This window comes from Rubrobacter sp. M3-4, assembly GCF_059772285.1.
Genome location: NZ_JCBAJP010000012.1, coordinates 1 through 101,458 on the forward strand (window position 1 = coordinate 1; position 101,458 = coordinate 101,458).

Sequence of the window (101,458 nt, forward strand, 5' to 3'; positions counted from 1 at the left end):
CCCGGGGCTCGTGCCGTACCTCTTCGCCGCCATGACGGCCGGCGGTTCGCTGCGGGCGGTACCCCTGCTCATCGAATCCGGCGAGAAGGACCTCCGGCAGAAGATGCTCCTGGAGGGCAAGAACAGTCGGGCGGTGCCGCTGTGCGTGGGGCTCAGCATCGCCGCCTTCCCGGCCGCGATGCTCTTGAGGGGATACCCGAAGAGCAGGGTCGCGGCCGCCTCGGCGAACGCGCTGATCCTCTTCTCGAGACGGGTGACGGCCGGCGGGATCCCAAAAGGACCCGGGAAGGCGAGGAAGCTCCTGAACCGCCTGCTCTACGACCGGTCCGAGGTCTGAAAAAGTGCGTTTCGCGGTGAGCCAGTTCACCACGATGCCGTGGAGCTTCGAGGAAGACCTGGACCGCTACGCCGCGCTCGGGGTCGAGGAGCTCGAGCTGTGCGAAGAGAAACTGGAGAGGGGCAGGGAGATCGAGCAGCTCGGCCTGTTGGAGGTGTATGGCATGAGACCGAGCTCGGTCCAGCCCGCCGTCCGCACGCTCTTTCCGAGCCGCATGCAGCCTGAGCCGCGGGAGATCGGAGAGCGCATCGAGAGGTTCAAGAGCACCGTAGAGCTCGTAGCCCCCTTCGCCCCCGGAGCCGCCTTCGTCTGCAACACCGGCCCCGCGCCGGGAGGCAACGTCGAGGCGGTGATCGAGACGACCATCCGGGAGTACCGGGCGCTGGCGGAGTTCGCCGCCGGGTACGGGGTCCGCGTCGCTCTCGAGCCCCTCAGCCCCCTCCTGATGAACGTCGAGAGCGCCATCTGGACGGTAGGGCAGGCGATGCGGGTGATCGAAGGGGTGGGGCGGCGGGAGAACTTCGGGTTGTGCCTTGACCTCTGGAACGTCTGGCAGGGTGCGGCGGTCGAGGATGAGATCTTTCGCGCCGGGGAGCGCATCTTCTGCGTGCACGTCAGCGACTGGAGGACGCCGCGCTCCTTCGAGGACCGCGAGGTGATAGGACGCGGCGAGATACCTTTTCCCCCGCTGCTCCAGGCGATACACCGTTCCGGCTTCGACGGTCCGTACACGCTCGAGATCTTCTCCCGCAACGTGCCCGGGGCGCTGTGGGAGGGGGATCTGGAAAAAGTGGTGATCGAGAGCAGGAAAGCCCTCGAAAAGATCTGGCGTGAGTCCGTCGTCGGACGGAGCTGAGCCGCCGCCCTCCTCTCTCATCCCCCCTTCGTCGTCCCGAACTCGTAGCGGTTGCGAAGCGCTATCTGAGAGAGTTCGGTCGCGGCGATGACGAACACGAGCACCCCGATGACGACCGGGGCCGGTCCGTGGACGGCGGCGATGGCGCCGCTGAGAATCACGCGCTCGATGACCATCGCCTTGTGCGCCGCGAGCGCCTGGGGACGCGTGAGGCGGTGGCGGTTGAGCAGGAGCAGGACGAAGACGGCGCAGGCGATGCAGAACGAGACGGCGAAGAGCCCCAGGGCCACGCTGCTGTGGTGGTAGTAGGAGAAGAGCAGGAGGGCGATCACCAGCCACACCAGCGCGAGCGCCGCGGAGATCCAGACGGAGCCCGCGACGCCGTAGACGACCGGCACCGTCCGGTATCCGGCCCGCCTGTCACCCTCGAGGTCCCTTATCGCGCCGACGAGGTTGGAGGAGGAGTCGTGAAAGAAGAAGAGCCCGAGGAGGGCCGCCACACCCCAGCCAGTCCCTGAGAGAGCCCCGACCGCCGCCCCGGAGAACAGCACGGTGAGCGCGGCGAGGAGCCCCCGGTCGAAGTTGCCCAGGATGGCCATCTTCTTGAAGGTCTTGGAATAGGCTATCCCGGAGACGGTGGTGACGACGGCTATGGCGAAGGAGACGGGGCTCAACACCAGCGCGAGGGCGTAGCCGAGCAGGATGTAGAAGACCATGAACGAGAACGCCTCGCGCGGCGAGACCCGGCCGGAAGGAACGGGCCGGTGGGGCTTGGCGATGGCGTCGAGGTCGCGGTCGTAGTAGTCGCCGGCGTACAGCCCGGCGATCCAGCCGAGGGTGGGCACGATGAAGCAGAGGGCGACGCGCCACCAGGAGGCCTCTCCACCGGAGAGGAAGAGCGCCGAGGCGAAACCGAGCATGCCGGCGTGGAACATCGTGTAGGGACGCATCATCTCCAGATGCGCCAGCAGCTTGGTGCGGAGGTTCATCCCTCGAGCACCCTCCTGCGGTAGCGGGAGAGCGCGATCAGGGGGTAGGTGAGCGCGTAGAAGGAGTTGGAGTAGGAGAGCGAGGCGTAGTAGAGCCCGATCACGGCCGGGTCCCATCCGCCGTCGGGACGCTGGCGGTCGATCAGCCACCTCACCCCGCGCTCTATCTCGCGCCGGTGGCGCGCCGGATCGTAGCGGAGCAGAGCACCCACCGCCCACGAGGTCTCCTCCGCCGTGGAGGGAGCCTCACCATGACCGTCGGACCAGCCACCGTCGTCGTTCTGGTGCGTCGCGAGCCAGCGCGCGGCCTTCTGCGCCATCTCGTCTTGGGCGAGCCCCAGGTCCACCAGTGCCTCCAGGACGTTCGCCGTGCCGCGGGTGTAGGCCCTGAACCACAGCGAATCGAAGCTCCCGTCCTCGTGCTGTTTCTCCCTCAGGTAGCGGAGCGCCCGCCTGGCGCTCCGGCCCTCCCTGACCTCTTTTTCCATCATCGAGAAGGCCGAGAGGATCTGGGAGGTTATGTATGGGTCGTCGTGGTCGAAGGGCATCCTGGAGTTGCGCACGAACGTGGGCCACGAGCCGTCTCTGTTCTGCATGGCGTAGCACCAGCTCAGCCCGAGCCTGATCGCCTCGTGGTCCGGAGGCACGCCCAGGAGCCTCAGAGCCTTCAGCGCGTAGGCGGTGTCGTCGGAATCCGGCCACCCCGCAGGGAGCGCCCAGGCCCATCCGCCGGGCGGCGAAGAGGTCGCGAAGAAAGGTTTTCTGAACTGGCCCGCGAGAAACCACCGCCTGAGCTCACCCGCGCGCGGGACCGGGCGCCCGGCCGCGTGGTAGGCGAAGACGGCCTGGGCCGAGTCGAAGTTCTCGAGGTCCCGGTCTATCGGCCAGGAGCCGTCCTCCCTCTGGCTCTCGCGGATGAAGGGCAGCGCCCGGCCCACGATGTCCGTCGCCCCCACCTCGGCCTGGGTGAGCGCGACCACGATGAGCGAGGTCAGGAAGGCCGACTCCTCGTAGGAACCGTTGGGTCCCTGCGCCTTCCTCAACCAGCCCAGGGCCTCCTTCGTCGCCCTGCGCTTCACCGGCTGCCAGAACCCGGGAGACGGCACGAACCGCTCGTGCATCATCGAGAGGCTCAGGAAGGCGGGGAAGGTGGTGGAGACCGTGCGCCGGATGCGGCGGGGCAGCAGGATCATCTCCGTCGGGAGCTTCCTTATCTCCTCCCAGCGGACGAACCCGCAGAGCGCCCAGAGCGAGCGGCAGGGACCGCTCAGGGTGACCCTGGACGGGTCGTTTATGGCCTCGAATCCCCCGTGCCGGTCCACCCACTCGCGCGCCGCGCGTATCTCCTCCTCGTACTCCCGCGGAGCACACATGGAGAGCACGGCGGCCGTGAGGCTGGTCGCGTTCATGTTGGAGGGGTCCACGACGCCATCCCCCCAACCCCCGTCCGGGTTCTGGTCGGCGGCGAGCCACCCGAGCCCACGCTCGACGGCCCCCTCCGGGGCTGCGTCCGGATGCAGGCTCAGGGCGAGGCAGGAGATGGCGGTGGCGAGGGCCGAGGAGGACATCTCGCCCACCCACGACCCGTCCGACCGACGGTGCGACTCGAGGAAATCGAAGGCTCTGTGCTGAGCGTCGACGAGCTCGTGGGGGAAGACCTTCTCCTCCATCAGCGCCCCTCCTTTCTCTCCGCCCGGCCGGTCTTCGACACGTACTCCAGGAGCTCCCGCATGCCACGGGCCTCCAACCCCGCTTCATCGAGCCTCCCGAGGGCGGCCCGACGAGCCTCCCTGGCGCGGGATTCGGCGGCCTCCTTCCCCAGGGTCCTGGTGAACACCCTGTCCCCATCCGGCACGCTGCCGTCGAGCTCCAGGGAGATCCTGTGGCAGATCCCCACGTTCCAGGCGTATCCGGAGACGGCATCGAGCTCCATCTGCGAGCCACCCGCGAGCGACGCCCCCATCTTCGCGGCGGCCGCGAAGAGCGTCCCCCACTTCAGATCGTAGACGGCCTCGGGGCTCTCCCCGTCCCGCTCACCTCCCAGGCCGATCGAGTGCCCGCCGATCATGCCCTCCGCGCCGGTCGAACGCGCCAGCTCCCGCACCGCCCCGAGAACCCTCTCCGGGGATCCGCTCTGGGCCCTGGTGAGCAACCCGAGGGCCTCCCCCCAGAACCCGTCCCCCGCGAGGATGGCGGTTGCCTGATCCACCGCCTCCAGGTAGGGCTCGAGCTCCGGCCGGAGCCGGCCGATCGCCGGGAGGGCATCGTGCACCATCGAGATGGTGTGCACGAATTCGACCGCGCCCGCCGCGGGCAGCGCCTCCTTCGCGTCCAGCCCGAGGTCCGAGGCGGCCTCGATGCAGACCAGCCCGTAGGTCCTCCCCTCGCCCCCGGCGAGCAGCGGCCAGCGCATCGCCTTCACCAGCCCGGAGAGCCTCCGCTCGCGCGAGAACTCGACCTTTTCGAGATATCCCTCCAGCATCGCCTCGTGCAAAAGGACTTCGCCGGAGCCCCCGTTCTCCTGGTAGACCCCGGCTCCTCCCGCTTCGTAAAACCGCTCCGCAGAAGACGCCAACAAACCCCCCTCTGCCGTCAGGGTGTATCAGGTTGAAAATGCTCTCACATCTTTAGCATAACCCGATTTTTTAAACATACCGTGAGTCCTCTGTAAAGTGTCGGTAAAGTCACCCTTCAAGCCGCACACCGCGGGATGTATAATTCCCGCAGTCGTTTTACCCGGCCTTCTCGCGAGGGGGACACACGGATGCTCAACTCGGGTCTCTTGACGAAGATCGCGGCCGCAGCCCTCATCGTGGCGTGTGCGTTCACGGCCAGGGTTGCCCTCGCGTATTTCGAGGGGGGCTCGCAGCCGCTCGGGATCCTGCAGGCGGCGATAGCGCAGACGATCTCCACCAGCTCCACCAGCTCCCCGGCAGGCACGACTTCGGGCGGGAACACCTTCTCCCCCGACACGAGGAGCCACTCCTCCTACGCCTCTCCTTCCCCCGTCACACGGGGCGGCACTTCTTCGAGCCCGGCGAGCGGCAGCGCGGCCTCCTCGCAGTACTCCACCCCGGCGACGAGCCAGTACGGGACGACGGGGACCAGGATCAGCTCCGGCGGCCCCCGTCTCGGTCCGGTACCGTTGATGTCCGACGGCAGGTGCCCGGTGGAATACCCCCTGCACAGGGGTGACGGCTGCTACAGGAGGTAGCCCCTACAGCGGCGGGAGGGTGTTGTACCTGTACGCCCTCGCGGTGAGCTCCTCGGCCCGCCTTATGTAACGCAGGGTCGTCTTCGGATCCGAGTGCCCGAGGAACTGCTGTATGACGAGCAGCGGGGCCTCGTTCATCGCCATGTTCGTCCCCACGGTGTGGCGGATCGAATGCGGGGAGATGGCCTTCGTGATCCCGGCCTCCCTCGCGTACTTCTTCACGATGTAGCGTACCGAGCGGGTCGTGAGCGGTTTGTCTTTGCCCTCCCTCGAAGGGAAGAGCGGCTTTCTTGCATCCGCCTGCGACACGAAGCTTCTCCCGCTCGAGAGCACGTAGCGCTGCACCAACGTCCAGAGCTCGGGAGAGACCGGGACGTTCCTGACCTTCCCCCCCTTGCCCTCCACGCGCACGAAGACCTGACCGTCGACCACCTCCCGGAAGTCCCCTATCTTCAGCCCTACGACCTCCGCCTCCCTGAGCCCGCAGGAGGCCAACACCGCGAGCATCACGTAGTCCCGCGGGTTGCGCCTCCGGGCCGCCTCGAACATCCGGGAGAGCTCGCTCTCGGTGAGCACGTTGTACGACGGGTCGTATACCACCCTCGGGCTCTTGGCGAAGAACTTGACGGCCTCCGGATTCACCCTCGTCACACCCGCCATGTACGCGAACGTCAGGAACCTGCGCACCACCGTGAGCTTCTTCGCCGCCGTCGCCGCAGGATACCGATCGAGCAACCGCTCCCTGTAGAGCGAGATGTCCTCCGCGCTCAGCTCCTCGATGGATCCCCGCCCGAGCTCCCCCTCGACGAAGCCCAGGAACAGCCTCACTTCTGTATTATAGGTCTTTTTGGTCTGGGGGCTGGAGAGGGTACGCAGGAAGAGGTCGACGAGGCGGCGGTGCTCGGGGTGGGTGTACGCACGTGGGGCGGGGAGGTTCTTCTCAGGGTTCATCGTAGGAGATGAGGGAGACCACGGGGTAAGGAGAGAGGCGGCTGCGGCCGTCGAGGAAGCGCAGCTCGATGAGGAAGGCGCAGGCGGCGACGACGCCACCGGCGTTCTCGACCAGCTCGCACATGGCGCGGGCGGTACCGCCGGTGGCGAGGAGGTCGTCGGTGACGAGGACGCGGGTCCCCGGGGGGATGGAGTCCGCGTGGGTCTCGAGCGCGTCGGTACCGTACTCCAGTTCGTATGAGGCCGAGATGGTCCGGCGGGGGAGCTTGTTCGGCTTGCGGGCGAGGATGAGACCCTTCCTGGCGCGGTAGGAGAGGGCGGTACCGAAGACGAACCCCCGGGCTTCGGCGGAGAGGATCCTGTCGTACTCGTAAGGTTCCGTGGCCTCGGCGAGCGCGTCCACGGCGGCGTGCAGGGCTTCGCCATCCTCGATTATCGGGGTGATGTCCTTGAAGGAGATGCCGGGGCGCGGGAAGTCCGGGACCGTCCGGATCCTGCGCTCCAGCTCCTCTATGGAGAGCCGGTTCAAGGCGCGAACGATTCTATGATGCTCGCCATCATGAGCTCCTTCAGGCGCGAGTCCATCCCCGCCAGGTGCCGTGCCTTGTGCATCGCCTCGGCGATACGGGCCTCGTCGCCGCTGCGCAGGTCCGGGTTGAGTATCTGCTTGAACATCGCGGCCTCCCGCTCGACGGCGGCCATGATCCCGCGCAGGTGGCGGGGTTGAATCCCGTACTTCGCCATCTCACGCGCCATGCGCACGATCTCCACGTCGCGCTGCCTGAGGTCGCCGTTCCTTCCGATGACGCCGAGGTTGATCAGCTCGTCCACGAAAGACGGCTCCACCTCGACGGCCTCGGCCAGCTCCTCCCGGGTGTAGGTACGGTCTTCGGAGACCCGGGGCAGTCCGTCCGGGGAGTCCTGGGAGGAGTAGAAGGGCTCCCCCCTGTCTATGCGTTCCTTGATGACCTTGAGCGGCAGGTACTCCTCGTCCTGCAGCTTCAGGATGTAGCGCAAAAGCTCGACGTCCCGCGGCGAGAAGAGCCTGTAACCACCACGGGTGCGCGAGAGCGAGAGCAGCCGCCGGCGTTCCAGGTAGCGTATCTTGCTCACCGAGAGCGTCGGAAACTCCGGCCGGAGCTTCTCGACCACTTCCCCGATGGTGTACCTGTCCCTGGTGGTCCCACCCTCCGATGTCATCTCTCCCCCATCGGACTAGGACGAGACGAACTTGAAGCGGTACTTGCCCACCTGTATCTCATCCCCGTTGCGCAGATCCACCTCATCGACCCTCACCCGGTTGACGTAAGTCCCGTTGAGCGACCCGACGTCCTTGATCGAGAAACCGTGATCGTTGCGCCTTATCTCGGCGTGCCGCCGGGAGACCGTGACGTCGTCGAGGAAGATGTCGCTGTTCGGGCTGCGCCCGACCGTCACCCGGTCTCCCCGGATGTCGTGCATCCGGCGCCCGGCGGTGCCCTCCACCTGGTCGAGCTCTATCAGCAGGGCCTCGCCGCGGCCCTCCGGCACCGGCTGAGAGAGCTCCTCCTCGTAGTCGGAGAAGCTCGGGGAATAGGAGACCGTCGCGTAACCCTCGGTCAGCGGTACGCCACATTCCCCACAGAACTTCATCTGCGGCAGAACCTCCGCGCCACAGTTGGGGCACCTGCTCAAAAAGCGTCTTCCTCCCGAAATCCCCTCTCCCTGAGCATCACCTCGGCCAGCTCCTCCGGCGTGAGCGCGGCCGCACCCCTGCGGACCAGCTCCGCCCGGATCGCGTCTATCCTGCCCTGGATGATCCGGCGCCGGTAGCTGATCCTCCGCTCCTCCTCGACCAGATCCCCGAGCAGCTCCTTGAGCTCGTCCGAGGGAGCCGAGGTCAGGTCAGGGAGCTGTTCGTCGAACTCTTCTTCCAACGGACCCCTTCTCGCGACGCCGGCCTCCTCGCACGAGGTGCAGTATAGCCTGAGATGAACCTGAAGTACAGTCTTAGGCGAACGTCACTCGTTGCGAATGAGATCCCGCACGAGCTCGACGTACTCCTGCATCAGCCGCTGGGGCCGGCCGCCGTCCTCTGCCTCCGCGTAGACGTAGAAGAGCGGGTTGTCCGGATCGGGGAGCATGAGCACCCACCCGCCGTCGAGGCTCAGCCTCACCCCGTCGGTGAGGATGGCGTCCGGGTCACCCCCGAAGCGTTCGGCGAGGCCCCGCATCACCCGGCCCTTGGCGGACCAGGGGCACTCCAGCCGCTCGCGCACCACCCCCCCGAAGCTCTCCCCGAACCTCCGGCGCACCGAGGAGAGCGGCTTCTCCCGGAAAGCCTCGAGCGCCCGGGCGAGCGTCATGAAGCAGTCGGAGGCCGGCAGGAACGAGGGGAAGATGTAGTGTCCATCGTCCGTGCCGGCGAGGTCGGCGTGATGCTCGGCCGCGGTGAGCGCGACGTTGCCGAGCCCCGTGCGGCTGAGAACGACCCTGCCGCCGGACTCCTCGACCAGGCGGGTGTACTCGCTGCTCAGGTTCACCGGCAGCACGACTAGGTTCGGCTCCAGAGCCACGATGAGGCAGGCGAGCATCACGTCGGGGGGTACGGGCTCCCCCTGATCGTCGACGAACCAGACGGCCTCTCCGGAGGGCTCGACGACGCATCCGAAGGCCGCCCCGACCGTGGGGACCATGTTACCGACCCGCTCGAGGCTCTCCTCGAGGTTCGGCCGGGGCACGCTCCCCACGACGTTCGCGTTGACGAACCCGGAGATCACGACGGCGTTCACGCCCAGCCGGGAGAAGACCCGGTTGGAGACGAGCCCGGCGACCCCGCCGGAGAAATCCACGACCATCGCGGATCCCGCGGTCTTGCCGCGGTCGGTGGCCCGCTCCAGGCGCTCGACGTACTGCTCGACGGCGCGGCCGGGGTAGATCAGCTCCCCTATATCCCCGTCGAAGGCCCGGCGGTACTCCTCGCGCACGAAGACCTTCTCGATGCCGCGCTGCTCGGACTCGCCCATCGGGGTCCCGTCCGAGGAGAAGAACAGGATCTCCACGTCGTCCGGATCCTCCCCCGAGCGTACGTGTGCCCCCGCGGAGGACTTGCCCGCCAGGACGTCGTGGCGCACCACCCCCGCATGCGCCGCCCGCAGGTCGCGCACGTTGACCCCCGTGGCGAGCAGCGCCGCCGTCATCGCCCGCTTGCAGGCCTGGGCGGCGAGTGAGGCGTCCCGCCCCAGGGTCACCACGGCCCCCGGGTCGAGGGTCGTCCCGAACGAGGAGGCGAGCCTGACGACGAACTCGGGGGTGAGGTCCACGTTGAACTTGCCCGAGACGATCCCGCCCTTGAAGATCGTGCGCAACCCCATCGTCTCGTAGATGAGGCTGTGGGTGACGTTCGCCCCGCTCTCGACGGTCTTGTGCGGGTAGATCTTGACCTCCGGGGCGATGGTCGCCCCCTCGCCGACGATGACGTCGTCCCCGAGCGCGCTGCGCTCCAGGATGCGCGCCCGGGCCTGGATGTACGAGGAGCGCCCGACCAGCGTGTCCTTCAGCTCGGCCCCCTCGCCGATGTAGGTCCCTTCGGCGATGATCGAACGCTCTATCGTCGCACCGGAGGAGATGACGACGTTGTCCCCGATCACCGAGTAGGGGCTGATCCTGGCACCCTCGTCGACGCGGGCGTTCTCGCCGATGACGACCGGGCCTTCGAGCTGCTCCTCGTCGACCTGCGCCCTTCTGCCGATGTACACGTTGCCCTTGAGCCTCGTGCCCGGCGGCCTGACGCCCTTCACCTTCCCGTCGAGGACGTCGCGCTGGGCGGAGGCGTACTGCTCGAGGGTGCCGATGTCCTCCCAGTAGTCGTCGGTGACGTAGCCGTAGAGCTTCCTTCCCTCCTCGAGCATCTTCGGGAAGAGCTCCTTGGAGAAGTCGTACTCCCCCTCCTTCTCCGGGTCCGGGATCTCGTCCATCACCGAGGCCTCGAGCAGGTAGATGCCGGTGTTGACCGTATCCGAGAAGACCTGCCCCCAGGCCGGCTTCTCCAGAAAGCGCGAGATGCGCCCGTCCTCCTCGGTTATCACGATCCCGAAGTCGAGCGGGTTCTCGACGCTCTTGAGGACCATCGTCGCCTCCGAACCCTTCTCTTCGTGGAAGGAGACGAGCGCGCTGAGGTCGGCGTCGGTGAGGGCGTCCCCGCTTATGACCAGGAAACGCTCCCCCCTGAGGTCGAGCTTGCGCTCGGCCATCTTCACCGAACCGGCCGTCCCGGCCGGCACGTCCTCGACCGAGTAGGAGATGTCGACCCCCCACCGCGATCCGTCGCCGAAGTAGTCCCTTATCTCGTCCGGCATGAACTGCAGCGTGACCACGATGTCCGTGAAGCCGTGCCGCTTGAGCAGGTTGACGATGTGCTCCATGCACGGCACGTTGGCTATCGGGATCATGGGTTTGGGCTGGTTGCTCGTCAGCGGCCGCAGACGGGTTCCCTGCCCGCCGGCCATTATCACGGCCTTCACCTTCTGCTCAACACCCCCTTGTAAGCCTCCCCGGCGCTGCCCTTCCGGGTCTTTTCGGAGACTCCTTCATCTTAACTTTAACCTCACCCGGCCCGTGGGGCCACCTTAAAACTCATCTGCTCGAGCGCAGCCTGATCCTGAAGCTCACCCCCCAGAGCCCGTAGCTCTCCCTGAAGGCGTTCTCGAGATAGCGGACGTAGCTGTCGGGAATGTCCTTCGGCCTGGTGGCGAAAAGGGTGAACTCCGGCGGCCGCTCACCGGTCTGCAGGGCGAAGCGCACCTTCACCCTCCGCGGCGGCGGGTTCTTCGCGGTGAGCTCCCGGACGAACTCCGCGACCTCGTGGGTCGGCACCCTCAGACCGTAGGCCCGGTGCAACCCGAGGGCGAGCTCGTACACCCCCTCGAGCCCGCTGCCTTCGAGCGCGGAGAGCGCCCTCACCGGCGGCTTGAGGTCGGTCATGCGTACCTCGAGCGTTCGTTCGATCTCTTTTATCCTCTCCTGCGAGACGAGGTCCCGCTTGTTGACCAGCACGCCGAAGGCCCTGCCGGCCTCCTGTACCTGGCGTGCGATCTGCAGGTCACCGGCGACGAGCCCCTCGACCGCATCCACGAGCAGGAGCGAGACCTCCGATCTGCGGATCGCCTCGGCGCTGCGCAGCGCGGAGTAGTACGGCACGCCTCGTGCCCTGCGCACGTTCCGGGTCACCCCCGCGGTGTCCAGCACCGAGAAGGTCTGCCCGTCGACCTCCAGCGTCCCCGCCACGACGTCGGTCGTCGTACCGGGCACCTCGGAGACGACGGCCCGCTCGGAGCCGAGCAGGCTGTTCAGCAGCGTACTCTTCCCGACGTTGGGACGGCCCACGATCGCGAGCTGCGGATGCTCGGGTTCTTCCGCGTCCGGGAGCTCCGGGAGCATCCCGACCACGACGTCGAGCAGGTCCCCCACCCCTATGCCGTGCAGCGCGGAGATCGGATGCGGCTCCCCCTCCCCCAGAGAGTAGAACCCGTAGCGATCGGCGTCGTTCTGCGGGTCGTCGAGCTTGTTCACGGCGAGCACGACCGTAGATCCCATCCGGCGCAGCTCCCTCGCGATCACCGCATCGGCCTCCGTCACCCCGGTGCGCGAGTCGGTCAGGTGTATGACCACATCGGCCTCTTCGGCCGCGATCCTGCTCTGCAACGTCACGAGCGCCTGCAGACCATCCGCCCCGTAGGGCTCCATGCCGCCGGTGTCGACGAGCACGAACTCCCTGCCGGCCCATTCGGCCTTCGTGTAGGTGCGGTCGCGTGTGGTGCCGGGCTCTTCTGCGACCACGGCCTGCCTGCGCCCGAGGACGCGGTTCACCAGCGTGCTCTTGCCCACGTTGGGGGCCCCGACGACCGCCACCACGGGAAGGCGACCGCTCAACGCCGCCTCCCCTCCGCCTCCCGCGGGAGCCGGTATATCTCGCGCAACAACTCATCCGCGGCCTTCTGGTACGCCTCGCGCCCCTTGAGATCCCGCGGTACGCTGATCGGCTCTCCGACGTAGGTGCGAAACCTCGCGCCCCGCAGCCGCGCGATCGGGCCGGGCACCGGCCCCAGATACACCGGCAGGATCTTCGCCCCGCCGCGCGCCGCGAGCATGATGGCTCCGCTCTTGGCTTCGCGCGAGACGCCCTTGGTGCGGTGGGTGCCCTCGGGGAAGATGCCGAGCGCCCACCCCTCTCCGAGCAGCCTGAGACCGGCCCGCAGCGCGCTGTGCCCCCCGGCCTGCCGGTCCACGGGGAACGCCCCGACGAACCGGAAGAACCCCCGGAAAGGGAAGACGAAGATTTCCTTCTTGGCCATCCACTGGATGCGCCGGGGGACCGCCATGCAGACGAAGAGGGGATCGAGATACCTGGTGTGGTTCGCCGCGACGATGAGCGGCCCGCTCCCCGGCGTCCGCTCCTCCCCCTCACACTCGAACCCCACGGCGATCCGGGCGGCCGTGACGACCATCCTCCTGAGCAGGCGGTACCTGCCCGACATCTCGACCCGCGGCATCCCCTCACCCCCCGGAAGGACCGCAGAGCCGACGGGCGAGGCCCATCACCTTCTCCACGACCTCCTCGAAACCCATGCCCGTCGTGTCCACTATCACCGCATCCGGCGCGGGCCTGAGCGGGGCGCTCTCCCGCTCGGTGTCCTGACGGTCGCGCAGCATGATCGCCTCACGGACCTCGTCCAGATCCGCCTCCCTGCCGCTCTGCAGAGCCCTGCGCCGGGCACGCTCCTCCGGAGAGGCGGAGAGGAAGATCTTCAGGTCGGCCTCGGGAAGGACCACCGTGCCTATGTCCCTCCCCTCGACCACGGCCCCACCCGCCCGCCGGGCCTCCTCCGCCGCCCGCCGCTGCACGGGCAGGAGCACCTCCCTGACACGGGGATGCGCCGAGACCTTCGAGGCGACGCCGGAGACCTCCGGGGCGTGCAGCTCTTCCCCGGAGATCCACCTCCCGTCGTACCTCACCCCCCCCGGCCCCAGCTCGAGCCTCCGGGCTATCCGGACCAGCCCCTCCTCGTCGGCGGGGTCCACCCCATCCTCGATCGCGACCAGCGCCACCGCCCGGTAGACCGCGCCGGTGCTGATGTCCGTCACACCGAGCCTGCGCGCCACCTCCCGCGCCACGGAGCTCTTGCCGCTCCCCGCCGGTCCGTCTATGGCAACCAGAAATCCACCCATATACGAACCGCAAGTATAACGGATGCCCCCGCCCCTAATCGCGCAGACCCTCCAGCAGCTCGAAATAACCGGGGAGCGTCTTCGCGACGCACGCAGGATCCTCTATGCGGATGCCCCCCGCCACGAGCCCCACAACCGCAAACGACATCGCCATCCTGTGGTCGTCGTAGGTGCGCACCAGAGCCCCACGTACCCCTCCCTTTGGTATTATGCGTAAACAATCTTCGCCTTCTTCGACCGGGACGCCGAGGCGGGAGAGTTCGCGGGCGACGGCGAAGACGCGGTCGGTCTCCTGGTGGCGGGTATGTCCGACGTTGGTGATGGTGGTGGGGCCGTCGGCGAAGGGTGCGATGGCGGCGAGGGTCATCATGGTATCGGAGATGTCCCCCATGTCGGCGTCGACCCCGCGCAGACGTTCTGGGCCCCGGACTTCGACCGCGCCGGCGTCGAAGGCGACCTGGCATCCCATACGCTCGAGGACGCGCACGAACCCGAGGTCGCCCTGCATGGCGTCGGGGGAGAGGCCGGGGACTCGGACGCGGCCCCCGGTCACCGCGGCGGCGGCGAAGAAGTAGGAGGCGGCCGAGGCGTCGGGCTCGACGGCGTAGTGGCGCGCCCGGTAGGTGCCGGGGGGGACGCGATATACCCCTCCCTCGCGCTCGACCATGGCGCCGAAGGAGCGCATCATGCGCGCCGTGATCTCGACGTAGGGCCTCGAGACCAGCCGACCGGACACCTCCAGCCGAAGGCCATCTCCGGCATAGGGAGCGGCGAGGAGCAGGCCGCTCAGGAACTGGCTGCTCTTCTCACCGGAGACGGTGGCCACGCTCCCGGGTATGCCACCGCCGCGGACGATCAGGGGGAAGCGGCCCTCGCGGTCCTCGTAGTCGACACGGACCCCGAGGGCGCGCAGGGAATCCACGAGGTCGGCAACGGGGCGCTCGCGCATCCTCGCCGTCCCGTCCACCCGGTAGGTGCCCCGGCCCAGAGCGAGGAAGGGAGGCAGGAACCGGGCGGCGGTCCCGGCATTGCCCACGAAGACGTCGGCCTCTTCGGCCGGGATCTCCCCGCCCAGCCCGACCACCTCGATTCTCCTCCCCGGCGCATCGGCGAAGACCTCGAACCCGAGATCCACGAGCGCCCGCATCAGCCAGAATGTATCGTCGGAGAAGAGCGGGTTGGAGATCACGGAACGCCCGGCGGCCAGCGCGGCCAGGATGAGCGCCCGGTTGGTTATGGATTTGGAGCCGGGCACCCGGACCTCTGCATCGGGGGGCTCCTTCAAGGGCATGATCTCCAGCTCCTGCGGAAACTCTCCGCGCACGTCCTCGACGCCGAAGTCCCGTCCGGGGACACCCCTCACCTCCCGCGCCACAGCCTCTTCACCTCCTCGTCGGTCAGCCTGCGGTATTCCCCCGGGGCCAGTTCCCCGAGCCGCACCGGCCCCACCCTCACACGCTCCAGGTGGACGAGGCGAAGCCCCACGGCCTCGCAGGCTCTGCGTATTATGCGTTTACGGCCTTCATGGATGGTGAGGTGGAGGACGGTGCGGCGCCGCCCACGCCGCAGACGGGAGACCTCCGGAGGAACCATCGGTCCGTCCTCGAGCTCGGGTCCCGAGGCGAGCGCGCGCAGGGCCTCTTCGTCGACCGGGTTCTGAAGGACGAGGCGGTACTCCTTCTCGATCTCGTAGGAGGGGTGCGCTATGCGGTGAGCGAGCCTTCCGTCGTTGGTCATGATGATCAGGCCGGTCGTATCCGCGTCGAGCCGGCCCACGGGGACGAGACCGGGAATGGAGGGGACGAGCTCCGCGACCGTCGGCCTGCCCCGCTCGTCGGAGAGGGTGGTGATGTAACCCGCCGGTTTGTTGAGCGCCAGGTAGGTCCTGGTCTCCGGCAGGCGGACGGGTCTCCCGTCGAGAGAGACGGCGTCTCCTTCGGAGACCTTCGTCCCCAGCCCGGCCACGCGCCCGTTGACCCTGACGCGGCCCGAGACGATGAGCGCCTCGGCCTTACGCCGGGAGGGGGCGGCGCCGCTGCGGGCCAGGTAAGCCTGCAGGCGCATCAGGGCTCCTTCGAGGCGTGATCCTTCAGGCGCTCGCGCACCCGGGCGAGCTCCTCCTCGCTCACCAGCTCCTCCAGCGGGGGAAAATCCTCCCGGCTCCCGGCTGAGGCCGCGATGAGGAAATCCTCGGTCACGTCCAGCAGCGCCGGTGCGCCCGGGCTCTCCTCGTCGGCGCCCACCTCCGCGAGGAGGTTGCGTTCGATCAGGTTGCGTACCACCGCGTCGGAGTTCACCCCCCGCACGGCGGAGATGGCGCCGCGCGTCATCGGCCCCAGGTAGAGCACGCAGGAGAGCACCTCGTAGGCGGCGCCGGAGAGCGGTGTGGGACGGGCCTCGCCGCGGAAACGTTCGATCGCCTCCGCGCACCGGGGGTTCGTCGCGAGCTGCCACCCCCCGGCCACACGCCGCAGGACCACCCCGGAGCTTCGGGCGTCGTACTTGTCGAGGAGGCGGGAGAGCGCCCGTTCCAGCCCGTCCCGGTCGAGCCCCGCCGACGAGAGGAGCACCTCTTCCTCCACCGGCCTCTCGCTCACCAGGAGTATGGCCTCGACCAGCGCCTCCGGTCCGGCTCCGTCCATCACGCCGGCATCACCCTCAGCTCCCCGAACGGCTCCTCCTGCAACAGACGCACCTCGCCCTCGGAGGCGAGCGAGACGGCCGCCGCGAACGTCAGCGCCCGGCCGACCCGGTCCATGCCGCGCACGAGCTCCTCGTAGGAGAGCGGCCGTCCACCACTCCCGGCGATGGCGCCCCGGATCACGGCGGCGAGCTCCTCCAGGCTGAGCGTTATCCGGTCGATGTGCGCCAGCGAAGGCTCCTCCAGCCTCGAGAACATGCGCCTCGTGGCCATCTCGAGCCTCCTGCGATCGACCCTCAGACGCCCCTTTCGTGGCTCGAGCGCATGCCCCGATGGATGATACCCCGCACCCTCTTCGAAGCGCCCTCTGAGATACTCCGCCCCCCTCCTGACCTTGAGGTAGAGGGAGAGCCGATCTGCGAGATCCTCCGCGGAGACCTCACCCTCCGTTCCGTCCGCCGGCTCCTCCATCGCCGGGAAGAGCGAGCGGCTCTTGAGCAGCACGAGCGCGGTGGCCGAACCGGCGAAGTCGGTGTCTCGCTCGAGGGTGTCCGCACCCACCTCATCCCTATCCCTAAGGTACAGGTCGACGAGCTCGTGCAGCGGCACCTCGAAGACCTCTAGTTCATGCCGGAGGATCAGCGCCAGGAGCCACTCGTAAGGTCCGGAGTAGACCTCTATCTCGACGCTGAAGTCCGAGAGCGGCCGGGAACGGATCATCTCACCTCCCGGTGAAGGGGCAAGACGGAGGAGATCGAGTGGTAATCCATACCGCAGGTTCTGGCCAGCGAACGGCTGACCACGCTCCCCTCGGCGAGCACCACCCCGGCCCTGAGGCCGGGGTCGGCGTTGAGCGCGTCGGTGAGGCCGAGCCCGGCGATGCTGCGTACGTAGGGGAGAAGGGCGTTGGAGAGGGCGTGGGTGGCGGTCACGGGGACGGTCGCGGGAACGTTCTTGACGCAGTAGTGGATCACGCCCTCCTCGACGAAGGTGGGGCTTTCGAGGGTGGTGGGGCGGGAGGTCTCCACGCATCCCCCGTAGTCGACGTCCACGTCGACTATGACGCTGCCGTCGTGCATGGCCGCCACCGTCCTGCGTCCGACCAGGTGCGGGGTTCTCGTTCCTGAGACGAAGACGGCCCCGATGAGCAGATCGGCGCGCGTGACGGCCTCTTCTATGTTCATGGCGTTCGCCGCGAGCGTCGTCACCCCGCCGAGGCCCGACTTCTCCATGCGCCGCAGGCGTTCGAGGTCCCGGTCCACGACGGTCACCTGCGCACCGAGACCGCTCGCGACCCTGGCGGCCACGGAGCCGACGATCCCGCAGCCCAGGACGACGACCCGCCCCGGCCGGACACCGGTCGCACCACCGAGCAGGATCCCGCGCCCCCCTTCGTTCTTCTGCAGGTAGCGCGCTCCGATCTGGGGCACGAGACGCCCGGCGATCTCGCTCATCGGCGTGAGCACCGGCAGACGCCCGCGGCGGTCGCGGATGCTCTCGAGGGCGATGGCGATGCAGCGCGAGCGGAGCAGGGCCTGCATCAGATCCGGGTTGACCGGGAGGGAGAGGAAGGCCAGCAGGATGAGATCCCTCCTCAGGTAGGAATACTCCTCGGGTGGCGGCCCCGAGACCCGGGCGATGAGCTCCGCTCCCTCGTAGACCGGAGCGGCCTCCTTCAGGATCCGGGCGCCGGCCTCCCGGTAGCGGGCATCCGGGATGCCCGCGCCCTCACCGGCCCCGCGTTCGACCAGCACGAGGTGCCCCACCCGGGTCAGCTCGTAGACGGCGTGCGGATCGAGCGCCACCCGCGTCTCGCCGGGAGCCCTCTCTCGCAAGATCCCGATCCTCAAAACCAGCCGTCCTCCCCGCTCTCGATGGAGAGCCTACCCCATCCGGAAGGGTCGGTCCATACCCCGACGACCTCCCAGCCGTCCCGCAGCAACGCCGGACGCAACTCGTCCAGCAGCGCGCCGACCCCCAGGCAGAGGTCGGGTCCGGCGCCCACGGGCACGAGCGAAGCGGCCTCCCGCGGGAGCAGACCGTGCCTGCTCAGCGATCGGGACAGCGCCCGGCGGCGGTCCGGGCTGAACACCCTCGCACCCGCGATGCGCTCCACCCCGAGCTCGAGCACCGCACCGGTGAGAGCGGCCAGGGAGTTCACCGCACGCAGCGTCCGGTCGAGCGATCGCGCGAGCTCGCGCCGGTAGAAAGAGCGCACCTCGCACGCCACACGGCCCGCCGTATCTGAGGTCATCCCGTACACCGCGTGGAAGCTGCCGCGGATCGGTGCGGGATCGAGGGCGGAAGCCAGGGCCGCGACCCCCTCACGCGGCGCCTCCTCCCAGCTCAGAGCGGCCCGCAGCAGGAAGGCCCCGGGAGTGCGGCTCACCACGGTGCCCGGCGGTTCCTCCGGCAGCAGGAGCACCCTCCCCTTCAGCGTCCGCCGCCCTCCCCGCTCCTGGCCACCTCCGGCGAGAGATCGCGCAGCTGGCCACAGGCCCTGACGAACCCCAGAAACAGCGGGTGCGGGCGCAGCGGCCGGCTCTTGAACTCCGGGTGGAACTGGCTCCCGATGAAGAAGGGGTGGTCGGGGATCTCGGCCAGTTCGACCAGACGCCCGTCCGGGGAGAGGCCGGAGAAGACCATCCCCGCCTCCTCCAGCGTCTCCCGGTAGGCGTTGTTCACCTCGTAGCGGTGGCGGTGGCGCTCCCCGATCGTGCCGCTCCCGTAGAGGGACTCGGCGAGCGTACCGGGGACTATCCGGCAGGGGTAGTGGCCGAGGCGCATCGTACCCCCCTTGTCGACGCCGACCTGATCGGCCATGATGTCTATGACCGGGTGCGGCGTGTCCTCGTCGAACTCCGTCGAATCTGCCCCTTTGAGCCCGGCCACGTTGCGGGCGAACTCGATGACCGCGACCTGCATCCCCAGACACAGCCCGAGGAAGGGTTTGCCGCTCTCGCGGGCGTAACGGACGGCCTCGATCTTGCCCTCCACCCCACGGCTGCCGAAGCCGGGAACGACGAGCACGCCGTCGGCATCCCCGAGCAGGTCTTCCGCCGCCCGCTGGTCCGTAATCTCCTCCGCGTCGATCCAGGCCAGATCGGGCTTGAGCCCGCAGGCCGCGCCCGCGTGCCCGAGCGCCTCGACGATGGAGATGTAGGCGTCCTGCAGCCGGGTGTACTTGCCGACTATCGCTATCTTCACGCTCTCTTCGAGGGAGGTCATCCGCTCCACCAGATCGCGCCAGCGGGCCAGGTTGGCGCGCGGGGCGGGCAGGCCGAGCTTCTCCAGGACCAGCTCGTCGAGACCCTCGTCGTGCAGGTCGAGCGGGATCGCGTAGAGCGAGGGGGCGTTGAGCGCCGGGATCACCGACTCGAAGTCCGCATCGCCGAAGAGCGCGATCTTGCGCCTTATCTCCTCGCTTATCGGGCGGTCGGCGCGGCAGATGATGATGTCCGGGGAGATGCCTATCTCGCGCAGCCGCTGAACGGAGTGCTGGGTCGGCTTGGTCTTCAGCTCCCCGGCGGCCTCGATGTAGGGGACGTAGGAGACGTGCACGTAGAGGACGTTCTTCCGGCCCACGTCGTTGCGGAACTGCCTTATCGCCTCCAGGAACGGCAGGCTCTCGATGTCCCCCACCGTGCCGCCGATCTCGGTGATGACGATGTCCTTGTCCTCGCCGAGGCGTCCGATCCTGCTCTTTATCTCGTTGGTTATGTGCGGGATCACCTGCACGGTCGCCCCCAGGTAGTCGCCCCGCCGCTCGCGCTGGATGACCTCCCAGTAGACGCTGCCGGTGGTGACGTTGGAGAGCCGGCCCAGGTTCTCGTCCAGAAACCGCTCGTAGTGGCCCAGGTCGAGGTCGGTCTCGGCCCCGTCCTCGGTGACGAAGACCTCCCCGTGCTGGTAGGGGTTCATCGTGCCCGGGTCGACGTTTATGTAGGGATCGAACTTCTGCAACGCCACCCTGTAGCCCCGGCTCTTGAGTAGCATCCCCAGGGAGGCGGCGCTCGTCCCCTTGCCTATGGAGGAGACCACCCCGCCGGTCACGAAGATGTACCTGGTATCGAAATCCGCCATCATCACCTCACAGCAGCAGTTTTCAACCGGCTTCCACGGCCGCCGGAGACCGGCCTCGCCCGCTTACAGAGAGAACAAGGACCACCACCCCACGGTGGACGCGAGATGGCCGCAGCAGAAGGGCCGTAGAGATCGCCGCCTTCGCATCGCCGTTCATGATAAGCCCCGTGGAGAAAAAATCAAAGTTCTAGCCGTCACGCCCGCCCGGGGCTGGATGAGCTAAAGTCTGAAGGCCGATGATGGTCTCGTGGCCAGAAAGCGGGGTTGCTGGATGAAAGAGGGGGAATTCCCCGTCGTCTTCGACGGTCACAACGACGTTCTGGAGCGGCTCGACGACCCGGCCGGCTTCTTCGAGCGCCGGGAAGAGGGACACCTGGACCTGCCGAGGGCGCGGGAGAGCGGCTTCGGGGGCGGGATGTTCGCGGTGTGGGTCCCGCCGCCGGAAGGGAAGGCTGCGCACGAGACGCTCGATCCTTCCTACGCGCTGCGGTACTCTCTCTCGGCCGCGGCCACACTGTTCAGGATCGAGGAGCTCTCCGAGGGGCAGGTCAGGATCGTCCGCAGCGCCGGAGAGACACGAAGCTGCATAAACGAGGGCATCCTCGCCGCCGTGCTCCACATGGAGGGGGCCGACGCCATAGACACGGACCTCGACGCGCTCCACGTGCTCCACCGCGCCGGGCTGCGCTCGCTTGGGATAGTCTGGAGCCGCCCCAACGCCTTCGCCGAGGGGGTGCGCGTGCGGTTCGGGAGCACGCCGGACACCGGGGCGGGCCTCACCGAGGCCGGGCGGCGCCTGGTCCGCGCCTGCAACGAGCTCGGCATCGTGATCGACGTCTCGCACCTGAACGAGCGCGGGTTCTGGGACGTGGCCGAACTGAGCGAGGCGCCGCTCGTCGCGACCCATTCCAACGCCCACGCCATCTGCCCCTCCCCGCGCAACCTCACCGACGCGCAGCTCGAGGCCATAGCCGCCTCGGACGGGATGGTCGGTCTGAACTTCGGGGTCCACTTCCTGCGCGAGGACGGCTCCGAGGATACCGATACCCCCATCGAGGTCATGGTCCGGCACATCGACCACCTGGTGGAGCACCTCGGCATGGAGAGGGTCGGCTTCGGCTCGGACTTCGACGGGATCCGCATCCCCGACGCCATCGGTGACGTGAGGGGCCTGCCCCGCCTCATGCAGGCGCTCCGGGAGCACGGCTACGGCGAGGAAGACCTCAAGAAGATCGCGCACGAGAACTGGCTGCGCGTCCTGCGCAAGACGTGGGGCCGCTGAGAGACCCTACTCCTCCTCGAGGAGCCGCGCGGCGTGGGCGAGGGAGGCGCCGTCGACCCTCCCGGAGAGCATCCGGGCGATCTCCCGCCTTCGCTCCTCCCCCTCGACCCGCACCGCCCGCGTGACCGTCCTCCCGTCCAGCTCCCCCTTGGAGACCACCACGTGGGATCCCGCCACCGAGGCTATCTGCGGCAGGTGCGTGATCGTGAGCACCTGGCAGCGCCGCCCGAGCTCCTCGAGCCTGCGGCCCACCGCGGTCGCCGTCTCGCCTCCGATCCCGGCGTCCACCTCGTCGAAGACGTAGCTCAGAGCGGGATCCTCCCGGCGCTGGGCGAGGCGGATGGCGAGCATGATCCTGGAGAGCTCGCCGCCGGAGGCGTAGCGCCTCACCGCGAGCTCCGGCTCCCCGGGGTTCGGCTGGACGACGAACTCCACCCGCTCCCGGCCCGAAGGACCGGCCTCCGCGGGCTCGAGCACCGCCCGGAAGACGCTCTGCCCCAGGTTCAGCCCCTCGAGGTTCTCCTGCACCCTCTGCGAGAGGGTTCGGGCGGCCTCCCTCCTGCCCTCCGAGAGCCTCCCCGCGAGCTCATCGAGCCGGGCCGCCCCCTCCTCTATCTCCCGCTCGAGGCCGGCCGTCTCGGCCTCGAAGTTCTCGAGCCTCGAGAGACGCTCCCTGGCCTCTTCGAGGTAACCCGGGACGTCCTCCCCGTACTTCCGCTCCAGCGAGCGCAGCTCCTCGAGGCGCGCCTCCACCTCCTCCAGCCTCGCCGGGTCGGCCTCCAGGTCGTTCGCGTAGGACCTCAGCTCGTAGAGCACGTCGTCCAGCTCCGCCGAGAGCCCGGAGAGCCTCCCGGCCAGCCCCGAGAGTTCCTCGTCGTGCCGGGAGGCCGACTCCAGCTCGCGGGCGGCCGAGGCCAGGGCCTCGCTCGCCCCTCCCTCCTCCGAAGAGAGCGCCGCGGCCGCCGCCGAGACGGAGCCCGCGAGCTCGGCCACGTTGCGCAGCCGGCGCTGCTCACGCCTGAGCTCCTCCACCTCCCGCGCGTTGTAGCCCGATTCTTCGATCTCCGAGATCTGGTAGCGCAGGAAGTCCAGCTCCCTCAGGCGCGCCTCCTCGGACCCTTTGAGATCTTCGAGCTGGCGGCGCTTTCTCTCCACCTCGGTCCAGAGCGCCGCGTGCTCCTCCCTCGCCCGGCGCGTCCCTTCGTCCAGGAAGTCGTCGAGGATCGCGAGCTGCTCCGAGGGATCGGAGAGCCTCGCCTGCTCCCGCTGGCCGTGGTAGGAGACCAGCCGTCCGCCCAGCGCGGCCAGCACCCGCACCGGTACCGAGACCCCGCACACGTAGCAGCGGGATCGCCCGTCCGGCGTGATCGTCCGCCGCAGCACGATCCCGTCCTCCGGCTCGATCTCCTCCGCCAGATCCCCGAGCGTCTCCCGGAGGATCCCCTCCGCCAGATCCCCGGGAAGCCCGAATTCCCCCTCGATCGTGGCCCTCTGCGCCCCGGCGCGCACCGTCTCGGCCCGGGCCCGTGCGCCGAGAAGCAGCTGCAGCGCCGTCGCCAGGAGCGTCTTCCCGGTGCCCGTCTCCCCCGTGATCACGTTCAGCCCGGGCTCGAACTCCAGGCTCACCCTCTCTATCAGGGCGACGTTCTCTACGGAGAGCCGCGAAAGCACTACAAGAAGGTCCTCCTCACCGCCCGCCACCACGTCCACCCGCCGGTGCGGGCTATCCTGACGCTCTCCTTCGAGAGCCGCACCCTCACGCTCTCCCCCGGCGAGATCTCGCGCGGCTCGGCCCCGTCGAGCGAGAGCAGGGCCTTCCGTTCGACCAGCCTGAGCTCGACGGTCTGCTTCTCGCCCAGGACCAGCGGCCGGCTCACCAGCGCGTGCGGGGCTATCGGGACCAGCACGTAACACTGGGCGTCGTTCGAGACGATCGGCCCCCCCGCCGAGAGCGCGTACGCCGTGGACCCGAGCGGGGTGGCCGCGATGAACCCGTCGCAGCGGAAGGCGAAGAGCTCCTCCCCCCCCACCGAGACGTCGACCGAGATGATCTGGTGCGTCCTCTGCTTGACGAGCACGGCGTCGTTGGCGGCGAGGCTCGTCGCCGCCTCCTCCCCGACCCGCACCTCGAGCATCCGGTAGTCCTGGATGTGCAGCCCGCCTCCCGTGGCCTGCTCGACGCCGGATTCGATCTCCTCGGGGAGCATCCCGCTCATGAAACCCACCTTGCCCAGGTTCACCCCGAGCAGCACCCTCCCCGGGAAGATCCGCGAGGCCCTGAGCATGGTCCCGTCCCCCCCGAGGACGAAGACGAGGTCGGGGTCGGCGTCCACCGGATACCCGGGTCCCCCGTCCGCCTCGACGACCTTCTCGATCTCGACCTTCTCCTTCTCCAGGGCGGCCACCAGCCGCTCGAAGTAGCCGCCGCTGACCTCCGGGTTGCGCACGATCCCGACCCTTCTCACCTCATTCACCGGCGACCACCTCCCGGATGCGCCCTTCTCCCAGCGCGCTCCCCGCCCCCCTCACGAGGTGCATCGGGTACTCGCCGTTGCCGGCGCGTCTCCCGGCGACCGGCGCCCGCATCAGATCCCGCGCCCCGAACCCCAAAGACCCCATCGCCTCCGCCACCCCAAGCACGGCCCGCAGGCGGACTTCGGGGTCCCTCACGAGCCCCCCGCGCCCGACCCCCTCCGGACCGGCCTCGAACTGAGGCTTGACCAGGACGACGGCCTCCTCGATCAAGGGCGTGCTCGAGAGGAGCCCGGCGAGCGCCACCTCGAGCGGGATGAAAGAGAGGTCCGCAACGAGAAGCCGTGGAGGGAAGGGGAGATCCCCGCCGGAGAGGTGGCGCACGTTCGTCCCCTCCATGTAGAAGACCCTCCCGTCCCGCGCGAGCGAAGGGTGCAGCTGCCCGTGTCCGACGTCCACCGCGATCACCCGCCGGGCCCCCCGCCGCAGCAGGACCTCCGTGAAACCACCCCGCGAGCACCCGGCGTCCAGGCAATCCAGCCCCTCGACGGTGAGGCCGAACCGCTCGAGCGCCGCCTCGAGCTTCGCCGCCGCGCGCGAGACGTAGCGGCCGGCGCCCTCCTCGACGGAGATCTCCTCGTCCTCGCGCACCCGCCGGCCGGGCTTCCCGAGCACCTCTCCACGCACCCGGACGGCCCCCGAGAGCACCATCTCCCGCGCCCGGCTCCCGCCCGGGGCGAGCCCGCGCTCGACCAGCAGGCGGTCGAGGCGCACCATCCTCACCCTCGCATCACCTCTCGGCTCAACTCTCCCGGTGTCGGACGAACATCGCCATCTCCCGCAGCCCGGAGACGTCCCCACCGATCCGGCCGAGCGCCGCGAGCGCTCGCTCGGTGGCGGCATCCGCCTCCCGCCGCGCCCCCTCCACGCCGAAGACGCTCACGAACGTCGCCTTACCCCGCTCGGCGTCGCTGCCGGCGCTCTTGCCGAGCTTCTCGGCGGTCGAGGTGGCGTTGAGCACGTCGTCGACGATCTGGAAGCAGAGCCCGAGCTCGAGCGCGTACTCCGAGATCGCGGCCTGCTCCTCCGCAGAGGCGCCGGCGAGGATCGCCCCGATGCGCGCCGAGGATTTGATCAGGGCGCCGGTCTTGTAGCGGTGGATCATGTAGAGCGTCTCGGTGTCGACCTCGGATCCGACCCCGGTGAAGTTTATGTCCAGAACCTGCCCGCCGACCATCCCCTCGACACCGGTCGAGGCGGCGAGCTCGCGCACCACCTCCAGCACCTGCTCCGGGGTGCCTTTCTGGTGGACCGTGATCAGGGTGAGCGCCTCGCCGAAGAAGGCGTCCCCGGCGAGGATCGCCATCGCCTCGCCGTACTTCCTGTGCACCGTCGGGCGCCCGCGCCGGAAGTCGTCGTCGTCCATCGCCGGCAGGTCGTCGTGGATCAGCGAGTAGGTGTGGATGAGCTCTATCGCGGCCGCAGACGGCAGCACCAGCTCCGGGTCGGCCCCGAAGACCCACGCCGACTCCATGCAGAGCGTGGGACGTACGCGCTTGCCGCCGGAGAGCATCGCGTAGCGCATCGCCTCGACCAGCGGACCGAGCGCCGGGTTCTGCGAGAAGCGCAGCCCGTGCAGGTACTCCTCGAACCTCTCGCGGTGGCTCTCCCACCGCAGCATGCTATCCATGCTCGACCAGCCTTCCGGCCCCCCGCAGGACCCCCCCGACGAAGGCCGGCGCCTCCTCTCCGGAGAACCCCTTGGCCAGCTCCTTCGCCTCCGCGACCGCGACCTCGAAGGGGACGTCCTCGACGTGGAGTATCTCGTAGAGCGAGAGGCGCAGTATCGTGCGGTCCACGGCGTTCATCCTCCAGACCGGCCATCCTTCCGAGGCGGCCTCGAGCCTCTCGTCGAGCAGCGCCCGCCTCTCGTCCACCCCGTGGATGAGACGGCGGGCGTAGGGGTCGAGCTCTCCCTTGAACAGGGTCCAGCGGGCCATGAGCTTCTCGACGGGCTCGCCGGTCACGTCGCTCTGGTAGAGCACCATGAATGCCTGCTTGCGTGCCCTCCTGCGGCTCATACCCGGGTCAGATACTCTCTGGTGCGGGTGTCGACCCTCACCCGGTCACCCTCGCTGATGAAGAGCGGGACCTGCACGACGAGCCCGGTCTCCAGCGTCGCCGGCTTGCTCCCGCCCGTGGCCGTGTCCCCCTTGACGCCGGGGTCGGTCTGAGTGACCTCCAGGTCGACGTGGGCCGGGGGCTGCACGCTCACGACCTCCCCGTCGGCGTAGAGCACGCTCACCGTGCCGTTGGGCACGATGTAGTTGACCGCGTCCCCGACGACATCCAGCGGGATCGCGACCTGCTCGAAGGTCTCGAGGTCCATGAAGTAGAAGAGGTCCCCGTCCCGGTAGAGGTACTGCATCTCCTTGGACTCGGTCCTTATGTCCTCGACCTTCTCCCCGGCCCGGAAGGTCTTCTCTATGACCGCCCCGGTGTCCATGTTGCGCAGGCGCGTCCTGACGAAGGCCCCCCCCTTGCCGGGCTTCACGTGCTGGAAGTAGAGGATCGTGAACCTCTTGCCGTCCACCTTTATCGCCGATCCGTTCTTGAACTGGTTCGTGGATATCATACGCAGATCACCTCGCACGCATCTTCAGCCACACATAGAGAGACAGATACCTCCCAGGCTCGCCGCCCCGTCCGGGCAAGGGGATATTATCGCACACTTCGTGCCCGCGTCTCCGGAGAATCTTCAGGCGACGACCCTCTCCACGGCCCGCCCGGCCTCCTCCTCTCCGACCTCCACCCCCCACACGGGCTCACCGACGTCCCGCAGGAGGACGAAGCGATGAACGTCTTCGCGCGTGCGCTTCTTGTCCCGGCGCATCGCGAGCAGAACGTCCCGCACCCGCACCCCCGGAGCCCGCGAGGGAAGCCCGGCGAGCCCGACGAGCTCCCGATGCAACCCGAGCAGGTCCCGACCGAACCTCTCGCGCGAGAGGTCGGCCTCGGCGAGCATCCCGACGGCGACGGCCTCCCCGTGCCTGATCTCGTACCCGCAGGCGGCCTCGATGCCGTGTCCTATCGTGTGCCCGTAGTTGAGGATGGCGCGCCGGCCGCGCTCGCGCTCGTCGGAGGCGACCACCGAGGCCTTGAACCGCACCGAACGGGCGACGAGCGTGCGCACGGCCGCCATGTCCCCGCCGCGGGCCGCCCCGACGAGCGCGAGATCCTCGAAGAACCCGCCCCCGCACAAAAGCCCCATCTTCACCACCTCGGCGAGCCCGCACGAGACCTCGCGCTCCGGCAGCGTCCGGAGCCAGGCGAGGTCCGCCACGACCGCCCGGGGACGGACGAAGGCCCCGAGCAGGTTCTTCCCCTCGGGGAGGTCGATCCCGGTCTTGCCCCCGACGGCGCTGTCCACCATCGCGAGAAGCGAGGTCGGCAGCATCACGAGCCCCACCCCCCGCATGTAGGTGGCGGCGAGGAAGCCCCCGAGATCCCCCACGACCCCTCCGCCGAGCGCGAAGAGCGTCCCGTCGCGGGTCAGGCCGTCGCGCGCGAGCGCGGCCGCCGCCCGCCCGTAGGTCTCGAGGCTCTTGGAGCGCTCCCCGGGAGGCACTTCGACCACCGAGACCACCCGCCAGCCTCCACGCTCGAGAGCACGGACGACCGCCCCGGCATGGTGCACCCCGACCTCCGAGTCCGTGAGCAGGGCGCACGGACCGCTCTCCATCGCCCCTTCGAGCGCCCCGGCGAGGTCGATCCCCTCCCCGAGCACCACCGGGTACGGGGCATCCCCCCCGACCTCTATCCTTTCATCCACCGGAGGACCTCCTCGGCCACCTCCTCGGGCGTCCTGCCGTCGACCAGGACCCTGAGGCCGCAGGACTCCGCGTACAGCGCCTCACGCTCGGCGTAGCGCCGCTCGAACTCCTCCCTGGAGGTGCCCCGCAGCGGCCGGGAGTCGCCCCGCGTCCTGGCGTAGAGTACGCCGAGATCCTCCTCCAGGAAGACCGTGGACACCGCGGAGAGGAGCCTGCGGTTCTCCTCCCTCAGCACCACCCCTCCCCCACAGGCCACGACCCGCTCCTCCGTACGCAGCGCCCACGCGAGCCCCCTGCTCTCGAGGTCCCTGAAGTACCCCTCGCCCGACTCCCGGAAGATCTGGGGGATCGGACGCTTCTCGCGCACCGCGAGCTCGGTGTCGAGGTCCACGAACTCCCAGCCGAGCCGGCGGGCGAGGATGCGGCCCACCGTGCTCTTGCCGCTCCCCATATACCCGATTATCGCCAGCGGGCCCTTCAAGCTCACCCCGCGCCGAACCCGCCGCGCAGGCGGTCCATGTACGCCTCGTAGGAGGCCCGGATGTCGGTGAGGTTGTCCCGGCCGAACTTCTCCAGGAAGGCCTCCGCGAGCACCACCGCGACCATCGCCTCCCCGATCACCGCCGCCGCCGGTACCGCGCAGGAGTCCGCCCTCTCCTTGAACGCGCGCGCCTCCTCACCGCTCGAGACGTCGACCGTCCTCAGCGCCCGGGCTATCGTCGAGATGGGCTTCATCGCCGCCGAGACGACGACGGGCTCGCCGTTGGTCATCCCGCCCTCGAGCCCTCCGAGCCGGTTGGTCGCCCTCACCGGCAACCCCTCGCACGGCAGGATCTCGTCCTGCACCTCGCTCGAGCGGTGCCGGGCGAGGCCGAAGCCCATCCCGATCTCGACGCCCTTTATCGCGTTTATGGACATGACCGCGTGCGCCAGCCGGGCGTCGAGCTTGTCCCGCCAGTCCACGTAGGACCCGAGCCCCGGCGGACACCCCTCGGCGACGACGACGAACTCCCCGCCCAACGCGTCGCGCGCCCGGCGCGCCGCGTCTATCTCGGCCTTCATCTTCTCCGTGACCTCGGGGTCGGGGCAGCGGACCTCGGACGAGTCGGCCTTGTCGGCCTCCAGCGCGGCGCGCTCCCTCTCCATCGACGCCCCGCCGATGCGGTAGACGGCGCTGGAGATGCTCACCCCGAACTCGGCGAGCAGCCTCCTCGCCACCGCCCCGGCGGCCACCCGCGCGACCGTCTCCCGGGCGCTCGAGCGCTCGAGGACGTTGCGCAGATCACCCGTGGCGTACTTCTGCATCCCGGCGAGGTCGGCGTGTCCGGGACGCGGCAAGGTGATGGGCTTCGGCGGATCCTCCACGGGCGCGGGGTTCATCCTCTGCTCCCAGTTGGCGTAGTCGCGGTTGCGTACGAGCATCGCGACCGGGGAGCCCAGAGTGTACCCGTGGCGGACCCCGCCGAGAAACTCCACCTCGTCCTTCTCTATCTTCTGACGCCCGCCGCGCCCGTAGCCGCGCTGGCGGCGCGCAAGATCCCGGTTGACGTCCTCGGCCAGGAGCCTGAGCCCGGCGGGCACGCCGTGCACTATCGTGACCTCCGCCGGGCCGTGGGACTCTCCCGCCGTAGAAAAACCGAACCTCATATTCGTCTCTTCACGCCTCTCTATCTCTCTCGGGGTAATGGAAGGTTCCCGCCGCTATTGAAGAGAGCCCCCCCGCTCGCGGGGCTCGAGGCCGCCGCGGGTCCCGGAGCCGGGTGTCGCGCCGGCCGGGAGGACGACGGCGGCGGCGAAGAAGACGGGCTGTGCCCGGTGCCGCCGCCGGGACGCGACGGCTTCGAAGGCCTGGACCCGGAGGCCTGAGACGAGGACGGGCGCCGCCCACCCCCGCCGCTGGACGGGGAGGTGCTCTTCCCGTGGGCGCCGGCCCGCGCCACGAGCTCCCGGAAAGGGTCCTTCGGGGGACCGTAGGCGGCGAAAGACTCGGCGGGAGAGGCCGGGGAAGAGCTCCCCGCGACGCTTCCGCCGTTGCGCACGTCGGCGGCGCGGTGGAAGGCGGATGCCCCACCGTCGTACGACCTCCCCGCGAAGACCCACAGGAAGAAGAGCACGATGAGGGAAGCCCCGATCACGCCCGCGACCCATCTCGTGGAGATCCGGGACAAAGCCTCCCCCTCATCCACCGCCGGTCGTCCCTCCGGCGGGGGTCGGAGAAGGTGCCGGGGCAGCGCTTCCCGTCTGACCGACGGAGGGTTGTACGTAGATCTCGGCTTCTATCTGGACCTGCAGCGTCCCTCCTTTAGCCCCCGTCGTGCCGCCGGCCCGCTGGTAGGTCACCTGGGCGACCGTGACCAGACGCGCCAGGTTCAGCAGGCGGGTGTAGAAGTCCTGCATCTGATCGTAGGAACCCTCGAAGGACATTGTAATCGGTATGCGGGAGAAGTCTCCACCCCCGACCGGCGGCTCGGGTGAGCCGGGTTTGATCGAAAGCTGGGTGACGCCGGAGGCCCGGGAGATCTCCTGCAGCTGTACGAGCAGGGTCGGGATCTGGGGGCTGTTCGGCAGGCGCTTGTCGAGCTGCAGAAGCTGGCGCTGTATCCTCGGGGCGTCCCTCTTTACCCCTTCGAGGTGCGCCACGCTCCGCTCGAGCCGGGCGAGCTCCGTCTGCTTGACGTCGTGCTCCTGCTGCAGCCGGGCGTAGCGGCTGCGCGCCGGCCCCAGCAAAAGCACGTAGTAGGCCGCGACCAAAAGGACGACGGCCGCGACGGCGCCGATCAGTATGTTGCGGTCGCGGGGGTTCAAGGTCCACCGTTCCGCACCCGGGGACGCCGGGAGCCCGAAGCCCCCTCGAGCGGGAGGCGTTTCCCCTCCTGACCGGCCCTGACCACCAGCTGAGACGTGACGTCGAAGTTTATGACCGGCCGCACGTAGGTACTGCGGTCGAGCGTCGCCGAGTTGAGGCGCGTATCCCTGAGATACGGCAGGCTGTCCAGCTGCACCATGAAAGCCGCCACGTTGGTGTAGCTGTCGAGGGCCACCCCCGTGAAGGAGACCTCGCCGGGCGGGGTGAGCTCCTGCCCCGGGGAGGCGTTGACGTTGACCGGCGGCGCCTTCGCGCTCAGGCCGTTCAGCGCCGTGGTATCCGGTATCACGTAGGAGAGCGCCCGGAAGAAGGCATCCCACGCGAAGCGCGAGCGGTATATCCCGTCGGCGATGGTCTCCTTCTGGTGCAGCCGCGCCTCCAGCCCCCGGTAGGGCGCGAGCTCGGCGAGCCGGGCGCGCTGGGCCGAGATCTGGCGGTCGAGGTGCGCGATCTGGCCCTCCTCCGCGTTGATCCTCACCAGGTAGAGGACGTAGACACCGACCATCAAAACCAGAAGGGTGGCGCCGGAGATGAGCAGCAGCTGCATCACGTTCCTCTCCCTGAGCGACAGCCCGGCCCTACGCCGCTCCTCCTCCGGGAGGAGGTTGACACGGCGCATCCTACTCCTCGAGGGCCAGCCCGGCGGCGACCGCCAGAACCGGCTCCATCACCTCGAGCTGCCCGTCCGGGACGTTCGACTCGTTGGCCGCGAACCTCTCGAGCGGCCGTCCCAGACGGGAAGAGATGCCGAGCACCTCCCCCATGTACTCCGCGAGGCCGGGAACCACGGCCCCCTCCCCGGAGACGAACATCCCGGAGATCTCGCGAGACCCGGGCTGCGAGTAGTAATACTCGATCGAGCGCTGCACCTCCCCGGCCAACCTCCCCACAACGCCTTCGAGAGCACGCCTGATATCGTACAGAAGGGCGCGCCCGGCTTCATCCTGCTCCCCCTCCGGTTCCTCCACCGGCTCGAACCCCAGCCGGATGCCGGGGTTCATGAGCTGCTCCTCGGCCTCGTCCTCGGGGATGGAGGCGAGCCGGGAGATCTCCTGCGCGAAGTCCTGTGAGCCTAGCGGCACGAGACCCGCCAGGACGGGCCCGTCCTCCTCGCAGACGGCGACGCAGCTCATCTCCGTGCCGACGTCCACGAGCAGGGCGGCGCCCTCCTGCAGCGCCGCGTCCCTCGGGAGCGTGGTGCGCGAGAGGGCCAGCGGCTTGAAGTCCACCCCCACGGGCCTGAGGCCCGCCACCCGCACGGCCGAGGCGTAGCGGCTTATCATCTCCCGCCGGGCGGCGACGAGCAGCACCCGGTCGGAGTCCGGGTCGGCCGGGTCCGCTCCGAGCACCACGTGGTCGAGCACGGCTTCCTCGAGCGGCATCGGCACGTGCTCCGCTGCCTCGAAGGAGATGGCGCTCCTGAGATCAGAGGGCTGCATGCGAGGGAAGGAGAGCACCCTGACGACCATCTCCTGGTTGGCGACCCCCAGGTAGACATCCCTGCCCTTGAAGGAGTGCGCCCCCCAGAAGTTCTTCACCTCCGCGGCGAGCAGGTCGTGGTCGGCGACCTCCCCCGCCTCGATCGCCCCCGGCGCGAGCCGGTGGTAGCCGACGTGCCGGAGGACGAACCCGGCCTTCGTACGACCGACCTGCACGGCCTTGAGAGCCCCGCTGTCCATGTCCATCCCGATCGCCTGCGGTCTCCCAGGCAACCTGAGACGCTCCATCCGCCCCCCTCCCTAGCCCCCGGAGAACACGCCGAGATAGGCTCCCCAGATCTCCTGCCCCCAGAAGAGCACCACCATCCCACCGACGGACATGAAGGTCCCGAACGGCAGGGCGCTGCGGCGTCCGGCCCTGCCCGCGAGCATGAGACCCACGCCGACCAGCGCTCCGAGCAGGGCGCCGAAGAAGACGGCGAGCGCCGCGTACCCGCCGAGGAACGCGCCGAGCATCCCGCCCATCTTCACGTCCCCCATCCCCATACCCCCGGGGTAGAGGAGCGCGACCGCGAGCAGCGCGCCACCCACCCCCGCCGTCGAGAGCGGGTAGACCCACCAGCGCGCCGGGTCGGCGGCCGCCGAGAGCAGGAGCCCGGCCCCCGTCGCGGGGAGCACCACCGCGTTCGGGAGGATGCGCCGGTCCGCGTCGGTCGCCGCGAGCACGATCAGGGCGCCCAGGAAGAAGAGCGCCCGCGCGAGACCCCACCCGATCCCGAAGGCGTACGCCGCGGCTCCGAAGAGCAACGCCGTGGCGAGCTCCACCGCCGGGTAACGCGGCGGGATGCGCTCCTTGCAGTTGCGGCACCTGCCCCGCAGCAGAAGGTAGGAGAGGAGAGGAACGTTGTCCCAGGGGGCGATCGGCTCGTGGCAGACGGGGCAGTGCGAGGGCGGCCAGACGACCGAGAGCCCCCGCGGGATGCGGTAGATCGCGACGTTCAGGAAACTGCCGATGAGAAGCCCGAAGAGCGCGGCGAGAAGGGCAAGGCTCATCCGCCCCTCCGCTCGACGGCCTCGAGCGGGCCCACCCTCCCGTCCTCCATCACCACCGCTTTGCGTCCCACGCTCGAATTCTGCCCGAGCACGGCCCGCGCCCCGACCTGCGCCCCGGGGCCCACGATCGCCCCGGCCGAGACCCACACCCCGGCGCCGACGACCGCGTCGCGCTCGACCACCGAGGAGGGACCCAGGCAGCAGTGGCTGCCCACGATCGTGTCCGGGTAGACCGTGCATCCGGGTCCGACGACGGTCCCGTCACCGATCACCGAGGCGTCGGAGAGGTAGGCGGAAGGGTGGACGGCGGTGAAGAACGTGCCTCCGAGCCCCCTTATGGAGTTGGCGACGCGCAGCCTCGCCCGGTTGTCGGTTATGGCGACGATGACGGAGACGGGCTCCACGGAGAGCATGCTCTTGAGCATGGCCACGTCCCCGAGCACCGGATACCCGCGCACGTGGCTGTCGAGCATGGGGTGGGCGTCGTCGTAGAAACCGAGGATGCAGCCCTCGTAGCCCGCGGCTATGAGCACGTCGAGCGCGACCCGCCCGTATCCCCCGGCCCCGACGATGGCGATCCTGGTCTCCTCCTCGAAACCGACCCGCCGGGCCTCGGGCTCGGGCTCCGAGATCCCCACCCTGCCTTCGGCCCTCTCTGTCTCGCCTTCCCCTCGCATGCTCTGGCGAGCCAGTTTAACATCCATGGGACGCCGCTGCGCCCGCCCTAGCCCCCGAAGGCCCCGGAGAGCCGGTGCCCGCGCAGGAACTCCGCGGAGGAGAGCGCCCTGCCCCCGGGGAGCTGAAGCTCCAGGATCTCGAGCTCACCCTCGCCGCATCCGACCAGAAGGCGCTCCTTCTGCGCCAGGATCTCACCCGGTCCAAGCCCTGCCACGTCACGCGCGATTCGGGTGCGCCAGACCTTGACGGGCCCCTCGACGTCGGGGTGGGTGGTTCGGGCCCCGATGTGCGGGGAGAGCGCCCGCACGTGATCGTGCACCCGCCGGGCCTCTGCACCCCAGCGGATGAACCTCTCCTCCGGCGAGATCTTCGCGGCGTAGGTGGCGCGGGAGTGATCCTGTTCCTCGAGGTGCAGGCGTCCGGCCTCGAGGTCGTCCAGGACCCGCACGAGGAGGTCCGCCCCGATCCGGGCGAGCCTCTCGGAGAGCTCGCCGCCGGTGGTCTCCGGGCCTATCTCGACCTCCTGCCTCAGCGCGACGGGACCGGTGTCGAGCCCCTCGTCCATCTTCATGATCGAGACGCCGGTGACCTTCTCGCCGTTCATTATGGCCCGCTCGACGGGAGCCGCCCCGCGGTAGGCCGGGAGCAGCGAGGGGTGTACGTTGTACGCTCCGTGACGCGCTGCCCCCAGCACCTCTCTGCGGAGGATCTGGCCGTAGGCCGCGACGACCAGGACGTCGCTCGAGGAGGCTATCCGGTCCGCGACCTCTCCGATGTCCTCGGGCTGAACGAGATTGAGGTTACGTGAGGCGGCGAGCTTTCCGACAGGTGTCTGAGAAAACTTTCTACCCCGTCCCCGCCTCCTCGGGGGCTGCGAGACAACGAGCCCAACCTCGTGTCCGGAGCCGAGCAGCCCCTCCAGGACCTGCGCCGCGAACCCCGGCGTACCGGCGAAGGCTACCTTCAAGGTGATGAGCCCGGAACCTTCTACTGCCTGCCGGCCAGCGTTCGCTCCCGCATCTCGCGCAGGGCACGCTTGCGCGACTCCCGGTCGGTACGGTCCAGGATCAGGATGCCATCCAGGTGGTCGATCTCGTGCTGCAGTATGATCGCCAGCGGCTCTTCGGCCTCGATCTCGACCGGGTTGCCCTCAAGGTCTTGGCCGCTCACGACCACCCGGCGCGCACGCTCCACGTCTACCTGCACGTGGGGTATGGAGAGACACCCTTCCGTGCTCGTGACGACCTCCGATGAACGCTCCCGGATCTCGGGGTTGACCAGCACGTAGTCCTTATCGTCGGCCGTGGCGACGAGGATCCGCTTGAGGTATCCGACCTGGTTGGCGGCGAGCCCGACCCCCTCGTTCGCGTGCATGGTCTCGATCATCTCCCCGGCCAGCCGGGCCAGCGACTCGTCGAACTTCTTCACCGGCGTGGCCCGGGACTTCAGGACGGGGTCGCCGAACTTCCTTATCTCGAGCACGTGAGATCAGACCTCCTGTGGATCGATGGTGACGCGTACCTTCAGGCCCCGCACCTTCTTCCTGCTCAACGCCGCGTACGGCTCGAGCGCGGCGGCCGCCACCCGGTGCGGCTCCGTCCCGCGCAGGAGCAGGCGCCGCGAAGTTCCCTCGGGACCGGGCGCCGGACCGATCGCCTCGACCCGGTGCCTGGCGGACTCTTCGAGGAAGAATTCTACCGCACGGGCCAGCGGTTCCCCGTCCCCTTCGAGGACGATCTCGGCGAGATATGCGAACGGCGGATAGCCAAAGGAGCGCCGGCGGGACAGCTCGCTGCGCGCGAAGGCCGGATAGTCGCCTTCGAGGGCGGCGCGCAGGGCGTAGTGGTCCGGCACTCGGCTCTGCACCACGAGCAGGGTCCTGGTACGCTCCGCGGCCCGGTAGACCAGCCTGAAGGCCTCCTCGGTCCCCCGCACCCTCCTCCCGAGCAGGAGGCCGTCCACATCCGGGAGCGCGACAACGTCCCACTCCGACGCGAGCATCGGACGCGGGGTTCCCACGACCACCCCGGCATCCTCCCCCTCCCTACGCCCGGCGGTGAGCAGACCGACCCTCCTCGCGAGGCGTCGGGAGAGCTCGGACCTCACCCCGTCGGCGGCAATCCCCGTGGTGCTCATCCTCCCGGAGCCACACTCCGGACACCTCCCGGTCCGAAGCTCGACCTTCCCGCACCCGTTGCACACGAGCGTCTTCTCGTCGCGGACGGAGAGGCTCAGACCGCAGCGCGGACAGACCGCCACGGCCCCGCACCCATTGCAGACGAGCACCCGGCCGTGCCCGACCCGGGTCACGACGACCCCCACGGACATGCCCTCCTCCACCGCCTGGCGGCAGGTCTCGACCAGGGAGCCCCCGAGCCGGGCCCCGGTGCCCCGCAGATCCACGACCCGGCCGGCCGGCCATCGGGCCCGCTCCGGCGGGGCGATCTCCTTCACCCCTCTCCCCCTGCGGGCGTAGAGCTCGAGGGAGGGGACGGGGGACAAAAACAGCGCGCTCGCCCCCTCGACGCGTGCCCGCTGCAGCGCGAGATCCCTGACATGCAGCGGCACCCCTTCGTACCCCTCCTCCGCCCGGTGGGCGAGGTCCGGCTCTTCGAGGACACAGATCGCCCCAAGCCTCTCGAACGGGACGAAGACGGCGGACCGCGTGCCGATCAGGACGTCCACCCTCCCGGTGCGCACTCCATCCCGGATCTCCGCCCTCCCCACGGCGAGACCCGCGTGGTAGACGGCGGCGGAGCGCCCCTCGGGGAGCACCCGGCCGACCTCCTGCGCCACCCTCTCCGCGTCCTCCCGGGTGGGCACGAGGACCAGGGTCTGGAACCCGTCCGAGAGGGCCGTCCTCGCAAGCCCGGCGGCGACGAGCGGCTGGTCGGACGAAGGACGGCGCCAGAGCCAGGCCCCGCCACGCGCCATGACGGCGTCCATCTCTCTGGGGAAGGGACGCTCTTTCGGGTCCTCGCTCCCCCGGATCACCTCCGGGGGACGAACTTCGATCCGTACGGCCCCCCGTCCGGCGAGCCTGCGCAGGACGTCGCGGCGCGCTCCGGTCTCCTCCAGCAGCCGGCCGACGGGATACTCTCCCCCCCGGCAGACCAGCTCTTCGAAGAGACGCCTCTGCGGGTCGGTCCACTCCCGCCCCCCGGAAACACCCCCCACGACCACGGCCCACGCGCTCCTCTCGTCTTCCCGAACGCCGGGGGCGAGTTCGACGAACCCCTCCACCTCGGCCCGCCTCAGGCGTTCGGAGCCGAGCGCCCGACGCAGAGCACGCCGGGAGACGAGGGCCCCCTCCTCGAAACGCCCATCCGGCAGGGGAGCCCGCACGCGGTAGCGGGTGGCATCCAACCCCGGAGGAAGCGTCCCCCGAAGGACCTGCGCCAGCGGCACCGCCGCCCGTTCGGAAGCCCAGCGGCACAGCTCCACCAGCTCCGGTCCCGGGGAGAGCTCCTCCAGAACGCCCCTCACCTCCTCCGTCGCGCGGGAGAGGCTCCCCGGCGGCGAGACCTCGAGCACGACACCGATCCGGGAGATCCCCGAGAGCGGCGCCACGACCGCAGAGCCCACCCCGACCCTCCCCTCCAGACGATCCGGGACCCGGTAGCCGAGCGGGGGCAGCGCGTGCGTGCCGATCAGGAGGCAGACCAGCGCCTCCATCTCCCCTGCGGGGTGCGCCAACTACAGGCCGGCCGCCCGGCGCAAGGCCTCCGCGCGGGTCGTCTCCTCCCAGGTGAACCCCGGCTCCCGACGCCCGAAATGCCCGTAGGCGGCGGTCGCCCCGTAGATCGGACGCTGCAGCCTGAGATCGCGGATGATCGCCCCGGGCCTCAGGTCGAAGTGTTCCTCGACGAGCGAGAAGATGAGCGCCGGGTCCACCGTCTCGGTCCCGAAGGTGTCTATGGCGAGGCTCACGGGCCGCGCCACGCCGATGGCGTAGGCTATCTGGACCAGACACCGCTCCGCCAGCCCGGCGGCGACGACGTTCTTCGCCACCCAGCGCGCGGCGTAAGACCCCGAGCGGTCCACCTTCGTCGGGTCCTTGCCGGAGAATGCCCCCCCGCCGTGGGGCACCGCGCCGCCGTAGGTGTCCACGATGATCTTCCGCCCGGTCAGGCCCGTATCCCCCTGCGGACCGCCGATCACGAACCGCCCGGTGGGGTTGACGATCACCTCCGCTTTCCTGCGGTCGAAGAGTTCCTCCGGCATCACCGGCTCTATGACGGCCTCGAGGAGATCAGCGCGGATGCGCTTCTCGACGCCTTCGCGGTGCTGCGCGGAGACGAGCACTTTCTCGACGGCCACCGGGCGCGCTCCCTCGTAGCGTACGGTGACCTGGCTCTTTCCGTCGGGGCGCAGGTACTCGAGCTCGCCGCTCTTGCGCACCTCCGCCAGCTTCCTAGTCAGGGCGTGGGCGAGCATTATCGGCAGCGGCATCAGCTCCTCGGTCTCGCGGCAGGCGTAGCCGAACATCATCCCCTGATCTCCCGCCCCGATCTCGTCGAGCCCCTCCCGCTCGCGGGCTTCGAGCGCCCGGTCCACCCCCTGCGCTATGTCCGCCGACTGGGGATCGATGGAGGTCATCACCCCGCAGGTCTCGGCGTCGAAGCCGAACTTCGCCCGCGTGTAGCCGATCTCCGAGATCTTCGCCCTGACGAGCGTAGGAATGTCCACGTAGGTCCTGGTCGTGATCTCGCCGGCCACGATCACGAGACCGGTGGTGACGAGCGTCTCGCAGGCGACGCGGCTCGCCGGGTCGTCGGCGAGCGCGGCGTCGAGGATGGCGTCGGAGATCTGGTCGGCCACCTTGTCCGGGTGCCCCTCCGTGACCGACTCCGCCGTCAAAAGGTGCGACGTGCGCGCTCTCGCCCTCCCCCGGGCATCGGGCTCCGATACGGCCTTCTCAACCATTCGACTTACGACCTTTCTTGCTCATCTCCTCGGCCATGACGTCCAGTATAGCCCCGGCGATCCTGCGTTTGGGAGCCCGCGGGAAGAACCACTCGCGCCCGGCGCTCACGACGTACACCTCGTTCTCGTCAGCTCCGAAACCTATGTCGTCGCGCGAGACGTCGTTGCCGACGACGAGGTCGGCTCCCTTCGAGAGGAGCTTCTCCCGGGCTTCGTCGACGGGATCCCCGTGGATCGCGGCGAACCCCACCACGAAGAGGTCGGGGTTCCCGGCGCGGACCTCGCGCAGGATGTCCCCGGTGGCGACGAGCTCGAGGGTGAGCTTCTCTTTGCGCTTCATCTTGCCCGGGAAGGGGGCGGCGGGGGTGAAGTCCGAGACGGCGGCGGCCATGACGAGCGCGTCCGCCTCCTTCGCCCGCCGGAGGATCTCCTCCCGGATCTCGCCGAAGGTCTCCACCGGCACCCACCCGCTCCCGCCTCCGGCGACGTTCGCGGCGACCACGGTGACCTCCGCCCCCCTCGCCGCCGCCTCCTCGGCCACCGCGAGGCCCATCTTTCCGGAGGAACGGTTGCCTATGTAGCGCACCCCGTCTATCGGCTCGCGGGTCCCCCCGGCGCTGACCAGAATTTTCAACCCCCGAAGGGGACCGCCGATCACCCCGAAGACGGCCCGGGCGATCTCCTGCACCGGCGCCATCCTCCCCCCGGTCCCCTCGACCACGGTACACCCCCACCCGCGCAGCAGGGAGAGGTTGTCGCGCACCGCGGGGTGCAGCGCGCTCTGCGGGTCGAGGTCCGGTGCGATAACGAGCGGGGCGTCTTCACCAGGGCTCGTGAGCCCACCGGCGATCCGGGCTATCGTACCGGCGGACGCCGGGGCGTGGACGACGGCCGCGACCGGTCCCGGCAGTGCGGCCGGATCGTGGGCGAGCCCCGAGAAGGCGAGCGGCCCGACGAAGCGGGTCGCTCCCGGTTCTAAGGAGAGACCGACCTGATGCCCGGCGGCGAGAAGTCGCCGGCAGAGCTCCGGGGCCTCCAGCGCACCGGGCCCGGGCCCGACATGGAGTTGGATCATCCGCGGAGATCAGGCCGCGCCCTGGTCCTCCTCCTGCTGCGCGGGATGATCCTCCCTCTGCTCCTGCCGGGGCTCTTCCTCGCCCCTGAAGCCCACCTTCAGCTTCCCGGCGCGCAACTCTTCGATGGCGATGGTGAGGGGGTGCTGGGAGCGGGTGGGGACCTGAGGCCCCGGGATGCCGAGCGATTCGTTGAGACCGAGGGTGGCTGTGTACTCGTTGATCTGACGGGCCCGCTTGGCGGTGGCCACGACCAGCGTGTACCGCGAGTCCACCTTCTCCAGAAGCTCGTCTATCCTGAGATCATCCAGCATCTTCGTCCTCTCCTTCGACGATCTTTCTGAGCAACTCTATCATGGTCTCGCTCGCCTGCTCCCGGTCGCCGTTGACCACCTCGTAATCGAACTCCTCCCGGGCGGCGACCTCCTTGACCGCGGTGGCCATCCTGCTCTCCAGCGATTCCCGGGTCTCGGTGGCCCGGCTCTCGAGCCGGCGGCGGGTCTCCTCGAGCGACGGGGCCCGTACGAAGATCATGACCGCATCCGGACGCTTCTTCTTTATCGCCCTGGCCCCCTGCAGCTCTATCCTGAGTATGACGTTCCTGCCCTCGGCAAGCAGCCGCTCGACGCTCTCTTTCGGCGTCCCGTAGAGGTTGCCGGAGTACTCGGCCCACTCGAGCAGCCTCCCCTCCCGGATCCAGCGCTCGAACTCCTCCCGGCTCAGGAAGACGTGGTCGCGCCCGTCGACCTCCCCGGGACGCGGGGGCCTGGTGGTCGCCGAGGCGACGAGCGCCAGGCTGGGGATCTCCGCGAGCGCCGCCTTTATCAGGGTGTCCTTCCCGGCTCCGGAGGGCCCGGAGACGACTATCAGCTTTCCCTGCAACCTAAAGCCCTGATCAGACGGTCCCTCTGCCCGTGCGTGAGCCCGACGAGCGTCTTGGAACGGCTTATCCTGGCCTCCCGCAGGAGCCGGCTCACCTTCACCCGCCCCATGCCCCGCAGCGCGAGCAACATCTCTTCCACCTTGGCCCCTTTGAGTTCCTCCGAGGGATCCATCAACAGGTCGTAAATGTCCAGCTCCCCGCTCTTGAGCTTGCGTTTCGCGGCAGCACGAGCGAAGCGCACCCGGTTCGCATCTTCGAGCGCGCTCAACCTCTGTTGCGCGGTTCTTTCCGGCGCGCGCCTCAGCATTGATACGGGATTATACCATTTCGACCTCACCGACGAACCTCAAACAGAGGATGCGGGCCGACAGAGCTTGGGGGTGCTGCGCCCGGCGGTGATCTCCTTCCCGAGGCCAGCGTAGCAATGAAGGTCATCGAGTCGCAAGGATAAACCAGGTTCGGCTACCGCCAGCTAAAAACCTCCGTCCCTGCGCTGGAGCCGCCGCGCCAGCGGCGTTAAACTGGCTGTGTAGCCATGACGCCACGACGATATGGATACGGAGGTCTACGATGGCAAGGGTAAGGATAGCGGCGGACGTTGACGCTGACCTCAGGCGCCGGGTAAAGGTAGCCGCGGCGAGCGCGGACAAGTCTGTCAGCGAATGGATCGAGGAGGCCGTCAGGCGCGAACTGGAGCGGGAGGAAAAACAAGAATACTACTATCCTTCTGAAGGAAGTAAACCGAAGGGGAGCAAGAACCCGCCCAGGCCCAGGAGCGGACGCAGTGTTGCGGAGGCGGTGATCGAGGACCGCCGCTAGGCTTTGGTAATCTACCTGGACACCAGCGCCCTGCTGAAGCTCTACGTAGAGGAGGAAGGGCGCGAGCTGGCACTCGCCGCCGTAGAGGAGTCGGAGAGGGTAGCCACGTCCACGGTTGCCTACGCGGAGGCTCGTGCTGCTCTCGCCCGGAGGCTGCGGGAAGGGGACTTCACAGGAGAGGAGCACCGGGAGGTGATCTCCGATCTCGACGAGGATTGGCGGACCTAAGACCGCCTCGGCGGTCTCGAACCTCGTCGCCCATCACGCCGGCGATCTGGCCGAGAAGCATGCCTTGCGGGGTTACGACTCCGTACATTTGGCGAGTGCTCTGCGGTTCGCGGAGAGGTTTGAGGACCTGCGTTTCCTCGCCTTCGATGTCCGGCTCACGGACGCTGCGCACGAGGCCGGTTTATCCATCTACGAAGCCAGGCCCAACCCTGGACGATATCCAGAACGGTAGGTTTCCGAGCAGGATCGTGAGGGAACTGGCGGAGGATCGCTACTCCACATCCGGCCGCCCGAGCATAGACCCCGAGGTGTTCTTTCGTTCGCAACCGGCCATGTTCCACGAAGGTATCCACAGTGAGAGGGAACTGATGCGCATCGTCTCCAGCCGCTTCTCCACAAGGTGGTACGTGAGATACGATCTCGACGAACAGACCGTCAGGGCCGCGGCGGCACCGAACTCTCCGTAAGGTCGCGGGCACGCAGGCCGTTCTCCTCCAGGTAGGATAAAAACCCTTCCAGGATCTCACGCACATCCCTGACGAAGCTCCCGGAGCCCACCTGGACGGCCGTGGCTCCGGCGAGCATGAACTCGGCGACGTCGGTGCCGCTCACGACGCCGCCGCAGCCGATGACCGGGACCTCCACGGTGCGGGAGACCTGGTGGACGCAGCGGAGCGCCACGGGCTTTATCGCGGGTCCGGAGAGTCCTCCCGCCAGGAAGACCCGCCGCGTGCGGGCGTCCACCGCGAGCGCCGGGATGGTGTTTATGAGCGTTACGGCGTCGGCCCCGGCGCGCCCGGCTGCTAAAGAGTTCTCCAGGACCCGCTCGCTCGCGAGCTTGGCGAAGAGGGGTTTCTGCGGCATAGCCTCCCGGCAGGCCGAGACCACCTCCTCGACGGAGGGGGGATGCGAGCAGAAAGTCTCTTCTCCCCTCTCGGTGTTGGGGCAGGAGAGGTTCAGCTCCACGGCGGCCACCCGTTCGTCACCCGCGAGCCTCCGGCACACCCGGGCGAACTCCCCGGGCGTCTCCCCCGCGACCGAGACGAAGACGGGGAGCCCGACGTCGTAGAGGTCGAGCTCCGAGAGGAAGGCGTCCAGCCCGGGGTTCTCGAGCCCGATCGAGTTGATCATGCCGGATGGGGCCTCGGCTATCCGGGGAGGAGGGTTGCCCGGGCGCGGCTCGAGCGTCACCGTCTTCGGCAGCACGGCCCCGAATGCCCCCGCGACCTCCGGCAGCTCCTCTCTGGAAAGCGTGCCCGCCGCCGGGACGAGCGGGGTGCGCAGCCGGAGGCCGCACAGCTCGACCTCGAGGGTTTCCCTCACCACGCGATCTCCTCTGCGGCGAAGACCGGCCCCTCCGCACAGGCCCGGGCGTAGGAGAGGCCGCCCGGGCGGCGAACCGGGACGGCGCAGCCCCGGCAGGCGCCGGTGCCGCAGGCCATCCGCTCGCGCACGGCGAGGTACGCGGGGACGCCGGCTCCGGCCACCGCCCGCAGGGTGGCCGCCGGGCCGCTGGCGTAGAGCGCGCGGTAGCGCGAGAGGTCCCCGATGGCCCCGAGCAGGGCTCCCGGGGGACCATCGGGCCCGGTCGGTACGAGCTCCGCCCCCGGGAACAGGCCGCGCAGCCCCTCCACGTAGGCCTCTGGAGCACCAGCCGGCACTTCCAGGAAGACCTCGTGCTCCACACCCAGCTCCTCCAGGCGCCGGGCGAGGAACCCGAGCGGAGAGACCCACACCCCCCCGCCGACGAGCACGACCGGCCCCGCCTCCGGGAGCGGGTAGCCGCGCCCGAGCGGCCCACCGAGGAGCAGATCCCCCTCCTCGCGGGCGAGAAGTTCGGTGCCCCGGCCGCGGACCTCGAACAAAAGAGAGACAACGTCCCCCTCGAAGTCGTGGACGAAGAAGGGTCGCGAGAGGAAGGGGTCGTAAGAAAGGGTGCTCCCCCCGGGACGGACCATCAGGAACTGCCCGGGCGAGGGGACTTCGCCCCGCCAGCGACACCGGAGCAGACGGTGGGAGCCCAGGTCCTCGCGAGAGACGATCTCCGCCTCGCGCAGCCTCACGCTCTGGCGGGATACAAACCCTGCAGCGCACGCACGCTGCGGGCCTTGCCCCGGATCTTCGACTCTATCCCCTGCACCGCCGCGGCGGCCGCCGAGAGCGTGGTTATGCACGGCACCCCGTGCATGAGCGCCCCGCGCCTTATTGCGTAGCCGTCGGTGCGCTCCCGACGCCCCCGCCCGCCGGGGGTGTTCACGATCAGGTCCACCTCCCCCACCTCGATGAGCGCGAGCACGTCCTTCCCCGGCTCCCCGATCTTGGGCACCACCCCGACGGAGAGGCCGTTGCTGCGCAATACCTCCGCGGTCCCCTCGCTCGCCAGGATCTCGAACCCCAGGTCGGCGAACGCCCGCGCCAGCAGGACCACGGCCCGCTTGTCCCGGTCGTTGACCGAGACGTAGACCCTACCGGAGACCGGCAGCGGCTGCCCTGCCGCGGAGAGGGCTTTGGCGAACGCCCCGCCGAAGGTCTCGTCTATGCCCATCGTCTCCCCGGTCGAGCGCATCTCGGGGCCGAGCAGCGGGTCCACGTCCGCAAACCGCTCGAACGGCAGGACCGGCGCCTTGACCGAGAAGTGCTCCGGACGGCTCCCCTCGAGCCGCATCTCCGCGAGCTTCTCGCCGAGCAGGACGCGGGTGGCGATCTTGGCGAGCGGCACCCCGGTCGCCTTGGAGACGAACGGGACCGTGCGCGAGGCGCGCGGGTTGCACTCGATGACGAGCACCTCCTCGCCCCGCACGACGTACTGCACGTTCATCAGGCCGACAACGCCGAGCGCGAGCGCCAGGCTCCGGGTGTACTCTTCGATCTTCGCCACGACCGGACGCGGCAGCGTGATCGGGGGTATGACGCACGAGGAATCCCCGGAGTGGACGCCGGCCTCCTCGATGTGTTCCATGATCCCACCGATGTAGACCCGCTCCCCGTCGCACACCGCGTCCACGTCCACCTCGACGTGGTCCTCCATGAAGCGGTCGATGAGGGTCGGGTGCTCGGGCGTGGCACCGGCCTCCGACTCCAGGTAGCGGTCCAGTTCTTCCTCGGTGTAGACGATCTCCATCCGGCGCCCCCCGAGCACGTAGGAGGGCCGGACGACGACCGGGTAGCCCACCTCGCGCGCGACCGCCCGGGCCTCCTCGGCGCTCCGGGCCGCACCGAAGCGGGGGTGCGGCATCCCAAGCTCCTCCAGGAGACGTCCGAAACGGGAGCGGTCCTCGGCGAGGTCTATCGCCTCGGAGGGGGTGCCGAGGATCCTCACGCCCTCCCGCTCGAGCTCCCGCGCGAGCTTCAGGGGGCTCTGCCCGCCGAACTGCAGGATGACCCCCTCCGGCCTCTCCCTCCGGATGACCTCGAGCACGTGCTCGGCGTCGAGCGGCTCGAAGTAGAGCCGGGTCGAGGTGTCGTAGTCGGTCGAGACGGTCTCGGGGTTGGAGTTGACTATCACCGCGTCGTAGCCGCTCTCCTTTATCGCGTAGCTGGCGTGCACGCAGGCGTAGTCGAACTCGACCCCCTGCCCGATCCTGTTCGGCCCGCTCCCGAGCACCACGATCGAACGGTTCTCCCCCCGCTCGACCTCGTCCTCCTCCTCGTAGGTGGAGTAGTAGTACGGCGTGCGGGCCGGAAACTCGGCGGCGCAGGTGTCGACCGCCTTGTAGGTCGGCCGGATGCCGAGCATCCTCCTGACGCCCCGGATCACGTCGGTCCGGGTCCCGGCCGCCGCGGCTATCGCCGCATCGGAGAGCCCGACCCGCTTCGCCTCGAGCAGCTCCTCGGGCTGCATCTCGGGCTGCACCGCCCCCTCGGCGGCGACGATCCGGGCGACCGAGGCGATGAAGAACGGGTCGATCCTGGTCCTGCGGTATATCTCGGGGATGTCCATCCCGGCCCGAAGCGCCTCGAAGATGGCGAAGATGCGGTACGGGTTCGGCTCGTCGAGCTCGGCTTTTACGTCCTGCGGCTCGACCTCGAGCGACGCCATCGCCTTCAGGAGGCTCTCGGTGAACGTCCTGCCGACCGCCATCACCTCCCCGACCGAATGCATCCGGGTCGTCAGCCGCGGCGCCGCCCCGGGGAACTTCTCGAACGCGAAGCGCGGGATCTTGGTGACCACGTAATCGAGCGCCGGCTCGAAGGAGGCCGGGGTCACCCCCGTGATGTCGTTCGGGATCTCATCCAGCCTCAGCCCGCAAGCGAGCTTGGCCGCGATCTTCGCGATCGGAAAACCCGTCGCCTTGCTCGCCAGCGCACTCGAACGCGAGACGCGCGGGTTCATCTCGATCACATAGAAGTCGTCGCTCCCCGGATCGACCGCGAACTGGATGTTCGATCCCCCCGTCTGTACCCCGATCTCCCGTATTATGCGTATAGCTGCGGTACGGAGGGCCTGGTACTGCTTGTCGGAGAGGGTCTGGGCGGGGGCGACGGTGATGGAGTCGCCGGTGTGGACGCCCATGGGGTCGACGTTCTCTATGGAGCAGATGATGACGACGTTGTCGTCGAGGTCGCGCATGACCTCGAGCTCGAACTCCTTCCAGCCGGCGATGCTGCGCTCGACGAGGACGCTGTGGACGGGGCTCGCGGCGAGCCCTTCGGCGACCGAGCGCCGGAGCCCCTCGAGGGTGGTCGCCATCGAGCCGCCCTTACCGCCCAGGGTGAAGCTGGGGCGGATGATGAGGGGCAGTCCGATCTTCTCGGCGAGCTCCTCGGCCTCGGCGACGCTCTTCACGGTCCTGCTCTCGGGGACCTTGAGGCCGATACGCTCCATCGCGTCGTGGAAGAGCTCGCGGTCCTCGGCCTTGCGGATCGAATCGACCGACGCCCCGAGCAGCTCCACGCCGAGCTCGTCGAGGACGCCCGCCTCGTAGAGCTCGACGGAGATGTTGAGGGCGGTCTGGCCGCCCAGGGTCGGGAGCAGGGCGTCGGGCCGCTCGCGGCGCAGGATCTCAGCGACCGTCTCGGCGTCGAGCGGCTCGATGTAGGTGGTATCGGCCACCTCGGGGTCGGTCATGATCGTCGCCGGGTTCGAGTTGACCAGGATGACCCGGTAGCCCTCGTCGCGCAGCGCGCGGCAGGCCTGGGTGCCCGAGTAGTCGAACTCGGCGGCCTGCCCGATCACGATCGGCCCGGAGCCGATGATGAGTATGCTCTCTATGTCCTCGCGCCGGGGCATGCTAGGCCACCACCTTTCCGCCGGAGGCCGCCGCGACGAACTCGTCGAAGAGGTAGCCCGAGTCGCGCGGTCCGGGGCTCGACTCGGGGTGGTACTGCACGCTCCAGGCGCCCGCGGCGTCGCAGCGGAGCCCCTCGACCGTGCCGTCGTAGAGGTTGCGGTGGGTGAGCGCGACGCCCTCGGGCATCGTCTCCTCCCGGATCGCGAAACCGTGGTTCTGCGAGGTGATTTCGATGCGCCCGGTCGAAAGGTTCCTCACCGGGTGGTTCGCCCCGTGGTGCCCGAAGGGCATCTTGTACGTCTCGCAGCCGAGCGCGAGCCCGAGGAGCTGGTGCCCCAGGCAGATGCCGAAGACCGGGAGCTCACCGAGCAGCGGTTTGAGGCGCTCTATCGCCGCTTCGAGCGCCGCCGGGTCGCCGGGACCGTTGGAGAGGAAGAGCCCGTCGGGAGAGGAGGCGAGGATCTCCTGCGGGGGCGTGGCGCCGGGCAGGGCGAGCACCGAGGCGCCGCGGCTCCTGAGCTCGCGGTAGATCGAACCCTTCACCCCGTAGTCGAGAGCGGCGATGCGGCAACGCTCCTCGCCGATGGCGGGCAACAGCGTGGGCTCGGTGAGCTGGGCGCTCGAAGAGGCGAGGTCGAGCCCGACCATCTGCGGGTGGGAGCGGGCCTTCTCCCTGAGGGCCTGGACGTCGTCGGTCTCGGTCGAGATCACGCCGCGCATCGCACCCGCCGTGCGGATGTGGCGGGTGAGCGCGCGGGTGTCTATGCCCTCTACCCCGATCACCCCGGCCTCATCGAGCATCTCCGCGAGCGAGCGCTCGCTCGCCCAGTTGCTGTGGTAGGGGGTGTACTCGCGCACCAAAACGCCCGCGGCCTGCACCCGCCTGGATTCCTCGTCGCCGGGGATGACGCCGTAGTTGCCGATCAGGGGGTAGGTGAACAGCACGATCTGACCCCGGTAGGAGGGGTCAGTGATCGTCTCCTGGTAGCCGACCATGCTCGTCGTGAAGACCACCTCGCCGGCCGTCTCGCCCTCGCCGGCGAAACTCCATCCCCGGAAGGCCGTCCCGTCCTCCAGAACGACCAGGGCCTTGTTACGTCCGTACTCCAAGCTTCGCTCCCATCCTGTCGTGTACGAGCTCTCCTCCGACTATGGTACCCACGATCCTGCCCCTCATCCTCCTCCCCAGGTAGGGGCTGTTGTGCGAGCGGCTCGAGAGGCTCTCCCGCTCCACGGTCCACTCCTCCTCGAGGTCGGCGAGCGCGATGTCCGCCGGGGCCCCCACGGCGAGGCTCCCGAGCCCCCCGACCCATCGTCCCGGCGCGCAGCTCATCGCCTCGACGAGGCGGGAGAGCGGGAGAGATCCCCCCAGCACAAGCTCCGTGTAGAGGGCCGCGAAGGCCGTCTCGTGCCCGAGGAAACCCGGGGCGGCCTCCTGCAGCGGGAGCTCCTTCCTCTGCGCCGCGTGCGGGGCGTGGTCGGTCGCGACGAAGTCGAGCGTCCCGTCGCGCAGAGCTTCGATCACCCCTCGGCGGTCCCCCTCGGGCCTGAGGGGCGGGTTGACCCGGTAGAGCCCCTCGAGCGTGCGCACCAGGTCGTCGGTCAGGGTCAGGTGGTGTGGGGTGGTATCCGCGGTGACGCCGGCGCGCCCCTTGAAGAAACCTACGAGCGCGGCCGAGAGCGCGGTCGAGACGTGGGTTATATGCACCCTCGCCCCGGTCTCGGCGGCGAGGACGAGCGCCGTCGCCGTGGCGGCGTCCTCGGCGCTCGCGGGCGTCGCCGGAACCCCGGCGAGCGCCGCCGCGACCCCGTCGTGCACCACGCCCTTCGCGAGCGAGCGGTCCTCGCAGTGCAGCAGGACCGCGAGCCCCGCCGAGCGGGCGTAGAGCATCCCGCTCCTCAAGACGTCGGCGTTCTGCGTGCCGGGCCCGTCGTCCGAGACGCACAGCGCCCCCGCTTCCTTCAGCAGGCGCATCTCGGTGAGCTCGCTCCCGGCGAGCCCGGCGTGCAGCGCCGCGGCGACGTACGCCCGCACCCTCGACTCCCGCTCCACCCGCCGCACGAGGCCCGAGACGAGCGCGGGTCTGTCCAGCACCGGGTCGGTGTTCGGCATCATCACCACGCCCGTGAACCCGCCCGCCGCGGCCGCCGCCGAACCGCTCTCGAGGTCCTCCTCCTCTTCGCGCCCCGGCGTCCGCCAGTGGGCGTGCACGTCGACGAAGCCGGGAAAGAGGTGCAGCCCGGAGGCATCCAGCTCACGCACCCCGTGCAGATCCTCCCCCACCTCGGCCACGCGCCCGCCGCTGATGCGCACGTCCATCACCCCGTCGAGTCCGGAGGAGGGGTCGAGGACGTGCGCCCCGCGGATGACGAGCTCGCGGTCCGCTCCGCTGCGCGTGCTCACGCCGCCGCCCTCTCCACCGAGCCGGTCGCGAGCGCGAGCACGGCGGTACGCACCGCGATCCCGGCGGATACCTGATCGGGTATGAGCGAGCTATCGTCGAGGACGACGTCCGAGGCGATCTCGACGCCCCGGTTCACCGGCCCCGGGTGCATCACCCGCACGCCGGGCCGCAGGTGGCGTCGCCCGACCCCGTAGTAGCGGGCGTACTCGGCGACCGAGGGGACGAGCGCGCCGCTCATCCTCTCCTTCTGCAGCCGGAGCATGTAGAGCACCTCCGCCCCCCACTCGAGCGCCTCGTCGACCGAGCCGAGGACCGGAAGCCCCCACACGTCCGCCTCGCGCGGCAGGAGGGTGGCAGGAGCCACGAGCGAGACCTCGATCCCCGCCGTCCCGAAGGCCGGGATCACGCTGCGCGCCACCCGGCTGTGCAGGATGTCCCCGACGATCGCCGCCCGCCGACCGGCGAGCTCCTCGAATCCGCCGAGGGATTTGCTAAGGGCGTAGAGGTCGAGGAGCGCCTGCGTGGGGTGCTGCCCGCAGCCGTCCCCGGCGTTTATCACCGCGGCGGAGGTGTGCCTCGAGGCGAGAGAGGCCGCCCCGGCCGCCGGGTGCCGGATGATGAGCGCGTCCATCCCGAGCCGGTCCAGGGTCACCACCGTGTCCACCAGCGACTCGCCCTTCGAGATCGAGGAGGTCCCCGACGAGAGCGAGACCACGTCGGCCCCGGCCCGCCGCGCCGCGAGCTCGAAGGAGGCCGCGGTCCTCGTCGAGGGCTCGAAGAAGGCGAGGCAGACCGTCCTGCCCTCGAGCAGGCGGCCGAGGCGCCCCTCCTCTTGATCTCGCGCGAGCTCCATCACCTCGAGGAGCTCCTCCCTCCCGACGTTCTCCAGCGAGATGAAGTCCCTAGCGCTCAACGGTGATCACCCCATCCTCCCCGTCGGTCTCGACCAGCCTCACCCGCACCCGCTCGTCGAGCGAGGTCGGGACGTTCTTGCCCACGTAGTCCGCCCGGATCGGGAGCTCCCGGTGTCCGCGGTCGATAAGGATCGCGAGCTGTATCGCCGCCGGGCGGCCCCGCTCGAGCAAAGCGTCCATCGCCGCCCGCGCCGTCCGGCCGGTGAAGAGCACGTCATCGACCAGGATGACGATCCGGCCCTCGACCTCGAACGGGATGCGGCTGCCCCTGACCTCGGGTTCATCATCCGTCAGGTCGTCGCGGTGCAGCGTGATGTCCAGAGATCCCACCGGGACCTCGATCCCTTCGAAGCGGCGGATGTTCTCCGAGATCCTGTGCGCGAGCGGCACCCCGCGCGTGAGTATGCCGACGAGCGCGAGGTCGTCGAGCCGGGATGCGTTTCTCTCCAGGATCTCGTGCGAGATGCGCCTCAGGGAGCGGGCGAGGACGTCCGGGGAGAGTATCTCCGCGCGCACCCTTTCGTTGGTGCCTGAGACACCCAAAAGATCACCTCCTTCGCGTCTCACGGGACGCCGTTAAAGGATGGCCAGTGTTTCCGGTCAAATTACCAGAGTGCGAAGCATGAATCAAGCGCGTGCGCGGCCTCGCGCAATTCCTCCGGGATCGGCGAGCGGAACTCCATCCTCTCCCCGGTGACCGGGTGCTCGAAGGCGAGGTGCTCGGCGTGCAGCCAGAGCCTCCTGCCAGGGACGGGTTTGCCGTAGAGCGGGTCGGCGTAGACCGGGTAGCCTATGGCGGCGAGATGCACCCGGATCTGGTGCGTCCTCCCCGTCTCCAGGCGCACCCTGAGCATCGTGTGCCCGGCGGCCTCCCGCAGCACCTCGAAGTGGGTGACGGCGGGCCTCCCCACCCCGGCGGCCATCAGCGCCGGGCGCTCCGGGTCGCGCCCGACCGGGGAGTCTATCGTGCCGGTCTCGGGCAGCCCCTCCCCCACGACGAGCGCCCGGTAGATCCTCCGCACCCGCCGGGCGGCCATCATCTCCACGAGCCGCGAGTACGCCGGCTCCCCTTTCGCCAGGGTCATGAGCCCCGAGGTGTCCCGGTCCAGCCGGTGGACGATCCCCGGCCTCTGCGGGTCGTCCCCGCCCGCGATGCCCCGGTCCAGGAGCGCGTTCACGAGCGTCCCGGAGGGGTTGCCCGCGCCCGGATGCACCACGAGCCCGGCGGGCTTGTCCACGACCAGCAGGTGCTCGTCCTCGTAGACGACGGGAACCGGGATCTCCTCGGGCGAGGGAACCGTCTCGGGGAGGCGGGCCTCCACGCGCTCACCGCCGCGCACCCGGTAGGAGGGGGTAGAAGGGGCGCCATCCACCAGGAGCTCTCCGTCGCGGATCATACGCTGCACGGCGCTGCGGCTGATCCCGAGGCGCTCCGCGGCGAGCCTGTCGAGCCGCTCGCCCTCGTCCCCGGGGGAGATCTCGAACCGCCCGGTGCTCACCCGCCGCGCAGGTATTCGTCGAAGGCCCCGGCGACGCCCTCCGGCTCCACACCCTTCAGGAAGAGCACCTTCTCACGAGCCGAAGAACCGCGCACCAGCTCCACGTCGGAGGGCTTCATCCCGAGCAGACCGGCGACGAATCGGCGCAATTCGGCGTTGGCCCGGCCCTGTGTGGGCGGGGCGCCCACCCGGACCTTGAGCGCATTCCCGCCGTAGCTTCCCGCGATCCGGCTGCGCCCGCTCCCCGGCGAGACGTGCACCCTCAGCAGCGTCCCACCGTCGCCGGCCTCCAGGAACCCCTCATCCACGCCCGGAGGCCGCCTCCTCCTCTTCGCCGGCCTGCGGCGGATCTCCTTCCTCCCGCCCCTCCAGCACCTGCGTCTCCTCTTCCGCCGGGCGGGCCTCCTCATCTGGAGGCTCTTCCTCCTGCAGGGCGCGCACGGCGTGCAGGTCGAGCCGCTCCCTGAGCGAGGCTTCGATCTCCCTGGCCGAGGCCACCTCCGCCCCCTCCATCACCCGCAGGTAGCCGCTGAGCAGCTCCCTGAAATCCGAGGCGAACCGTTCCTTCGCCGCCTTGAGTGCCTCGTAGGAGGAGCGTGCCTGCTCGATACGCGCGGAGGCGTCGGAGAGCATCTGGGAGGCCTTCGTCCGCGCCTCCCGCACGATGAGCTCCGCCTCGCGGTTGGCGTTCAGCCGGAGGCTCTCGGCCTCCCTCTTCGCGCTCTCGCGCACGTCCTCGGCCGCCTTCTCCGCCTGAACCAGCGCCTCGCGGATCGAAGACTCGAGCTCCTCGAACTGCTCCAGGCGCTCCCTTACGCTCGAGATCTCCTCGTTTATCTTGATGTTCTCGGTGTAGATGCGCTCGAACTCGTCGGCGACCGTCTCAAGGAAGTCCTCCACCTGGGCGGTGTCGTACCCCCGGAAGCTGCGGCCGAACTCCTTGTTTCGGATATCGAGCGGCTTGATGCTCATGGCTCATCACCCCGTCACAGGTCGGATGAAGTTCGCGATGATCGAGAGCAGTAGACTACGCGCTATCGAGAGCCCGATCAAGGCTATGATCGGCGAGAGGTCGAGCGCGATCCCACCGAACTGCAACGCGGGTATCGCCCGCCTTATGGGGGAGAGGATCGGCCGCACCACGCTGCCGACGATGTCGTAGAGCGCCTGCAGGAAGCTGTTCGAGGGATACCCCGGGAACCAGCTCAAGAGCACGTTTATCAGGATGAAGGCGAACAGGATGTAGTAGAAGTAGACGACCACGCCCGCGAGAAGCGAGGCCACGCTGAAGCCGAACGACTGCAGGAGGAGGGCCACCGCTACTTACCGCCCAGCCCGCGCGCCCGCTCGGCCGCGGCGTTGACCCCGTCGTAGACGGCGCCGACGAAACCGGCCTTCTCCATCGCGACGAACGCCGCGGCGGTCGTCCCCCCCGGCGTCATCACCTCGTCGCGCACCTGGTGCGGGCTCTGCTCCTTGAGCAGGACCGCCGTTCCCTGCAGCGTGGCGTTCACCAGCCGACGGGCCACCTCGCGCGGGATGCCCTCGCGTACACCGGCCTGGATCAGGGCGTCGGCGAACAGCGCCACGTAGGCCGGCCCAGATCCGTGCAGCGCCGTCGCCGCGTCGAAGAGGCGCTCGGGAAGCTCGATCACGTCCCCCACGTGCCGGAAGATCGCCATGACCTCCGGCAGCAGGCGCCTACCCGGCTCGTTCGACGTGACCACGGCCGACCCCAACCCGACCGAGGCGCACACGTTCGGCATCACCCGCAACACCGCCGTCCCCGGCGGCAGCCCATCCTCGATCGCGGCGATGGAGATCCCTGCGGCCACGCTGGTCACGGCCTTCCCGGTGTCCTCGACCGCCGGGTAGATCTCGCGCAGCACCCCGGCGACGTCCCAGGGCTTGACCGCCACGATGATTATCTCGCATCCTTCGGCGAGCTCCGCGTTGGAGGATGCCGCGCCGACGCCGTAGGACCTCTCGTACTCGGCGAGCCTCTCGGGGTGGGTGTCGCTCACCGAAAGCTCGTAGTCCCCCGATGCGGCGAGCCGTACCAGGAGCGAGCCCCCGATCTTGCCGGCCCCGATTATCCCGACTCGCCTCTTGCGGCCCGTCCCTTCCATGCTCAGAGCTGGTTGAAGAAAGCCCGCTCGGCGAGGCGCTTGCGCTCCTCGGCGGAGACCTCGACGTTGCGCGGCGTCAGCAGGAAGACCCGGCTGGCGACCGTCTGGATCTGACCCTCCAGCGCGTACGTGAGCCCGGAGCAGAAGTCGACCATCCGCCGCGAGAGGTCGGAGTCCACGTTCTGCAGGTTGAGGATCACCGGCTGCTGGCGCTTGAAGCGGTCCGCGAGATCCTGCGCGTCGTTGAAGCTCGTGGGCTCGACCACGCTCACCCGCGTCGGGCGCTGGTCGGGGACGGCCCGCAGGCGCGCCGGCGCACTTCCGGAGGATCGCTCCCGGCTCTCGCCGAAGAGGTCCCCGAGCGAGGAGCCCCCGTAGGAGGAGGACGGGGAGCGCTCGGAGCGCCCGAGCCTCCTGACGGTGGGCTCGGGTTCTATCTCCCGCTGGCGCGCGGACTCTCCCCTGGCCCGCACGCCCTCCTCCTCTTCCTCGAGGTAGTAGTCGTCCTCGTCCACCCCGAAGCCGAACCACGCCGCCATGCGTCCGAAGCTGTCCTTAACTCCCATCTCGCCTCCTCAAAGGGCTCAACCCTCCCGTATCAGCGTGCGCCCTATCCTTACTATGGTGGCCCCTTCCTCGACGGCGACCGTGTAATCGTTGCTCATGCCCATCGAGAGCTCCGAAAGGTCGAAGCATCCGCGCCAGGATTCCCTGAGACGATCGCGAATGGCTCTTAACCTCGCGAAAACATAGCGCACATCTTCTGCATCTTCAACCAGCGGGGCCATCGTCATGAACCCGCGCACGGAGACCTTCCCCCCGGTCGCGGCGGCCGCCTCGAGGAGCCTCTCCACCTCGCCCTCCGGCACGCCGTATTTGGACTCCTCCCCGCTGACGTTGACCTGCAGGAGCACGGGCACCCCACCACCCTCCGGGGCGCGCTTCGCGAGCTCCTCGACGAGCCGCACGGAGTCTACCGAGTGTATGAGGCTGACCCTGCGCACCACCTCCTTCGCCTTGCGCCGCTGGAGGTGCCCGATGAAGTGCCACTCGAAGGTCTCGCCGAAGATCTCCTGCTTGCGCACGAGATCCTGCAGCCGGTTCTCCCCGACCAGGCGCGCCCCGGCCCCGGCGAGCGCGGACATCTGCTCGGGCTCGAAGTATTTCGTCGCGACGAGCACCCGCACCTCTTCCCCGGTGCGGCCGCCGCGCTCGAGGGCGCGCGCCACGTTTCGCTCGACCTCCTCTAGGTTCTCGCGTATGGTGCGCGAGGAGACCCGCATCAGAGCCTCATCACCGCCGCCAGGTTCCTGCCGGTCTTCGGCTTCTCCTTGCGGTTGGAGAAAAAGAGCTCGGGCGTGCACCCCGTGCACACCCCGAGGTCGTACACGTCCTCCACCCCGGCATCCTCGAGGTCCCGCCGTATCGCCTCCGGGAGCGAGAGCATCCGACCGGTGACGACCTCTTCCCCGAACTTCTCCGCGAAGCGCCCGGCGAGCCCGGGCGATACCTCGTAGCAGCAGCGCCGGATGCAGGGCCCTATGTACGCGAGGCGGGGGCGGGAGCGCATGCTCCGGACGGTCTTCCCGGAGATGCCGGCGAGCGTCCCCCGCCAGCCGGAGTGGACGATCGCGACCTGCTCCTCCCCCACGAGCACGACCGGCACGCAGTCGGCCACGGTGACGGTGAGCGCGAGCCCCCGCTCCCGGCTCACGAGCGCGTCGGCCTCCCCGGCGAAGCCGCCCTCGGAGACCTCGACCACCGTGTCTCCGGCGACCTGGGCGGCCCAGGCCCTCGGCGCGTCCCCGAGCGCCCGGGAGACCAGGCGCAGGTTCTGCGCGACGGCCTCCTCGTCGTCCCCGACCGCCCTGGAGACGTTCAGGCTCGCGTAGGGTGGAGCCGAGACGCCCCCACGCCGGGTGAAGAACCACACCCGCGCGCCCTCGGGCTGAGGCTCGGGGGCGAGGTAGACGGCCCCGCCGGGGGCGGTGTGGAGGCCGCTAGCGGCGGCGCAGGAACGCGGGGATGTCAAGGGAGTCCTCGTCGCCGTCGGCCTCGGAGGAGGACCCGCTCTCCCGCGGCTCGAACGCCGGCCGCTCGCGCCGCTGGTTGGCGAGACGCTCGTCGAAGCCGGTGGCGATGACCGTCACGCTCACCTTGTCGCCGAAGTTCTCGTCTACGACGGCCCCGAAGATCAGGTTCGCATCCTCGTGCGCCGCGCCGTGTACGATCTCGGCGGCCTCGTTGACCTCGAAGAGCCCGAGGTCCGGCCCGCCGGTGATGTTCAGGATGATCCCGGTCGCCCCCTCGATGCTCGCCTCGAGCAGCGGGCTCGAGATGGCCGCCTTAGCCGCCTCCACGCCGCGGTTCTCGCTGTTGGACTCCCCGATGCCCATCAGCGCGGACCCGGAGTTCTGCATGATCGTGCGTACGTCGGCGAAGTCGAGGTTTATGAGGCCGGGCACGGTTATCAGGTCCGTTATCCCCTGCACGCCCTTGCGCAGCACGTCGTCGGCCATCTTGAAGGCGTCCATCATGCTGGTGCGCTTCTCGGCGACCTGCAGCAGACGGTCGTTGGGGATGACGATCAGGGAATCGACGTTCTCTTTGAGGCGCTTTATCCCCTCCTCGGCGTAGGTCGAGCGCCGCCGCCCCTCGAAGGTGAACGGCCGGGTCACCACCCCGACCGTCAGCGCCCCGAGCTCGCGCGCTATCTTCGCGACGACCGGCGCGGCCCCGGTCCCCGTGCCCCCGCCCTTCCCGGCGGTGATGAAGACCATGTCCGCCCCCCTGAGGGCCTCCTCTATCTCCTGCTTGTTCTCCTCGGCGGCCTCCATCCCGATCTTCGGATCCGCCCCGGCGCCGAGGCCCCGCGTGATCTTCTCCCCGATGTGGATCTTCTGGTCCGCATCGCACATCTGCAGCGCCTGCGCGTCGGTGTTGATCGCGACGAACTCGACCCCCTGCAGACCGGAGTTGATCATGCGGTTGACGGCGTTGGTCCCGCCCCCGCCGATGCCCACGACCTTTATGACCGCCAGATAGTTCGTGCCCGCGTCTAACATCCGTGCTCTTCCTCCAACGCCTGTTCTCCCGAAGTTTCCTCTTTGCTACTCACTCGCCCCGAAACCAACTCTTGATAGCGGCCACAATGCTACCAAAACTGAATTTCGTTGCACCCTCACCCTCTGCTACAGGTTCATTGTGTCGGGGTCCGAAACCCAGCAGCCCGACCGCGGTCGAATACTGAGGCTTGCGTAGAGCTTTAGCGTTCCCTTCGAGCCGGCGCGGGGCCGCCTTCGAGGCGCGCATCCCCAGGATCTCCTCGCACACCTCGTCCATGCCTTCGAGGAGCGACCCGCCGCCGGTGAGGAAGACGCCGCCGGGCAGGAGGCCCTTCACGCTGGCCTCGCGCAGGGCGTCGCGGGCGTACTCGAAGACCTCCCTGGCGCGGTACTCGAGGATCTCGCTCAGGAAGTGGGCGTTGTAGTAGCGGTTGCCGAGCCTGACGGCGGCGACGGGGTCTATGGTCCGGGAGAGGGCCGAACCGTAGCGGACCTTGAGCCTCTCGGCGACCTCGAAAGACACCTTCATGCCGTAGGCCACGTCCGAGGAGAAGCTCTCCCCGCCGATCGGGATGACCGCGGCGTGCACCATCACCCCGTCCTCGAAGACCGCGAGGTCGGTGGTCCCGCCGCCTATGTCCAGGAGTACCGCGCCCCTGGCACGGGCCCGTTCGGGGAGGCAGACCTCGGCGGAGGCGAGGGGTTCCAGGACGATGCGGGCCACCTCGACCCCGCAGTCCTCCACGGCGTACAGGAGGTTCTGGATGCTGGTCACCGCGCCGCTCACGACGCTCGCGCGCAGCGTCACCCGCCGGGCCGCCAGCCCGAGCGGATGTCGCACCCCGTTCGAGCCGTCGAGGACGTACTCGCGGGGCACGACGTGTATGACCTGCCTCCCCTCGCGGGTGGCCGACAGGCGGGCCTCTTCCTCGAGCCGCTCCAGGAAGGGCTGCGTGACCGTCAGGTCCTCCCCGCGGTTGAGCAGCGTGACCTCGACCCGGGCGCACTCGACGTGGCTGCCCGCGATACCCACGACGACCCGCGAGCCGGCCGGGACCCCGCAACGCTCCAGCGCCCGCGCCACTGTATCGGCGGCGGCGTCCCGGTCCACCACGACGCCCTTCCTGAGACCGCGGCTCGGCACCTCGCCCACCGAGACCACCTCGGCCGGGGTCTCCCCTTCGGGGGGCAGACCGGCGAGCGCGACCACCTTCGTGGTGCCGACGTCCAGCGCGTAGACCGGGCGTCGTGAGGTGCCCGCGCTTTCGTTACCCCCGGCCGGCATCCCCGGAGCTGCCGACCACCACGCGCTCCGGCGAGCGCAGATCGAAGACCTTCGCGGTGGGGTTGCGGCGCATGATCTCTTTCAGCGCCCGGGCCTGCGCGGTCGTCACCTTTCCGTAGAACACCACCTCGCGCCCGGACGCCCGGGCGTAGACCCCACCGGGGGTCACGCTGCTTATCCTCTGCACGCGCACGCCGTTTTTTTCGAGCACCCTGATACCGTCCACCACCCTCTCGAGCTCGTAGCGGTCGAGGTTCACGGGGCTGAGCCGGGCACCCCCCGCGCCCGGCAGCCGGGTCCCGTCCTGCGCGACGAAGATCTTCTTTCCAGAGACGTTCGCCTCCAGGACGGCCCGCCGCTCCTCTACCTGGACCGTGACTATACCCGATCTCCAGTCCCGCAGCACCCTCGCGTCCTCGATCCAGGGGTTGGTCTCGAGCCTCCGGACCAGAAGCCCGGAGTTGAGGGTGAGGAGGCTCGAGCGGTCCGGGATCTGGGCCCGGACCTCCCGGGCGGGGACCACGCTGTTGCCCGTGACCCTGACGCCCTTCACCGGGAAGAGCAGCCCGGAGACGATGTAGACGGTCGCGGCGGTCAGGGCGGCGACGGCGACCGAGACCGAAATCGCACGCAAGAAGCGGCCCGGCGAGAAGCGCACGACCCTCCCCTCAGAGTATGGCGAGCAGCTCATCGCCGACCCTGGAGACGTCCCCGGCGCCGAGGGTGAGCACGGTGTCCCCGCTCTCGCAGATCTCGCGCAGGACGCGGGGGATGACGTTGAGCTCCGGGAGGTAGTAGACCTCGGGCCGGTGCGGCACGTCGCAGATCGCGTCGACGATCAGCTTCCCGTTCACCCCCGGAAGAGGCATCTCCCCCGCACCGTAGACCTCGGTGACGAGCACCGCGTCCGCCGCCGAGAACGCCCCGCCGAACTCCCGGTAGAGCCGGCGGGTGCGCGAGTAGCGGTGCGGCTGGAAGACCGCGATCACCCTACCTCCGGGCTCCAGCGTCGCCCGCGCCACCTCGAGGGTCGCGGCGAGCTCGGTCGGGTGGTGGGCGTAGTCGTCGACGACCCTGATGTTCGAGCGCACCCCCTTGAGCTGGAAGCGTCGCCGCACCCCGGAGAACGTCGCGAGCGTGCGGGCCGCCTCGTAGGCGTCGTGGCCGAGCCAGCGCGCCACCGCGGCCGCAGCGAGCGAGTTGAGCACGTTGTGCCTCCCGAAGACGCCGAGCTCGACCTCGCCGAGCTCCTTCCCGTCCTCGAGCAGAACGTAGCGGTTCGGGCCGAGTATGCGCGCCCGGAGCTCCCCGCCGGAGATGCCGTAGGTGACCACCTCGCACGGAGCCCGGGAGGCGAGCTTCAGGCAGCGCTCGTCCTCGGCGCAGGTCACCAGCAGGCCGTCCTCCGGCAACCCCCCGACGAAGCGGGAGAAGGTCTCCAGGACGTCGTCGAGCGAGTGGTAGAAGTCCGGGTGGTCGAACTCGACGTTGGTCACCACGGCGGCCTCCGGCCTCAGGTAGAGCAGCGAGCGGTCGCTCTCGTCCGCCTCGGCCACCACGAGCTCCCCCGCACCGTCCAGGGCGTTGGATCCGATATCGTTGAGCTCCCCGCCGACGAGCGCCGTCGGGTTCTCCCCGAGAACCCTGAGGGCGTGGGCGATCATGCTCGTCGTGGTCGTCTTGCCGTGGGTCCCGGCGACCGCGATACCCCGTTTGCCCTCCAGTATCTTGGCCAGGGCCTGCGCCCGGGGGATGACGGGGATGTCTCTCCTTCTCGCTTCGAGAACCTCCGGGTTGGTCTTCGGGATCGCCGTCGAGACCACCACGACCTCCGCCTCCCCGACGTTGGAGGCGTCGTGACCGATCACCACCGGAACCCCCGCCTCGCGCAGCCTCTTCGTGTAGCTGGACTCCTTGAGGTCGGAGCCGGTCACCTCGTGCCCTCTGGCGTGGAGGATCTGGGCGATGCCGCTCATCCCGGCTCCCCCGATCCCGACCATGTGTATCCTCACTTCCGTACCCTCCCCTGATCTTCCTTCCGCCGGGCCGCCTCGACGAGGGCCGCGGCCACCTCCGAGGCGGCATCCGGCGTCGCCAGCTCTTTCATCCGGGCGGCGAGCCGCTCCCGGCGCTCCCCGTCGCCGAGCAGCCCCTCGACCCTCTCCCTCAACCTCCGGGCGTCGACCTCCCCGTCCAGCATCATCTCCGCCGCCCCGCGCTCGGTGAAGTAGCGGGCGTTGTGCAGCTGGTGGTCCTGGGCGGCGTAGGGGTAGGGGACGAGTATAGCCGCCCTCCCGGCCGCCGCCAGGTCGAAGAGCGAGCCGGCGCCGGCCCTCGTGACCGCGAGCTCGCAGGCCGCGACGTAGCGCCAAAGCTCGGGCTCGTACTCCAGTATGAGGTGCCGCGGGTTCTTCGTCGAGAGCCGGCCGTAGTCCCTCCTGCCCGCGACCTGCACCACCGTGTACGGGGTCTCGCCGGAGCCGAAGGCCTCCTGGGCGGCCAGGTTGATCCTGAGCGCCCCCCCACTCCCGCCGAAGACGAGGACGACCGGCGGCTCGAGGCCGAGCTCTCCGAGCGCCCTCTCCCTGTCCGCCGCGAAGAACTCGCGCCGGGTCGGCATCCCCACCACCCGCGCCCCGCGCAGCACCCCGGCCGCCTCGGGGAAGGTCACGAACGTACCGGAGGCCACGCGGCTCGCCAGCCGGTTCACCCGGCCGGGCACCGAGTTCTGCTCGTGCAGGAACGTCGGTATCCCGAGCGAACGGGCCGCGGCCACCGCCGGCGCGCTCGCGTACCCCCCGACCCCGAGCACCGCACCGGGCTCGAAAGAGCGCATCAGCCCGCGGCAGGCGAGCACGGCCCGGGCGAAGAGCGCCGCCGCCCGTCCCCGGTCGAAGACGCCGCCCGCCATCCCCCGCAGCGGCAGCGGGTGGAAGGGGTATCCCGCCCGGGGCACCAGATCCGCCTCTATCCCCGAAGAGGCGCCCACGAACTCAACCGTGGCCCCCCGCCCGGCGAGCTCCCCGGCCACGCACAGCGCGGGGATCGCGTGCCCGCCCGTCCCGCCGCCCGCTATCAGTATCCTCGCTGGCGCTCGCACCCGCATCGACCTCTCTCACTCGCTCGCTGTCCTCGGATATCCGGTAGAGGATACCGACGGCTGCAAAAGATACCATCAGGCTCGATCCGCCGTAGCTCACGAACGGGAGCGTCATCCCGGCCAGCGGCAGCACACCGGTCGCCGCCCCGACGTTGAAGACCGCCTGAACGGTGAGCATCGTCGTGATCCCGGCCGCCACGCAGCGCGCGGCGGTCGTGGGCGCGCCGAGCGCGATCCTGTAGCCGGCGAGCGCGACGAAGACGAAGACCCCGATGACGACGAGCATCCCTATCAGGCCGAGCTCCTCGCCGATGAGCGCGAAGACCATGTCCGTCCGTATCTCCGGGATGTAGGCCACCCGCTCCCCGGCGCCGGGCCCGGCCCCGAGGAGGTTGCCGCTCCTTATCGCCAGCATCGACTGCACGATCTGGTACCCCGATCCCCTGGCCGAGGACCACGGGTCGAGGAAGGCGAGGAACCGCTGCCTGCGGTAGGGCTCGAGCAGCATGACCCCGACGAGCCCTACGGTAGAGACGGCCCCCAGCGAGAGCAGGCTCCGGGTTCGCACCTCGGAGGCGAGGAGCACCCCGCCGACCCCGGAGAGGATCACGAGCGAGGTCCCGAAGTCCGGCTCGGCGACCACCAGCAGGAAGAGCAGCCCGACCGCCGCGAGCGCGCCGACCGGGAACTTCCGGCCGGGCCGGTAGCGGGCGAGCGCGAAGCTCGCGACGAAGATGGCGGCCAGCTTGGCGAACTCCGAGGGCTGCAGGCTCAAAAACCCCAGGTCGAACCACCTCCTCGCCCCCCCGACTTCGGTCCCGATCCCCGGCACCAGGACCAGAAGCAGGGCCGCGAGCACGGCCAGGTAGAAGGCCGGGTAGACCCTGCGCCACGTGGTGTATCGGATCTTCCTGACTACCGCGAAGATGACGACCCCGAGCACGATGTGCGCCGCGCGCACGATCAGGTAGTGCGCCCCGTAGTCCCGGTAGGTGGCCGAGTAGACCATCACCGCCCCGAGCAGCGAGAGCCCGAGCGTGGCGAGGAACAGGTTGGACCGCAGGGAGGTACCGTGGCCCATCTATCCCTCCTCCTTCACGAGCCGGGTGAAGGCCTCTCCCCGCTCGGCGTATCCGGAGAACTCGTCGAAGCTCGCGCATCCGGGCGAGAGGAGCACCACGTCCCCGGTCCGGGCCTCCCGACGCGCCGCCTCCACCGCCCGGGCGAGGTCGGGCACCAGCAACAGCCTCCCGTCCATCGCCGCCTCCCGCGCCAGATATTCGTGTATCCCCGGCCCGGCCTTCCCGAAGCAGACCACCGCCCGGCAGCGGCCGAGGACGGGCAGAAGCTCCCCGAAGCCGGTCTCCTTCTCCGAGCCTCCGAGCAGGAGCACCACCGGCCGGTCGAAGCTCTCCAGGGCGGCGGCGACCGAGGAGGGGTTGGTCGCCTTCGAGTCGTCCACGTAGAGCACGCCCCCCCGTTCGGCGACGACCTGCAGGCGGTGCGGCTTGAGCCGGTAGGAGACGAGGGCCGCGGCGATCCCGGCCCGGTCCGCGCCGAGCCTCTGCGCCAGGGCCGCCGCGAAGAGCGCGTTCTCCAGGTTGTGCCGGCCGGTGAAAGAGAGCCGCCCGGTCTCGACGAGACGCTCGCCGCGCAGAAGGAGCCACCCGTCGCGCACCTCCGTTCCCTCCTCCCCGACCACGAGCGTCTCGGCCGCGAGTGAGGACACCGCCCCGCTCCCGACCGGGTCACGGGCGCTCACGACGGCGAGATCCTCCGGCCGCTGCCCCGCGAAGATCCTGAGCTTGTCCCGGGCGTACTCCTCGAAGGAGGAGTGCCAGTCGAGGTGATCCGGCCGCACGTTGAGGAGGGCCGCGGCCTCGAAACCGAACCCTTCGAGGTAGTGGAGCTGGAAGGAGGAGAGCTCGAGCAGCAGCACCCCCGCGCGCCGCGCCTCCTCGACACAACCGCTGAGCGCCCGCCAGGAGTTGCCCGCCACGGCGTGATCCAAGCCGGCCTCGCGCAGCATCGCGCCCGCCATGTCCACCACGGTGGTCTTGCCGTTGGTGCCCGTCACCGCCGCGACCCGCACCCCACCTCCGAGCATCCCGAGCGCGACCCCGACCTCGGGCACGATCTCCATCCCCCTCTTCTCCGCGGCCGAGAGCACCGGGTCGGAGGGCGGCACGCCCGGGCTCACCACCACCCGCCCGACGCCCTCCAGGGCTTCGTCCGGGGAGACCCCGAGCCGTCCCTCGACCCCGAGCTCCCGCACGACCCGGCGCAGCTCCGGGGAGTCCGCCAGGTCCGCGGCGACGACCCCCATCCCGCCCTCATCGAGCAGCGCCCGGCACGCCGCGCGCCCCGACTCCCCGAGCCCGTAAACCAGTGTCTTCCCTGACTTCATGACCTCCTCACGCCGGGTTGTAGAGGGTGAAGTAGTAGAGGATGAACCCCGAGGCGGCGAAGGCCGCCTGCACGATCCAGAAACGCACCACGACCTTGTTCTCCTTCCACCCCGAGAGCTCGAAGTGGTGGTGGATCGGGGCCATCTTGAACACCCGCCGGCCGGTCATCTTGAAGACCGTGTACTGGATGATCACCGAGAGGGCCTCTATGACGAACAGCCCGCCCACCACCGGCAGGATCAGCTCGGTCTTGGTCAGGATGGCGGCCGCGGAGAGCACCCCTCCGATGGCCAGAGACCCGGTATCCCCCATGAACACCTCCGCGGGGTGCGCGTTGTACCACAGGAAGCCGACCGCCGCCCCGGCCATCGCCCCGCAGATCACGGCCACGTCGTACTGCCGCTCGAGGAAGGCTATCCCGGTGTAGGCGGCGAGCGCCAGCGTTCCGGTCCCGGCCGCGAGCCCGTCGAGCCCGTCGGTGAGGTTCACCGCGTTCGTCGTCCCGGCTATGACGAGCAGCGAGAACAAACAGAAGAACACCACCCCGAGCGATCCGGGACCGAGCATCAGGTTCCGGTCGAGCCCCGGCACCACGACCTCCTGCGTCATCCCGACGTAGTGCAGCGCCAGCACGTCCGCGACCACCACCGCCCCCACCTGCAAGAGGAACTTGTAGCGGGCGCTCAGCCCCTCGCTGCGCCGCTTGGAGATCTTCTGCCAGTCGTCGTAGAGCCCGATCCCGGCGGCCACCGCGATGATTATCAGCATCGCCACCGTCGTCCAGTTGAGCCGCGCCACGACCACCAGCGCCCCCAGGAGCCCCAGCAGCATGACCACCCCGCCCATCGTCGGGGTGCCCGCCTTGATCAGGTGCGTCTGCGGACCCTCCTCGCGTACGAACTGGCCGAACTTCCGGCTCTGCAGAAACGCTATGAACTTGGAGCCGAGGCTGACCGTCACGAAGAAAGCGACCCCGGCTCCCAGAATCACGCTAAACAACGGCCAGGTTCTCTCTCAGCCTGCGGGTCAGGGCATCGAGCCCGACGCCGCGCGACCCCTTGACGACCACGTAATCCCCGTCCTCCAGGCGCTCCTCCAGCACCCCGTGCGCCTCTTCGACGTCCCCGCACAGGACGGCCTCGCCGGAGAAACCCTCGGCGTACCAGCGCGCCTCGTCGCCCACGCAGACCAGAAGATCGAAGCCGAGCTCGTCCGCGAGGCGTCCGATCTCCCGGTGGTACTCCCGGGCCCAGAGCCCGAGCTCGTACATCCCGCCGAGCACGGCGACGCACCTCCGCCCCTGCTCTCCGGCCTGAGCCCTCGCGTAGCGCAGCACGGCCTGCATCGCCGCCGGAGAGGCGTTGTAGGTGTCGTCGTAGAGCACTATGTCCCCCCGCAGGTGGTAGACCTCCCCGCGCAGCCCGGTACGCTTCACCCGCGAGAGCCCCGCCGCGCACTCCTCCAGCGAGAGCCCCAGAGCGAGCGCCCCGCCCGAGGCGGCGAGCAGCGGCTCGACCAGGTGCGTCCCGAAGACGGGGCTTTGCACCGGCACGCTCCGCCGTCCGAGGTGCATCCTGAAACCGAGCCCTTCCGGCCCTTCCCTGACCTCCGAGGCCCAGAGGTCCACGCCTTCCTGCCGCCCCCGGCCGAAGGTTATCCGGCGGCGGAGGTTCCTCCCCTCGGCGATCGCGGCCGGGGGAACCCCCACCGGCGCGACCATCACGCCGTCGTCGGGGAGCGAGCGCGCGAGCTCCCCCTTGCCCCGGGCGATGCCCTCGATGCTCCCGAAAGTGTCCAGGTGCACCGGGGCGATGGCGGTGAGAACACCCACCCGCGGGGGGGCGATCCGGCAGAGGTGGGCGATGTCACCCTCGTGCGTCGCCCCCATCTCGAGCACCATCACCTCCGAGCTCTCGTTCGCCGAGAGTACGGTGAGCGGCAGCCCGATCTCGTTGTTGTAGTTGCCGCCGGTGGCGGCAACGTGCCTGCCCGCTGTCCTCAGGATGGCGGCGAGCGCGTCCTTTGTCGTGGTCTTGCCGACGCTGCCGGTTATCCCGACGACGACCGGGGGCTCGGGCTCCCAGGTCTCGATGCTCCAGCGCGCCAGACGCTGCAGGGCATCGAGCGGGTCGCCCACCACGAGCGTGGGCCCCTCGACCGGCCGGCCGGCGACCACCGCCACCGCCCCGCGCGCGAGGGCGTCCCCGGCGTACTCGGCGCCGTCCACGCGCCCCCTGAGCGCGAAGAAGAGCTCGCCCGGCCCCGCCCGGCGGGAATCGATGCACACGCCGCGCACCGTCCGTCCGGCCCGTACGCCCACCATCCGGGCCCCGATCACCCGGGCCACCTCTTCGAGCGGCGTGCTCCTCATGTCCGGCAGACCGCCTTCTTGTCGGGGGCCACGCCCGCGACCCGTGGGTCGGGCGGCACGTTGTAGTAGCTCAATGTGTAGCCCATGACCTCCCTGAAGTACGGTGCCACGACCGTCTCGCCGTAGATGTCCCCCTGCGGGTCATCGACGATCATGAGCACGAGGTACCTGGGGTCGTTCGCCGGGGCGAACCCGATGAACGACGCGACGTAGTCCGTGGTCGAATAGGTGCCGGTCGCGGGATCGACCTTCTGGGCCGTCCCGGTCTTCCCGGCGACCCGGTATCCTGGGATCCTGGCGCAAACTCCCGTCCCCTTGTCGACCACGCTCTGGAGCATCCCGTTTACTATAGATGAGGTTCTGGGGCTTATCACCCGGGGTCCGGGCTTCGTGTCGTGCCCCTGCACCACGTGCGGGGTGACGAGCCGGCCGCCGTTGGCGATCGCCGCGTAGCCGGCGGCGAGCTGCAGCGGGGTGACGGTGAGCCCCTGCCCGAACGGGATGTTGCCTATCGTCGTCCCGCTCCACTGCCGATACGGAGGCACGTACCCCGGCGACTCGCCGGCGAGGTCTATCCCGGTCTTCTTCCCGAACCCGAACCGCTTTATGTACTCGTAGAGCCGCCGCCCCCCGAGCCTCTCGGCGATCTTGGTCGCCCCCACGTTGCTCGAGACCTGCAAGACCTTCGCCGGGGTCATCTGCTCCACCGGGTGCGGCAGGGAATCGTGCACCACGGCACCGGGGATCTGGATCTGATCCGGCACCGCGAAGGTGGTGTGGGGCGTTATGACCCCCTCCTGCAACGCCGCGGCGACCGTGAAGGCCTTGAAGGTCGAGCCCGGTTCGTACGGGTCGGTGAGCACCCGGTCGCGCTGGAGTGCGCCCGGCGCCTGGTCGTAGTGGTTGTCGTCGTAGCCGGGAACGTTGGCGAGCGCGACGATGGACCCGTCCCGCACGTTCATGACGAGCCCCCTGGCGCTCCTCGCGTGGAAGCGGTGCATGGAGTCCGAGAGGGCCTTCTGCAGCTGCTGCTGCACCGCGGCGTTTATGGTCAGGCGCACGTCTTGCCCCTTCGAGAGCCTCTTGTCGTAGGTCGCCTCCACGCCCCCGTAGGCCCTGCCGTAGTCGCTGTAGTAACCGAGAAGCTGGCTCGCGAGATCACCATCCGGATAGACCCTCTTCGCGTCCGGCATGGTGTATATACCCTCTATGCCGAGGTCGCGCACCCTGCGGGCGACGTCGAGGTCCACGTTCCGGGCCACGACGCTGTAACCGCTCAGCCTGCCGTTCGACCCCCGTTTGGTGAGCAGCCCCTCGATCTCTTTCTGCTTCATCTGCCCCCCGAGGACGCGCGCGAGCTTCGCGGCGGCCTTCTTCGGGTCTTTGATCTGGTAGGGCGTGGCCACCACGTCGGCGGTCCTGACGGAGGTCGCGAGCTTCTGACCGCCGGCGCCGAGGATGCTCCCGCGCCCGGCGGCGGCGTCCTGCTGGGCCACTCCCCCCGCCTGCTCGGAGGCCAAAGCCCTGTACGCCCCGGTACCGTCCAGGCTCAGATAGGCCGCCCTGCTGCCCAGGAGAATCCCCGCGACGGCCACCCCGGCCGCCACCGCCCGCAGGCGCGAGCGGCCGGATCCGGGACGCGCGCGGGATCGTCTCCCGCGCCCGGTTTTCATCCTCCGCCTATCTTCCTCCTCCTTTGGCGCTCTTCTTCTGGGCATTCTCCCCATCCTCCCCGATCTTTCTCCCTACGACGTAGACCTTCATCTCGTTGCCGCCCGGGTCCTTCATCCCGAGCTCCGTACGTGCCAGGGTGCGTATCCTCTGCGGCCGCGAAAGCCGCGCCACCCGGACGTCGAGCTTCTCCCCCTGAGCCTGCATCCGGGCCTGCTGCTGCCTGAGATCCTGCACCCGGGCGTCCAGCCGGCTCGAGATGGCGTGCACGTAGACGTTGCCGAGCATCAGCAGCACGGGGACGACGACGAGCGCGAGGAACCTCCGGCGCCGGATGGCGGCACGCCGGCGCAGCTGCCGGCGGCGCCGGATCTCGCGCCGCCGGATCTCACGCTCCCGCTCGTCGCCCCTCTCCCAGATCTCCGGCGACCACGCACGCCCCCGGTTCTCCTGCGGGACGGCCACCTAAGCCTCACCCTCCCTCGGAGGCTCGGCGGTACGTACGGCGCTCCTGAGCCGGGCGGAGGCGCTGCGGGGGTTGCGCCCCACCTCTTCCCGCGAGGGACGCATCACCTTCGCCCGCCGGAACGTCGGACGGGCCCCGCAGACGCAGACCGGCAGCTCCGGGGGACAGGTGCACCTGCCCTCCCTCTCCTTTATGAACCGCTTGACGATCCGGTCCTCCCCGGAGTGGAAGGAGACGACCACGAGCCTCCCTCCCTCCCGGAGCAGACGCTCCGTGGCCTCGAGCGCGCGCCGGAGCCCGCCGGGCTCGTCGTTGACGTGCATCCTCACCGCCTGAAAGACGCGCTTGGCAGGATTGCCCCCCCGACGCCTCCAGCCGACCGCCGCCCTCACCGCCTCCGCGAGATCCGTCGTGGTCGAAAGCGGGCGCCGCGCGACGACCTCCCGCGCGATGCGGCGGGCCTCGCCCCGCACGACGTCCCCGTGGCGCACGAGGACCTCCGTGATCTCTTCTTCGGAAGCCCCGTTCAGGAAGCCCGCCGCGGAGACGCCAGAGGTCGGGTCCATCCTCATGTCCAGCGGCCCCTCGCGCACGTAGCTGAAGCCCCGGCCGGGGTCGTCGACCTGGTGGCTCGAGAGCCCGAGGTCGAAGAGGACCGCGTCGACCCGCCAGCCCTCCTCGACCATCTCCCGCAGGACCTCGTCGTAGGGGCCGGGACGGAAGACGAAGCGCGCGTCGCGCACCAGCGCGGCCCGCCGCCCCGCCTCCGGGTCCCGGTCCACCCCAACGACTCTCCCATCCTCCCCGAGCAGCTCCAGTATCCTGCGGGTGTGCCCGCCGCCGCCGAAGGTGGCGTCGACCACCGTCTCGGAGCCCCGGAGGTCGAGCGCCTCCATCACCTCCTCGAGCATGACCGGCGTGTGCGAGAGCGCCATCACGCCTACAGCTCCCTCCCGGCGAACTCCTCGACGATCTCAGCGAAGCTCTCGTCCGCGCTCTCCACGTAGCGGTTCCACTCCCCGGTGTCCCAGATCTCCAGCCGGTCATCGACGCCGGCGAGAGTCACCTCCCGCTCCAGCCCGGCATAGCGTGCGAGCTTCGCCGGGATCAAAACACGCCCCTGCCGGTCGAGCGTCGCCTCGAAGGCCATCGAAAAGAACATCCTCGAGAGCTGACGCCCCCGCGCCGAAAGATCGGCATTGGCCTTTATGTTGGCCTTGAACGCCGCCCACTCCTCGGGCGGAAACGCAAACAGACACCGGTCCACACCCTTGGTGATCACGATGCCACCCTCGAAGTACGGCCGGAGCTTGGAAGGGAGGGTGAGACGCCCCTTCTCGTCCAGCGTGTGCTCGTACTCGCCAAGAAGAGCCAGGGCACCTCCCTCCCACTACGCTCCACTTTGACCCACGGCTGCGCTGATTCTTGCATATCCATCTCCAAACCGCAATCGGTGGTGGTGCGAGAACCCCTCCAACACCATCTGGAGGTCGTCGATACGCCTTTATCCCCCCTCCCCAGGGGTATGGACTCCCTCTAACAGGGGATTTTTCGTGGAAGATGTCCGGGGTGGCCGAAGGGTCTGCGCGCGGGATGGAATGTCAATATGTCGGGGCGTGCATATCGCGCGCTACAACATATCGGAGAAGATGAAATTGGGGCTATGATTTCTGGGAGATGGTGGTAAGGGGTGTGGGCCCACCAGGACTCGAACCTGGGACCGTCCGATTATGAGTCGGATGCTCTGACCAACTGAGCTATGGGCCCGCTGGGGGCTCCCCTGGCTGGACTCGAACCAGCAACCCTTCGGTTAACAGCCGAATGCTCTGCCAATTGAGCTACAGGGGAATATTTGCGGGGCGTAATTATACGGGTGGAGGGTCTGGTATTCAAGGAACGGCGGGGACGTCGCGCATCGCCCTCTCCAGCAGGCGGGCACGGGCGTGCAGCTTCGCCTTGAGGTCGTAGTCGGTGGTCTCGCGTTTGCGGCGCCGGCAGCTGAGGACGCCGAGGCGCAGCCAGGCTTCGCGCACCGACTCGCGGGTGGGATAGAGCCGCTCTCCGTAGCTGGCCAGCTCACCGACGGCGTCCATCCTGCTCCGGAGCCGCTCGTCGGTGAGCACGCCGTCGAGGCTCTCCCCGGCGTGATCCCCGAGGATGGAGAAGATCTCCGCCTGTTCGCGGTCCGAGAAGTCCTCTTGCCGCAGGAAGAAGGGCTCCGGCAGGACCGGGGAATCCACCCCCTGGCGGAGGAGAGGGCCGGTGAGATCGGGCCGGGTGAGCATGAGAGCCAGGACCTCGCGCCCGGCCTGCAGGTGTGGGTCGTCCGGGGAGGGACGGTCATACCCCCGCACCGGCACGTCCCCGACGGAACGCTCCTGCAGGAGCCGGGCCGGAACCCCGAGGGCCTCCGAGGCGATCCGCACGGCCTCCCGGCGCAGTACGGGATCGTGCAGACCCCGGATCATGGCGCGCACCTCCGGCAGGGCCCGCGATCGGCTCGCGGCGTCGGCCCCCATGTACCGCCCGGCGATGCGCCGGATGCCGTACTCCATGACCGGCACGGCGCCGGAGAGCATGGAGGAGAGCTCGGAGGCCGGGTGCGAGAGGACCCAGTCGGCCGGGTCCTCCTCGAGCTTCATGACCCGCACGTCGAGCCTGAACCGGGCCGCGGCCGCGGTGACCCGCTCCACGGCCTTCTCGCCCGCGGCGTCCGGGTCGAACAGGAGGTATATGGTGTCGGCGTGGGCGCTCAGGGTCCTGAGGTGCGCCTCGGTCATCGCCGTCCCGAGCGTCGCCACCACGTTCTCCACCCCTCCCTGATGGAGCATCAGCACGTCCGTATACCCCTCCACGACCACCGCCGATCGCTCCCTTCGCATCGCCCCCGCCGCCTGCGGCAGCCCGTACAGCAGGTTCCGCTTGTTGAAGACCTCGGTCTCCGGCGTGTTCAGGTACTTGGGCATCCCCTCCCCGACGACCCGCGCCCCGAAACCCACCACCCGCCCCCGACGATCCGAGATCGGAAACGTGATCCTGCCCGCAAACCGCTCCCTCCCCCGACGCGACAGCAGCCCCGCGAGCCCGAGCTCCTCCTCCCCGACCCTGACCTTCCGCATCGCCCGCACGAACGCCTCCCTCCCCCCCTCCGGCGCATAGCCCAGCCTGAATTCTCCTATAGTAGATTGCGAGATTCCGCGCTCTGCGAGGTACCTCCGCGCGCCCTCTGCGGCGCGGGAGTGGGTGAGGAACTTGTGGTAGTAGACGGCGGCGGCGGCGAGGGCCCGGTAGATCCTGCGCCGGCGGGACTCGGCCCGTCGGGCCCTCTCCGCCTCTTCGGGGGAGGAGGATTCGTATTCGATGCGCAGGCCGTTCTTCTCGGCCAGGTACTGGACGGCCTCGGCGAAGGTCGTGGAGTGCAGATCCTGCACGAGCTTTATCGCGTCTCCCCCCCTCTGGCAGCCGAAGCAGTAGTAGAGGCCAAGGTCCGGGGAGACGCTGAACGAAGGGGTTTTTTCCTGGTGGTCCGGGTAGGGGCAGAGGCCGACGAAGCGGGCGCCCTGTCTGCGCAGGGCGGTGAACTCCGAGGCCGCCTCGACGACATCCGCGGCCTGTCGAACCTCGTCTATGGTGCGGCGTGAGATCCTCAAAACCCTTCAGCCCGCTCCCCGCAATCGATATCCGCCGGGGGTAATGTTACCCTACGCGTCGTGAGTTTCGGAGCCGGAGGAGAGTACGCGGACCTTCCCCCCGGGGTGAGCTTCGCCCCGAAGGACGAGCCTCTGCGCCGCGACATCAACCGGCTCGGGCGCGTGCTGGGGCGGGTTCTGATCGAGCGGGAGGGAAGAGAGTTTTTCGAGAGAGAGGAAGAGGTGCGGCTGCTGTGCAAGCGGTTGCGCTTCGACTACGATCCCGCCCTCGAAGAGAAGCTCCGGCGGCGCATAGCCGCGATGAGCGCGGTGGAGCTCGAGAAGCTCGTGCGGGCCTTCTCGGTGTATTTCCAGCTCGTCAACATCGCCGAGCGCTACCACCGCGTCCGGCGCCGGAGGCAGTACGAATCGTCCGACGAGAACCCGCCGCAGCGGGCTTCGATCGGCAGCGCCATGCTCGGCTTCAGGGAGGACGGACTCGAAGCCCGGCGGCTGCGCGAGCTGCTCGCCCGGACGAACGTCACGCTGGTCCTCACGGCGCACCCCACCGAGGCCATGCGGCGCACGGTGCGCAACAAGCACACGCGCATAGCGGAGGTGCTCGAGGAGCTGGAGGTCAGGGATCTCACCTGGCGGGAGCGGCGGCGCCTCGAAGAGAAGCTGCACGAGGAGGTCTCCCTCCTGTGGCAGACGGACGAGCTCCGCTCCCGGCGACCCGAGGTGCGGCAGGAGATAGAGCGCACGCTCCAGTTCTTCGAGAAACCCCTGATCTCCGCCACGCTCGACGTCTACCGCGAGCTGGACGACGAGCTCGCGCGGCGCTACCCCGGCGAAAGGTTCGAGATCGGACGGGTGCTGGAGTTCGGATCCTGGGTCGGCGGGGACCAGGACGGCAACCCGATGGTGCATCCGGAGACCCTGCTCGAAGCGCTCGAGATGCAGCGGAGGCTCATCCTGAACAGGCACCTGGAAGACATCCTGGCGCTCGCCGACCATCTGAGCCAGTCCGCCAGGTTCTCCGGGGTTTCGCCGGAGCTCCGGGAGTCGCTGCTCCGGGACGAGGAGCGCTTCCCGGAGCTCGCGGGATGCTCCAGCGAAGCCGACCCGGACGAGCTCTACCGGCGCAAGCTGCTCCTCGTGGCCGGTCGTCTGAAGAAGACGCTTGAGGAGCCCGGCTCGCCGCAGGCCTACGCCGGAGCCGAGGAGCTCCTGGAGGAACTCGAGCTCATCAGGCGTAGCCTGATCTCCGGCGGGGACGAAAGGACCGCCTCGGGGAGGCTCGAGGACCTCGTACGTCAGGTGGAGGTCTTCGGGTTCCATCTGGCCAAACTCGACGTCCGGCAGGAGAGCTCGCGGCTCGTGCGGGCCGCCTCGGAGATCACGCAACGCCTCGGGGTGGGAGAGCTCCTCCCGCTCGGGGAGGACGAACGCTGCTCGCTGCTGCGCTCCCTCATAAGCCGCAGCGAGCTTCCGGAGGAGGTAGAGGGGCTCTCGCCGGAGGCTTCGGAGGTCTTCGAGACGTTCACGAGCATCAGAAAGGCGCAGGAAGAGTTCTCCGGACGCCCGGTCGAGAACTTCGTCCTGAGCATGGCCCACCACACGAGCGACGTGCTTGCCGTCCAGTTCCTCGCCCGGCTCGCCGGGCTCATCGACGTCTCCACAGACGGCGGGTGTGCAAGGAGCAGGATCCGGGTCTCACCCCTCTTCGAGACGATCGACGACCTCGAGCGCGCCCCGGAGGTGCTGGACGCGCTGCTCTCCGACCCCTTCTACCGCTCCTCGGTGGAGAGGGACGGCAACCTGCAGGAGGTGATGCTCGGCTACAGCGACTCGGGCAAAGACGCCGGTTACATCACCAGCAACTGGGCGCTCTACCGGGCTCAGCAGCGGCTGGTCGAGGTCGCCCGCGAGCACGGGGTCGTCCTGCGGCTCTTCCACGGGCGCGGAGGCTCGGTGGGCCGCGGTGGAGGTCCGAGCTACGAGGCCATAAAAGCCCAGCCCCCCGGCACCATCGGGGGGAGCATCAGGATCACCGAGCAGGGCGAGGTGATCTCGTTCAAGTACGGCATGCGGGGCCTCGCCCGGCGCAACCTGGACACCACCCTCGCCGCCGTGCTGGAGGCGAGCGCCGGGCAGGGCGCCATCGAGCCCGAAGAAGCGTGGGTGCGGGCGATGGAGGAGATCTCGGCCCGCTCGCGGGAGGTCTACCGGGCGCTAGTCTACGGCGACGAGGGGTTTTTGGAATTCTTCTCCGCGACCACCCCCATAAACGAGCTCTCGCTCTTCAACATCGGGAGCCGCCCGGCCCGAAGGGCCTCCCGCCCGGACGTCGAGAGCCTGCGCGCCATACCGTGGGTGTTCGCCTGGACGCAGAACCGGCTCCTGCTCCCCTCGTGGTACGGGGCGGGAACGGCCCTCTCGGAGCACGCGCGAAGGGACGGCGGGCTGCGCACGCTGCGCCGGATGTACGAGAGGTGGCCCTTCTTCAAAACCCTCATGGATTTCATGCAGATGACGCTCGCAAAGAGCGACCCGCGCATCGCCGAAGGCTACACGTCGCTACTTCCCGACGAGGAGCTGCGCCGGAGGCTCTGGGAGCGCGTCGCCGCCGAGCACGCGGCGTGCGTGCGCTCGGTCCTCGCCATAACCCGAAACGAGAACCTCCTGGACAACAACCCGGTGCTGCAGCGCTCCATCCGGCTGCGCAACCCCTACGTCGACCCGATCTCGCAGGTACAGATCAACCTGCTCGGCAGGCTGCGCTCCCTGCCGGAAGGCTCGGAGGAGCGCGAGGAGGTGACGCGGGCGATGCTCTTCACGATCTCCGGCATCTCCTCCGGGATGCTGAACACCGGCTGATCCGCCGCCCCTTGCCGGGACGGCGGGAGACGCAGACGCGCGCAATACCGTATAACTTCCATGGTACGAGATCCGGGAGGCTTTGGATGAAACACGCCACTCTCGCCACGCTCGGGGCCCTGGCCCTGCTCCTGCTGCTGGCCGGCTGCGGAGGGTCGTCCGGCGGCAAGGAGAACACCGGCGGATCCGTCACGATCTCGGCGAGGAGCACGAGCAGGTTCGGGGACATCCTGACCGGCCCGAACGGTCACACCCTCTACGTCTTCGGCGCCGACCGCGGAGGCAAATCCACCTGCTACGGGAGCTGCGCCAAAGTCTGGCCCCCGCTCATCACGCGAGGGGCTCCCTCCGCCGGGTCGGGCATCCCGGCGAGCAAGCTCGGGACGATCCGGCGCCACGACGGCAGCCTGCAGGTCACCTACGCCGGCCAACCGCTCTACTACTACTCGGCGGACCGGGCCCCGGGAGAGACGAAGGGCGCGGGCAAGCGCAGCTTCGGCGGCCGGTGGTACATGGTCTCCCAGACCGGGCTCAGGGTCGGGGGCTGATCAGCCGAAATCCGGGTCGCTGCGCGGCACGAAGATCCGCTCGTAGAGCGAGAGGGCGTAGCGGTCGGTCATCCCCGCGACGAAGTCCGTCGTCTCGGTGATCGGGTCCGGGTCGCTCTTCGCGCGCTCCTCGGGGTGCTCCAGGTAGTACTCGAAGAGGGCGCGCACCACCCCCCCGGCCTTCTCGTTCTCCCGCGAGCGCGGGTTGCGGTAGACGTTCTCGAACAGCCACGCCCGAAGCTGCATGAAGGGCTCGTATATCCGCTCGGAGAGCGCTATCTCCCCCCGCTCTTCGGAGGTCCGGATCAGATCGCGCACCAGCGTGTCTATCCGGACGCTCATCCTCTCCCCGAGAACCTCGAGCGGCCGGCGCGGCAGCTCCTCGGCGCGGATGACCCCGGCCCGCAGCGCGTCGTCCACGTCGTGGTTGACGTAGGCGATCCTGTCGGCGAAGTGGATGATCCTGCCCTCCAGCGTCGCGGGGTTCCCCTCCGCGGTGTGGTTGAGTATCCCGTCGCGCACCTCGAAGGTGAGGTTGAGCCCCCGGCCGTCCTTCTCGAGCACGTCCACCACCCGCAACGAGTGCTCGTTGTGCCTGAAGGAACGCCCGTAGGAGGCGAGTATCCCGTCGAGCGCGTACTCGCCGGTGTGCCCGAACGGGGTGTGCCCCAGGTCGTGGCCGAGCGCGATCGCCTCGGTGAGGTCCTCGTTGAGCCCGAGCGCCCGGGCGACGGTGCGTGAGATCTGCATCATCTCCAGCGTGTGGGTGAGCCGGGTGCGGAAGTGGTCCCCGTCGGGCGCGATGAAGACCTGGGTCTTGTGCATCAGGCGCCGGAACGCCTTGGCGTGGATGATCCTGTCGCGGTCGCGCTGGAACTCGTTGCGGATGCCGTCCGGCGGCTCGGGCCGGAGTCGCCCGGAGCTGGCCGGGCACGCCCTGAGAACCTTCTCTCCCCTCATGCCGGACGCCGCAGCGCGCGCTCCATGGAAAAGACCCCCGGCGCGTGCGCGCGCACGTGCGCGCGCACGGCCCGCAGGACGCTCTCCTCGACCCTCCCTTCGACCGCGGCCAGCCTCATCGGCCCGGCGAGGAGAGAGACGAGCGCCCGACCGGCCCCCGGGGCGAGCGCGAAGGCGTCCCCGACCCCCCGCGCGCACGCCTCGCAGAGCACCCCGCCGAGTTCCGGGGAGTAGCGCGCCACCTCCCCGACCTCCTCCCCGCAGACGCCACAGGCGTCGAGCCGGGGAGCATACCCCGCGAGAGATGCGAGCTTGAGCCCGAACGCCGCCTCCACGGCCCCGAAGCCGCCCTCCCTGCCCTCCAGCGCCTCCAGCGCGTGGAAGAGCAGGTTGAAGACCCTCCGGTCCGCCTCGCCGCCGGCGAGCGCGCGCACGGTGCGCACCATCCTCCCCGCCGCCTCGAAGCGGGCGAGGTCCTCCTTGACCCCGCGGAAGCTCCGCAGCGTCTCGACCTGGGTGATCGTATCCAGCGTACGGCCCCGGTAGGCCATGAACTCCACGCAGCACAACGGTTCGAGCCGCCCCCCGAAGCGGGAGCGCGGGCGGCGCACCCCCTTGGCGATCGCCGAGACCATGCCCCCGTCGGCGGTGTAGAGGTCCAGGATGCGGTCTGCCTCGCCGTAGCGCATGGAGCGGAGGACGATCCCCCTACTCCTGTAGACCGCCATCCTCCGCCTCCTTCATGACCTGCACGCTGCGGCTCATCCCGAGACGCGAGGCCCCGGCGTTGAGCATCTCGAGCGCCTGCTCCAGGCTCGAGATGCCGCCCGAAGCCTTGACCGCGAGCCCCTCCGGGGCCTCCTCCCTGAGCAGCGCCACGTCCTTCGCGCTGGCCCCCGCCGGCCCGAAGCCGGTCGAGGTCTTCACGAAGTCCGCCCCGCTGGCCGCGACCATCTGCACCGCCAGGCGTTTCATCTCGTCCGTGAGGTAGGCGGTCTCTATTATCACTTTGAGGACGGCGTCGTTGAGACCGTTGTTCATCGCGACGACGCTGACCTCCTGCGTGAGGCTGGAGAGCTCCTCCGCGACGTAGGAGAAGTCCCCCGAGAGGAAGCGGGAGATGTTCATCACCACGTCGACCTCGGAGGCGCCCCCGGAGATCGCGTCGCGCACCGCCGCCTGCTTGACCCGCGTCACGTCCGCCCCGAACGGGAACGAGACCACCGTCCCGACCTTCACGTCGGTCCCGCGCAGCTCCCGCGCGGCCAGCCTGACGTAACAGGGAGGCACGCAGACGCTCGCGAAGTGGTGCTCGACCGCCTCCTGGCACAACCGCACGATCTCCTTCTCGGTGGCGTCCGGCCTGAGCAGGGTGTGGTCTATGGTCTTCGCAAACTCCCGCACCCTCATCGCCAAGAACGCACCTCCCTCACACGCTCCACGACCGCCATTATAACCCCAGCCTCTCGAGAAACTTCGGATCGCGCCGCCACCCCGGCGTCACCCTGACCTTGAGATCGAGGTATATTCTGGTACCGAGCAGCCGTTCGACCTCCTGACGCGCCTCGGTCCCTATCCGCTTTATGGTGCGGCCTTTTTCGCCGAGCACGATCATGCGCTGGGAGGGACGCTCGACGTGGAGGATGGCGTAGATGACGGTCACGTTCTCCTTGCGCTCGACCTCCTCTATCTCGACCGCGACGGCGTGCGGCACCTCCTCGCGCAGGACGTTGAGGGCCTTCTCGCGGATGTACTCGGCGATGATCATGGACTCCGGGTAGTCTGTGACCTGCCCCTCCGGGAAGTAGAGCGGCCCCTCGGGCAGAAGCTCGACTATCGCGCTCTCGAGCGGCCCCAGGTTCAGCCCGCTCACGGCGCTGGTCATGAAGACGTCGCGCCACCCGCCCAAACCCTCGACCTCCTCGACGACGGGCAGGGCGTCGTCCCGGCGCCTGAGGAGGTCGACCTTGTTGACGCAGGCGATCGCCGGGGTACCGGAGTGCGCGATGAGGTCCGCCACGTAGCGGTCCCCGCGCCCTATCTCCTGGGTCGCGTCGACGAGGAACAGGATCGCATCGGACTCCGAGAGGCTCGCGACGACCCGCTCCTGCATCCGGGCGCGCAGCGCATCGCGCGGCTTCTGCGAGCCCGGGGTGTCGACGAAGACGATCTGGTACCCGGGACCGTTCTTCACGCCGCGTATCGAGCTGCGGGTGGTCTGTGGACGCGGCGAGGTGATCGAAACCTTCGCCCCCACCAGCCGGTTGACGAGCGTGGATTTCCCCACGTTGGGCCGCCCGACGACCGCGACGAACCCGCTCCTGAAACCCTCTCCACCCTGCACTACAGATCCTCCGGCCCGAACGCGTGCGGCAGTATCTCCTCGAAAGGATACGACACCGCCCGCCCGTCCTCCTCGACCACCACCTCCCGGCAGCCGAACTCCAGGAGCACCTGCCGGCAGGCCCCGCACGGGAAGCACGGCGCCGCACCGGACCCCGCGACCGCGACGGCGGAGATCTCGCGCTCCCCCGACGCCACCATCGCGCAGACCGCCCCCCGCTCGGCGCAGATGGCAAGCCCGTAGGAGGCGTTCTCGACGTTGCAGCCCGTGTACACCCGCCCCGACCCCGAGAGCAGCGCCGCCCCCACCCGGAAGCCGCTGTAGGGGGCGTAGGCCCGCTCCGACGCCTCACGCGCCGCCCGAAGGAGCTCCTCTCTCTTCTGCGCGCTCACAGCAGCTGGAAGACCGCCACGCTCACGAGGGTGCCGAGGACCGCCCCCGCCACCACCTGATAGACGCTGTGTATCCCGCCCTCGACCCGGCTCTGACACACCAGGAGCGCCATGACGAGCGCGATGAGCGAGACGATGCCGCCGTGCGGCCCGCGGGCGGCGATGAAGCTCAACGCCACCCAGCCCCCGAAGGCCACCGCCGCGTGCCCCGAGGGCATCCCCCCGGCGAAGGCGCTCGGCGCGTGGGTGAGCGCCTTCACCAGCAAGACCAGGAGCACCACGAGCCCGAGCGCGACGAGCGTCAGGCTCGCCGGCGAGCGGCGCACGGTCTCTATGACGTGCAGCGTCGGCGGCCCGAGCTTGTCCGCGAGCACCAGATACCCGACCAGCACCGCCCCCACGCTGGAGACCAGCACCGCCCCGGCCGCCACGTCCTTGGCCAGCTTGGCCAGCGGATGATACTCCTCGGTCACCAGGTCCACCGCGAACTCCATCGCCGTGTTGAGCAACTCCGTCACCAGAACGAACATTATCGCCAGGATCAGGGCCACCAGCTCGAGCGCGCTCACCCCCACCAGCAAGCTCACCACGAGCACGACCACCGCCGCGGTGACGTGGATGCGCATGTTGCGCTGCGTGCGCACCGCGTAGACCAGCCCATGATAGGCGTGCTCGAAGCTGCGGGTCACCTCCTGCTGCCGCTTCTTCTCGCGCTCAGCCTCGCGCCCCGCCGGCATCCTCGATCACCTCCGCCTGCAGCCGCGCCATCTCACTCCCCTCGAAATCCTCCCCGTGGTCCATCCCGGCCAGATGCAGCGCCCCGTGCACCACCAGCTCCTCCACCCCCATCTCCGGGCTCGCACACTCCGGACAGATCACGACCTCCCCCACCATCTCCCCGTACGGCCCGTCCAGCTCGAAGCTGAGGACGTCCGTCGGGGCATCATTTCCTCTGAACCTCAGGTTCAGATCATGGATGGTCGCCGCGTCCACCAGAACCACCGAGACCTCGCCCATACGCTCCGGGTCTAACCCGCACCGCCGGAAAGCCGCCCCACACAGCTCCGTCGCCCGCTCCCCGGAGAGGAGCCCGCAACCGACCTCGTCCAGAACCTCTACATTAAACCTGCGGCACACGTTCATTTACTATATTTCGTAGGTTCAGGTTTAGGTTTACCCGGTGGCAGGGCCTCCGGGTATTCGATGCGGGGGCCGAGGAAGCCGATCATGGCTTCGAGGATGGCGTCGCCGACCTCGTGGATCTCGCGCACGGTCAGCTCGCAGCGGTCGAACTGTCCGTCGTTGAGCTTGGAGTTTATGTGCTGGTTGACGATGTCCTCGATACGCTTGGGGGTGGGTTTTTCGAGGGAGCGGACGGTCGCCTCTACGGAGTCGGCGAGCATCACTATCCCGGCCTCCTTGCTGCGGGGCAGGCCGCCGTGGTAGCGGAAATCCGACTCGTTGACGGCCTCGCCGCTCCTCTGGCTCTCTTCCAGGGCCTTGCGGTAGAAGTACTCGATACGGGTCGTACCGTGGTGCTGGGCTATTATCTCGACGATCTCCTCTGGCAATCCCCAGCTGCGGGCCAGCTCTATCCCGTCCTTGACGTGGCGGCGCAGGATCTTGGCCGAGAGCGTCGGGGAGAGGTTCTCGTGCGGGTTGGAGCGTCCGATCTGGTTCTCTATGAAGTAGAGGGGGTGTTCGATCTTCCCGATGTCGTGGTAGTAGGAGCCCACGCGGGCCAGGAGAGCGTTGGCCTCTATCCGTTCGGCCGCGTTCTCGGCCAGGTTCCCCACCTGCATCGAGTGGCTGAAAGTCCCGGGCGCCCGGCGCAGGAGCTGCTGCAGGAGTGGGTGTCCCGGGTCCGAGAGCTCGAGGAGGCGCATCGGGGTCAGGAAATTAAAGGTACTCTCCAGGAGCGGCAGCATGACCATCGCGATCATGAGCGAGAGGAAGCCGTTGCCGAGCCCGTAGCCGCCCTGCCGCAGCGCCACGTGCAGCCCCGCCCCCCCGATGAGGGAGACCGCGAAGGTCACCACGGCCATCACCACCGCCACGAACAGCCCGGCCCGCAGCAAATCCATCCGCGAATCCGCCCGCACCACGGTGTAGACGGCGAACCCCGAGGAGAGCATCAAAGTCGCGGTGAGCAGGTCGTCGTTCTGCCCGATTATCCCGAAGTTCACGCTGCAGATGACGACGAGGAGGAACATCAGGCGGGGGCCCAGGAGGATGGTCCCCAGGATCGAGAAGCCCGCGAGAGGGATCAGGTACGGGTTGAGCGAGAAGTACACGAAGGCCCGCGCGACGGCGGTGAAGAGGATCGTGAGCGCCGAGGCCAGAACCAGCCGGGTCGCCGCCTTGGTTTTGAGGATGCGCCGCCTGAAGCGCTCCAGGAAGTACCAGGCGACCCCCATCTCGGCCGAGACCACGAGCGCCACCCCGAGCAACGCGGTCCAGGGCTTGGTGCTGTCGGCCTTGCCCAGCGCCTTCAGCTCCGCCAGCTTCTCCCGGTCCACGACCTCCCCGCGCGAGAGCACCAGCTCACCCTGCTGCACGCTGGACGTCACCGGCCTGACCCTGGAGGCCGCCTGCCGGCGGGCCTTCTCCGTCGCGGCGTTGTCGACGACGTAGTTCGGCTGCAAAAAATCCCGGCTCAGGATGCTCACCAGCGACCTCACCTCCCCCGGCGTCTCGTGGCCCGCCGCCTGCGAGAGCCTCAGGCGGGCATCGGAGAGGGTTATGACCGAAGGAGACGTCTCCTGCAGGTTGCTGCCCGCGACGGCCGTCGCGCGGTAGAGGTCCGAGAGGTTCTGCAGGGTGTCCCTCTCGACCCGCCGCAGGTCGCTCCCGCTCACGGAGACCAGGGAGCGCGCCGCGCTGCGCGGGAGGTAGAACGGCGCGGCGTCCAGCACCTTCGAGACCTTGCGGTCCTCGGAGACGTGCGAGGAGCGGATCTCACCGACCTGCTCGAAGAACCCCCTCGCCTTGGCCTCCACCTCGCTCGGCACCTTGTCGTCCAGGCGGTAGACCGGCTGCACGCTGGCGGCGGCCTGCTGGCGCGCGGCCTCGGTGCGCACGGGGTCCTCGTAGGTCACGCTGCGCTGCGCGTAGACGTCGCTTTTGGCGACGCTCCCCAGGTGGTAGTCCTGCACCGAGGTCCCGAGCCCGAGCGAGGCTATCGGTCTGGTGTCCATCCCGACGAGCAGGGTCAGGCAGAGCCAGGTCACGACGGCGAGTATGACGTACAGACGCCGCCTCGGCGTCCTCTCGATGCGGGCCATGAACCGTTCGACGGCGCCCGGCGGCCGGTGGAGGGCGTCCGTGCGCCTCGGGGTGGCGGCCCGTGCGCGGCCGCGCGCTCTGCCTCCGAAAGGCCTCATCGGGGTTCTCGTCCCGTAAAGAGCGGGTGGGGGTCCGCTTCTTCTCTAGCCCTCGTTCTCCCGCTGAGCCCGCTCGTAAGCGTTGACGATACGCATCACCAGGTCGCTGCGCACGATATCGCTCCTTTCGAGAGAGACGAACGAAACCCCCTCCACGCCCTCCAGGATCCTGCGGGCGTCCTCGAGCCCGCTCCTGCGGCCCTTCGGCAGGTCCACCTGGGTGACGTCCCCCGTGATGACCATCTTCGAGCCGAACCCCAGGCGCGTCAGGAACATCTTCATCTGCTGCGGGGTGGTGTTCTGCGCCTCGTCGAGGATCACGAAGGCGTCGTTGAGGGTGCGCCCGCGCATGAAGGCGAGCGGGGCGATCTCGATCACGCCGCGCTCCATGTGCGAGCGGAACTTCGCCGGGTCCATCATCTCGTAGAGCGCGTCGTAGAGGGGCCTGAAGTACGGGTCGACCTTGGCCATCATGTCCCCGGGCAGGAAGCCGAGCGATTCGCCGGCCTCCACGGCCGGGCGGGTCAGGATGATCCGCGAGACCTCACCCCGGTTGAGAGCGTCGACGGCGAGCGCCACCGCGAGGTAGGTCTTCCCCGTCCCGGCGGGCCCTATACCGAAGGTGATCGTACCCTGCCTTATCGCGTCGGTGTAGGCCTTCTGGTTGCGGGTCTTGGGGACCACCCGGCGGCCCCGGTTGGTGAGCAGGACGTCGCCGAGCACCCTCCTTCCGGCGTCTGCGGCGCCCATGCTGTGGAGGCGCTCCGCGGTCTCCGGGGTGGGCTGGTGACCGTCCTCGGCGAGCCCGACGAGACCCTCGAAGAGCGAGGCCGCCTCCTCCACCTCGGCCTCGGCGCCGCGCAGCAGGATCTCGTTGCCCATGACTATGACCTCGCAGCCGACGAGCTCCTCGACCCTGCGCAGGACCGAGTCGCGCTGCCCCAGCACCTCGGGGAGGCGCTGGGGCGGGATGATCACCTTCGACTCTATCCGGCTTTCCGTTGCGATGTCCGTGCCACCTCCCATAAAAGGAACATTACTACTGCAGGCGGCTCCTTACCAGCTCGGCGAGGCGCCGCCCCTCGGCCCTTCCCCCGGCGAGCGCCGTGGCCCGGCCCATCACCCGGCCCATGTCCTTCATGCCGGTGGCGCCGGTCTCCTCGATCGCCCGCTCCACGATGCCCTCCATCTCCTCCTCGGAGAGCGGGGCCGGCAGGTACTCCCGCACCAGAGCCGCCTCGTACTCCTCGCCCGCGGCCTGCTCCTCGCGCCCGGCCTTCCGGTACGCCTCGGCCGCCTCCTCGCGCTGCTTGAGCTGCCGGCGGAGCACCGCGAGCTCCTCCTCTTCGGAGAGCGTCCCGCCGGAGTCGACCTGCGCGTTCTTAAGCGCGGCGCTCAGCATCCTGAGCGCCCGCACCTTCTGCATCTCCCGGGCCTTCATGGCCCGCTTCACGTCCTGCTGTATTTGCTCCATAAGGCTCATATATCACACCTCACGATCTCCCGTTTTCGCCGCCGGACGGTCCGGCGAGGTCCATCGCCGCCCGCGCCCGGGCCACCGCGACCACGCCCGCGGTCTCGCTCCTGAGCCGGTAGGGCCCGAGGCTCGCGAGCGTGAGCCCGCCCCGGCGCGCCGCCTCGACCTCCTCCTCGCTCCATCCCCCCTCCGGGCCGACGAACAGGTTCGCCTCGCCGCCCTTCGCGACCGGCCACTCGATGGGGGCATGCCTCCCGACGTTGTGCAGGAGGACGCCGTCCCTTACCTCCCGGACCGCTTCCGGGAACCGGAGCGGCTCCCGCACCCGGGGGACACGCAGCTGGAGCGACTGCCGGGCGGCGGAGACGGCGATCCTGCGCCACCGCGCGAGCCTGCGCCGGGCGGCCCCGGCCCCGACGAGCACCCGCTCGCTCAAGACCGGCACGATCTCGTCGGCCCCGAGCTCGGTCGCCTTCTCGACGAGGAGGTCCATGTGGCCGCCCTTGGGGACGGCCTGGTAGATCCTGACAACCCCGCGCGCCGGCTCCCCGGCGTGCAACGGCTCGGAGATCTCGGCCCGGTCCTCCCCGAGCAGCGTGGCCAGAAACAGGCGCCTCCTCGAGTCCACGACCTCTATCGCGTCCCCCCGCCGGGCGCGCAGGACGCGGAAGACGTGGTGCGCCTCCTCCCGCGGCAACCTCAGGTGCGTCCCGACCTCCGCCGCCGAGTCGAGGAAGATGCGCGTGATCGGGGAGCGTTCGATCTTCGCTCCTATCGGAAGACGCTCCTCAGACGCTCGAAGAAGGAGTCCCGGCCGTCGGTGCCGTCGTAGGTCTTCTCCCCGCTCGCCTCCTCGAACCTCTCCAGGAGCCGGCGCTGCTCGTCGGTGAGGTTCGTCGGCACCATGACGTCGACGACGATCTTCAGGTCGCCCCGCCCCCTCCCGTGCAGCCTCGGCATCCCCTCGCCGCGCAGCCGGATCGCGGTGCCCGGCTGGGTGCCGGGCTCGATGCGCACCGTGCGCTCCCCGTCGAGCGTGGGGACCTCGGCCTCGGTGCCGAGCGCGGCCTCGACGAAGTTTATCCGCAGGCGGTGGATGAGGTCGTCCCCGTCGCGCATCAGCTCGGGGTCCTGCTCCACCCGGACGGTGACGTAGAGGTCGCCGGGGGCCCCGCCGGGCTCTCCGGCGTGCCCGCCGCCCGAGACCCGCAGCCGCATCCCGTCGTCTATGCCGGGCGGGATCCGGATCTCGCGCCGCACCACCTCCGAGACGCGGCCGCTGCCGCGGCACCGCCCGCACTCTTCCTCCACGATCTGACCCCGCCCGCCGCAGGTGGAGCAGGTCTGGGTGCTGACCATCTGGCCGAGGAGGCTCTCGCGCACCATCCTCACCGCCCCGGCCCCGCCGCAGGTCGGGCAGGTGCGCATCTTCGTGCCCCCGGCGCCGCCGCAGACCGGGCAGTTCTTGATCGTCTGCACCCGGACCTCGCGCCCGGTACCGAAGGCCGCCTCCCGCAGCGAGACCGTGACCTCGGCCTCGATGTCCCCGCCGCGGCTCGGCTCCCGGCGCCGCCCGCCGAAGAACGGATCGGAGCCGAAGCGGTCCCCGAAGAACGCCTCGAAGATGTCCTGGAAGCCGCCGAAGGGGTCCTCCCCGGCGTACCCGCCGCCGGCCCCGGCGCCGCGCGGCACCCGATGGCCGTAGGTGTCGTACGCCCGGCGGGCCTCCGGGTTGGAGAGCACCTCGTAGGCCTCCGAGAGCTCCTTGAAGCGCTCCTCGGCCTCCGGGTCGCCGGGGTTCGCGTCGGGGTGGTACTTGCGGGCCAGCCTGCGGTAGGCCTTCTTTATCTCCTGCTCCGAGGCCCCGCGCGGCACGCCCAGAACCTCGTAGTAGTCTCGCTTCGCGCCAGCCACGTCCTAGAACCCGCTGGTGAGCCGCTGGGTCAGGGTCTCCGCCGCGTCGCGCACGGTGCTTATCGCGGCGTCGTAGTCCATCCGCTTGGGGCCTATGAGCCCGACCACCCCGAGCGGCCGCTCGCGCCGGTTGTACGCGGCGGCGACGAGGCTCGCCCCGCTCAGGTGGTAGAAGACGTTCTCGGCCCCGATCGAGACGATCACGCCCGTGTTGGAGACCGCCGAGCGCTCGAGCGCGTCGCTCATCAGCCGCAGCAGCCACCGCCGGCGCTCGAAGATCTCCATGATCGCCGAGAGGCTCTCCGGGTCGAGGTCGTCGAGCCGGGCGAGCAGCGCGGACATCCCCTGGATGAAGACCCCGCGCTCCGCCGAGCGCCCGACGGCCTCGACGGCCCCGAGCACGGCGTCGACCACCTGCGGGTTGTGCTCGGAGAGGACCTTGCGGGCGGCGGTGGCGAGCTCGAGGTCTATCCCGAGCGGCCGCCCCGAGATCCAGGCGTTCAAGGAGTGCAGCATCTCCCTCAGCTCGTCCTCGCCCACGCAGGCGGGCAGCCGCACGCGGGCGCTCGCCGCCGCCCCGCTCTCCATCGAGAGCGCGAGCAACACCTCGCCCTCGCCGAGCGGCAGGTAGTCCACCCGCGCTATGGCGTCCCCGAAGGCCGCCGGCCCGGCGACGACCGCGAGCAGGCGCGTCACCTCGCTCATCCCCTCGGAGACCTCGCGCAGCAGCTCGTCCACGTTGCCGTAGACCTCGGGTATCTCCAGGCTGCTCGGCTCCTCGCGCCGCTCCCGCATCAGCGCGTCGACGTAGTAGCGGTACCCGGCGTCGGTCGGGATGCGGCCGGCCGAGGTGTGCGGGTGCGTGAGGAGCCCCACCCGCTCGAGCTCGGCGAGCTCCGCCCGGATCGTCGAGCTGCTCGCGTCTATCACCTCGCTCAGGGCCGCGCTGCTCACCGGCGTCCCCGTCGAGATGTACATCTCGAGCGTCTTCAGAAGTATCTCGTGCTGTCTCGGGCTGATCTGAGGGGTCCTCATCTCATCGGAGATTTTATCACGGTGGGTGGTGGCTCCCACCGCTCATCAGAGCGCCGGAACGGCGTCCTCCAGATACCACCGGTAGGTCCGTTCGATGCCCTCCCGCAGCGGGATCCTCGCCCGCCAGCCCATAGAGTGCAGGCGGCCCACATCGAGCAGCTTGCGCGGCGTCCCGTCGGGCTTCGACGGGTCGAAGCGTATCTCACCCTCGTAGCCGACCACCTCCCGGACGAGCTCCGCGAGCGAGGCTATGCTCATGTCCTTCCCCACCCCGACGTTGATCGGCTCCTCCGCGGAGTAGCGCTCCATCAGGAAGACGCAGGCGTCGGCCAGGTCGTCGACGTGCAGAAACTCCCTCCGCGGCCTGCCGCTCCCCCAGACCACCACCGCCTCGTCCCCCCGCTCCTTCGCCTCGTGGAAGCGTCGGATGAGGGCCGGAAGGACGTGGCTGGTCCGGGGGTCGAAGTCGTCGTTCGGGCCGTAGAGGTTCGTCGGCATCACGGAGATGAAATCGGCCCCGTACTGCCTGCGGTAGCTTCTGCACAGCTCTATGCCGGCTATCTTGGCTATGGCGTAGGGCTGGTTGGTCGGTTCGAGTGCTCCCGTGAGGAGGTACTCTTCCTTTATGGGCTGGGGGGCATGCCTGGGGTAGATGCACGAGCTGCCCAGGAAAAGGAGCTTTTTCACCCCGTGGCGGTGGGCCGCCTCGATGACGTTGAGCTCTATCGCGAGGTTCTCGCGGATGAACCCGGCCGGGCAGGTGGCGTTGGCGAGGATGCCGCCGACCTTCGCCGCGGCGAGGAAGACGTATTCGGGGCGTTCCTCCGCGAAGAAGGCGTCCACCGCCCTGGCGTCGGTGAGGTCGAGCCCGGTGCGGGCTCTGGTCACGATCCGCTCGAAGCCCTCCTCCCGCAACCTCCGGACGATGGCCGAGCCGACCATCCCGCGGTGACCGGCCACGTAGATGCGGCTCTCCCGGTTCAAATGCTCGCCGCCCCCCTGCGCAGCACGGCGTGCCCGTAGTCCGTGAGGGTGCGCTCCTGCGCGGCGAGCTCCAGGTCGTTCTCGACCATCCGCCGGATCAGCTCGTCCAGGTCTATCTTCGGCTGCCAGCCGAGCTTCGTCCGCGCCTTGCTCGCGTCCCCCTGCAGCGCGTCGACCTCGGTCGGGCGGAACTGGTAGGGGTCGACGATCACGTGCCGTTCCCAGTCGAGGTCGAGGTAGCCGAAGACCCGCTCGACGAACTCGCGCACCGAGTACATCCTGCCGGTCGCGACCACGTAATCGTCCGGCTCGTCCTGCTGCAGCATCAGCCACATCGCCTCGACGTAGTCCTCGGCGTGCCCCCAGTCGCGCTTCGCGTCCAGGTTGCCCAGGTAGAGCTTCTCCTGCAGCCCCAGCTTGATGCGGGTGGCGGCGCGGGTGACCTTGCGGGTGAGGAACGTCTCCCCCCGCCTCTCGGATTCGTGGTTGAAGAGGATGCCGTTGCAGGTGAAGAGCCCGTAGGCCTCCCGGTAGTTGACGGTCATCCAGTGCGCGTAGACCTTCGCCGCGGCGTACGGGCTGCGGGGCCTGAAGGGCGAGCTCTCAGACTGCGGCGGCGGGGTCGCGCCGAACATCTCGGAGGTTCCGGCCTGGTAGAAGCGGATCTCACGCCCCGTGCTCTCCTGTACGTCGCGCACCGCCTCGAGGATCCTGAGCGTCCCCAGGCCGTCGATGTCGCCGGTGTACTCGGGCTGGCCGAAGGAGACCTTCACGTGCGACTGGGCCCCGAGGTTGTACACCTCCTCCGGCATGACCTTCTGCAGCACGGTCCTGAGCGTGCCACCGTCGGAGAGGTCGCCGTAGTGCAGGAACATCCTCCTCTCCGGGTCGTGGGGGTCCTGGTAGAGGTGGTCTATGCGGTCGGTGTTGAAGACCGAGGCCCGCCGGACGATGCCGTGCACCTCGTACCCTTTGCCGAGCAGAAGCTCTGTGAGGTAAGAGCCGTCCTGCCCCGTGATGCCGGTTATGAGCGCCCTCTTCACAGGTTGTCCCGCCTCCCGGAGATCAGCGTGCAAGCTTCGCACCGGCCATTCTAGAGGCATCCCCGGCGAGCCCACATTACCCAGGTGGCCATTATTTCTCCGAGACGGGCGAGAGGATCCGTAGTATTTTAGAAATATATTCGCGAGAGGAGATCTTTGAGATGGTGGATTCGAGAAGGGACATTGACGAAGACGACCTAGCCGCGGGCGGCTTCGCCCCGGCGTACGGAGAGGCTTCGGCGCGGGTGCCCTCGAACCCCGCGCACCACCCGCAGGACCTCTCCCCCCTCTGAGCGGCGCACTTCCCTCCCCGGCGTGATCGGGGAGCGCTTTCGCGTGCGAGCAGGACGAAGCAAGCAAGAAAGGAGGCTTTCGCATGAGCGACCGACCACCCTCCCCGCGCGGCCGGCCCCGGCGTGAGAGGAGCGGGAAGAGCGACCTGTGGCTCCTGCTGCTCCTCGTCCCGTTCGTGGGTCTGCTCTACCCGCCGTTCTACGCGCACCTGGAGCCCCGGCTGGGCGGGGTACCGTTCTTCATCTGGTACCAGTTCGTCTGGGTGATCGTCGGGGTGGCGGTGACGAGCATCGTCTACAGGATGAGGGGATGATGGCGCGATGATCCACTGGTCGACCATCATAGTCTTCGCGATCTTCTTCGTCCTGGTCACCGTGATCGGGCTGTACGCCGGGCGCTGGCGCAAGGCGGACCTCGGGACGCTGGACGAGTGGGGCCTCGGCGGGAGGACCTTCGGGACGATCATCACCTGGCTGCTGGTCGGGGGCGACCTCTACACCGCCTACACGCTGGTCGCGGTCCCGGCGCTCGTCTACGGCAAGGGCGGCATCGGGTTCTTCGCGCTGCCGTACACGATCATCGTCTACCCGATGGTCTTCCTGGTGATGCCGAAGCTCTGGCAGGTGGCGAAGCGCCGCGGGCTCGTCACCCCCTCGGACTACGTCAGGGAGCGCTTCGACAGCCGGCTGCTGGCGCTGCTCGTCGCCATAACCGGGATCATCGCGACCATCCCCTACATCGCGCTGCAGATGTACGGGCTCGAGGTGGTCCTCGGGCTGATGGGCATCCCGGCCCGGGCGGCGCTCATCGCCGCGTTCATCATCCTCGCCGCCTTCAGCTACATAAGCGGCCTGCGGGCCCCGGCGCTCATCGCGCTGGTGAAGGACATCCTGATCTACACGACGTTCATAATCGCGGTGATCTACATCCCGGTGAAGCTGGGGGGCTTCGGGCACATCTTCGCCCAGATCCCGGACTCCAAGGAGTCCATCCCGCCCGAGCAGTACGCGGCGTTCTCGACGCTGGCCCTGGGCTCGGCGATGGCGCTCTTCCTCTACCCGCACGCCATAACGGGCGTCTTCGGCTCCAATAGCGCGAAGACGGTGAGGCGCAACATGTCGATCCTGCCGGCCTACACGTTCCTGCTCGGCCTGATCGCGCTTCTGGGCTACATCGCGATCGCGGCCGGGATAAAAGCCTCCGGGGCCTACGGGGCGAACGGCATCGTTCCACGCCTCTTGCTCGACAGCTTCCCGGGCTGGTTCGCCGGCTACGCCTTCGCGGCGATCGGGATCGGGGCGCTGGTCCCGGCGTCGGTGATGTCGATCGCGGCGGCGAACCTCTTCAGCCGCAACATCTACAAGGAGTTCTTCCGCCCCCACGCCCCCTCCGGCGAGGAGGCGACCGTCTCCAAGGTCGTCACCCTTCTGGTGATGCTCGCCTCGCTCGCGTTCATCATCGGGGCCCCGACCGATTTCGTCATAAACTTCCAGCTCGCGGGCGGGGTCTGGATCCTGCAGACGCTCCCGGCGGTCTTCCTGGCGATCTTCATAAAGTGGCTCCACCGCTGGGCGATCGTCGCCGGGTGGGTCGTCGGCATCGGCTGGGGGACCTACCAGCTCATCCAGGAGGGGTTCGCGAGCTCGCTGCACCCGATAGGCTTTCTGGGCTCGACCCCGGTCTACATCGCCCTCTCCGCCTGGGTGGCGAACATGGTCGTGGTCTTCCTCGGCACGGGGCTGGCCTACCTCCTCGGCTCCCGGCCGACGAGCCCCATCGACGACAGCGAGTACGAGGATGAGCCCGCCGCTGCTCAGTCGTAGCGGCGGGCCTCCCCCGCCCCACGCCCCGGGCGAAGCCCCGCAGGTCGGAGAGCCGGCCTTCGAGGATGGCGGCTTTGTTCGAGCCATTGCACCCGCGGAGAGTCTACACCAGCCGGCGCGGCACCCGTACGACGTTGGCGGCGCGGCCGGACGGCCTGGCGCTCCGGGATCTCCCGCGCGAACATCACGCCGCCAGGCGCGCGAGCTCGGCCTCGAACCGGGAGAGGATGCCCTCCCGGTCGAGCCGCTCCTCCGCGTAGCGCCGGGCCGCCGCCCCGAGCCTCTCGCGCAACGCCGCGTCACCCGCGAGGTCGGCTATCCCCCGGACGAGAGCCGCCGCGTCCTCCGGCGGGACGACGAGCCCGCACCCGCCCCCCACGACCACCCGGTGCAGCTCGGTGCCGGGCGCGGCCGTCGCCACGGCGGGCCGCCCGGCGGCCAGGATGTTGGTGAGCTTCGAGGGCATCACGAGGTCCGCCGCCTCGCGCCGCTGCACGACGAGGTGGATGTCCCCCGCGGCGAGAAGCCGCGGCAGGTCCTCCTCGGGCCAGACATCACAAAAGCGCACGTTTCGCAGTCCCCGCTCCCGCGCCGCCTTCTCCAGCGCCGCGCGCGCCGGACCGGCCCCGACGAGCGCGAAGCGCACCTCCGGCCGCCCCCGCAGCCGCTGCGCCGCGTCGAGGACGAGGCCGAGCCCCTGCTTCTCTCCCATGCTCCCGGCGTAGAGCACGAGCACGTCGCCCGGAGAGGCCCCGAGCACGCGCCGCACCTCTTCGTCCGGCCGCGCCGGGCGCACCCGCCCGAGGTCGGCCCAGTTGGGCATCAGGAACGTCCTCTCCTCCGGCACCCCCTTCTCGACGAGCCGGCGGCGCATCGCCTCGCTTATCGTGGAGACGCGGTCGGCCAGGGAGAAGAGCCCGCCCTCGGCGGCACGGAAAGCCCGCCGGGCCGCCCCGGCCCGCATGATCCCGAGCCCCAACGCGGCCTCGAGCTCGAAGTCCTGCACGTGAACCCAAAGAGGAGCCCCCGCCGCCCGCGCCGCGGCCCATGAGTGCGGCAGGCACAGGAGCGTCGGCTCCACCATCACCACCACGTCGGGGCTGAATATCCTCGCCTGCCCGAGCATCACCGGCGCGCTCGAAGAGGCGAAGCTCGCCAGGTGCGCGATACGCGCCTTCCCGGACGGCCTCCGGGGCACCCAGAGCGGGCAGCGCCAGACCACGGCCCCGTCCAGCACCTCCCGCGCGTACCGCCCGCCGGAGTACCCCTTCCCCACCCGCCACAGCGGGTAGTAAGGCGGAGCGGTGACCACGCGCACCTCGTGACCGCGGGAGGCGAGCCAGCGGCCCATCTCCCCCGTGTAGCGCCCGGTGCTCGTCGTCTCCGGGTGGTAGTTGATGCCGTGGAGGAGGATCCTCAGGGACCGCTCGCTACGGCTGCGCGTCCCCCGCTCTCCCGAACCGGCGTCATGGGCCCTGCATACCGTGGAAACCTGCCCGGGCGAAGCCGGACAAGCTTCAATGTTTCCACCTCTACCACCCGTCCGCGACATCTTCGAATCCCCTCCCGAGCCTCCGCTTCCCTGCCGCAAAAGCCAGCCGAACGGATGCCCTCGAATCATCCTTCGAGCACCCCACCCGGCCACCGCTCTCGGATCGGCCGGGCCGGGTTGCCGCCGTAGATCCAGCCGGCATCCAGCGAGCGGTGCACCACGCTCCCGGGGGTGACGACCGCGTTCTCCCCCACCTCCACCCCCTGCAGCACGATGCAGCGCGTCGTGATCCAGGCACCCCGCCGGATGACGACCGGCTTTATGACGAGGTCCATCGTCTCGTAGACATCGTGCGAGCCCGTCGTGATGAAGGCCTCCTGCGAGACCACGACGTTCTCCTCGATGGTGAGCCGCCCCTGGTTGTGGAGCCAGACACCCTCCCCGATCCAGCAGTTATCCCCTATCTCCAGGTTCCACGGAAACTTCACCCGCAGCCGGGGCCGCAGGATCACACCCGCCCCGATCCGGGCACCGAACAACCGCAACGCCCACGCCCGCACCCCGGAGGACACCTGCAGCGGGTTCGTGACCAGCAAGAACTCGACCAGAATCCAGAGCGCCTCGACGAACCGGCTCCGGGTGCGCCGGAAGTTGCCGGGCCCGGCCCGGCTAAGGTCTATTGGCTCGCGCACAGCGTAATCCTTCTGTGATCATCCTTTCGTCAGAAGACCCCAAGCCCAAAACTCCCAGGTGCAAACTATTCGGGGGAGTAGTTTACGCTCCACTGTCTATATAAGATCCCTCACTCATAGTTATCAGCACCCCTACTTCAAACCTTAGCCACATGGGGGATAGCGGACAATACGGCCTCAGCCCAATTCTGCAACGAATGGTCACGAATGATCTGTCTGGAAATCTCTCCCATCCGTTTGCGTAACACCGCATCACTGCATAGCCGCTCAATGCTCGATGCGAGAGAGGCAGAGTCTCCTGCCGCAAACAGTAGTCCGTTTTCTCCTTCTTTGAGTAGCACGGGCGCAGATCCTACGTTGCTGGAGAGTATCAATGGCAAGCCAAATTCCATCGCCTCATTGACCACAAGGCCCCACGGCTCGCTCCGGCTCGGCAAAACGAATATATCCGCAGCGGCATACCTTTGTGCAAGCTCCTCCCTCTGGAGAAATCCTGTAAACTGAGCCTTGATCCCCAGGTCCAGCGCCCTGGCACGCAACTCGGCCTCCAGCGGCCCGGAACCTACCAGTACCAGCGTCGGGCTGCTCCCGTGATTGTAAACCCTGCCAACCGCATCAAGGAGTGTAAGAAGTCCTTTTTCTGGTGCTAATCGCCCGACATACAGCAAAACCGTCTCGTTCTTCCAACCGAATCTCCTCCGCAACTTCTCTCGGCATTCAGGAGAGCCATACAGCTCGGGCTTCAAAGAAGCCACCGGATTGCCTATTACCGTCACTTTATCTACGTCCCGGACGTACTGTAAAGCATATTCTCGCTGCAACGGTCCGGTAGCAAGAACACCGGCTGCTTTATTGAGCAAAGCTCGTTTTAACCACTCCTTAAGGTGACCCGGCCTTCTCTCGTCGTATTTTGTGTTCCCTACAAATAGGAAATACGGCTTCCTCAGCCCCCAACATAGAATGGCCGCCGCAATACAGCTCGCTTCAGCATAGGTCATTATGAGCGCATCAAAGTGACCTCTCACCAACGGCCAGGGCTTAGGGAATCTCAGCTTCGAGTCATAATAACCGTTGCTATCGGCCCTTCGGCTGAGAAACGTATGCCTGAAGTTTAAATCAGCCTCGTCTACATTAGTTTCTAAGAAGGTACTTCTCCCTGCTAAAAATACAGCTTCGAATTCTACATCGTCCCGAGCCGCTAGGTGGTTGAACCGATCTGTCCAGTAGGCAACCGGCCACCATGTCACCCACCTTATAGAGACCCGCCCAGACGCCAGTTTTTCCACATGGGAATTTTTCGATGTCCGATTCATGGAGCTATGCCCTCCTGCAAATACCGTTATCAGGATGTGCGCCTGACTTGATAGCAAGGTTCCGGCTGTTCTGCCCGCGTCCGAGCGTCGCGGCGATACGAGAGAAAACGATTTGTTTAGCCTTATTCTTCCAACCCTGACGTACGGCCCATCGATCATGGGTAACCTGGCACCAGAGGGCGGTCTTCGCCCCCCGCAGCCTCGCTACGATCCACCCCGCAAGGAACACCGGCTCAGCGTACAGGCTCACCAGAATATCCGGCCTTCGCCCGAAGACCGGAGCAGGAACCCGCAATCGCCTTCCGGCAATGCTGAAAGCGGGCAGGTACCTGTACCGGAAGCGCCAGCTGCTCTCGTCCACCATCCAGCTTCTATCCGGCCCGGTGCGCTCGTTGAACCACGCCTCGAACTCGAAGCTGCCCCGGTCCGCCACCGCGTTGAACCGCTCGACCATGTAGGGTGAAGGGATGTTGTTCCAGTAGACGACGTAGGGAAACATGCTCTTACTTTTCTGCACTCTATTTTTATGCATTTTATTTCATTTAATATAAGCTGTAGATTTATCTATAGCCGATCTTCCGGATGTTCCTGTATTTTGATATTTTTGTGCTATATTCTTATTATTTCTCAAAACAATTACTAGCCCCAATGATAATCCCAAAAACATTCCCGCCAGACGGCTTCCAAATGGATCAGAGGTAAATCCAAGGGTCAGTGTACTAAGGTACCCCAAAGACCCAACCCAGAGAGGCCACCACAAATTGGTATTTCTGCTTCCCATTGTTAGCGCAACCAGTGTACGAAAAGCACACAAAAAGCCATACAGTAGCACTAAAATGGCTATACTCCCAGCAACGAACCCAGCATAATACAAAGGAGTCACCCACATAAATTCACCTGGATACCACATGGTTTGGCTAAATGAACTCCAGGAAACATACGGATAAACGTATACCGCAAAAGCTTGAGAATACTGATAAACATGTCCGAAACCCTGCCCCGTTATCCACCCTATTGGGTTATGCACCAACTGTTCCCATTGTCCAAAGACAGCTGCAACTCTCGTCCAAAAAGTAGCGAAGCCAACGTTTCCTTGGCTCCTCTGAAGCCATCTTTGTAAAATCCAAGGGGCAAAAATTACAAATGTACTAATAATAACAACAACCGTTGTTGCACTACCAATCATCGCCACGAAAAATTTCCGAGGCCATACCAATCGTTGGCGCATGGACCCTCTGACGGAAGCCATCAAAACGACAATTAGTGTAATCCCTATTTCTAACACCACCCCTCGCGTAACTGAAAGTGCCGCAATGCTGCAAGCAAGCAAAAAAAGTACAAGAGACCGAATCCGATGGCGTCGTATTAGCAATAAGTCCGCTGCCGAAATCGCGATTATAAAAGGAGTAAGTACACTTAGTATTTGATATCTGATCGTACTAATAGGTACTCCAGAAAAGTAAAATCCCCACCACAGTGTAAATATAAGAGATATAAAAGCCGTAACCAGCATAGCGCGTGTCAAAATGACCGCACCTTGTCTACTACGACTCAGCCACAAAGCGACTAGCAATCCCTCTAGAAAGAGCATATATGGGTATATAGTGCGGATATATTGTCCTAACGGAACATCGTTTACCCATGCTCCTACCGAGCCTACAAAGAGGAACCCCCCCCATCCCCAACATAGAAAAGCCGTTGCTCCAGTCTTTGGGAATTTCATACGATATAGCAAAAGCAACCATACGAAACTCAGGGTATTCACGAAAGCCATGGCGTACTGTATTAAAGTTCCACCTTGTGCACCTCTGAAGTCGAAGGCGAAAGACATAACAAACAAAACTGCAGGCGTTGTAATTCGTATGCGGGCTTTATTTGATATTTTTATCATTTTACATCACGCGTACTAGGTGTTAGATGTCTCACCAAATACCAGCTGTGTTTATGAGTCATATACCACAATCCCTTATATGATTTAGCTAATACTGTAGATAGGAGATAAACACCGGAATTTTTTCCCCGTTTTCCCCGCCCTCCAAATTTCGTAATTACCAATTCGTGCTCCTTCGCAGATGTAGCTAACATAGTTCTACTCTTCGAATCTGCATGCGAGCGAAATGCACCAACTAACTCGTCCACATGCCGCAATTTCACTTTATGTTGGATTACGAGCCGCGCAAAGTACTCGAAATCCATACAGAACTGAAAGTTCTCGTCAAGGTAACCTGCCCTTTCGAGCAGCGCTCTGCGCCATATCGTCGCCTGGTTGTGGAACTGTATACCCTGCGCAAGGTGTAGCCAGCCATGCGCCGGGCCTGTTAATTGAACGTCATACACGATATCATCGCTGTCTATGTGTACCATATTCCCATATATGACTTCAGCTGTATTGTCTTTTTCGATAGCCTTCGCAAACTTATGAAATGCTCCCGGCAGGTAGAGATCATCCGAGTTTTGGAAACCTACCCAGTCCCCGGTAGCCAACCGCAAACCTTTATTGATAGCATTGGCTTGTCCGTTATCGGGTTCACTAACCCAGTAACTGAGATGAGGTTCGTATTTCTTGATAATGTCAACCGAACCGTCGGTTGAACCACCGTCTATGATGATATATTCCAAGTTAGGGTATCTCTGATTCAAAACAGAGAGAATAGTACGTTCCAAAAACTTAGCCTGATTGAATGACGGAGTAACTATGCTGATTTTAGGAAGCGAACTGTGAGATATATTAACCGCTTCAGTTAAATTTGTAGCTGAAGTAGCAGTAAATCTCCTAATCTGCCTCGTCAGAGTCTGATAGTTGGGTTTCCCATACCTCCTAACCATCAAATATCACCCCTTTTCTGTCGCAGCTTTTGCACCAATAATTTATGGAACGGTAAATGTTTTCTCCAAATTAACAACTCGACCGCAGTCTGAAAAGCTAGCCCAGTTATTACATTCGATACGGTAAAAGCCCACGCAAATTTGTTTAGGGTAATCTCGTTTGTCAGAGTCAACATTCCAATAGCCAACACTGCCACTGCGACGTTAAGCAGATCAAACGTTACATTGAACCAAGGACGCCCAAGCCCATTAACCATATAAAAAGGAGCTGGAGAGATCGACATGAAGAAGAAACCCACAACAAGGATGGGGATAAGTCGTGAAGCTGTATCCGAAATCGACGTTCCTATCCATATATCCAGTATGGGGCTAGAAAATACAGTTAACGGAATTAGGATTAGCAGAGATAATATTGCACTCCCGAACAGCATACGCAGATACAGTCTCCTGAGGAGCATATTTTCGCTATTAGAGCTAGCAACAGGGAACATAATCTCCGTCGCAGCACTGATTAGCTGATGCGCTTTTGCCAAAACCGTTGTAGCCAATACATAGGCAGAAACTGCTGCAGGTCCAATAAGAGCGCCCACAAGTAAACGCTGTATTTGAGAGAAGAAGATAGCAGTTAGATTATGTACAAACATCGCGGATCCAAATCCAAATAGCCGGCGCAAAGTAATAACTGAAAATCTCCCTGCGATCAGTTGTATGCCAGCCGAACGACAAACCTTCACCCCCACCACTGTAGAAATCAACAACATAAGTACATTGGAAATTAAGCTCACAGCCATTATGTCTATAATCCTAGAATTATTCCAGAGAGCTACAATGGCTGCTCCCCCATAAGTCGTTAGAGAGAGCGAAGATAATACCAGAGCGGACAAATCAAACCTCTGCACCCCTTTAAAAAGTGACAAAAATACTGTAGATACAAAAGATACCGCAAACTGCACAGCACCTAACCTAAATAACCACAAAGAGCTCACCTGCAAAGATCCGCGAATCGAAAACAACGAGACCAAAAGTGGGGAGCAAATCCAAAAAGCTGTGCCCACCACTATACCTACCACACTGTAGAAGAGCAAAGAAGTTACCACCGTGTCAGCAGCAGCTCTCTTTTCTCCTTTGGCAACGTCTTCAGCCACAAATTTCAAAGTTGCCGCTGACATACCCACATCTAAAAACGCTAATGTACCGCTTGCTGAGGTAGCGAGGAAATAAATTCCTACTTTAGTAGCACCAAAGCGGTGTATCAATATTGGGTACGCTAATAGCATTGCTATTGACGGCACCGCGAAACCAAGCAACCCATAAAACGAGTTGAAAGCCATACTCATTTTATTGATTGCGTTAGCGTACTTCATTTGGGCTACCTTGAGAAAACCCAACGCTTAAGATCGTAGGACCGCTGCTTAACAAATGCTCCGACCCAGCTAGTTGCATAAGTTTTATTGTCAGTTCCTGATATGCCTATGAAATTTGGGCGAACCGGTGGCAAAGCCCACTTTTTTCCTTCGCTCATAGCCTTGTGAGAAGCTCTTGCCAAAACATGCTCAAGGAAGATGCCTTCTACATCATGAATCTGTTCGCTTAAAGGAAGTAAATATCGCTCAAGAAATGCCGTACTACCACCAAAGCAGCGGGTATCCGCCCAGCTTAAATTTGCGTTTAGTTTACACATTATATCTACCTCTGATTTAGATAAATATGCAACAATCTTCTGTATATTCTTTACGTATAATCGGCCTGTAACCTTGATGAAGCTTTGACTTTGATTGAAAAGATAAGATCTTTGGCAAATGTGAGATAGTATTTTGAGTTCACCATATCCCTTTCCCCTTTCTTTAGGGAAATCTTGCCCGTAAAAGGAAAGGAACTCTATCCTCTTATCAGCTTCCTCATACTGTTCGGCAATCCTAATTAGATCCGTGATGTCGTAAAGAGAGTTTTCGCAGAAAACAATCCGATAAACACTAGGTTCGTTTAGCCAGAGAGTTAAACTCCTCTTGTAATCCTCTAACCTAACCTTTGGATCGTTGCGCTTCGTAAAAACCATATCTTCGGGATCTACAGTTGCTGTGAGAATCAAACAAGGAGCTATCTGATCTTTACAATCCCCCAAAGATCCAATCGGCTTTTTTAGGGCAATTTTCTTATACATACCGTTATCGAGTGTAGAAGAACAACCCGAGGCTGAACAATGTCCAGGTGGCCAATTATCCTGGAGGCCGCGGGGCGAAGGTCTCTAGTAGTAGCCGCCGGAGTAGTAGTACCCCCGGTAGCCGTGGTAGCCGCGACGCCCGGCCCGGACGTTGTTCATGACGGTGCCGAGAAGCCTGGCGCCGACGGACTCCAGCTCGTGGGCGGCGTGGCGCACGGAGCTCTTGCGGGTTCTCTGGGTGTCTATGACGAGGAGCACGCCGTCGGACTGCGCGGCGATGACGGAGGCGTCGGCGACGGCCCCGACGGGCGGGGTGTCGAGGATGACGTACTCGAAGGAGCGGCGGGCCTCGTCGAGCACCCCGGAGAAGCCCGCCGAGGAGAGGAGCTCGGCCGGGTTGGGCGGCAGAGGGCCGGAGGTGAGCAGCGAGAGGTCGACGAGCGGGCCCTCCTGCACGGCCTCGGCGAAGGGCATCTCGCCGACGAGGACGTTGACGAGCCCGCGCAGGTTGCGGGCGGAGAAGGCGGCGTGTATCTGTGGGCGGCGCAGGTCGGCGTCTACGACGAGGGTGCTCTTTCCGGCCTGCGCGAGCGAGACGGCGAGGTTCGCGGCGGTGGTGCTCTTGCCCTCGCCGGGGCCGGGGCTGCTCACGGCGATGGCGCGCGGCCGATCGCCGGCGATCGAGTAGATCAGGCTGGTCCTCAGGCTGCGGTAGTCCTCCGCGGCCCCGCCGTCGGGGTCGGTGAGGGTGATGAGCGGGCGGGGCTCGCCGCCGCGCGGCCTACGCTTGAGCAGGGCCATCGTCGCCTCCTTTCCGCGGCGCGGGCTCGAACTGCCGGATGACGCCGAAGGTCGGCACCCCGGCGACGCGCTCGGCGTCCTCGGGTGAGCGCCAGCTGTCGTCGAAGTACTCGGCGAGGAACGCCACCCCGACCCCGAGCATGAGCCCGAGCACGAGCCCGACGGCCCCGTTGCGCAGCGGCTTCGGGCTGACCGGCGTATCGGGGACGCTCGCCTTCTGCCAGACGGTCGCGGTGATCGCGCTGGCGTTCGGGCTGACGTTGGAGACCTGCCTGGAGAAGACCTCCCCGATGGTGTTGGCGATGAGCGCGGCCCGCTTCGGGCTCGGCGAGTCGTAGGAGACCTGGATGACCTGCGTCTGCCCCTCCTGCGTGACCTTCATGTTGTCCAGGAAGTCCTTGGGCGTGGTGTGCAGCCCGAGCTTCGAGATGACCTCGTCCGCGACCGTCTGGCTCTGGGCGAGCTGGGCGACGGTCTGGGTGACGAGCTGCAGCCCCTGCGCCTGGCTCGGGTCGGTGGTGATCGTGCCCTGCTTCTGGCCGACCAGGATCTGGATGGTCCCCTCGTACAGCGGGGTCTTGAGGTAGCTGAACCCGAGCGCACCGGCGGTACACACGACCGCGACGAGGACGATCGCGAGCGCCCGCCGCCGCAGCACCCGCACCACGTCGCGCAGGTCGAGGAGCTCTTCCTCTTCTTCCTGCTGGACGGCGTACGCGTAGCCCGGGGGGATCCCCCCGGCGCCGTTCATGCGCGGGTCCTGTACGCCTCTCTTCTCGGGGTAGTCGCTCACGAAGTTCCCTCCCGACGGATGTTACGCGGTCGACGCCCGCGCGCTCAATGGCCACCTGGCCAATTCTTGGACTTTTCGACCGCCGCCTTCAACCGCGCATCTAGCGGGTTGCGCGCGAGCGCCTCGCGGTAGTAGCGCGCGGCGGCCTTCCACTCGCCCCTCCTCTCGTGGTAGGTGGCGAGGAACATGTACGGGGCGTAGTCCTCCGGGTCGAGCGCGATCGCCTGGCGGTAGTAGCGCGCCGCGAGGCGGTACTCCCCGGCGTCGGAGGCGAACGAGGCGGCCTGCACGGCGAGGTCCG

General features: G+C 67.8%; 109 protein-coding genes and 2 tRNA genes. 13 read left to right on the plus strand and 98 right to left on the minus strand.

Features of this window, described 5'->3' with window-relative positions; translation table 11 throughout:
* Positions 1-337 (plus strand): hypothetical protein (locus tag AC6EKW_RS12350; RefSeq protein WP_498514539.1); only part of this gene is annotated, 337 nt, incomplete at its 5' end.
* A gap of 16 nt (positions 338-353) precedes the next feature.
* Entirely contained in the window at positions 354-1,193 is an 840-nt protein-coding gene (locus AC6EKW_RS12355; RefSeq protein WP_498514540.1) for a sugar phosphate isomerase/epimerase family protein, read from the plus strand.
* A gap of 17 nt (positions 1,194-1,210) precedes the next feature.
* On the opposite strand, the gene AC6EKW_RS12360 is transcribed toward AC6EKW_RS12355, so the two are convergent.
* From AC6EKW_RS12360 to AC6EKW_RS12370, 3 genes are read right to left on the minus strand one after another with little or no spacing between them, the layout of a single operon-like run.
* The gene (locus tag AC6EKW_RS12360) at positions 1,211-2,182 is read right to left on the minus strand and encodes a UbiA family prenyltransferase (protein WP_273889091.1); all 972 of its coding nucleotides are present in this window, start codon (positions 2,180-2,182) and stop codon (positions 1,211-1,213) included.
* On the minus strand, positions 2,179-3,852 hold the full coding sequence (locus AC6EKW_RS12365; protein ID WP_498514541.1) for a prenyltransferase/squalene oxidase repeat-containing protein: 1,674 nt from the start codon (positions 3,850-3,852) through the stop codon (positions 2,179-2,181). The genes AC6EKW_RS12360 and AC6EKW_RS12365 overlap by 4 nt, the downstream gene beginning before the upstream one ends.
* Entirely contained in the window at positions 3,852-4,757 is a 906-nt protein-coding gene (locus AC6EKW_RS12370) for a polyprenyl synthetase family protein (protein ID WP_273889093.1), read from the minus strand. Before AC6EKW_RS12370 ends, AC6EKW_RS12365 begins: the two co-directional genes overlap by 1 nt.
* Positions 4,758-4,946: 189 nt before the next feature.
* On the opposite strand from AC6EKW_RS12370, the gene AC6EKW_RS12375 reads away from it, so the two are divergent.
* Positions 4,947-5,396: a hypothetical protein gene (locus AC6EKW_RS12375; RefSeq protein WP_273889094.1), complete on the plus strand. Its 450-nt coding sequence runs from the start codon at positions 4,947-4,949 to the stop codon at positions 5,394-5,396.
* A 3-nt stretch (positions 5,397-5,399) separates the two neighbouring features.
* Here the strand turns inward: AC6EKW_RS12375 and AC6EKW_RS12380 are convergent, their stop codons facing one another.
* The 16 genes from AC6EKW_RS12380 to pyrG form a co-directional block, all read right to left on the minus strand.
* Positions 5,400-6,347, minus strand: a complete 948-nt coding sequence (locus tag AC6EKW_RS12380) for a tyrosine-type recombinase/integrase (RefSeq protein ID WP_273889095.1) — start codon at positions 6,345-6,347, stop codon at positions 5,400-5,402.
* Positions 6,337-6,876, minus strand: a complete 540-nt coding sequence (locus tag AC6EKW_RS12385; RefSeq protein ID WP_273889096.1) for an adenine phosphoribosyltransferase — start codon at positions 6,874-6,876, stop codon at positions 6,337-6,339. The genes AC6EKW_RS12380 and AC6EKW_RS12385 overlap by 11 nt, the downstream gene beginning before the upstream one ends.
* Complete coding sequence (gene ftsR / locus AC6EKW_RS12390) at positions 6,873-7,547, minus strand: transcriptional regulator FtsR (protein ID WP_273889097.1); 675 nt, start codon at positions 7,545-7,547, stop codon at positions 6,873-6,875. Before ftsR ends, AC6EKW_RS12385 begins: the two co-directional genes overlap by 4 nt.
* Before the next feature lie 15 nt (positions 7,548-7,562).
* A complete protein-coding gene (locus tag AC6EKW_RS12395; protein ID WP_337958776.1) occupies positions 7,563-8,021 on the minus strand; it encodes a double zinc ribbon and FHA domain-containing protein in 459 nt (152 codons plus the stop codon).
* The gene (locus AC6EKW_RS12400; protein ID WP_273889099.1) at positions 8,018-8,263 is read right to left on the minus strand and encodes an RsiG family protein; all 246 of its coding nucleotides are present in this window, start codon (positions 8,261-8,263) and stop codon (positions 8,018-8,020) included. The genes AC6EKW_RS12395 and AC6EKW_RS12400 overlap by 4 nt, the downstream gene beginning before the upstream one ends.
* A gap of 84 nt (positions 8,264-8,347) precedes the next feature.
* Positions 8,348-10,849, minus strand: a complete 2,502-nt coding sequence (locus AC6EKW_RS12405; protein ID WP_273889100.1) for a sugar phosphate nucleotidyltransferase — start codon at positions 10,847-10,849, stop codon at positions 8,348-8,350.
* 112 nt (positions 10,850-10,961) lie between these two features.
* Positions 10,962-12,257: a ribosome biogenesis GTPase Der gene (gene der, locus AC6EKW_RS12410; protein ID WP_498514542.1), complete on the minus strand. Its 1,296-nt coding sequence runs from the start codon at positions 12,255-12,257 to the stop codon at positions 10,962-10,964.
* Complete coding sequence (locus AC6EKW_RS12415) at positions 12,254-12,877, minus strand: lysophospholipid acyltransferase family protein (protein ID WP_498514543.1); 624 nt, start codon at positions 12,875-12,877, stop codon at positions 12,254-12,256. The genes der and AC6EKW_RS12415 overlap by 4 nt, the downstream gene beginning before the upstream one ends.
* 4 nt (positions 12,878-12,881) lie before the next feature.
* Positions 12,882-13,553: a (d)CMP kinase gene (gene cmk / locus AC6EKW_RS12420; RefSeq protein WP_498514544.1), complete on the minus strand. Its 672-nt coding sequence runs from the start codon at positions 13,551-13,553 to the stop codon at positions 12,882-12,884.
* Positions 13,554-13,587: 34 nt separating this feature from the next.
* Complete coding sequence (gene aroA, locus AC6EKW_RS12425) at positions 13,588-14,928, minus strand: 3-phosphoshikimate 1-carboxyvinyltransferase (RefSeq protein WP_498514545.1); 1,341 nt, start codon at positions 14,926-14,928, stop codon at positions 13,588-13,590.
* Entirely contained in the window at positions 14,913-15,617 is a 705-nt protein-coding gene (locus AC6EKW_RS12430; RefSeq protein ID WP_498514546.1) for a pseudouridine synthase, read from the minus strand. Before AC6EKW_RS12430 ends, aroA begins: the two co-directional genes overlap by 16 nt.
* On the minus strand, positions 15,617-16,195 hold the full coding sequence (gene scpB / locus AC6EKW_RS12435) for an SMC-Scp complex subunit ScpB (RefSeq protein ID WP_273889106.1): 579 nt from the start codon (positions 16,193-16,195) through the stop codon (positions 15,617-15,619). The genes AC6EKW_RS12430 and scpB overlap by 1 nt, the downstream gene beginning before the upstream one ends.
* Positions 16,195-16,914, minus strand: a complete 720-nt coding sequence (locus AC6EKW_RS12440) for a segregation and condensation protein A (protein WP_273889107.1) — start codon at positions 16,912-16,914, stop codon at positions 16,195-16,197. Before AC6EKW_RS12440 ends, scpB begins: the two co-directional genes overlap by 1 nt.
* A complete protein-coding gene (gene ald, locus AC6EKW_RS12445) occupies positions 16,911-18,029 on the minus strand; it encodes an alanine dehydrogenase (RefSeq protein ID WP_498514547.1) in 1,119 nt (372 codons plus the stop codon). Before ald ends, AC6EKW_RS12440 begins: the two co-directional genes overlap by 4 nt.
* Before the next feature lie 11 nt (positions 18,030-18,040).
* The gene (locus AC6EKW_RS12450) at positions 18,041-18,619 is read right to left on the minus strand and encodes a hypothetical protein (RefSeq protein WP_498514548.1); all 579 of its coding nucleotides are present in this window, start codon (positions 18,617-18,619) and stop codon (positions 18,041-18,043) included.
* Positions 18,620-18,627: 8 nt separating this feature from the next.
* Positions 18,628-20,280, minus strand: coding sequence for a CTP synthase (gene pyrG, locus AC6EKW_RS12455; RefSeq protein ID WP_498514549.1), 1,653 nt, complete (start codon positions 20,278-20,280; stop codon positions 18,628-18,630).
* Between the two features lie 268 nt (positions 20,281-20,548).
* Here pyrG and AC6EKW_RS12460 point away from each other — a divergent pair, with 268 nt between their 5' ends.
* Entirely contained in the window at positions 20,549-21,559 is a 1,011-nt protein-coding gene (locus AC6EKW_RS12460) for a dipeptidase (RefSeq protein WP_498514550.1), read from the plus strand.
* Positions 21,560-21,565: 6 nt separating this feature from the next.
* Here the strand turns inward: AC6EKW_RS12460 and recN are convergent, their stop codons facing one another.
* The 9 genes from recN to aroC all read right to left on the minus strand — a co-directional run bounded on the left by recN (position 21,566) and on the right by aroC (position 29,511).
* Positions 21,566-23,269 (minus strand): DNA repair protein RecN, encoded by a 1,704-nt coding sequence (recN, locus tag AC6EKW_RS12465; RefSeq protein ID WP_498514551.1) that lies wholly within the window; start codon positions 23,267-23,269, stop codon positions 21,566-21,568.
* Complete coding sequence (locus AC6EKW_RS12470) at positions 23,230-24,033, minus strand: NAD(+)/NADH kinase (RefSeq protein ID WP_498514552.1); 804 nt, start codon at positions 24,031-24,033, stop codon at positions 23,230-23,232. Before AC6EKW_RS12470 ends, recN begins: the two co-directional genes overlap by 40 nt.
* Positions 24,026-24,808, minus strand: coding sequence for a TlyA family RNA methyltransferase (locus AC6EKW_RS12475; RefSeq protein ID WP_498514596.1), 783 nt, complete (start codon positions 24,806-24,808; stop codon positions 24,026-24,028). Before AC6EKW_RS12475 ends, AC6EKW_RS12470 begins: the two co-directional genes overlap by 8 nt.
* A gap of 25 nt (positions 24,809-24,833) precedes the next feature.
* Positions 24,834-25,721, minus strand: coding sequence for a polyprenyl synthetase family protein (locus AC6EKW_RS12480; protein WP_498514553.1), 888 nt, complete (start codon positions 25,719-25,721; stop codon positions 24,834-24,836).
* The gene (gene nusB / locus AC6EKW_RS12485; RefSeq protein WP_273889115.1) at positions 25,714-26,112 is read right to left on the minus strand and encodes a transcription antitermination factor NusB; all 399 of its coding nucleotides are present in this window, start codon (positions 26,110-26,112) and stop codon (positions 25,714-25,716) included. Before nusB ends, AC6EKW_RS12480 begins: the two co-directional genes overlap by 8 nt.
* Positions 26,109-26,666 carry an elongation factor P gene (gene efp / locus AC6EKW_RS12490; RefSeq protein WP_273889116.1) on the minus strand — a complete coding sequence of 186 codons (558 nt, stop codon included), beginning with the start codon at positions 26,664-26,666 and terminating at the stop codon, positions 26,109-26,111. The genes nusB and efp overlap by 4 nt, the downstream gene beginning before the upstream one ends.
* A 123-nt stretch (positions 26,667-26,789) precedes the next feature.
* Positions 26,790-27,863, minus strand: coding sequence for a 3-dehydroquinate synthase (gene aroB / locus AC6EKW_RS12495; RefSeq protein ID WP_498514554.1), 1,074 nt, complete (start codon positions 27,861-27,863; stop codon positions 26,790-26,792).
* Positions 27,848-28,351, minus strand: coding sequence for a shikimate kinase (locus AC6EKW_RS12500; protein WP_498514555.1), 504 nt, complete (start codon positions 28,349-28,351; stop codon positions 27,848-27,850). The genes aroB and AC6EKW_RS12500 overlap by 16 nt, the downstream gene beginning before the upstream one ends.
* Complete coding sequence (gene aroC / locus AC6EKW_RS12505) at positions 28,348-29,511, minus strand: chorismate synthase (RefSeq protein ID WP_498514556.1); 1,164 nt, start codon at positions 29,509-29,511, stop codon at positions 28,348-28,350. Before aroC ends, AC6EKW_RS12500 begins: the two co-directional genes overlap by 4 nt.
* 57 nt (positions 29,512-29,568) lie before the next feature.
* On the opposite strand from aroC, the gene AC6EKW_RS12510 reads away from it, so the two are divergent.
* On the plus strand, positions 29,569-29,730 hold the full coding sequence (locus AC6EKW_RS12510) for a hypothetical protein (protein ID WP_273889175.1): 162 nt from the start codon (positions 29,569-29,571) through the stop codon (positions 29,728-29,730).
* A gap of 312 nt (positions 29,731-30,042) precedes the next feature.
* Here the strand turns inward: AC6EKW_RS12510 and AC6EKW_RS12515 are convergent, their stop codons facing one another.
* From AC6EKW_RS12515 to AC6EKW_RS12575, 13 genes are read right to left on the minus strand one after another with little or no spacing between them, the layout of a single operon-like run.
* Positions 30,043-30,669: a type IV pilus inner membrane component PilO gene (locus tag AC6EKW_RS12515; protein WP_498514557.1), complete on the minus strand. Its 627-nt coding sequence runs from the start codon at positions 30,667-30,669 to the stop codon at positions 30,043-30,045.
* Positions 30,666-31,349: a PilN domain-containing protein gene (locus tag AC6EKW_RS12520; protein ID WP_273889177.1), complete on the minus strand. Its 684-nt coding sequence runs from the start codon at positions 31,347-31,349 to the stop codon at positions 30,666-30,668. Before AC6EKW_RS12520 ends, AC6EKW_RS12515 begins: the two co-directional genes overlap by 4 nt.
* A 1-nt stretch (position 31,350) precedes the next feature.
* Positions 31,351-32,457: a type IV pilus assembly protein PilM gene (pilM, locus tag AC6EKW_RS12525; protein WP_273889178.1), complete on the minus strand. Its 1,107-nt coding sequence runs from the start codon at positions 32,455-32,457 to the stop codon at positions 31,351-31,353.
* A 12-nt stretch (positions 32,458-32,469) separates the two neighbouring features.
* The gene (locus AC6EKW_RS12530) at positions 32,470-33,222 is read right to left on the minus strand and encodes a prepilin peptidase (RefSeq protein ID WP_273889179.1); all 753 of its coding nucleotides are present in this window, start codon (positions 33,220-33,222) and stop codon (positions 32,470-32,472) included.
* Positions 33,219-33,899: a PglD-related sugar-binding protein gene (locus AC6EKW_RS12535; RefSeq protein ID WP_273889180.1), complete on the minus strand. Its 681-nt coding sequence runs from the start codon at positions 33,897-33,899 to the stop codon at positions 33,219-33,221. The genes AC6EKW_RS12530 and AC6EKW_RS12535 overlap by 4 nt, the downstream gene beginning before the upstream one ends.
* A gap of 47 nt (positions 33,900-33,946) precedes the next feature.
* Positions 33,947-34,867, minus strand: a complete 921-nt coding sequence (gene fmt / locus AC6EKW_RS12540) for a methionyl-tRNA formyltransferase (RefSeq protein WP_498514558.1) — start codon at positions 34,865-34,867, stop codon at positions 33,947-33,949.
* 20 nt (positions 34,868-34,887) lie between these two features.
* Entirely contained in the window at positions 34,888-35,382 is a 495-nt protein-coding gene (def, locus tag AC6EKW_RS12545) for a peptide deformylase (RefSeq protein WP_273889182.1), read from the minus strand.
* 6 nt (positions 35,383-35,388) lie between these two features.
* Positions 35,389-37,596, minus strand: coding sequence for a primosomal protein N' family DNA-binding protein (locus AC6EKW_RS12550; RefSeq protein WP_498514559.1), 2,208 nt, complete (start codon positions 37,594-37,596; stop codon positions 35,389-35,391).
* Positions 37,597-38,826 (minus strand): methionine adenosyltransferase, encoded by a 1,230-nt coding sequence (gene metK, locus AC6EKW_RS12555; RefSeq protein ID WP_498514560.1) that lies wholly within the window; start codon positions 38,824-38,826, stop codon positions 37,597-37,599.
* Positions 38,819-39,901 (minus strand): phosphopantothenoylcysteine decarboxylase domain-containing protein, encoded by a 1,083-nt coding sequence (locus AC6EKW_RS12560; protein WP_273889185.1) that lies wholly within the window; start codon positions 39,899-39,901, stop codon positions 38,819-38,821. Before AC6EKW_RS12560 ends, metK begins: the two co-directional genes overlap by 8 nt.
* Before the next feature lie 9 nt (positions 39,902-39,910).
* Positions 39,911-40,213, minus strand: a complete 303-nt coding sequence (gene rpoZ / locus AC6EKW_RS12565) for a DNA-directed RNA polymerase subunit omega (RefSeq protein ID WP_273889186.1) — start codon at positions 40,211-40,213, stop codon at positions 39,911-39,913.
* Positions 40,203-40,781, minus strand: a complete 579-nt coding sequence (gene gmk, locus AC6EKW_RS12570; protein WP_498514561.1) for a guanylate kinase — start codon at positions 40,779-40,781, stop codon at positions 40,203-40,205. Before gmk ends, rpoZ begins: the two co-directional genes overlap by 11 nt.
* Positions 40,766-41,050: a hypothetical protein gene (locus AC6EKW_RS12575; protein WP_273889188.1), complete on the minus strand. Its 285-nt coding sequence runs from the start codon at positions 41,048-41,050 to the stop codon at positions 40,766-40,768. The genes gmk and AC6EKW_RS12575 overlap by 16 nt, the downstream gene beginning before the upstream one ends.
* 302 nt (positions 41,051-41,352) lie before the next feature.
* Between AC6EKW_RS12575 and AC6EKW_RS12580 the strand changes: the two genes are divergently transcribed.
* The 3 genes from AC6EKW_RS12580 to AC6EKW_RS12590 all read left to right on the plus strand — a co-directional run bounded on the left by AC6EKW_RS12580 (position 41,353) and on the right by AC6EKW_RS12590 (position 42,296).
* Positions 41,353-41,601, plus strand: a complete 249-nt coding sequence (locus AC6EKW_RS12580) for a hypothetical protein (RefSeq protein WP_498514562.1) — start codon at positions 41,353-41,355, stop codon at positions 41,599-41,601.
* A gap of 3 nt (positions 41,602-41,604) precedes the next feature.
* Positions 41,605-41,829, plus strand: a complete 225-nt coding sequence (locus AC6EKW_RS12585) for a PIN domain-containing protein (RefSeq protein ID WP_498514563.1) — start codon at positions 41,605-41,607, stop codon at positions 41,827-41,829.
* A gap of 248 nt (positions 41,830-42,077) precedes the next feature.
* A complete protein-coding gene (locus AC6EKW_RS12590; protein ID WP_498514564.1) occupies positions 42,078-42,296 on the plus strand; it encodes a transposase in 219 nt (72 codons plus the stop codon).
* On the opposite strand, the gene AC6EKW_RS12595 is transcribed toward AC6EKW_RS12590, so the two are convergent.
* The 31 genes from AC6EKW_RS12595 to dnaG form a co-directional block, all read right to left on the minus strand.
* A complete protein-coding gene (locus AC6EKW_RS12595; RefSeq protein WP_498514565.1) occupies positions 42,265-43,152 on the minus strand; it encodes a dihydroorotate dehydrogenase in 888 nt (295 codons plus the stop codon). The two genes, AC6EKW_RS12590 and AC6EKW_RS12595, sit on opposite strands and share 32 nt — an antisense overlap.
* Positions 43,149-43,892 carry an iron-sulfur cluster-binding protein gene (locus tag AC6EKW_RS12600; RefSeq protein ID WP_498514566.1) on the minus strand — a complete coding sequence of 248 codons (744 nt, stop codon included), beginning with the start codon at positions 43,890-43,892 and terminating at the stop codon, positions 43,149-43,151. Before AC6EKW_RS12600 ends, AC6EKW_RS12595 begins: the two co-directional genes overlap by 4 nt.
* Complete coding sequence (gene carB, locus AC6EKW_RS12605; protein WP_498514567.1) at positions 43,889-47,059, minus strand: carbamoyl-phosphate synthase large subunit; 3,171 nt, start codon at positions 47,057-47,059, stop codon at positions 43,889-43,891. Before carB ends, AC6EKW_RS12600 begins: the two co-directional genes overlap by 4 nt.
* A gap of 1 nt (position 47,060) precedes the next feature.
* Complete coding sequence (gene carA / locus AC6EKW_RS12610; RefSeq protein ID WP_273889193.1) at positions 47,061-48,170, minus strand: glutamine-hydrolyzing carbamoyl-phosphate synthase small subunit; 1,110 nt, start codon at positions 48,168-48,170, stop codon at positions 47,061-47,063.
* Positions 48,154-49,464 carry a dihydroorotase gene (locus tag AC6EKW_RS12615; protein WP_498514568.1) on the minus strand — a complete coding sequence of 437 codons (1,311 nt, stop codon included), beginning with the start codon at positions 49,462-49,464 and terminating at the stop codon, positions 48,154-48,156. Before AC6EKW_RS12615 ends, carA begins: the two co-directional genes overlap by 17 nt.
* The gene (locus AC6EKW_RS12620) at positions 49,461-50,378 is read right to left on the minus strand and encodes an aspartate carbamoyltransferase catalytic subunit (protein WP_498514569.1); all 918 of its coding nucleotides are present in this window, start codon (positions 50,376-50,378) and stop codon (positions 49,461-49,463) included. Before AC6EKW_RS12620 ends, AC6EKW_RS12615 begins: the two co-directional genes overlap by 4 nt.
* Complete coding sequence (pyrR, locus tag AC6EKW_RS12625; protein WP_273889196.1) at positions 50,368-50,922, minus strand: bifunctional pyr operon transcriptional regulator/uracil phosphoribosyltransferase PyrR; 555 nt, start codon at positions 50,920-50,922, stop codon at positions 50,368-50,370. Before pyrR ends, AC6EKW_RS12620 begins: the two co-directional genes overlap by 11 nt.
* Before the next feature lie 62 nt (positions 50,923-50,984).
* Positions 50,985-51,878, minus strand: a complete 894-nt coding sequence (locus tag AC6EKW_RS12630) for an RluA family pseudouridine synthase (RefSeq protein ID WP_498514570.1) — start codon at positions 51,876-51,878, stop codon at positions 50,985-50,987.
* Positions 51,875-52,186, minus strand: coding sequence for a DUF167 domain-containing protein (locus AC6EKW_RS12635; protein ID WP_498514571.1), 312 nt, complete (start codon positions 52,184-52,186; stop codon positions 51,875-51,877). Before AC6EKW_RS12635 ends, AC6EKW_RS12630 begins: the two co-directional genes overlap by 4 nt.
* On the minus strand, positions 52,179-52,850 hold the full coding sequence (locus AC6EKW_RS12640; RefSeq protein ID WP_498514572.1) for a DivIVA domain-containing protein: 672 nt from the start codon (positions 52,848-52,850) through the stop codon (positions 52,179-52,181). Before AC6EKW_RS12640 ends, AC6EKW_RS12635 begins: the two co-directional genes overlap by 8 nt.
* Before the next feature lie 6 nt (positions 52,851-52,856).
* The gene (locus AC6EKW_RS12645) at positions 52,857-53,195 is read right to left on the minus strand and encodes a YggT family protein (protein ID WP_273889200.1); all 339 of its coding nucleotides are present in this window, start codon (positions 53,193-53,195) and stop codon (positions 52,857-52,859) included.
* A gap of 2 nt (positions 53,196-53,197) precedes the next feature.
* Complete coding sequence (gene proC, locus AC6EKW_RS12650) at positions 53,198-54,007, minus strand: pyrroline-5-carboxylate reductase (RefSeq protein ID WP_273889201.1); 810 nt, start codon at positions 54,005-54,007, stop codon at positions 53,198-53,200.
* A gap of 2 nt (positions 54,008-54,009) precedes the next feature.
* Positions 54,010-54,573, minus strand: a complete 564-nt coding sequence (locus tag AC6EKW_RS12655; protein WP_498514573.1) for a cell division protein SepF — start codon at positions 54,571-54,573, stop codon at positions 54,010-54,012.
* Positions 54,574-54,591: 18 nt separating this feature from the next.
* Positions 54,592-55,290 carry a YggS family pyridoxal phosphate-dependent enzyme gene (locus tag AC6EKW_RS12660; protein ID WP_273889203.1) on the minus strand — a complete coding sequence of 233 codons (699 nt, stop codon included), beginning with the start codon at positions 55,288-55,290 and terminating at the stop codon, positions 54,592-54,594.
* Positions 55,290-56,039 (minus strand): purine nucleoside phosphorylase YfiH/LACC1 family protein, encoded by a 750-nt coding sequence (locus AC6EKW_RS12665; RefSeq protein ID WP_273889204.1) that lies wholly within the window; start codon positions 56,037-56,039, stop codon positions 55,290-55,292. Before AC6EKW_RS12665 ends, AC6EKW_RS12660 begins: the two co-directional genes overlap by 1 nt.
* Complete coding sequence (gene ftsZ, locus AC6EKW_RS12670; protein WP_498514574.1) at positions 56,008-57,072, minus strand: cell division protein FtsZ; 1,065 nt, start codon at positions 57,070-57,072, stop codon at positions 56,008-56,010. Before ftsZ ends, AC6EKW_RS12665 begins: the two co-directional genes overlap by 32 nt.
* A 49-nt stretch (positions 57,073-57,121) precedes the next feature.
* Entirely contained in the window at positions 57,122-58,357 is a 1,236-nt protein-coding gene (ftsA, locus tag AC6EKW_RS12675; protein WP_273889206.1) for a cell division protein FtsA, read from the minus strand.
* Positions 58,341-59,048, minus strand: a complete 708-nt coding sequence (locus AC6EKW_RS12680; RefSeq protein ID WP_273889207.1) for a cell division protein FtsQ/DivIB — start codon at positions 59,046-59,048, stop codon at positions 58,341-58,343. Before AC6EKW_RS12680 ends, ftsA begins: the two co-directional genes overlap by 17 nt.
* Positions 59,026-60,369: a UDP-N-acetylmuramate--L-alanine ligase gene (gene murC / locus AC6EKW_RS12685; protein ID WP_498514575.1), complete on the minus strand. Its 1,344-nt coding sequence runs from the start codon at positions 60,367-60,369 to the stop codon at positions 59,026-59,028. Before murC ends, AC6EKW_RS12680 begins: the two co-directional genes overlap by 23 nt.
* Positions 60,366-61,457, minus strand: a complete 1,092-nt coding sequence (locus AC6EKW_RS12690) for a UDP-N-acetylglucosamine--N-acetylmuramyl-(pentapeptide) pyrophosphoryl-undecaprenol N-acetylglucosamine transferase (protein WP_273889209.1) — start codon at positions 61,455-61,457, stop codon at positions 60,366-60,368. Before AC6EKW_RS12690 ends, murC begins: the two co-directional genes overlap by 4 nt.
* On the minus strand, positions 61,351-62,538 hold the full coding sequence (locus AC6EKW_RS12695) for an FtsW/RodA/SpoVE family cell cycle protein (RefSeq protein ID WP_498514576.1): 1,188 nt from the start codon (positions 62,536-62,538) through the stop codon (positions 61,351-61,353). Before AC6EKW_RS12695 ends, AC6EKW_RS12690 begins: the two co-directional genes overlap by 107 nt.
* Positions 62,539-63,864, minus strand: a complete 1,326-nt coding sequence (gene murD, locus AC6EKW_RS12700) for a UDP-N-acetylmuramoyl-L-alanine--D-glutamate ligase (RefSeq protein WP_498514577.1) — start codon at positions 63,862-63,864, stop codon at positions 62,539-62,541. It lies immediately after the preceding gene.
* A gap of 7 nt (positions 63,865-63,871) precedes the next feature.
* Positions 63,872-64,855: a phospho-N-acetylmuramoyl-pentapeptide-transferase gene (gene mraY / locus AC6EKW_RS12705; protein WP_498514597.1), complete on the minus strand. Its 984-nt coding sequence runs from the start codon at positions 64,853-64,855 to the stop codon at positions 63,872-63,874.
* Position 64,856: 1 nt separating this feature from the next.
* Positions 64,857-66,236: a UDP-N-acetylmuramoyl-tripeptide--D-alanyl-D-alanine ligase gene (locus AC6EKW_RS12710; protein WP_498514578.1), complete on the minus strand. Its 1,380-nt coding sequence runs from the start codon at positions 66,234-66,236 to the stop codon at positions 64,857-64,859.
* Positions 66,233-67,909, minus strand: coding sequence for a peptidoglycan D,D-transpeptidase FtsI family protein (locus AC6EKW_RS12715; RefSeq protein WP_273889213.1), 1,677 nt, complete (start codon positions 67,907-67,909; stop codon positions 66,233-66,235). Before AC6EKW_RS12715 ends, AC6EKW_RS12710 begins: the two co-directional genes overlap by 4 nt.
* 7 nt (positions 67,910-67,916) lie before the next feature.
* Complete coding sequence (locus AC6EKW_RS12720; protein WP_498514579.1) at positions 67,917-68,372, minus strand: septum formation initiator family protein; 456 nt, start codon at positions 68,370-68,372, stop codon at positions 67,917-67,919.
* Positions 68,373-69,308 carry a 16S rRNA (cytosine(1402)-N(4))-methyltransferase RsmH gene (gene rsmH, locus AC6EKW_RS12725; RefSeq protein ID WP_498514580.1) on the minus strand — a complete coding sequence of 312 codons (936 nt, stop codon included), beginning with the start codon at positions 69,306-69,308 and terminating at the stop codon, positions 68,373-68,375.
* Between the two features lie 5 nt (positions 69,309-69,313).
* Positions 69,314-69,748, minus strand: coding sequence for a division/cell wall cluster transcriptional repressor MraZ (gene mraZ / locus AC6EKW_RS12730; protein ID WP_273889218.1), 435 nt, complete (start codon positions 69,746-69,748; stop codon positions 69,314-69,316).
* A gap of 318 nt (positions 69,749-70,066) precedes the next feature.
* Positions 70,067-70,140: transfer RNA gene (locus AC6EKW_RS12735), tRNA-Ile, on the minus strand.
* Positions 70,141-70,148: 8 nt separating this feature from the next.
* Positions 70,149-70,221, minus strand: a tRNA-Asn gene (locus AC6EKW_RS12740).
* Between the two features lie 41 nt (positions 70,222-70,262).
* A complete protein-coding gene (dnaG, locus tag AC6EKW_RS12745; protein WP_498514581.1) occupies positions 70,263-72,023 on the minus strand; it encodes a DNA primase in 1,761 nt (586 codons plus the stop codon).
* 60 nt (positions 72,024-72,083) lie between these two features.
* Between dnaG and ppc the strand changes: the two genes are divergently transcribed.
* Both ppc and AC6EKW_RS12755 read left to right on the plus strand, forming a co-directional pair.
* Positions 72,084-74,882, plus strand: coding sequence for a phosphoenolpyruvate carboxylase (gene ppc / locus AC6EKW_RS12750; RefSeq protein WP_498514582.1), 2,799 nt, complete (start codon positions 72,084-72,086; stop codon positions 74,880-74,882).
* Positions 74,883-74,968: 86 nt separating this feature from the next.
* Positions 74,969-75,430, plus strand: a complete 462-nt coding sequence (locus tag AC6EKW_RS12755) for a COG4315 family predicted lipoprotein (protein ID WP_498514583.1) — start codon at positions 74,969-74,971, stop codon at positions 75,428-75,430.
* Here the strand turns inward: AC6EKW_RS12755 and AC6EKW_RS12760 are convergent, their stop codons facing one another.
* Genes AC6EKW_RS12760 through gmd form a run of 15 tightly spaced genes read right to left on the minus strand, consistent with a single transcriptional unit; the run spans position 75,431 to position 88,962 of the window.
* Positions 75,431-76,390 carry a deoxyguanosinetriphosphate triphosphohydrolase gene (locus AC6EKW_RS12760; protein WP_273847408.1) on the minus strand — a complete coding sequence of 320 codons (960 nt, stop codon included), beginning with the start codon at positions 76,388-76,390 and terminating at the stop codon, positions 75,431-75,433.
* A complete protein-coding gene (gene recO, locus AC6EKW_RS12765; RefSeq protein ID WP_273887079.1) occupies positions 76,387-77,118 on the minus strand; it encodes a DNA repair protein RecO in 732 nt (243 codons plus the stop codon). Before recO ends, AC6EKW_RS12760 begins: the two co-directional genes overlap by 4 nt.
* Positions 77,099-77,800, minus strand: coding sequence for a deoxyribose-phosphate aldolase (deoC, locus tag AC6EKW_RS12770; protein WP_273887099.1), 702 nt, complete (start codon positions 77,798-77,800; stop codon positions 77,099-77,101). Before deoC ends, recO begins: the two co-directional genes overlap by 20 nt.
* Before the next feature lie 40 nt (positions 77,801-77,840).
* A complete protein-coding gene (gene era / locus AC6EKW_RS12775; RefSeq protein WP_273847412.1) occupies positions 77,841-78,734 on the minus strand; it encodes a GTPase Era in 894 nt (297 codons plus the stop codon).
* On the minus strand, positions 78,734-79,126 hold the full coding sequence (locus tag AC6EKW_RS12780) for a cytidine deaminase (RefSeq protein ID WP_498514584.1): 393 nt from the start codon (positions 79,124-79,126) through the stop codon (positions 78,734-78,736). The genes era and AC6EKW_RS12780 overlap by 1 nt, the downstream gene beginning before the upstream one ends.
* The gene (locus tag AC6EKW_RS12785; protein WP_273887077.1) at positions 79,123-79,863 is read right to left on the minus strand and encodes a diacylglycerol kinase; all 741 of its coding nucleotides are present in this window, start codon (positions 79,861-79,863) and stop codon (positions 79,123-79,125) included. The genes AC6EKW_RS12780 and AC6EKW_RS12785 overlap by 4 nt, the downstream gene beginning before the upstream one ends.
* Positions 79,841-80,269, minus strand: coding sequence for an rRNA maturation RNase YbeY (gene ybeY, locus AC6EKW_RS12790; protein WP_498514585.1), 429 nt, complete (start codon positions 80,267-80,269; stop codon positions 79,841-79,843). Before ybeY ends, AC6EKW_RS12785 begins: the two co-directional genes overlap by 23 nt.
* Positions 80,266-82,509 (minus strand): HD family phosphohydrolase, encoded by a 2,244-nt coding sequence (locus AC6EKW_RS12795; RefSeq protein ID WP_273887075.1) that lies wholly within the window; start codon positions 82,507-82,509, stop codon positions 80,266-80,268. The genes ybeY and AC6EKW_RS12795 overlap by 4 nt, the downstream gene beginning before the upstream one ends.
* Positions 82,510-82,554: 45 nt before the next feature.
* Positions 82,555-83,535, minus strand: coding sequence for a PhoH family protein (locus AC6EKW_RS12800; RefSeq protein WP_273887074.1), 981 nt, complete (start codon positions 83,533-83,535; stop codon positions 82,555-82,557).
* Positions 83,536-83,548: 13 nt separating this feature from the next.
* On the minus strand, positions 83,549-83,983 hold the full coding sequence (locus tag AC6EKW_RS12805; protein WP_498514586.1) for a GatB/YqeY domain-containing protein: 435 nt from the start codon (positions 83,981-83,983) through the stop codon (positions 83,549-83,551).
* Between the two features lie 19 nt (positions 83,984-84,002).
* On the minus strand, positions 84,003-84,761 hold the full coding sequence (locus tag AC6EKW_RS12810; RefSeq protein ID WP_498514598.1) for an RsmE family RNA methyltransferase: 759 nt from the start codon (positions 84,759-84,761) through the stop codon (positions 84,003-84,005).
* Positions 84,758-85,900: a molecular chaperone DnaJ gene (gene dnaJ / locus AC6EKW_RS12815; RefSeq protein ID WP_498514587.1), complete on the minus strand. Its 1,143-nt coding sequence runs from the start codon at positions 85,898-85,900 to the stop codon at positions 84,758-84,760. The genes AC6EKW_RS12810 and dnaJ overlap by 4 nt, the downstream gene beginning before the upstream one ends.
* A gap of 3 nt (positions 85,901-85,903) precedes the next feature.
* Entirely contained in the window at positions 85,904-86,935 is a 1,032-nt protein-coding gene (gene hrcA, locus AC6EKW_RS12820; protein ID WP_273887070.1) for a heat-inducible transcriptional repressor HrcA, read from the minus strand.
* Positions 86,936-86,980: 45 nt separating this feature from the next.
* A complete protein-coding gene (gene fcl / locus AC6EKW_RS12825; protein ID WP_273887069.1) occupies positions 86,981-87,919 on the minus strand; it encodes a GDP-L-fucose synthase in 939 nt (312 codons plus the stop codon).
* Complete coding sequence (gene gmd / locus AC6EKW_RS12830; RefSeq protein WP_273887068.1) at positions 87,916-88,962, minus strand: GDP-mannose 4,6-dehydratase; 1,047 nt, start codon at positions 88,960-88,962, stop codon at positions 87,916-87,918. Before gmd ends, fcl begins: the two co-directional genes overlap by 4 nt.
* Before the next feature lie 161 nt (positions 88,963-89,123).
* On the opposite strand from gmd, the gene AC6EKW_RS12835 reads away from it, so the two are divergent.
* The 3 genes from AC6EKW_RS12835 (at position 89,124) to mctP (ending at position 91,079) form a co-directional block, all read left to right on the plus strand.
* On the plus strand, positions 89,124-89,255 hold the full coding sequence (locus AC6EKW_RS12835; protein WP_498514588.1) for a hypothetical protein: 132 nt from the start codon (positions 89,124-89,126) through the stop codon (positions 89,253-89,255).
* Between the two features lie 83 nt (positions 89,256-89,338).
* Positions 89,339-89,569: a DUF3311 domain-containing protein gene (locus AC6EKW_RS12840; RefSeq protein WP_273887066.1), complete on the plus strand. Its 231-nt coding sequence runs from the start codon at positions 89,339-89,341 to the stop codon at positions 89,567-89,569.
* A 7-nt stretch (positions 89,570-89,576) separates the two neighbouring features.
* Positions 89,577-91,079 carry a monocarboxylate uptake permease MctP gene (mctP, locus tag AC6EKW_RS12845; RefSeq protein ID WP_498514589.1) on the plus strand — a complete coding sequence of 501 codons (1,503 nt, stop codon included), beginning with the start codon at positions 89,577-89,579 and terminating at the stop codon, positions 91,077-91,079.
* 184 nt (positions 91,080-91,263) lie between these two features.
* Here mctP and AC6EKW_RS12850 read toward each other — a convergent pair whose 3' ends face one another.
* The 11 genes from AC6EKW_RS12850 to AC6EKW_RS12900 all read right to left on the minus strand — a co-directional run.
* Positions 91,264-92,631, minus strand: coding sequence for a WcaI family glycosyltransferase (locus AC6EKW_RS12850; RefSeq protein ID WP_498514590.1), 1,368 nt, complete (start codon positions 92,629-92,631; stop codon positions 91,264-91,266).
* A gap of 65 nt (positions 92,632-92,696) precedes the next feature.
* Positions 92,697-93,263 carry a WcaF family extracellular polysaccharide biosynthesis acetyltransferase gene (locus tag AC6EKW_RS12855; RefSeq protein ID WP_498514591.1) on the minus strand — a complete coding sequence of 189 codons (567 nt, stop codon included), beginning with the start codon at positions 93,261-93,263 and terminating at the stop codon, positions 92,697-92,699.
* Between the two features lie 137 nt (positions 93,264-93,400).
* A complete protein-coding gene (locus AC6EKW_RS12860; protein ID WP_498514592.1) occupies positions 93,401-94,576 on the minus strand; it encodes a glycosyltransferase family 4 protein in 1,176 nt (391 codons plus the stop codon).
* A gap of 4 nt (positions 94,577-94,580) precedes the next feature.
* On the minus strand, positions 94,581-95,075 hold the full coding sequence (locus AC6EKW_RS12865; protein ID WP_498514593.1) for a hypothetical protein: 495 nt from the start codon (positions 95,073-95,075) through the stop codon (positions 94,581-94,583).
* 39 nt (positions 95,076-95,114) lie between these two features.
* Positions 95,115-95,861 carry a hypothetical protein gene (locus AC6EKW_RS12870; RefSeq protein WP_273887059.1) on the minus strand — a complete coding sequence of 249 codons (747 nt, stop codon included), beginning with the start codon at positions 95,859-95,861 and terminating at the stop codon, positions 95,115-95,117.
* Between the two features lie 602 nt (positions 95,862-96,463).
* The gene (locus AC6EKW_RS12875) at positions 96,464-97,402 is read right to left on the minus strand and encodes a glycosyltransferase family 2 protein (protein WP_273887097.1); all 939 of its coding nucleotides are present in this window, start codon (positions 97,400-97,402) and stop codon (positions 96,464-96,466) included.
* A complete protein-coding gene (locus AC6EKW_RS12880; RefSeq protein WP_273887058.1) occupies positions 97,402-98,766 on the minus strand; it encodes an oligosaccharide flippase family protein in 1,365 nt (454 codons plus the stop codon). Before AC6EKW_RS12880 ends, AC6EKW_RS12875 begins: the two co-directional genes overlap by 1 nt.
* Positions 98,767-98,771: 5 nt before the next feature.
* On the minus strand, positions 98,772-99,563 hold the full coding sequence (locus tag AC6EKW_RS12885; RefSeq protein ID WP_273887057.1) for a hypothetical protein: 792 nt from the start codon (positions 99,561-99,563) through the stop codon (positions 98,772-98,774).
* Between the two features lie 84 nt (positions 99,564-99,647).
* Complete coding sequence (locus tag AC6EKW_RS12890; RefSeq protein ID WP_273887056.1) at positions 99,648-100,364, minus strand: CpsD/CapB family tyrosine-protein kinase; 717 nt, start codon at positions 100,362-100,364, stop codon at positions 99,648-99,650.
* On the minus strand, positions 100,345-101,157 hold the full coding sequence (locus AC6EKW_RS12895) for a YveK family protein (RefSeq protein WP_498514594.1): 813 nt from the start codon (positions 101,155-101,157) through the stop codon (positions 100,345-100,347). The genes AC6EKW_RS12890 and AC6EKW_RS12895 overlap by 20 nt, the downstream gene beginning before the upstream one ends.
* A 44-nt stretch (positions 101,158-101,201) precedes the next feature.
* Positions 101,202-101,458 (minus strand): tetratricopeptide repeat protein (locus AC6EKW_RS12900; protein ID WP_498514595.1); only part of this gene is annotated, 257 nt, incomplete at its 5' end.

Bases quoted from the DNA above. Each gene is read 5' to 3' on its own strand.
- AC6EKW_RS12360 (WP_273889091.1), bottom strand. From the start codon at position 2,182: ATGAACCTCCGCACCAAGCTGCTGGCGCATCTGGAGATGATGCGTCCC.
- AC6EKW_RS12365 (WP_498514541.1), bottom strand. From the start codon at position 3,852: ATGGAGGAGAAGGTCTTCCCCCACGAGCTCGTCGACGCTCAGCACAGA.
- AC6EKW_RS12375 (WP_273889094.1), top strand. From the start codon at position 4,947: ATGCTCAACTCGGGTCTCTTGACGAAGATCGCGGCCGCAGCCCTCATC.
- AC6EKW_RS12380 (WP_273889095.1), bottom strand. From the start codon at position 6,347: ATGAACCCTGAGAAGAACCTCCCCGCCCCACGTGCGTACACCCACCCC.
- ftsR (WP_273889097.1), bottom strand. From the start codon at position 7,547: ATGACATCGGAGGGTGGGACCACCAGGGACAGGTACACCATCGGGGAA.
- AC6EKW_RS12415 (WP_498514543.1), bottom strand. From the start codon at position 12,877: ATGCCGCGGGTCGAGATGTCGGGCAGGTACCGCCTGCTCAGGAGGATG.
- cmk (WP_498514544.1), bottom strand. From the start codon at position 13,553: ATGGGTGGATTTCTGGTTGCCATAGACGGACCGGCGGGGAGCGGCAAG.
- AC6EKW_RS12430 (WP_498514546.1), bottom strand. From the start codon at position 15,617: ATGCGCCTGCAGGCTTACCTGGCCCGCAGCGGCGCCGCCCCCTCCCGG.
- scpB (WP_273889106.1), bottom strand. From the start codon at position 16,195: ATGGACGGAGCCGGACCGGAGGCGCTGGTCGAGGCCATACTCCTGGTG.
- AC6EKW_RS12440 (WP_273889107.1), bottom strand. From the start codon at position 16,914: ATGATCCGTTCCCGGCCGCTCTCGGACTTCAGCGTCGAGATAGAGGTC.
- pyrG (WP_498514549.1), bottom strand. From the start codon at position 20,280: ATGATGGCGGATTTCGATACCAGGTACATCTTCGTGACCGGCGGGGTG.
- AC6EKW_RS12460 (WP_498514550.1), top strand. From the start codon at position 20,549: ATGAAAGAGGGGGAATTCCCCGTCGTCTTCGACGGTCACAACGACGTT.
- AC6EKW_RS12475 (WP_498514596.1), bottom strand. From the start codon at position 24,808: ATGGTGCGCCTCGACCGCCTGCTGGTCGAGCGCGGGCTCGCCCCGGGC.
- AC6EKW_RS12480 (WP_498514553.1), bottom strand. From the start codon at position 25,721: ATGGATAGCATGCTGCGGTGGGAGAGCCACCGCGAGAGGTTCGAGGAG.
- nusB (WP_273889115.1), bottom strand. From the start codon at position 26,112: ATGAGCCGCAGGAGGGCACGCAAGCAGGCATTCATGGTGCTCTACCAG.
- efp (WP_273889116.1), bottom strand. From the start codon at position 26,666: ATGATATCCACGAACCAGTTCAAGAACGGATCGGCGATAAAGGTGGAC.
- aroC (WP_498514556.1), bottom strand. From the start codon at position 29,511: ATGAGGTTCGGTTTTTCTACGGCGGGAGAGTCCCACGGCCCGGCGGAG.
- AC6EKW_RS12520 (WP_273889177.1), bottom strand. From the start codon at position 31,349: ATGCGCCGTGTCAACCTCCTCCCGGAGGAGGAGCGGCGTAGGGCCGGG.
- pilM (WP_273889178.1), bottom strand. From the start codon at position 32,457: ATGGAGCGTCTCAGGTTGCCTGGGAGACCGCAGGCGATCGGGATGGAC.
- AC6EKW_RS12530 (WP_273889179.1), bottom strand. From the start codon at position 33,222: ATGAGCCTTGCCCTTCTCGCCGCGCTCTTCGGGCTTCTCATCGGCAGT.
- AC6EKW_RS12535 (WP_273889180.1), bottom strand. From the start codon at position 33,899: ATGCGAGGGGAAGGCGAGACAGAGAGGGCCGAAGGCAGGGTGGGGATC.
- metK (WP_498514560.1), bottom strand. From the start codon at position 38,826: ATGGTTGAGAAGGCCGTATCGGAGCCCGATGCCCGGGGGAGGGCGAGA.
- AC6EKW_RS12560 (WP_273889185.1), bottom strand. From the start codon at position 39,901: ATGATCCAACTCCATGTCGGGCCCGGGCCCGGTGCGCTGGAGGCCCCG.
- rpoZ (WP_273889186.1), bottom strand. From the start codon at position 40,213: ATGCTGGATGATCTCAGGATAGACGAGCTTCTGGAGAAGGTGGACTCG.
- AC6EKW_RS12580 (WP_498514562.1), top strand. From the start codon at position 41,353: ATGGCAAGGGTAAGGATAGCGGCGGACGTTGACGCTGACCTCAGGCGC.
- carB (WP_498514567.1), bottom strand. From the start codon at position 47,059: ATGCCCCGGCGCGAGGACATAGAGAGCATACTCATCATCGGCTCCGGG.
- AC6EKW_RS12640 (WP_498514572.1), bottom strand. From the start codon at position 52,850: ATGAGCATCAAGCCGCTCGATATCCGAAACAAGGAGTTCGGCCGCAGC.
- proC (WP_273889201.1), bottom strand. From the start codon at position 54,007: ATGGAAGGGACGGGCCGCAAGAGGCGAGTCGGGATAATCGGGGCCGGC.
- AC6EKW_RS12655 (WP_498514573.1), bottom strand. From the start codon at position 54,573: ATGGGAGTTAAGGACAGCTTCGGACGCATGGCGGCGTGGTTCGGCTTC.
- AC6EKW_RS12660 (WP_273889203.1), bottom strand. From the start codon at position 55,290: ATGCGGGTCTCCTCGCGCACCATACGCGAGAACCTAGAGGAGGTCGAG.
- ftsZ (WP_498514574.1), bottom strand. From the start codon at position 57,072: ATGTTAGACGCGGGCACGAACTATCTGGCGGTCATAAAGGTCGTGGGC.
- ftsA (WP_273889206.1), bottom strand. From the start codon at position 58,357: ATGCCGGCCGGGGGTAACGAAAGCGCGGGCACCTCACGACGCCCGGTC.
- AC6EKW_RS12680 (WP_273889207.1), bottom strand. From the start codon at position 59,048: ATGAGCTGCTCGCCATACTCTGAGGGGAGGGTCGTGCGCTTCTCGCCG.
- AC6EKW_RS12695 (WP_498514576.1), bottom strand. From the start codon at position 62,538: ATGGGCCACGGTACCTCCCTGCGGTCCAACCTGTTCCTCGCCACGCTC.
- murD (WP_498514577.1), bottom strand. From the start codon at position 63,864: ATGAAGTCAGGGAAGACACTGGTTTACGGGCTCGGGGAGTCGGGGCGC.
- AC6EKW_RS12710 (WP_498514578.1), bottom strand. From the start codon at position 66,236: ATGAGGAGCACGCCGCTCGAAGAGGTGGCCCGGGTGATCGGGGCCCGG.
- AC6EKW_RS12715 (WP_273889213.1), bottom strand. From the start codon at position 67,909: ATGAAAACCGGGCGCGGGAGACGATCCCGCGCGCGTCCCGGATCCGGC.
- rsmH (WP_498514580.1), bottom strand. From the start codon at position 69,308: ATGGCGCTCTCGCACACGCCGGTCATGCTCGAGGAGGTGATGGAGGCG.
- AC6EKW_RS12755 (WP_498514583.1), top strand. From the start codon at position 74,969: ATGAAACACGCCACTCTCGCCACGCTCGGGGCCCTGGCCCTGCTCCTG.
- AC6EKW_RS12760 (WP_273847408.1), bottom strand. From the start codon at position 76,390: ATGAGGGGAGAGAAGGTTCTCAGGGCGTGCCCGGCCAGCTCCGGGCGA.
- recO (WP_273887079.1), bottom strand. From the start codon at position 77,118: ATGGCGGTCTACAGGAGTAGGGGGATCGTCCTCCGCTCCATGCGCTAC.
- deoC (WP_273887099.1), bottom strand. From the start codon at position 77,800: ATGAGGGTGCGGGAGTTTGCGAAGACCATAGACCACACCCTGCTCAGG.
- AC6EKW_RS12785 (WP_273887077.1), bottom strand. From the start codon at position 79,863: ATGCCGGCGGGGCGCGAGGCTGAGCGCGAGAAGAAGCGGCAGCAGGAG.
- ybeY (WP_498514585.1), bottom strand. From the start codon at position 80,269: ATGAACGTGTGCCGCAGGTTTAATGTAGAGGTTCTGGACGAGGTCGGT.
- AC6EKW_RS12795 (WP_273887075.1), bottom strand. From the start codon at position 82,509: ATGAGGCCTTTCGGAGGCAGAGCGCGCGGCCGCGCACGGGCCGCCACC.
- AC6EKW_RS12800 (WP_273887074.1), bottom strand. From the start codon at position 83,535: ATGGGAGGTGGCACGGACATCGCAACGGAAAGCCGGATAGAGTCGAAG.
- AC6EKW_RS12805 (WP_498514586.1), bottom strand. From the start codon at position 83,983: ATGGAGCAAATACAGCAGGACGTGAAGCGGGCCATGAAGGCCCGGGAG.
- hrcA (WP_273887070.1), bottom strand. From the start codon at position 86,935: ATGAGGACCCCTCAGATCAGCCCGAGACAGCACGAGATACTTCTGAAG.
- AC6EKW_RS12835 (WP_498514588.1), top strand. From the start codon at position 89,124: ATGGTGGATTCGAGAAGGGACATTGACGAAGACGACCTAGCCGCGGGC.
- AC6EKW_RS12840 (WP_273887066.1), top strand. From the start codon at position 89,339: ATGAGCGACCGACCACCCTCCCCGCGCGGCCGGCCCCGGCGTGAGAGG.
- mctP (WP_498514589.1), top strand. From the start codon at position 89,577: ATGATCCACTGGTCGACCATCATAGTCTTCGCGATCTTCTTCGTCCTG.
- AC6EKW_RS12850 (WP_498514590.1), bottom strand. From the start codon at position 92,631: ATGTCGCGGACGGGTGGTAGAGGTGGAAACATTGAAGCTTGTCCGGCT.
- AC6EKW_RS12860 (WP_498514592.1), bottom strand. From the start codon at position 94,576: ATGAATCGGACATCGAAAAATTCCCATGTGGAAAAACTGGCGTCTGGG.
- AC6EKW_RS12865 (WP_498514593.1), bottom strand. From the start codon at position 95,075: ATGTTTCCCTACGTCGTCTACTGGAACAACATCCCTTCACCCTACATG.
- AC6EKW_RS12875 (WP_273887097.1), bottom strand. From the start codon at position 97,402: ATGGTTAGGAGGTATGGGAAACCCAACTATCAGACTCTGACGAGGCAG.
- AC6EKW_RS12880 (WP_273887058.1), bottom strand. From the start codon at position 98,766: ATGAAGTACGCTAACGCAATCAATAAAATGAGTATGGCTTTCAACTCG.
- AC6EKW_RS12885 (WP_273887057.1), bottom strand. From the start codon at position 99,563: ATGTATAAGAAAATTGCCCTAAAAAAGCCGATTGGATCTTTGGGGGAT.
- AC6EKW_RS12890 (WP_273887056.1), bottom strand. From the start codon at position 100,364: ATGGCCCTGCTCAAGCGTAGGCCGCGCGGCGGCGAGCCCCGCCCGCTC.